The sequence below is a fragment of the Tamlana sedimenti genome (assembly GCF_038148895.1).
In the GTDB taxonomy this organism is placed as follows: domain Bacteria; phylum Bacteroidota; class Bacteroidia; order Flavobacteriales; family Flavobacteriaceae; genus Tamlana.
On the sequence record NZ_JBBVGQ010000002.1, the window covers coordinates 230,687 to 346,029 of the forward strand.

82 protein-coding genes and 2 tRNA genes (2 of these 84 running past the window's edge) are annotated in these 115,343 nt (G+C 37.1%); 59 read left to right on the top strand and 25 right to left on the bottom strand.

Annotated features, from left to right (window positions below; translation table 11 throughout):
* The 3 genes in view from WJN01_RS07075 to WJN01_RS07085 are tightly spaced (at most 58 nt apart) and all read left to right on the top strand, a layout consistent with a single transcriptional unit that may run on beyond the window.
* Positions 1-689 carry the 3' portion of an O-antigen ligase family protein gene (locus tag WJN01_RS07075; protein WP_445196452.1) on the top strand. It extends 604 nt beyond the left edge of the window, so 689 of the gene's 1,293 nt are visible here — the last part of the coding sequence; the start codon falls outside the window, past its left edge; its stop codon occupies positions 687-689.
* Between the two features lie 6 nt (positions 690-695).
* Positions 696-1,709: a glycosyltransferase family 4 protein gene (locus WJN01_RS07080; RefSeq protein WP_445196453.1), complete on the top strand. Its 1,014-nt coding sequence runs from the start codon at positions 696-698 to the stop codon at positions 1,707-1,709.
* A gap of 58 nt (positions 1,710-1,767) precedes the next feature.
* Positions 1,768-3,159, top strand: a complete 1,392-nt coding sequence (locus WJN01_RS07085) for a sugar transferase (protein ID WP_445196454.1) — start codon at positions 1,768-1,770, stop codon at positions 3,157-3,159.
* A gap of 13 nt (positions 3,160-3,172) precedes the next feature.
* Here WJN01_RS07085 and WJN01_RS07090 read toward each other — a convergent pair whose 3' ends face one another.
* The gene (locus WJN01_RS07090; RefSeq protein ID WP_445196455.1) at positions 3,173-4,351 is read right to left on the bottom strand and encodes a lipoprotein N-acyltransferase Lnb domain-containing protein; all 1,179 of its coding nucleotides are present in this window, start codon (positions 4,349-4,351) and stop codon (positions 3,173-3,175) included.
* Positions 4,348-5,418 (bottom strand): putative type IX sorting system protein PorV2, encoded by a 1,071-nt coding sequence (locus WJN01_RS07095; protein ID WP_445196456.1) that lies wholly within the window; start codon positions 5,416-5,418, stop codon positions 4,348-4,350. The genes WJN01_RS07090 and WJN01_RS07095 overlap by 4 nt, the downstream gene beginning before the upstream one ends.
* Before the next feature lie 123 nt (positions 5,419-5,541).
* On the opposite strand from WJN01_RS07095, the gene WJN01_RS07100 reads away from it, so the two are divergent.
* The 3 genes from WJN01_RS07100 to WJN01_RS07110 are packed head-to-tail and all read left to right on the top strand — an operon-like array spanning position 5,542 to position 8,796.
* A complete protein-coding gene (locus tag WJN01_RS07100) occupies positions 5,542-6,309 on the top strand; it encodes a CDP-alcohol phosphatidyltransferase family protein (RefSeq protein ID WP_445196457.1) in 768 nt (255 codons plus the stop codon).
* Entirely contained in the window at positions 6,309-7,187 is an 879-nt protein-coding gene (locus WJN01_RS07105) for a DUF808 domain-containing protein (protein ID WP_445196458.1), read from the top strand. The genes WJN01_RS07100 and WJN01_RS07105 overlap by 1 nt, the downstream gene beginning before the upstream one ends.
* Positions 7,188-7,200: 13 nt before the next feature.
* Positions 7,201-8,796 (top strand): PQQ-dependent sugar dehydrogenase, encoded by a 1,596-nt coding sequence (locus WJN01_RS07110; RefSeq protein ID WP_445196459.1) that lies wholly within the window; start codon positions 7,201-7,203, stop codon positions 8,794-8,796.
* Between the two features lie 20 nt (positions 8,797-8,816).
* Here WJN01_RS07110 and WJN01_RS07115 read toward each other — a convergent pair whose 3' ends face one another.
* Genes WJN01_RS07115 through WJN01_RS07135 form a run of 5 tightly spaced genes read right to left on the bottom strand, consistent with a single transcriptional unit; the run spans position 8,817 to position 12,175 of the window.
* Positions 8,817-9,260 (bottom strand): hypothetical protein, encoded by a 444-nt coding sequence (locus tag WJN01_RS07115; protein ID WP_445196460.1) that lies wholly within the window; start codon positions 9,258-9,260, stop codon positions 8,817-8,819.
* 21 nt (positions 9,261-9,281) lie between these two features.
* Positions 9,282-10,022: an LPS export ABC transporter ATP-binding protein gene (gene lptB, locus WJN01_RS07120; protein WP_445196461.1), complete on the bottom strand. Its 741-nt coding sequence runs from the start codon at positions 10,020-10,022 to the stop codon at positions 9,282-9,284.
* Between the two features lie 23 nt (positions 10,023-10,045).
* Positions 10,046-10,393, bottom strand: a complete 348-nt coding sequence (locus tag WJN01_RS07125) for a carboxymuconolactone decarboxylase family protein (RefSeq protein WP_445196462.1) — start codon at positions 10,391-10,393, stop codon at positions 10,046-10,048.
* Positions 10,386-11,210, bottom strand: coding sequence for a twin-arginine translocase subunit TatC (tatC, locus tag WJN01_RS07130; protein ID WP_445196463.1), 825 nt, complete (start codon positions 11,208-11,210; stop codon positions 10,386-10,388). Before tatC ends, WJN01_RS07125 begins: the two co-directional genes overlap by 8 nt.
* Positions 11,210-12,175, bottom strand: coding sequence for a KpsF/GutQ family sugar-phosphate isomerase (locus tag WJN01_RS07135; protein ID WP_445196464.1), 966 nt, complete (start codon positions 12,173-12,175; stop codon positions 11,210-11,212). The genes tatC and WJN01_RS07135 overlap by 1 nt, the downstream gene beginning before the upstream one ends.
* Before the next feature lie 191 nt (positions 12,176-12,366).
* Between WJN01_RS07135 and WJN01_RS07140 the strand changes: the two genes are divergently transcribed.
* Complete coding sequence (locus tag WJN01_RS07140) at positions 12,367-14,571, top strand: RecQ family ATP-dependent DNA helicase (protein WP_445196465.1); 2,205 nt, start codon at positions 12,367-12,369, stop codon at positions 14,569-14,571.
* 80 nt (positions 14,572-14,651) lie between these two features.
* Entirely contained in the window at positions 14,652-15,584 is a 933-nt protein-coding gene (locus WJN01_RS07145; RefSeq protein ID WP_445196466.1) for a peptidylprolyl isomerase, read from the top strand.
* 46 nt (positions 15,585-15,630) lie between these two features.
* Here WJN01_RS07145 and WJN01_RS07150 read toward each other — a convergent pair whose 3' ends face one another.
* Together WJN01_RS07150 and WJN01_RS07155 are read right to left on the bottom strand one after the other, a co-directional pair.
* A complete protein-coding gene (locus WJN01_RS07150; RefSeq protein WP_445196467.1) occupies positions 15,631-16,380 on the bottom strand; it encodes a C40 family peptidase in 750 nt (249 codons plus the stop codon).
* 9 nt (positions 16,381-16,389) lie between these two features.
* A complete protein-coding gene (locus tag WJN01_RS07155) occupies positions 16,390-17,568 on the bottom strand; it encodes an acetyl-CoA C-acyltransferase (RefSeq protein WP_445196468.1) in 1,179 nt (392 codons plus the stop codon).
* 118 nt (positions 17,569-17,686) lie between these two features.
* Here WJN01_RS07155 and WJN01_RS07160 point away from each other — a divergent pair, with 118 nt between their 5' ends.
* The 3 genes from WJN01_RS07160 to WJN01_RS07170 all read left to right on the top strand — a co-directional run bounded on the left by WJN01_RS07160 (position 17,687) and on the right by WJN01_RS07170 (position 20,008).
* Positions 17,687-19,735 (top strand): HD family phosphohydrolase, encoded by a 2,049-nt coding sequence (locus WJN01_RS07160; RefSeq protein ID WP_445196469.1) that lies wholly within the window; start codon positions 17,687-17,689, stop codon positions 19,733-19,735.
* Between the two features lie 93 nt (positions 19,736-19,828).
* Positions 19,829-19,912 (top strand) — tRNA-Ser (locus WJN01_RS07165).
* Between the two features lie 21 nt (positions 19,913-19,933).
* Positions 19,934-20,008 (top strand) — tRNA-Pro (locus WJN01_RS07170).
* 67 nt (positions 20,009-20,075) lie between these two features.
* Here WJN01_RS07170 and WJN01_RS07175 read toward each other — a convergent pair.
* From WJN01_RS07175 to WJN01_RS07235, 13 genes are all read right to left on the bottom strand, one after another.
* A complete protein-coding gene (locus WJN01_RS07175; protein ID WP_445196470.1) occupies positions 20,076-20,534 on the bottom strand; it encodes a pyridoxamine 5'-phosphate oxidase family protein in 459 nt (152 codons plus the stop codon).
* 129 nt (positions 20,535-20,663) lie between these two features.
* Positions 20,664-21,254: a CDP-alcohol phosphatidyltransferase family protein gene (locus WJN01_RS07180; RefSeq protein WP_445196471.1), complete on the bottom strand. Its 591-nt coding sequence runs from the start codon at positions 21,252-21,254 to the stop codon at positions 20,664-20,666.
* 50 nt (positions 21,255-21,304) lie between these two features.
* Entirely contained in the window at positions 21,305-22,204 is a 900-nt protein-coding gene (locus WJN01_RS07185) for a hypothetical protein (protein WP_445196472.1), read from the bottom strand.
* Positions 22,205-22,268: 64 nt separating this feature from the next.
* Positions 22,269-22,925, bottom strand: coding sequence for a DUF6799 domain-containing protein (locus WJN01_RS07190; protein ID WP_445196473.1), 657 nt, complete (start codon positions 22,923-22,925; stop codon positions 22,269-22,271).
* Positions 22,926-23,036: 111 nt separating this feature from the next.
* Positions 23,037-23,939, bottom strand: a complete 903-nt coding sequence (locus WJN01_RS07195) for a mechanosensitive ion channel family protein (protein WP_445196474.1) — start codon at positions 23,937-23,939, stop codon at positions 23,037-23,039.
* Positions 23,940-23,948: 9 nt separating this feature from the next.
* Positions 23,949-24,245, bottom strand: a complete 297-nt coding sequence (locus tag WJN01_RS07200; RefSeq protein ID WP_445196475.1) for a chaperone modulator CbpM — start codon at positions 24,243-24,245, stop codon at positions 23,949-23,951.
* Positions 24,245-25,135 carry a DnaJ C-terminal domain-containing protein gene (locus tag WJN01_RS07205; RefSeq protein WP_445196476.1) on the bottom strand — a complete coding sequence of 297 codons (891 nt, stop codon included), beginning with the start codon at positions 25,133-25,135 and terminating at the stop codon, positions 24,245-24,247. Before WJN01_RS07205 ends, WJN01_RS07200 begins: the two co-directional genes overlap by 1 nt.
* A 70-nt stretch (positions 25,136-25,205) precedes the next feature.
* Positions 25,206-25,880 carry an ABC transporter ATP-binding protein gene (locus WJN01_RS07210; RefSeq protein WP_445196477.1) on the bottom strand — a complete coding sequence of 225 codons (675 nt, stop codon included), beginning with the start codon at positions 25,878-25,880 and terminating at the stop codon, positions 25,206-25,208.
* A gap of 1 nt (position 25,881) precedes the next feature.
* Complete coding sequence (locus WJN01_RS07215; protein WP_445196478.1) at positions 25,882-27,144, bottom strand: ABC transporter permease; 1,263 nt, start codon at positions 27,142-27,144, stop codon at positions 25,882-25,884.
* Positions 27,141-28,223, bottom strand: coding sequence for an efflux RND transporter periplasmic adaptor subunit (locus WJN01_RS07220; RefSeq protein WP_445196479.1), 1,083 nt, complete (start codon positions 28,221-28,223; stop codon positions 27,141-27,143). The genes WJN01_RS07215 and WJN01_RS07220 overlap by 4 nt, the downstream gene beginning before the upstream one ends.
* Positions 28,224-28,263: 40 nt before the next feature.
* Positions 28,264-28,962, bottom strand: a complete 699-nt coding sequence (gene deoD / locus WJN01_RS07225) for a purine-nucleoside phosphorylase (protein ID WP_445196480.1) — start codon at positions 28,960-28,962, stop codon at positions 28,264-28,266.
* Complete coding sequence (gene trxA, locus WJN01_RS07230) at positions 28,962-29,258, bottom strand: thioredoxin (RefSeq protein WP_370479428.1); 297 nt, start codon at positions 29,256-29,258, stop codon at positions 28,962-28,964. The genes deoD and trxA overlap by 1 nt, the downstream gene beginning before the upstream one ends.
* Before the next feature lie 5 nt (positions 29,259-29,263).
* Positions 29,264-29,665 (bottom strand): hypothetical protein, encoded by a 402-nt coding sequence (locus WJN01_RS07235; protein WP_445196481.1) that lies wholly within the window; start codon positions 29,663-29,665, stop codon positions 29,264-29,266.
* Between the two features lie 128 nt (positions 29,666-29,793).
* Here WJN01_RS07235 and WJN01_RS07240 point away from each other — a divergent pair, with 128 nt between their 5' ends.
* The 13 genes from WJN01_RS07240 (at position 29,794) to WJN01_RS07300 (ending at position 41,723) form a co-directional block, all read left to right on the top strand.
* On the top strand, positions 29,794-31,680 hold the full coding sequence (locus WJN01_RS07240; RefSeq protein ID WP_445196482.1) for a sensor histidine kinase: 1,887 nt from the start codon (positions 29,794-29,796) through the stop codon (positions 31,678-31,680).
* A gap of 18 nt (positions 31,681-31,698) precedes the next feature.
* A complete protein-coding gene (locus tag WJN01_RS07245) occupies positions 31,699-32,754 on the top strand; it encodes a response regulator (RefSeq protein ID WP_445196483.1) in 1,056 nt (351 codons plus the stop codon).
* Between the two features lie 97 nt (positions 32,755-32,851).
* Entirely contained in the window at positions 32,852-33,700 is an 849-nt protein-coding gene (locus WJN01_RS07250; RefSeq protein ID WP_445196484.1) for a universal stress protein, read from the top strand.
* A gap of 5 nt (positions 33,701-33,705) precedes the next feature.
* A complete protein-coding gene (locus tag WJN01_RS07255; RefSeq protein WP_445196485.1) occupies positions 33,706-34,092 on the top strand; it encodes a hypothetical protein in 387 nt (128 codons plus the stop codon).
* A 73-nt stretch (positions 34,093-34,165) separates the two neighbouring features.
* Positions 34,166-35,014, top strand: coding sequence for a universal stress protein (locus tag WJN01_RS07260; RefSeq protein ID WP_445196486.1), 849 nt, complete (start codon positions 34,166-34,168; stop codon positions 35,012-35,014).
* 19 nt (positions 35,015-35,033) lie between these two features.
* Positions 35,034-35,876: a universal stress protein gene (locus WJN01_RS07265; RefSeq protein WP_445196487.1), complete on the top strand. Its 843-nt coding sequence runs from the start codon at positions 35,034-35,036 to the stop codon at positions 35,874-35,876.
* A gap of 13 nt (positions 35,877-35,889) precedes the next feature.
* Positions 35,890-36,720: a universal stress protein gene (locus tag WJN01_RS07270; protein WP_445196488.1), complete on the top strand. Its 831-nt coding sequence runs from the start codon at positions 35,890-35,892 to the stop codon at positions 36,718-36,720.
* Between the two features lie 74 nt (positions 36,721-36,794).
* A complete protein-coding gene (locus tag WJN01_RS07275) occupies positions 36,795-37,649 on the top strand; it encodes a universal stress protein (RefSeq protein ID WP_445196489.1) in 855 nt (284 codons plus the stop codon).
* A 33-nt stretch (positions 37,650-37,682) separates the two neighbouring features.
* Positions 37,683-38,525, top strand: coding sequence for an ATP cone domain-containing protein (locus tag WJN01_RS07280; RefSeq protein ID WP_445196490.1), 843 nt, complete (start codon positions 37,683-37,685; stop codon positions 38,523-38,525).
* Positions 38,526-38,530: 5 nt separating this feature from the next.
* On the top strand, positions 38,531-39,904 hold the full coding sequence (locus WJN01_RS07285) for an MBL fold metallo-hydrolase RNA specificity domain-containing protein (protein WP_445196491.1): 1,374 nt from the start codon (positions 38,531-38,533) through the stop codon (positions 39,902-39,904).
* 114 nt (positions 39,905-40,018) lie between these two features.
* Positions 40,019-40,525, top strand: a complete 507-nt coding sequence (locus WJN01_RS07290; RefSeq protein ID WP_445196492.1) for an Hsp20/alpha crystallin family protein — start codon at positions 40,019-40,021, stop codon at positions 40,523-40,525.
* Positions 40,526-40,597: 72 nt separating this feature from the next.
* Positions 40,598-41,041 (top strand): hypothetical protein, encoded by a 444-nt coding sequence (locus tag WJN01_RS07295; protein WP_445196493.1) that lies wholly within the window; start codon positions 40,598-40,600, stop codon positions 41,039-41,041.
* A 13-nt stretch (positions 41,042-41,054) separates the two neighbouring features.
* A complete protein-coding gene (locus tag WJN01_RS07300; protein WP_445196494.1) occupies positions 41,055-41,723 on the top strand; it encodes a hypothetical protein in 669 nt (222 codons plus the stop codon).
* A gap of 73 nt (positions 41,724-41,796) precedes the next feature.
* On the opposite strand, the gene WJN01_RS07305 is transcribed toward WJN01_RS07300, so the two are convergent.
* On the bottom strand, positions 41,797-42,687 hold the full coding sequence (locus tag WJN01_RS07305) for a helix-turn-helix domain-containing protein (RefSeq protein WP_445196495.1): 891 nt from the start codon (positions 42,685-42,687) through the stop codon (positions 41,797-41,799).
* Positions 42,688-42,944: 257 nt separating this feature from the next.
* Between WJN01_RS07305 and WJN01_RS07310 the strand changes: the two genes are divergently transcribed.
* The 17 genes from WJN01_RS07310 to WJN01_RS07390 all read left to right on the top strand — a co-directional run bounded on the left by WJN01_RS07310 (position 42,945) and on the right by WJN01_RS07390 (position 77,155).
* On the top strand, positions 42,945-44,024 hold the full coding sequence (locus WJN01_RS07310) for a Gfo/Idh/MocA family protein (protein ID WP_445196496.1): 1,080 nt from the start codon (positions 42,945-42,947) through the stop codon (positions 44,022-44,024).
* Between the two features lie 159 nt (positions 44,025-44,183).
* The gene (locus WJN01_RS07315; protein ID WP_445196497.1) at positions 44,184-46,676 is read left to right on the top strand and encodes an L-rhamnose mutarotase; all 2,493 of its coding nucleotides are present in this window, start codon (positions 44,184-44,186) and stop codon (positions 46,674-46,676) included.
* Positions 46,677-48,944 carry a glycoside hydrolase family 31 protein gene (locus tag WJN01_RS07320; protein WP_445196498.1) on the top strand — a complete coding sequence of 756 codons (2,268 nt, stop codon included), beginning with the start codon at positions 46,677-46,679 and terminating at the stop codon, positions 48,942-48,944.
* Positions 48,945-48,974: 30 nt separating this feature from the next.
* Positions 48,975-49,724: a phytanoyl-CoA dioxygenase family protein gene (locus tag WJN01_RS07325; RefSeq protein WP_445196499.1), complete on the top strand. Its 750-nt coding sequence runs from the start codon at positions 48,975-48,977 to the stop codon at positions 49,722-49,724.
* 119 nt (positions 49,725-49,843) lie between these two features.
* The gene (locus tag WJN01_RS07330) at positions 49,844-51,436 is read left to right on the top strand and encodes a sodium:solute symporter (protein WP_445196500.1); all 1,593 of its coding nucleotides are present in this window, start codon (positions 49,844-49,846) and stop codon (positions 51,434-51,436) included.
* Positions 51,437-51,453: 17 nt separating this feature from the next.
* Positions 51,454-52,323, top strand: a complete 870-nt coding sequence (locus WJN01_RS07335) for an IolE/MocC family protein (protein WP_445196501.1) — start codon at positions 51,454-51,456, stop codon at positions 52,321-52,323.
* A 101-nt stretch (positions 52,324-52,424) separates the two neighbouring features.
* Entirely contained in the window at positions 52,425-53,792 is a 1,368-nt protein-coding gene (locus WJN01_RS07340; protein WP_445196502.1) for an MFS transporter, read from the top strand.
* A 33-nt stretch (positions 53,793-53,825) separates the two neighbouring features.
* Entirely contained in the window at positions 53,826-55,955 is a 2,130-nt protein-coding gene (locus WJN01_RS07345) for an alpha-L-rhamnosidase-related protein (RefSeq protein ID WP_445196503.1), read from the top strand.
* A gap of 338 nt (positions 55,956-56,293) precedes the next feature.
* Entirely contained in the window at positions 56,294-59,152 is a 2,859-nt protein-coding gene (locus tag WJN01_RS07350; protein ID WP_445196504.1) for a glycoside hydrolase family 2 TIM barrel-domain containing protein, read from the top strand.
* A gap of 153 nt (positions 59,153-59,305) precedes the next feature.
* Positions 59,306-60,448 carry a glycoside hydrolase family protein gene (locus WJN01_RS07355; protein WP_445196505.1) on the top strand — a complete coding sequence of 381 codons (1,143 nt, stop codon included), beginning with the start codon at positions 59,306-59,308 and terminating at the stop codon, positions 60,446-60,448.
* Complete coding sequence (locus tag WJN01_RS07360) at positions 60,435-63,719, top strand: glycoside hydrolase family 2 TIM barrel-domain containing protein (protein ID WP_445196506.1); 3,285 nt, start codon at positions 60,435-60,437, stop codon at positions 63,717-63,719. The genes WJN01_RS07355 and WJN01_RS07360 overlap by 14 nt, the downstream gene beginning before the upstream one ends.
* Positions 63,720-63,796: 77 nt before the next feature.
* The gene (locus tag WJN01_RS07365; protein WP_445196507.1) at positions 63,797-67,105 is read left to right on the top strand and encodes a glycosyl hydrolase; all 3,309 of its coding nucleotides are present in this window, start codon (positions 63,797-63,799) and stop codon (positions 67,103-67,105) included.
* On the top strand, positions 67,095-68,531 hold the full coding sequence (locus WJN01_RS07370) for a sialate O-acetylesterase (protein ID WP_445196508.1): 1,437 nt from the start codon (positions 67,095-67,097) through the stop codon (positions 68,529-68,531). The genes WJN01_RS07365 and WJN01_RS07370 overlap by 11 nt, the downstream gene beginning before the upstream one ends.
* Positions 68,532-68,538: 7 nt before the next feature.
* Positions 68,539-70,860 (top strand): DUF5703 domain-containing protein, encoded by a 2,322-nt coding sequence (locus WJN01_RS07375; RefSeq protein WP_445196509.1) that lies wholly within the window; start codon positions 68,539-68,541, stop codon positions 70,858-70,860.
* Positions 70,861-73,335 (top strand): pectate lyase family protein, encoded by a 2,475-nt coding sequence (locus tag WJN01_RS07380; RefSeq protein ID WP_445196510.1) that lies wholly within the window; start codon positions 70,861-70,863, stop codon positions 73,333-73,335.
* Between the two features lie 5 nt (positions 73,336-73,340).
* Positions 73,341-75,356, top strand: coding sequence for an aceric acid hydrolase (locus WJN01_RS07385; protein ID WP_445196511.1), 2,016 nt, complete (start codon positions 73,341-73,343; stop codon positions 75,354-75,356).
* A gap of 17 nt (positions 75,357-75,373) precedes the next feature.
* On the top strand, positions 75,374-77,155 hold the full coding sequence (locus WJN01_RS07390; protein ID WP_445196512.1) for an L-fucose isomerase: 1,782 nt from the start codon (positions 75,374-75,376) through the stop codon (positions 77,153-77,155).
* 98 nt (positions 77,156-77,253) lie between these two features.
* On the opposite strand, the gene WJN01_RS07395 is transcribed toward WJN01_RS07390, so the two are convergent.
* Positions 77,254-78,738, bottom strand: coding sequence for a sodium:solute symporter family protein (locus WJN01_RS07395; RefSeq protein WP_445196513.1), 1,485 nt, complete (start codon positions 78,736-78,738; stop codon positions 77,254-77,256).
* 73 nt (positions 78,739-78,811) lie between these two features.
* Positions 78,812-79,723, bottom strand: coding sequence for a dihydrodipicolinate synthase family protein (locus tag WJN01_RS07400; RefSeq protein WP_445196514.1), 912 nt, complete (start codon positions 79,721-79,723; stop codon positions 78,812-78,814).
* A 288-nt stretch (positions 79,724-80,011) separates the two neighbouring features.
* Here WJN01_RS07400 and WJN01_RS07405 point away from each other — a divergent pair, with 288 nt between their 5' ends.
* The 18 genes from WJN01_RS07405 to WJN01_RS07490 form a co-directional block, all read left to right on the top strand.
* Positions 80,012-83,314 (top strand): SusC/RagA family TonB-linked outer membrane protein, encoded by a 3,303-nt coding sequence (locus tag WJN01_RS07405; RefSeq protein ID WP_445196515.1) that lies wholly within the window; start codon positions 80,012-80,014, stop codon positions 83,312-83,314.
* 18 nt (positions 83,315-83,332) lie between these two features.
* Positions 83,333-85,309, top strand: coding sequence for a RagB/SusD family nutrient uptake outer membrane protein (locus WJN01_RS07410; RefSeq protein ID WP_445196516.1), 1,977 nt, complete (start codon positions 83,333-83,335; stop codon positions 85,307-85,309).
* A gap of 168 nt (positions 85,310-85,477) precedes the next feature.
* Positions 85,478-87,184, top strand: coding sequence for a pectate lyase family protein (locus tag WJN01_RS07415; RefSeq protein WP_445196517.1), 1,707 nt, complete (start codon positions 85,478-85,480; stop codon positions 87,182-87,184).
* A 37-nt stretch (positions 87,185-87,221) separates the two neighbouring features.
* On the top strand, positions 87,222-87,893 hold the full coding sequence (locus tag WJN01_RS07420; RefSeq protein ID WP_445196518.1) for a DUF3826 domain-containing protein: 672 nt from the start codon (positions 87,222-87,224) through the stop codon (positions 87,891-87,893).
* A 49-nt stretch (positions 87,894-87,942) separates the two neighbouring features.
* A complete protein-coding gene (locus WJN01_RS07425) occupies positions 87,943-89,649 on the top strand; it encodes a pectate lyase family protein (protein ID WP_445196519.1) in 1,707 nt (568 codons plus the stop codon).
* Between the two features lie 19 nt (positions 89,650-89,668).
* Complete coding sequence (locus WJN01_RS07430) at positions 89,669-92,812, top strand: DUF6298 domain-containing protein (protein ID WP_445196520.1); 3,144 nt, start codon at positions 89,669-89,671, stop codon at positions 92,810-92,812.
* Positions 92,813-92,814: 2 nt separating this feature from the next.
* Complete coding sequence (locus WJN01_RS07435) at positions 92,815-94,230, top strand: glycoside hydrolase family 140 protein (protein ID WP_445196521.1); 1,416 nt, start codon at positions 92,815-92,817, stop codon at positions 94,228-94,230.
* Positions 94,230-95,819, top strand: a complete 1,590-nt coding sequence (locus WJN01_RS07440) for a glycoside hydrolase family 28 protein (protein ID WP_445196522.1) — start codon at positions 94,230-94,232, stop codon at positions 95,817-95,819. The genes WJN01_RS07435 and WJN01_RS07440 overlap by 1 nt, the downstream gene beginning before the upstream one ends.
* Positions 95,820-95,833: 14 nt before the next feature.
* Positions 95,834-96,760: a glycoside hydrolase family 43 protein gene (locus tag WJN01_RS07445; RefSeq protein ID WP_445196523.1), complete on the top strand. Its 927-nt coding sequence runs from the start codon at positions 95,834-95,836 to the stop codon at positions 96,758-96,760.
* 12 nt (positions 96,761-96,772) lie between these two features.
* Positions 96,773-98,623: an exo-alpha-sialidase gene (locus WJN01_RS07450; RefSeq protein WP_445196524.1), complete on the top strand. Its 1,851-nt coding sequence runs from the start codon at positions 96,773-96,775 to the stop codon at positions 98,621-98,623.
* Between the two features lies 1 nt (position 98,624).
* Positions 98,625-101,411 carry a glycoside hydrolase family 78 protein gene (locus WJN01_RS07455; protein ID WP_445196525.1) on the top strand — a complete coding sequence of 929 codons (2,787 nt, stop codon included), beginning with the start codon at positions 98,625-98,627 and terminating at the stop codon, positions 101,409-101,411.
* A gap of 13 nt (positions 101,412-101,424) precedes the next feature.
* On the top strand, positions 101,425-102,852 hold the full coding sequence (locus WJN01_RS07460; RefSeq protein ID WP_445196526.1) for an acetylxylan esterase: 1,428 nt from the start codon (positions 101,425-101,427) through the stop codon (positions 102,850-102,852).
* On the top strand, positions 102,836-105,307 hold the full coding sequence (locus WJN01_RS07465) for a glycoside hydrolase family 95 protein (RefSeq protein WP_445196527.1): 2,472 nt from the start codon (positions 102,836-102,838) through the stop codon (positions 105,305-105,307). The genes WJN01_RS07460 and WJN01_RS07465 overlap by 17 nt, the downstream gene beginning before the upstream one ends.
* A 17-nt stretch (positions 105,308-105,324) precedes the next feature.
* Positions 105,325-106,884 (top strand): MGH1-like glycoside hydrolase domain-containing protein, encoded by a 1,560-nt coding sequence (locus WJN01_RS07470; RefSeq protein WP_445196528.1) that lies wholly within the window; start codon positions 105,325-105,327, stop codon positions 106,882-106,884.
* Positions 106,885-106,894: 10 nt separating this feature from the next.
* Positions 106,895-109,642 carry a glycoside hydrolase family 78 protein gene (locus tag WJN01_RS07475; RefSeq protein ID WP_445196529.1) on the top strand — a complete coding sequence of 916 codons (2,748 nt, stop codon included), beginning with the start codon at positions 106,895-106,897 and terminating at the stop codon, positions 109,640-109,642.
* 22 nt (positions 109,643-109,664) lie between these two features.
* Complete coding sequence (locus WJN01_RS07480; RefSeq protein ID WP_445196530.1) at positions 109,665-111,605, top strand: exo-alpha-sialidase; 1,941 nt, start codon at positions 109,665-109,667, stop codon at positions 111,603-111,605.
* Complete coding sequence (locus tag WJN01_RS07485) at positions 111,606-114,287, top strand: alpha-d-galacturonidase (RefSeq protein ID WP_445196531.1); 2,682 nt, start codon at positions 111,606-111,608, stop codon at positions 114,285-114,287.
* A 63-nt stretch (positions 114,288-114,350) separates the two neighbouring features.
* Positions 114,351-115,343: the beginning of a malectin domain-containing carbohydrate-binding protein gene (locus WJN01_RS07490; RefSeq protein ID WP_445196532.1), read on the top strand. Its footprint extends 2,532 nt past the window's final position; only the first 993 of its 3,525 coding nucleotides appear in the window; its start codon is at positions 114,351-114,353; the stop codon falls past the right edge of the window.

Consider the following 115,343-nt stretch of genomic DNA (forward strand, 5'->3'; position numbering starts at 1 on the left):
TAAATGGATTAATCCTTGCGGCATTGAGTTTTAGGGGTATTGTTACCTTCAGTAGAGGAGGGATTATTACAGCATTGATTATGATAGCCGTTTTCATCATTTTCTATTTTAGGAAAGTCAACATAAAGGCCAAATTAAGAATCAGTCGAGTAGTTTTTGTTTTTGTTGGGTTGGCATTTTCTGTTTGGGTATTTTCAAAAGTTCAAACAAGTGGTTTAATAGAATACAGATATGCAAACAAAGATGCCTTGGGAAGGGAGAAGGAAGATATCACAACCGGTAGAAGCGATTTAATTTCATTTGAAATTGAAGAGTTTTTAAACAATCCGGTATTAGGCGTTGGTGTTGGAAAGATAAAACAATTAAGGGAGCAGAAAGAGGGTGTATTGGCGGCATCTCATAATGAAATGAGCCGTATTTTATCGGAGCATGGGTTGTTTGGTGTTACAGCCTTTTTAATTTTATTGTTAACACCACTATTTTTTAGGCTCAAGAACAAATCAAATGTATTTTTTTACTCTTGTTATTTTTTCTGGTTTTTAACCATAAACCACTCCGCAATGCGCATAGCAGCGCCTGCTTTTGTTTATGGATTGTGTTTGCTGGATGTTCAATTTAATTCGAAAAAGTTCAGAAAGCCAATGAAAAATGGAATGGAAGCAAAACTACAGAAAACATCTAACGTTTAGAAAAACTTGAAAACCCTTATTTATATAGGAAATAAATCGAATGCGAAAGGGAAATCCAATGTTTCGGCGATTGATACATTATCTCTGTTGCTTGAAAATTCAGGATTTAAAGTCTATTCGGCATCCAGCAAAAAAAATATTCTACTGAGGTTGTTGGATATGCTTTTTACTTGTTTTAAATATAGAAAAAAGGCTAATTTTGTTTTAATTGATACCTACAGCACCCTAAATTTTTATTACGCTTATTTTGTTAGTCAGCTTTCCAGAATTTTGGGGTTGAAATACATTCCAATTCTTCACGGTGGGAACTTGCCGCAAAGATTAAAAACATCACCAAAATTGTCTAAGGCCATTTTTAATAATGCTTTTATTAATGTGGCGCCTTCTATCTATATGATATCCGCATTTAAGGCTTTAGGTTTTATAAACGTTGTTCATATTCCGAATGCCATTGAGATTAAACAGTATCCATTCAAAAGACGAAATTATGATACGATTAAAATGCTTTGGGTACGTTCATTTTCAAAAATATACAACCCGTTTCTGGCCATTCAGGTTTTAAAGACCCTCAAAGAACAAAGCATTGAATCTGAGCTTTGTATGGTTGGGCCAGATAGTGATGGCAGTCTTGAAGAAGCAAAAATGTTTGCTGAAGAGTTGGGTGTTGATGTCCGTTTTACAGGAAAATTATCAAAACAAGATTGGATTTCGCTTTCGGCCAATTACAACGTTTTTATCAATACTAGCAATTTTGATAACATGCCCGTAAGCGTTATTGAAGCTATGGCTTTGGGACTACCAGTGATTTCAACCAATGTTGGGGGTATGCCTTTTTTGATTGAGCATGGTAAACGTGGAATTTTGGTAGAGCCGAATTCTGTTGAGACGTTAGCGCAGGCCGTTCTAAATTTGTTCCATTCAAAACACCAAGCTAATAAAACGGCCATTGAAGCACGCAATTTTGTTGAACATTTTGATTGGGAATTCGTTAAAAAGCAGTGGTTTGAAGTGTTGAAATAATTTTCTTTTCATTAAAATTATAGTTGTTATATTTATGTTCTTCTTTTAGCCCATAAAAATGTCAAAACCCAGTATTCATTTTAATATCTCGGAACGTAAAATTCTGCTGCGTGTTTTTGATATTCTTTCAATATTGGCATTATTATACTTTGTTGGAAACACCTTTGATTTTGACTATTTTACAATAACCAAAGAGAACTGGAGATGGGTATTTGTGCTCATTCTTTATGTGTCCATTTTTGGGACGGTCTTTGAACTTTATGATTTGCAAAAATCCAGTAAAATTGAAAAAATTTCAACAAGTATTGTGTTTACGGTTTCAACAACAGTACTGTTTTACTTTTTAACACCGTTTTTTACACCTGTATTACCTGATAATCGTTTACAAATCTTGTTTTTTTTCTTTTCAATTCTTATTGCTTTGTTTTTGTGGCGTTGGGCTTATATTTCTTTTATTGTTTCGCCACGTTTTTACAAAAAAGTTTTGGTCATAGGTGAAACCTCAAATATAGAAACCATTGTTGATACCTTTAATGCATCAGACCCCAATTATAAGATTGTTGGGTTTGTAAATTGTGAAGTGAGTAAAAATGCAGGCGTAAAGTTCAAAGGAGTACCTGAATACCGTCCAAACGAAATTAGAGAAGTTGTAGAGAGAGAAAATTTATCGGAAATTGTTGTAGCCAGTTATAGCACAGAAAATATAACTTCTGAAATCTATTACACCTTGATAAAGTTGCTGGAGGAGGGCTTTCCAATAAACGAATATACCCAAGTTTATGAAGATTTAACCCAGCGTATCCCCGTTCAGTTTGTGGGCAAGGATTTTTACAGATATTTTCCATTTAGTAGAAATAACCAAAATAAATTTTACCTTTTTTTTCATCGCCTTTTTGATGTTTTAATCTCGGTTGCAGGATTACTAATTGGCATTGCTTTTTTGCCATTAATTGTTTTGGGTAATCTTTTGGGCAACCGTGGCCCCCTTTTTTATTTACAGGATAGAGTTGGTAAGAATGGAAATGTCTTCAAGATTATAAAGTTCCGCACAATGATTAAGAATGCTGAAAAATCAGGTGCCGTTTGGGCAAAAAAAGGCGATACAAGGATAACGCCTTTCGGAAAATTTTTAAGACACTCGAGGTTGGATGAGATTCCTCAGTTCATCAATATTTTAAAAGGTGAAATGAGTTTGATTGGCCCTCGTCCTGAACGTCCATTTTTTGTTAAGGAATTATCACGAATGCTTCCGTTTTATGAAACAAGACACATGGTTAAACCGGGGCTTACAGGTTGGGCGCAAGTAAAAACAAGGTATGGTTCCTCGGTCGATGACAGCTTGCTAAAACTTCAGTATGATCTTTACTACATCAAACACAGAGGTTTTTTCCTTGATATGAACGTGTTGATAAAAACGTTGAGTACGGTAATTTTCTTCCGTGGGCAATAGTTGAACTGGCTATTTATTGGTCAGTAGAATAATGTTTTACTAAAAATAAATATCTTATTCCTAGTGCAATTAATAGTGGAATCAAGCCGATAGCAAATACTTGAACGCCTATAATCCAATGAAGAGTTAGTAGACATAGCAGAATAACCAAAAGCTTGATATACTTTATAAACCATCCGCTAACTTTCTTTTTGAACAATTGACCAATGGCTAAAATGTTAAGTGCAAATGCCCAAAGCAAATTGTAGTTTTGGTGTGTGCCTTTATGGTCTGTTGCAAACCAAAGCAATAGAATAAAGATTCCAATAATACCAGTAAGACTAAAAAGTGTAACGTCCAACCATTTTGACTGGGTAGTATTTTTGTAATCCTTGTAGGTAATATACATAATAAATAGCCCTACTAACCCTAAAATAAATAAAGGGCTGGTAAAAAACGAATTGGTAACAGGAACCTCTCTCTTAGTATAAATAATTTGGCTATTTTTTACCAAAGGTTCTTCACCATTTTTTATGGTGGCATTTTCAAAAAAAGCATAAATGTTTTTAGGTAAAAACATATGGTCTTCAGCAGTTGCTTGCTTATCAATTACTGACCCCAAGGCCACATCAATGCCCAAGCTTCCCCAAGAATTTCTGTTCAGATTTTTTTGAATCATTGTTCTAAAGGTGGCCTCTTTATAATCCTTAGGTAAATTGAATTGAATATTATTGTTTAAAGTAACTCGGGCGACATCTTTAATTTTCGTGGCACAATTGTCAAAAAAGAAATCGTACAAATAAGCTCTGTTTTCAGGTTTATAATTGTTAACCAAGTAATCGTACAACTTTTGCTTTTCAGCTTCCGAAAGATTTAAAGTTTGTTCTTTTATTGAGCGATTATAATACCTGTAAACTTGATAAAATCTATTAAAATCTGCTTTGCTGATTAAATAGTTCAGCTTTCCTTGTGCGAATTTTAGATAAAAATTTGGCGCATCAAAATCGTATTCGCCATAACCATAAGTAACATCAATACCATTTTTTGGGTCTTTAATCCTAAAAGCGTTATGTCCAAAGGCATCGTTAAGCGAGGGGCCTGGGCCAACAGTAAGGACGCTTATTTCAGCATTTTCGGATAACTGAATTTCCTGTGCCTGAGAAATAGATAATAGAAAAAGGGAAATGAAAAATAATAGTATTTTTTGCATCATCTAAAGATACTAAAATCGAGTTTTAAAGAAAACACATTTGAATATAAGGCCACACTTTGGTCACCAATATCAGTAAAGGCATAATCTATTTGAATGCCATTGTATTTAAAACCCAGACCAAAACTGGGCTGAAAACTTAATTGCTCGGAATTATCAAATTGGGTTTCATTTTGAAAATTACCCATCCCCGCACGCAAATAGACCATGTCTATATACCCAAATTCAAAACCTAACGCCGGATTTATACTGGCTACCGAAGTAGAAATTATATCGTTGTTCTCTTCAAAACGAACATTCAAATTCAATGAAGTCAACAAGGTGTAATCGTAATTGAAATCAACCAATTTAGAAATCCCAAGTTGCAATTTTGGGATGGTGATTTCGGTAGTTTCGGGCAATTCTTGGTTTTGACCCTCAACAGCATTCCTAATGGTTTCAAACTCATTCTCATCAATAGCCCAAGCATTAAATGTGGTCGTAATATCTCTGGCCATAACACCAAATTTCCAATTATTGTCGGTTTCAAACTGAAGTCCTAAATCCAGTCCAAATCCCCACGAAGAGGCAAAGTCACCAATAATTCTTCTAATTACTTTTGCATTTACACCGTAGTTAAGGCCTTGAACAGGTAATGACCTGGCGTATGAAAACGTTAAGCCATAATCGGCGGTGGAAAATAAGCTAATCCTATCGTAATTGATATTGCCCAGTTCGTCAATAAGTTGGGTGGTGTTCAAAATATCATCAACAGCAAAACGGATTAATGAAATTCCAACGGCACTTTCATTGTCCAATGGCATAGCAAAAGCGGCATAATCATAATTGGCAATATTGGCAAAATAGCTGGAGTGCATCAAAGCTAATTGGTTATCTTCCAGTTTTAACAATCCTGCAGGATTCCAATATCCGGAATTCACATCGGCCGAATGAGCGGTTACGGCACTGCTCATTCCTAATGCAGCAGCATCTACACCAATATTCATAAACTCGTTAGAATATTTTCTAGTGGTTTGACTGAACAGGGTTACAGATAAGGCACATAACAATGTGGTGATGTAAAGTCTCAATCGCAATTTTTTTACAAATATGCACATAATTTATAAACCTATAAACTTCAAATTGTATCAGATATTGTTTATTGCTTGCTTTAGACGAAAATTGTTTACTATTTTTACAGAAACAATCATCTTATGATAAAACACATACCCAATGCTTTAACGCTTTTAAACTTATTGAGTGGATGTATTGCGGTTGTTTTGGCAGTCAACAACAACTTTGTAGCTGCTGCTCTGTTTGTGTTTGTTGGGATATTTTTCGATTTTTTTGATGGTTTTGCAGCTAGAAAATTAAAAGTTCAAAGTGACTTGGGCTTGCAGCTGGATTCTCTTGCTGATATGGTTACCAGTGGCGTAGTGCCAGGAATTGTTATGTTTAAGCTTTTGGAACTGACTTTAGAAACTCCTATGCTTGTAAACTCGGAAAATGATTGGGGGAGTAGTATGGATTTTAAAGGGAGTACGTATACATACAATATTTTACCTCTTTTAGGTTTGGCAATCACCTTAGCCTCTGCTTACAGACTAGCAAAATTTAATATAGATGAAGACCAACAAACTTATTTTAAAGGCTTGCCGACACCGGCAAATACGCTGCTAATCATATCTTTGCCATTAATTCTGGAATTTCAAAATAACGATACTATGAATTCCATTATTTTAAACAAATGGTTTTTAATTTTATTGACGATTTTGAGCTGTTATTTATTAAATTCAAAAATTAAGTTATTTGCTCTAAAATTCAAGGATTTCAGTTTTAAAAACAATGCTACCCGTTATATTTTTGTCATGCTTTGTTTGGTACTGCTCATTGTTTTAAAGTTTGCTGCCATCCCAATAATCATTTTAGTATATATATCTATGTCGGTTTTTGACAATTTAACTTCAAATAAAACATTTTAATGGCCTCAGGAATTTTTGCTTTATTAGATGATATAGCAGCATTAATGGATGATGTTATAGTAATGACTAAAGTTTCAACAAAAAAAACCGCTGGTATTCTGGGTGATGATTTAGCAGTGAATGCTGAAAAGGCCACTGGTTTTGTATCTTCACGTGAATTGCCCGTGTTGTGGGCTATTACTAAAGGTTCGTTTTTAAACAAACTTATTATTTTGCCTATTGCTTTTTTGCTCAGTTCGTTCTTACCTTGGGCTGTAACTCTAATTTTAATTTTAGGAGGAATTTACTTGGCTTTTGAAGGTGTTGAAAAAATTGTAGAATATTTTGTACCTCACAAACATGACAATGACCATGCTAAAATAAAAAACAAAGAGGCTGGAGAAGTTCTAGATATTGAAAAGGCTAAAATAAAGTCTGCCATTTTTACAGATTTTATATTGTCTATCGAAATAGTGATTATAGCCTTGGGTACCGTTTTAAACAAGCCTATTTCATTTCAGATTTTGGTCGTTTCTATGGTGGCCATTATTGCCACCATTGGGGTTTACGGCATTGTAGCTCTTATTGTTAGAATGGATGATTTAGGTACTGCATTAATAAAAAGGGGAGCAGGTAAAAAGGGCTTTTTTTTTGGTTTAGGAAATCTTTTGATCAGGGCTCTACCGGTTATTATAAAAAGTCTTTCGGTTATTGGTACTATTGCCCTTATTCTGGTTGCAGGAGGGATTTTTTCACATAATATTGAGTATTTCCACCATTTTGTAGAAGATTGGCCGTCCTTCATAAAAGATTTTATTTTAGGGCTGGTGATAGGTTTTGTGGCTTTTTTGATTATCACAGGGTTTAAGAAACTTATTGCAAGAAAAAAGCAAATATAAAACTAAACTTTATATGAAACAATTTACAATTATGCTGAGTCTAATGTGGCTAAATATTATGGTGGCGCAAACACCTGTTACTTCAGGCACAGATTGGACAGTTTCAAACGTAACGGCCAACGGAGCTTTAGCAAAACCGAATACTATGTTATATGGGCCTGATGGAAATTTGTGGATAACAGAACGCGAGGGCAAAAAATTAGTAAGGGTAAATCCAACCACAGGAGCAAAAACAGAGATGTTGAACTTGTCAGGATTGGTTTTGCAAAACGCCAGTCAAAATGGCTTGATGGGAATGGCCATTCATCCTGATTTGTATACCGATATTAACACATCAACTAACAACTACGTTTATTTGCTTTATACCTATGACGCAACGTCAAGTTTGGGGCTTCCCATTGCATTTCGTATCGCTCGATACACTTATAATTCTGCGTCAGGAGCTTTTGACAGTGGTACAGCAACCACAATTATTGAGGGTATTGAAGCGAATAACGACCACACTTCGGGCAAAATAGTTATTGGTCCTGACTTAAAAATTTATTGGACTATTGGTGATTTTGCTGCTAATAGGGGAAGCAAGGCTTGCACCGAGATTAGGGCTCAATATTTACCAACAAGCCCAACCGATTATTCCGATTATAAAGGAAAAATACTTCGGTTGAATTTGGATGGAAGTATCCCTTCAGACAACCCTGAACTCAACGGTGTCATAAGCCACGTGTATGCCTACGGATTTAGAAATGCCCAAGGATTGGTGTTTGGTTCAAACGGAAGATTGTATTCTTCTGAACATGGCGATAAAACGGATGATGAATTAAATATTATTGAATTTGGGAAAAATTATGGATGGCCTTTAATCGCTGGTTATAATGACGATATGGGATATGCATATTGTAATTGGTCAAATTACCCATCAAGTTGTGGGTCTTATAGCAATATTATTGACAATTGCCCAGAGGCTCCAATAGAGGAATCAACATCTGCAGCCAGCATGCCCAATTTTATGCCGCCAATAGGGACTTATAATACAACATTGGCAACAGAACCCACAGCAGGAAGCTCTTCAGGATGGCCAACCGTGGCACCCTCTAGTATAGATATTTATGAGGGCGGTAAGATTCCGGGCTGGGGAACATCCCTTTTAATACCAACACTAAAAACAGGACTGATTATTCGAACAAAACTAAATGCTGATGGTTCTGCCTTGGAAGATGGGACATACGAGGAATTCCATTCTGCTAGTGAGCGTTTTAGAGATGTGGCTATAGACCCCGATGGACTGACCATTTACACAATAACGGACAACGGAGCGGTAATTAAACTTAAGTTTGTTGGAGCGCCTTTAAATACTACAAAATTTGATACAAACGAGTTTTCTATATTACCCAACCCAGCCAACAATGAGATTGCCTTAAGTTTTGGTCCAAATATTAAAACTGTTGGCATTAAAATATTTGATGTTCATGGAAGGTTGGTTAATGAAGTTCAAAACTTGACTAACAATCAAAAAGTAAACACTTCTAAACTATCAAATGGTGTTTATTTTGTTCGACTAAGAAGTAATGATGATATTTTGGTAACGAAGAAGTTGGTTGTGAAGCGGTAGATTAGATGTTTAAAATGAAATTAGCACATGATGTCATTTAAAAATTTGAATATTACTACTAATGCTATTATAGGAACTATAAGAATTGTAAAAGAAAAAAATTGATAGTAAAACTTGTTAGCTAAGTCACCTTTATTTTCAATCCAAATACCGTCAGATAATTCATTACGGTACATTTGAAAAGGCTCTTTTTTAAAAATTAGTTTGAAAAGATTAATAATTCCTTTTGAAAAGATTAAAGTTATAATAGGGACAGAACAAATAAAAACACATTGAAGATCACATAAATAATTCCAACCTATCAATTCCATTAAGATACCAATAATACTTATAGGAATTGCAATTTTTAAATATCTTAAAAAATATTTTTTTTCTTTTAAATCCTCTACGCCAGAAATAATACTAAATGAAAGTAATTGAGTTATAATTAGAATCATGTAAAAGTAAATTTCTGATAAGGGCATAGTCTTTTGTTTTTTTTAAAACTAATCCCGTATCTTCTTCTTACGCAATTCAAAATTCTGTCCTAAATATACTTTACGTACCATCTCATCATTGGCGAGTTCTTCGGGTTCACCCGCTTTAAGTATGCTGCCTTCAAACATCAGGTAAGTTCTATCTGTAATAGCAAGGGTTTCTTGCACGTTATGGTCTGTAATAAGGATGCCAATATTCTTTTTGGTTAGCTGGGCTACAATGCGCTGAATGTCCTCAACAGCAACGGGGTCAACACCCGCAAATGGTTCATCTAAAAGAATGAAATTAGGGTCGGTTGCCAATGCGCGGGCAATTTCAGTTCTACGGCGCTCACCACCAGACAATAAGTCACCACGACTTTTACGAATATGTCCCAAACCAAATTCCTCAATAAGCGATTCCATTTTGTGGTGCTGTTCTTTTTTGCCCAATTTGGTTAGTTGCAGCACGCTTAAAATATTGTCCTCAATGCTAAGTTTCCTAAAAACAGAGGCTTCTTGAGCCAAATAGCCAATACCATTTTGGGCACGTTTATACATCGGGTATTTGGTAATTTCGGTTTTATCTAAATAAATATGGCCGCCATTTGGTTTTATCAGTCCCACAATCATGTAAAAGGACGTTGTTTTTCCCGCACCATTTGGTCCCAAAAGTCCAACAATTTCACCTTGTTCAACTTTTAATGAAACATCTTTTACTACTTTTCGCCCACTGTAGGACTTCATTAAATTTTCGGCTTTTAAAATCATAATAGCAATAACGTGATTTTTGTTTAATTATTGGATTCCAAAGCATCCCAAAATTCGTATGCTCGACGTAAATGGGGGATGACTATGGTACCACCAACTAATGTAGCAATGCTTAATGCTTCAACAACTTCTTCTTTCTTCAATCCTAATTTATGGCTGGTTTCCAAATGGTATTTAACGCAGTCATCGCATCTTAAGACGGCCGAAGCTACCAATCCCAGTAATTCTTTTGTTTTAACATCTAAAGCACCTTCCGCGTAAGCGTTGGTATCTAAATTGAAAATGCGTTTGATGACCTTATTGTTGTCTGCCAAAATTTTATCATTCATTTTAGAACGATAATCGTTGAATTCTTGAACTAGATTAGGCATATTGTTTGGCTTTACGTTTTTGGTTTCTAACTACAATTTTTGAAATATAAATACTTACTTGGTACAGCACTAAGATTGGAATGGCCACAATGACCTGACTGGCAATGTCTGGTGGTGTGATGATGGCCGAAAGAATCAAAACAATAACCAAAGCGTATTTTCTGTACTTCTTTAATATCTCCGGGGTCACCAAACCAATTTTTGTCAGGAAATAAATGATAATGGGTAATTCAAAAATCAAACCTGAAGCCAAAGCTGATGACCTTACCAATGCAATGTATGAACTGATGTCTATTTGGTTATCAACAATTTCCGAAATACTATAATTGGCCAAAAAGTTTAGCGATAATGGGGTGACAATATAATAACCAAACAATACACCAAGGAAGAACAAAAGCGAGGAAATGATGATAAAGCCACGGGAATGTTTCCGTTCGTTTGCATGTAATCCTGGGCTAATGAATTTCCAAAGTTGGTAGATAACATAAGGGAAAGAGATAACGAAGCCACTTAAAATGGCCGTCCAGATATCTGCTGAAAATTGACCGGCCATGGTTCTGTTTTGAATTATCATCGGCATTTTTTCAGCACAAAATGTGGTTTCAACACCTAAAAAATTAGCGGCATTACATAAAAAATGATAGGTTGGAAAACTCATGTCCAACGGAGCAAAAACAATTTTTTCAAAAATAATTCTACTGAAAATAAAAGCCAAGGTGGCAACAATGATTACCGCCAAACAAATTCTGATTAAATGCCACCGTAAATCTTCAAGATGGTCTAAAAAAGACATCTCATTAACATCCTTTTTTGCCATTATATGATTCCTTCTTTTATTAGGTCATGCAAGTGTACAACTCCTGCGTAATTGCCATTTTCTTCAACCAATAATTGCGATATTTCATGGGCTTCCATAACTTCCAGAGCATCAATAGCCATAGCCTTGGCTTCAATACGTTTGGGGTTGGAACTCATAATATCTTTAGCCGTTAAATTAGAAAAATCATCTACTTTGCTCAGCATTCTACGTAAATCACCATCGGTAATAATACCAACAATTTTTTTATTTTCCACAACAGCCGTAACACCCAGCATTTTTTCGGTGATTTCAACAATAACCTCTTTGATGCTTGTATTTAAAGTCACCTTTGGTTTTTGGTTCACCGATGAAAGGTCTTGAACACGTAAATATAATTTTTTGCCCAATGCACCACCGGGGTGGTATTTGGCAAAGTCGTTACTTGAAAACCCTCGGAGTTCCAATAGGCATATAGCCAAAGCGTCACCAATAACAAGTTGTGCCGTAGTACTAGTTGTTGGCGCTAAGTTGTTGGGGCATGCTTCTTTTTCAACAAAAGCGTTCAAGATATAATCGGCATGTTGGCTTAAAAATGAATCCTTGTTTCCTGTAATGGCAATAATTTTATTTTGGGCTCTTTTGATTAATGGAACCACCACCTTGATTTCTGGAGTATTTCCACTTTTGGAAAGGCAAATAACAACATCATCTTTAAGTATTAATCCTAAATCGCCATGAATGGCATCTGCTGCATGCATAAAGACGGCAGGCGTTCCAGTAGAATTAAGCGTGGCGACAATTTTATTGCCAATTATGGCACTTTTGCCTATTCCGGTAATGATAACACGTCCTTTAGAATTATAAATGAGTTCCACAGCCTCTGCGAAATCATCATTTACCAAGTTGGCCAAATTTGAGATGGCATCGCTTTCCAATTTAATTGTTTCTATGGCTGTGTTAAGAATTGAACTTTTGTCTTTCAAATTTTTCAATTTTTGAGTTGATGTTTAAAGAATTTCTTATCTTTAGGAATAATCACAATTGAAAATTGTTGTAATTTGGTTTTTCGTTACAAAACTAACGAAAAAAAATATGAGGGTTCTTCAAAAGTATTGTTAAATTAGTTCGTACAATTTAATACTACTAAAGTTGTTTTTTAAAGTAAATAATTCACATGTCAATAACAAAAACTGACTTGCACGCTGCGCTTAAAAAGTATTTTGGGTTTAGCAAGTTCAAGGGGCTTCAGGAAGATGTTGTAAATAGTCTATTGTCTGGAAATCATACGTTCGCCATTATGCCAACTGGTGGTGGTAAATCTCTTTGCTACCAATTACCTGCATTAATGCAAGAAGGCACCGCCATAGTAGTGTCGCCACTTATAGCTTTAATGAAAAATCAAGTAGACGCCATACGTGGTGTTTCAAAAGAAGATGGAATTGCACATGTACTGAATTCTTCCTTAAATAAAACTGAAGTTAAAAAGGTTAAAGAAGATATTGTTAACGGAATTACCAAATTATTATATGTTGCTCCAGAATCATTGACTAAAGATGAAAACGTTGAGTTTTTGCGCTCGGTGAAAATTTCGTTTATGGCTATTGATGAAGCACACTGCATTAGTGAATGGGGGCACGATTTTAGGCCAGAATACAGAAATTTGCGCCATATTATTGCACGAATAGGAGAAGGAATTCCAATTATCGGATTGACAGCAACGGCAACGCCCAAAGTTCAAGAAGACATCATAAAAAACCTTGGCATCACCAATGCCAAAACATTCAAGGCGTCATTCAATAGGCCAAATCTCTATTATGAAGTTAGGCCAAAAACTAAAAATGTTGATGTTGATATCATTCGTTTCATAAAACAACATGATGGAAAGTCGGGCATTGTTTATTGTTTAAGCCGTAAACGTGTGGAAGAATTGGCACAGGTATTACAGGTAAACGGTATTAAGGCCGTACCTTATCATGCTGGTCTCGATGCCAAGTCACGTAGCAATTACCAAGATCAGTTTTTAATGGAAGATGTTGATGTTGTTGTTGCTACCATTGCCTTTGGAATGGGTATAGATAAACCCGATGTTCGATTTGTAATCCATCATGATATTCCAAAAAGTATAGAAAGTTACTACCAAGAAACGGGTAGGGCAGGTCGTGACGGTGGCGAGGGACATTGTTTGGCATTCTACAATTACAAGGACATTGAGAAATTAGAGAAATTTATGTCCGGTAAACCGGTGGCCGAACAGGAAATAGGCCAGGCATTGCTTCAAGAGGTTGTCGCTTTCGCTGAAACATCTATTTCACGCAGAAAATTTATCCTGCATTATTTCGGTGAAGAGTTTGATAATGAAACTGGTGAAGGCGGTGATATGGATGATAATATTAGGCATCCTAAAAAGAAAATTGAAGCTAAGAATGAAGTAAAATTGCTCTTAGAGGTTATTGATAAAACCAATCAGAAGTACAAGTCTAAGGATCTAGTAAATGTTTTGGTCGGTATTGAAAATGCGCTTATCAATTCACATAAAACAAACGAGCAACCTTATTTTGGTAAAGGAAAAGATAAGGACAAAAAATATTGGATGGCCTTGCTAAGACAAGTTTTGGTTGCTGGTTACCTGAGAAAAGATATAGAAACTTATGGCGTCATAAAATTGGTAGAACAAGGCAGGGATTTTATTAAAAACCCTAATTCTTTCATGATGACAGAAGACCATGTATTTGATGGCGATCAGGAAGACGGTTCAATAGTTACCGCATCAAAAGGAGGTGGTGCTGTTGCAGATGAGGTTTTAATGGGCATGTTGAAAGATTTGAGAAAAAAGAATGCTAAAAAACTTGGTGTACCACCTTTTGTTATTTTTCAAGACCCATCTTTGGAAGATATGGCTTTAAAGTATCCCATAACCATGTCTGAGCTCAGTAATGTTCATGGCGTTGGTGATGGAAAAGCAAAAAAGTATGGTAAAGATTTTATCGCTTTAATAGCAAATTATGTAGAAGAAAACGATATTACCAGACCAGATGATTTAATCGTAAAATCAACTGGAAGTAACTCTTCGAACAAATTGTACATCATTCAAAACGTCGATAGGAAATTGCCGCTTGATGATATTGCTTCTTCCAAAGGGATGACCATGGAGGAGTTCATAAAAGAGATGGAAGCTATTGTTTATTCTGGAACCAAATTGAATATTGATTATTGGATTGATGAGGTTTTGGATGAGGACCAGCAAGAGGAAATCCACGAATATTTTATGGAATCGGAATCGGACGACATTAAAACGGCAATCAATGAGTTTGATGGTGATTATGACGATGAAGAATTACGCCTTTACCGAATAAAATTTATTAGCGAAGTGGCTAATTAAAAATTCTTAAAACTTCTAGCCTCAGGCTTCTGACTTCAAGCTTCATTCCCTATATTTGCACTTTCTTTAAAATTAGAACAATGCAAGACGGATTATACGCAAAATTTAATACAACAAAAGGAGAAATACTTGTTGCTTTAGAATACAAAAAAACACCGGGAACGGTTGGTAATTTTGTGGCTTTGGCGGAAGGAAATCTTGAAAATAGTGCAAAACCTCAAGGTAAACCATATTATGATGGTTTAAAATTCCATAGGGTTATTCCAGATTTTATGATTCAGGGTGGTTGCCCACAAGGTTCTGGTGCAGGCAATCCTGGCTACCAGTTTGATGATGAGTTTCATCCAGATTTAAAGCATGATGGACCAGGTATTTTGTCTATGGCCAACGCTGGTCCTGGAACCAACGGAAGCCAGTTTTTCATTACGCATACGGCAACAGAATGGTTGGATGGAAAGCATACTGTTTTTGGAAAAGTAGAACACGGACAAGAGGTTGTAGATGCCATTGAGCAAGGTGATAAAATAGAAAGTTTAGAGATTTTGCGAGTAGGAGATGAAGCCGAAAGCTTTAATGCTGTAGAAGCATTCAGAACATTTGAAGGTGCTCGTGAAAAAAGAATTGCAGAGGCTAAAAAAGCTGCTGAGGCAGAGTTGGATAAAATTGCTGCCGGTTTTAAAAAAACCGAGAGTGGTTTGCGTTACCAAATTATTCAAGAGGGGATCGGTAAAAAGGCTGAGAAAGGTAAAACGGTTTCTGTTCATTATAAAGGACAATTATCAGACGGTACAGTTTTCGATTCATCGTATAAAAGAAACCAGCCTATTGAGTTTCCAATTGGTGTTGGACAAGTTATTCCAGGTTGGGATGAAGGTATTCAATTATTAAAGGTAGGTGATAAAGCCCGATTGGTTATTCCTGGCCATTTAGGATATGGTAGCCGTGGAGCAGGTGGTGTAATACCCCCAAATGCTACTTTGGTTTTTGATGTAGAGTTAATGAATGTAAAATAGAAACACTCATGATACAATAAAAAAGCCCCTTTAAAAGGCGCTTTTTTTATATCACTTTTTTAATGACCCTTAATTTATGGGTGTGCATTCTTCTATCTGCATTATAAATACCCGAATGGTCTAATCTGTCAATCCGTACTTTTCCATGGGCATGAATGATGTAGTTATCTTCCATGATGATGCCAACATGGGTAATGACACCTTCATTGTTGTCAAAAAAAGCTAAATCGCCAGGCTCACTTTCCTCTATAAAACTCAAGGCTTCACCCTGTGTAGCTTGCTGTGAGGCGTCACGCAGTAATTTATAGCCATTTAGTTTGTAAACCATTTGTGTAAATCCAGAGCAATCAATACCAAAAGGTGTTTTGCCTCCCCACAAATAAGGAGTGTTTAAATACAAAAATGCAGTTTGCAAAATATTTGATTTTGGATTTTTATGCTCTATAAAGTTGCCATCATAATGATGGTTTAAAAGCGAAAGTCCATTCAGCGTAGCGCCCATGGAAATTGGAAAAAGCTGCTTTTGGTCGTCTTCAATAAATTCAACTAAATCTGTAGAAAGTTTTGGTGATTCACTTCTCAAAGATTTATATTCCTCTTCATTAATCTCAATATATTGTTTGTTGTCTACCCAGCCTTCGTACTTATCAAAAGAAAGTCTTATTCTGCTCCAATTTTTGCGTTGCTCCAAGATTTTAAAAAATTCACCATAAAGTATCTGCGAAACAAGTTCGCTGGTGTCTGCTGGTTCATTTCTAAGGGGAACAATGCTTAAATTACAAATTCCGTATTGCATTAAATACCTTTAGTTGCGTTCTATAATAATTGCCGATGCACCACCGCCACCATTGCATATGGCTGCTGCACCAATTTTTGCATTGTTCTGTTCCAAAACGTTTAAAAGTGTGATTATAATTCTAACACCGGAACAACCTAGTGGGTGCCCTAATGAAACAGCACCACCATTTACATTTACGTTAGAGTCGTTAAGCCCGAGGATTTTCATATTAGCCAATCCAACAACAGAAAACGCTTCGTTAAACTCAAAAAAATCAACATCTTTTAAATCAATACCTGCTTTATTTAATGCTTTCGGTAAAGCTTTTGCGGGAGCCGTGGTAAACCATTCCGGTTCTTGGGCAGCATCTGCATAGCTTTTTATCGTTGCCAAAGGTTTTAGCCCCAATTCCTGAGCTTTTTCTTTACTCATTAAAACCATGGCGCCAGCACCATCGTTAATGGTAGAGGCATTGGCCGCTGTTACCGTGCCTTCTTTTGAAAATGCAGGGCGCAATTGCGGAATTTTATCCATGCGCACATTTTTGTATTCCTCATCTTCAACTACAAATATGGGTTCGCCTCTTCTTTGGGGAACTTCAACAGGAACAACTTCATTATTGAATTTTCCAGCTTTCCAAGCAGCGGCAGAACGTTCATACGACTGAATGGCAAAGGCATCTTGGTCTTCTCTTGTGAATTTATATTCAATAGCGCAAGCATCGGCGCAAACGCCCATAGCATTTTGGTCGTAAGCATCTACCAAGCCGTCTTTTTGCATACCGTCAACTAAAGTAGTCGGTCCAAATTTTGTGCCTGTACGTGCATGTAAATAGTGCGGAATTAAACTCATATTTTCCATGCCGCCTGCAACCACAATATGGGCATCACCCAAAGCAATAGCTTGGGCTGCTTGCATAACTGCTTTCATCCCAGAGGCACAAACTTTATTTACTGTAGTGCACGGCACCGTATTGGGAATGCCTGCATAAATGGCAGCTTGCCTTGCGGGTGCTTGGCCAGTACCGGCTTGCACCACATTTCCCATTAAAACTTCTTCAACTAAATTTGGGTCTAAATTTATCTTATCTAATGCGCCTTTTATGGCTATGGCACCTAATTTTGGAGCTTCTATTGTAGATAGTGCACCCAAAAAACTACCAATTGGTGTTCTTACTGCAGAAACAATAACTACTTCGTTATTCATTAGTTTAAAATATTTACTTTAGTAATTGCGAAAATAATGATTTTTTGATAGAAACCTGAAGGATTCATTCATTATAAAAAATGAGAAACCCCTAATATTTATTACATTTGATTTTTAAATGAAAGACTTCATAAACAAGCTATATAGAAACCATTCCCTGATTTACAAAGGACTGTTGTTTATATGCACCACAGTTTTAATTGTGTATTTATTTCCTAAAAGCGGAAAGTTTAAATATAGCTTTGAAAAAGGTAAACCTTGGCAATCTGAAAGTTTACAAGCACCTTTTGATTTTGCAATTAAAAAGACTGATGCTGAAATAGCTTCAGAAAAGAAAGAACTTACCGATAATGCTGTTTTATACTTTGATTTAGATAACACCATTGAAAACAAGGTAAGAAGCAATTTTGAAGCTCAATTTCAAGCTGTTTTTTCCGATACATTGTCCAGAAGCCTGACCCAAAAATTAAAGCAAACGGGAGAAACAATCATTTCGCAGCTTTACGAGTTTGGAATTTTAGCTGAAACCCATGATTTTCCTGATGATAAAAGAATTGCCATTCTCGATGGCCGTGAAGAAATTAATGATGGTTTTTTTTCAAGTTTGGTCCAACAGGATGCGGTTTCAAATGTGATTGATAAAGTTTTGGTTAAGGATAAGCTGTCTGGTTATAAAACAGCATATGTTGCCTTGTTTTTTGATTTAATAGAACCCAACCTGACTTACAACAAGGAAGTTACAGATAATGTTCTTCAAGATGAGTTAAGTAAAATTTCGTATACCAAGGGAAGCGTTGCCAAGGAAACTCTGATTGTTTCAAAAGGAGAGGTTGTTGAAGGTGGTAAATATCAAATTTTAAAGTCGCTACAATCTGAATATGAGTCGCAAGTCTGGAGCAAATCCAACTACAATTGGATACTGTTTGCTTATACCTTGCTCGTGGCATTGGCACTGCTCATGTTATTGTTGTTTTTAAGAAAATACAGGGTAAATGTTTTTGAAGACAATACCAAGGTAACTTTTATTTTCTTCAATATTGCACTTTTAATTTTTATTACCACTTTAGTGGTAAACTACGATTCTAAGTACATTTACATTGTACCCATCTGCATTTTACCTTTGGTTTTTAAGGCTTTTTTTGATGCCCGATTGGGATTATTTGCCCATGTTTTAACGGTATTGCTTTTGGGCTTTATTGTGCCCAACAGCTATGAGTATGTGTTTCTTCAAATTATTGCGGGAATCGTGACTATTTTAACGGTATCAGAACTTTATAAACGTGCCAATTTGTTCATTTCGGTGGGGCAAATTACACTCATTTACATCATTGCGTATTTTGCGTTTTTTGTCATTCATGAGGGTAGTGTTGAAACACTAAAATGGGAAACCTTTATATGGTTTATACTTTGTGGACTTGCAACTTTGTTTGTTCAGCCGTTAATTTACGCTTACGAAAAACTCTTTGGTCTGGTTTCGGATGTATCACTTTTGGAACTGTCGGATACCAATACAAAATTGTTGAAAGAACTTTCAAATTTGGCACCCGGTACATTTCACCATTCTTTAAATGTGGCAAATTTGGCTGAAGCTTCGGCAAATGAAATTGGGGCAAACGCCATGTTGGTCAGGGTTGGGGCATTGTATCATGATATTGGTAAAATGAAAAACCCAACGTATTTTACAGAAAACCAATCAACTGGAATTAATCCGCACGATGAACTTTCTGCTAAAGAAAGTGCCCGAATAATTATAGACCACGTATTAAACGGAATTGAAATTGCCAGAAAAAATAATTTACCAGATCGTGTTATTGATTTCATCAGGACGCACCACGGCACGAGTTTGGTTTATTATTTTTATATGAAGGAGAAAAAGGATTATGATGAGGCAAACAGACAGGATTTTAGCTATCCTGGTCCAAAACCATTTAGCAAGGAAACCGCCATTTTAATGATGTGTGATAGTATTGAGGCTGCTTCTAAAAGTTTAAAGGAACCTAACTCAACCAAGATAGAAGCTTTTGTTGAAAACATTATAAATAAGCAAATTGAGGAAGGACAGTTTTTAAATGCTAATATTACATTCAAGGAAATCCAGTCGATAAAAAAAGTGTTAAAACACAAGCTGGCAAACATTTATCATTTAAGGATAGAATACCCCGAATAAAATTTTTAAAAAAGTAAAAAAATAGTTGTGTGCTTATCTAGTATGAACTACATTTGCAACCGCAATTTTATTGCTATAGTTCATTATATAATAGGAGAGGTGCCGGAGTGGTAACGGAGCAGATTGCTAATCTGTCAGCGCGTAAGTGCTGCCTGGGTTCGAGTCCCAGTCTCTCCGCAATTTTTGCAATAGCCATATCGGGGTGTAGCGTAGCCCGGTTATCGCGCCTGCTTTGGGAGCAGGAGGTCGCAGGTTCGAATCCTGCCACCCCGACAAATAAAAAGATAAAAAAACACCGTTGAATTTATTTAACGGTGTTTTTGTTTTTATAATGTTTCTCCTAAGAATATCTTCTGGTTTTCCCCGTTATTTCCTCAATATTTATGCGGTAAACTATGGGCGGGGCTTCGGGGTGTGTTTTGTCAGAAAATTGTGGGATGAATTGATATTCTTTGTGTTCTTTTTTCGCAATGATTTCTTTTACACCATTTGTGAATTTATGTAGTTGGAATTTTGCGTCAGGTCCTTCCAACTCTTCATAAGTACCTTGTACTAAAACAGTGCTCCAATTGTCAATAGATTCAATATCCTCTACTTCAAGGGCCACAGCATTATTTTCCTTGAGTGCAGTTGTTTTATGGCCTTCACCTGTATATCCAATAAGTGATTTGTTTTTGCTATTGAAATAATAGGTGATTGGAACCACAAAAGGGGAGTTTTTGTAAACGTAAGCCAAGTGGCCAATATAATTATCGGCCAATATTTTTAAACACGCTTCTTTGTTTATTTTGGTAATCATGATTTTTAGGTTATATGGTTTTAAAAAGAGTGTTCTTGATTTTAGTTTACTTCAACAGTTTGATTCTTGCAGAGTAAATTTATTATAACCTGAGATTTTATTATATGATATTAATCAGTCAAAGAGTTTTTATCGCCTTTTTTTTAAACGTCGTTTATCTCTTAAGGCCCAATAAATACCTTTTACATCAGAAGCCCAATTGTCATACATAAAAATAAGACTGATTTCTTCTATGGTCTCTAAAATGCCAATGCCAATCATAATATAAAACAAGATGTATTCTGGGTTGAAAAATAGTGACCATAAAATGAATAGGCTCTGCAACACGGCCGAAAGTTTCGCCAAATAGGTATGAAATGCTGTTGCTTTGCCGTATTTAAAATAGGCGATTAGCATTTGAACAATGTAAGGGACAAATGCAATAATGATCAGAGTTAGATTTGCTTTAATAAAATCGGTTTCAAAGTAAAATAAACCCAATAAGCCAACAATTAAGGTAATTTGGTCGCCAAAGGAATCGAGTTGCGAACCTCTAGGGCTGGTTATTTTTAACTTTCTGGCTAAATAGCCATCCACGGCGTCAGTTAAATAGCTAATCAATAAAAACCAAGAAAATGCCAAACGTAAATCCAACCAGAGTAAAACCAGCAATACGGGCGAAGCAGCTATACGATAAAATGAAAACCAATCGGCAATATTAAAGTTTTTAAAGGTTAACATGGTTTACATGTTTTTTAGGTTTCCCTGTTGTGTTAGTATACCAAAAATAATTAGAAACTATAACTTATGCCAATCAAAAAATAGAAAGTATTTTCTAAATCTTCACTATAAACATCCGTTTCAGTGGTTAAAGTCGCTGGTGTTTTTGGTATTACAAAAAAGGGGTATAGTCCAAAGGCGAAAGGTTTGTTTACATACCAAATGGGCAAACTAAACTCTATGACCATTAAACCAAATTTTTCACTTTCATTTAAAACGACTGAGGTGGTTGTGGTTTGGGTGCTTCCGCCATTTCCTTGCCCTAAGCCTTGTGCTTGTCCGCCACTGCCAAACCGTTTGTTTACATAATACTCTTCATAGAAATTTTGAGAGCCAAAATGAATGCCCAATGTCGGGGAAATTTGAAATTTTTTACTTTTCGTGATAAAATCATGGCTTATTTCAGAAGATATGAATAAGTCGGAACTGCTATCCTTGTTGAAAAAAACAGTTGCATTTGTGCCTAAGTTTAAAAAATTAAAATCATAACTTAAATTTGCTGTAAGGTCTACTTCAGCTTGTGAGATCACATTATAGCTATCTTCATTAAAAAAGTACTTTGTGGCATTTAGGTCTGCTTCAAATTTTTCAATAGTGAAATTATATCCTAGTGTAACTAAAAGTAAATCAATTCTACTGTCCTCTTTTTTTGTAAGATAAGAAAATGAACCTGTGGTGTAAAATCCACTTTTATGATAATAGCTAATAGAAGGATATAAATACGGAGCACTTATGGAGTCTTTTCTTCCTAAAAAAACGGCATCGCTTATGTAACCCAAACTCAATGAAAAATATGATGAATCCGTTTGCTTTTTTTGAATTTCATCATTTGCGTTTTCCTGACCTGTAAATGTATTACTGATCATGGCCATTGCTAAAAAAACAATGAAATAAAGCTTTGACAATTTCATGGTGATTGTTTTAAAAATTTAAAAAAGGGATTCTATTTTTAAATAAAACCCCTTTTTTTATAGATTATACGGCACCTTTTTTCTGGGTTTGCTTTTTAATTATTGACTTTTTTTGAATCTTGTTTTTCATCATAGGTTTGTTAATGGTCATTTTTCTATGTTGTAGGGTATTTTTAAACATTTCCCCATTCATGTTTAAGCATTCGCCATCTTTTAAGCGCATTTGTACACGGTCTTTGGTTTGGTAGCTTCCGTCTGGGTTTACAACGGTTCCGTTGTTAAGTTTAACTTGCTCACGAATTTGATTTTGAAACTGATTTTTAATTTGATAGGCTTCACCATCAATTACCATAACTTGAAATCTATTTTGATTTCTTTGTTGAATTTGGGCTTCTGCCAAACCATTATTTTCTTGTTGGATTTTGTAGCGATATTGGTATTCATTTCTATAAAGAATACCATCATTATCTAAACATTCTCCATCCCTTAAATGTAATCTTGCTTGATCTTTGGTTTGGTAGGTACCATCAGGATAAACTACTGTGCCATCATTTAATGCAATCTTGTCTTTGAGTTTAATTTGATCGCGGTCTCTAATTTGCAATACATCTCCATTAACCAACATAATTCTATCTTGGTCTCTGTCCTGCAATCTGTCTTGAGCGTTTAATGTTGTAGAACCAAAAGCTACAAATGCTGCTAATAAAATTATTTTTTTCATCGTATTAGGTATTAAATATTAATAGACTAAAAATAATTTTATAGATACCTTCCTACAATGATATTGGTCAATTAAAACGTTGTTTATATGTAACCCATGTTACGTTTTAAATCAAGAATTATCAATATTAATTTTTGATTCTGGCATTTTAATAATCTCTAAAGTTGTTGATGCAAGTATCACTTTACCATTTGTTTTTTTTATTTCTTGGTTGATTTTCTCATGTAAGGTATGCTTCGTAAATCGTCTTTTTTTATAGTCAACAATATATCTTAAGTTAAATTGAATCCAATTATCCGTTAGTGAAATGGCCAAAGTAGGGTCTAGAATGGCATCTTCAATATAGTATTTGTTCACCACGGCTTTCCATTGGGTTTTTGAATTGGCGGTAAATTGAGAGAGGATTTCCTTTGCTGTTTCAATGATAATGGATTTTGCCAATTCTATGTCCGAACCATACCGAATGGGAAGATTAAATTCGTCCCATATAAACGGAAAATCCTGGGAGTAGTTATAAATAGGCCCTTTAAACACAAAGGCATTGCTTAGTTTTACAATACGACCGCTGTAATTATCACTGCTCACCCATTGCCCAATTTCCATCATGGTGGTGTAAATACTGTCTACGTCAATAACATCGCCTTTAATGCCATTAATTTCAATTCTGTCGCCTGGCTTATAAACCTTTACTATGAAAATGTAAAGCGACCCCGCTATGCTTAAAATAAGTTCTTGAAGTGTAAAAGCAATGCCTGCACTAAAAAGGCCGATTGCGAGCGTAAAATCTTTAATATTACCTGTGAAATAGGAGAAAGATAGAAGGATTAAAATGACATAACCAAAAATTTCAATCCCTTTTTGGGATTTGTAGCGAACAGATGCATCTGATACTTGTTTTCTTAAAAACCTTCTAAAAAGTTGAATTATGGCAAGAACAAAAGTAGCTAGCAGTATAAATTTGAAGATACTGTATAGGTTAGGGTTTTCAGCAATCCATTGGTTTAGGCGTTCCATTTTAGTTGTTTAAGAATCTTCGTATAGCCGCAACCTGTTATTCAAGGTCCTAATTTCTTGTTTTAAGTTTTCAACTTGTTCCAACAAGTTATATATAGCATCGATTCCTTCCATATTAATTTCAAGGTCATAATGCAATCGAGCCATTTTTTCAACCTCTTTTAACTGGGTTCTATGGATAAAAAAATCATCTTTTTCAATAGTCAGTTCTATGAGTTGAAATTCCTCAAGCGTATTGATAAACGAAGAAGGAATTTTATAATGCTTGCAAATTAATTTTACCGGTATTAAATCTCTATTTTCCATTATCTACGCTGTGTTTGTAATTGTTTTATTAAATCTTTCTCCGTATTGGAGAGATTGGTTGGGATTTTTAGTTGGTAGGTTATAAACAAATCGCCAAACTGCCCTTCTTTTTTGTAAACAGGAAATCCTTTTCCTTTTAGCTTGACTGTTGCGCCATTTTGTGTTTCTGGTTTTATGTTTAGTTTTACCTGCCCATCAAATGTGTCTACTGTAAGTTCGCCACCCAACATGGCTTTATAGATGTCTAAATCAACTGTAGTATAAAGGTCGGCTTTATCTCTTTTGAATTTGGAGTGGTTTACTATAGAGAATTGTATATATAAATCGCCATTTGGGCCACCATTTATGCCTTTTCCGCCATGCCCTTTAATTTTAATGATTTGCCCGTTTTCAACTCCGGCTGGAATGGTAATTCTTATGTTCTTGTTGTTAACGGTTAGCGTGCGCTTGTGCGTGGTGAAAACATCTTTTAAATCCAGTTGTAACTCGGCATTAAAATCCTGCCCCCTAAATTTTACCTGTCTACCACTAGCGCCTGCCGATGCACCGCCAAACATGTTTTCAAAAAAATCTGAAAAATCTTCAGCCGAATAGCCACCAGAACTTCCCTGATAGCTTCTTTGGTGTTGCGATTGCTGCTGTTTTGCTTTTTCGTACTCTTCAGCATGTTTCCAATGTTCCCCATACTGATCGTATTTTTTTCGATTTTCTGGGTCGCTTAAAACTTCGTTTGCTTCGTTGATTTCCTTAAATTTTTTTTCGGCAACACTGTCATTCGGATTTAAGTCTGGGTGGTACTTTCGGGCCAGTTTTCTGTAAGCCTTTTTTATATCACTCTCTGAGGCGTTTTTTGGAACGCCTAATATTTTGTAATAATCTATAAAAGCCATTTTGCGTTAATTTTAGCAGAAAGTTACTATCCTTTTAAGATAAAAAAAATGACATAAATCATTAGCGCCGCTAAACCAATATTTTGCCATCTTCCATTTCAATAATACGGTCGGTTTTTTTGGCAAAATCTTCGTCATGGGTAACAATTAAAAGTGATAGGCCTTGCTCATCACATAACCGTTTAAATATGTTAAAAACGTTTTTGGAGTTTGAACTGTCCAAATTGCCTGTGGGCTCGTCACCCATAATAATGGAAGGATTATTGATTAATGCACGAGCAATGGCAATGCGTTGCTTTTCGCCACCAGAAACCCTTGAAGCACGTTTTTTTGCCAAATGCTCAATGTTCAGCATCTTTAGTTTCTCATAGGCATCATGTTCAATTTCTTGAGCTGATTTTTCAGCAAGTTTTTTAGCTGGGAGCATAACGTTTTCCAAAACCGAAAAATCGGCCAACAAATAATGAAACTGAAAAACAAAGCCAATATGTTTATTCCTAATGTATGAAAGGTGGTCTTTGTCTTGACCGGAAATGAGTTTATTGTTCAAAAAGAGTTCCCCTTCATAATCGGTGTCCATAGTTGAAAGAATGTACAAGAGCGTGGACTTTCCGCAGCCAGATTTCCCCATGATTGAGGCAAATTCACCTTTTTTTACTTGAAAATTGATGTCTTTCAAAACATGGAACAACACCGGTTTTTTGAAGTATTTGTTGATATGTTTGGCTTCTAGAACAGTGCTCATTTTATTGGCCTCTAATGATTTTTACTGGGTCTATTTTTTTTGCTTTTTTCGACGGAAGGTAACCAGCCAAAAAAGTTGAAATCATGGCAAACGAAAAGCCTATTAAAAAAAACATCGGATTTATATTTACAGGAAAGGTTTCTACCGTTGGAAGTGCTTCAGTTTTAAACGGAATGGTATCAATTAGACGTGCCAATCCGTAACCAATAATTAGACCTAAAACACCGCCTACAAGACCAATAATCATGGCCTGACTCATAAAAATATGCTGTACATCTTTTCCTGAGAATCCCGTTGCTTTTAGAATGGCAATGTCATTCATCTTTTCATAAATAAGCATGTTTAAAATATTATAAATACCAAACCCGGCGACAATAAGTAATGTAATGGAAACAGCATAGGTAATGAGGTTTCTAATGGACGTACCTGTTTCAAATTGTGCATTTGCGGTTTTTATGTCAATAGCGGTTAAACCAAATTGTTGTTCAATTTTTTTTGATAGGGGAACGGCCTGTTCAATATCATATAATTTAACGTTAATGTCTGTGATGTAATTATTTGCTTTTCCTAAAATGCGTTGCACCGTTTTTATGTTTGTAAAACTTTGGATTGCATCTAAATCTGCAATACCACTTTGATAAAGACCGACTATTCTTAAAGGAAAAATACCACCATTTATGGGGCTTACTTGTACGCGGTCGCCAACTTTTAACGACATTTTTTTTGCAATGCCTATACCTAATAAAATACCATTTTCTGAGGTTTGTAAAGCGTCGGCAGAGCCCTCAACAATATAGTCACCCATATTGAACAATCTGGCCTCATCAATGGGGTTGATACCCGTTAAGTTTCCACCTAATTCAATAGAGCCAGCAATGTAAAAAATTTGTGTTTTTACTTGTGGGAGGGCACCACGAACTTCTGGTTTATCTTCTAAATACTTAATGATGGGCAAAGCATTATGGATTTTTTTCTGTGTTAATTTGGGTTTGACGGAATGCACCACATTAAAACTTTCTTTAACGCTGTTGTATAATGAAATAGGTTGATTTTTAGAAGGCTCTATTTCATTGTAAACATGAATATGGGGCGTTTGGTTGAGTATTAAATTATCGAGCATGGCGTTGAGGCCGGTCATGAAACAAACCAAAGTAATGTAAGCCCCAATGCCAAAAGTCACACCCAAGGCAGCAGTGGACGTTTGCTTAATTTTTGTTAGCAAATGCGTTTTGGCTATGCTCAATATGACTTTCCAATTGGTCATTCTGTGGGTTTGTAAATGGGCGTGTCTTTTGTTATTCCAGATAAAATTTCAACATATTCCATGTTTTGTAATCCCTTGGTAACGTTAATTATTCCGTCGTCGGTTTTTACTTTATTATCATCAATTAAATAGGTTTTTGGGATGGTCAATACATTGGTTTTTTCAGCAATAATGATGTTGGCTTCACCTGAAAGTCCGGGATATAAAATGTCGGGCGGATTTTCAAAAACGGCTTCGACTTTAAAGGTTTGGTTGCGTTCGTCTTTTTTTGGATAAATTTTGGAAACTTTTCCGGTAAAAACTTTTCCATCGTAGGCATCCAAATGAATAATAATCTTTTGACCATTCGAAATGCGGACAATATCAACTTCATCAACCAGCATTTCAACTACAAAGTTATTCGCACTGCCAACGGAGGCCAACGGTTCCATAGTGGTCACAATTTCCCCAGGCTCCTTATACAGGGCGTAAACCTTGCCGTTTATCTGACTTTTAACTGTAAAATCCGTTGTAGTTATTAACGCTGTTTCATAGTTGTTTTGTGCCTGTTTAACCGCCGTTTCCAATTCATGTTTTGTGCGGTTGTATTTACTTTGAAGAAGACTGAGGTTGTTTGAGGACAATTGATAGTTAAGTTTTTTTGTGTCGAACTCAATTTTAGATCCTATGTTTTGGCCCCAAAGATTCTTTTGTCTGAAGTAGTTTGTAGAGTCGTTGGTATATTTGAGTTTTGCTGCAATAATTTCGTCTTCAATACTGCTTAAAATAGCCGAACTGCCCGTGTAATTTTCTTTTGCCAATTGTAACGTGAGTTTGGCATTTTGGGCGTTAAGCTTGGGTGTATTGTTGATGATTTGAATTAAAGGGTCATCCTTTTTTACCACGTCTCCTTCTTCAACCAAATTATCGTCTAAAATTCCAGCAACAATGGCATATACTTGATAGAGGCTATCTGGCTGAATGGTTACCGACGAATATACCGATTCTGTTAAATGTCGTTCTTCTGGAGTGATTTTATCTTGACTTTTTGAGCAGGAAGCTAGGATTAAGAGCAGTATTGTGAATTGAAATAATTTCATGATTCAAAATTTGTTATGAAGTTAGGGCTGTTTTTGCAACTTAAAAAGTATTAAGCGCAATTTCTATCATGGTATTAAAGGAACTTTCCCGTTCTTCTGCGGTAATGGCTTTTTTGGTTACCAACGAATCGGATACCGTTAAAATAGATAGGGCTTTGACGTTAAATTTAGCGGCAATGGTGTACAGTCCAGCCGTTTCCATTTCAACGCTTAGTACACCAAATTCAGCCCATTTTTTATAAGCATTAACATCATCTTCATAAAATTCGTCGGCGGTCAGAACATTGCCAGCTTTAATGGGAATGTTGTTGTTTTTTGCATACAGCGCAGCATTCATAAACAATTCAAAATCTGCGGTTGGCGAATAATCGGCGTTAATAAACCTGGAATTATTGATGCCAGAAGTTGATGATGCCGCCATGGCAATAACGATATCCCTTAGCTTTATATGCTTTTGATAAGAACCCGTGGAGCCAACACGAATAAGGTTTTTAACACCGTAGTCATTTATGAGTTCATGGCAGTAAATTAAAGCCGAGGGCACTCCCATTCCGGTGCCCTGTACCGAAACCTTTTTGCCATGATAATAACCCGTAAAGCCCAACATACCACGCACATCGTTGTAGCAAAAGTGGTCGTCCAAAAAAGTTTCTGCAATCCATTTGGCCCTCATGGGGTCACCTGGCAATAAAACGGACTCTGCAATGTCTCCTTTTTTGGCTTCAATATGTATACTCATTAGCTAGATTTTATAATATTTACGATGTCATTTTTTTGAAGTACGCCAGATTGTCTCCAAACCTGTTTTCCGTTCTTGAAGAGTAGCATGGTTGGCACACCTCTTACTTGATATTTGGAAGCTAAAGTTTGGTTTTTGTCCACATCAATTTTTATGATTTTTATGGCATCGCCTAGTTCTTGTTTCACATCTTTTAATATTGGAGCAAGCATTTTGCATGGACCACACCAATCGGCATAAAAATCAATCAATACAGCTTCATTGGCGTTTACAATGGTACTAAAGTTTGTTTTCATTTCTTCTATTTTTTTAGCTCTAAATCTAGTTTGGCCAGTATAATCAATTCCGATTTATTTAAACTGGAAAAGGCATTAGCCATGGCACTAGCGGTTTTTAGAATGAGATTTTTGATGTCGTTGGTAAACAATGATTTGTGCTCTTTTTTATAGGCAACAAAATCAGAAAAACACCTTTCTGGGCTAAGTTTTTTGCTGTTGGCTTCATCAAAAATAAGTTCTATTTGGTTTACTAAATTTTCTATTGAACCATGAGCTTCACCCACCGCCAACCAATGCTCGTGCACAAACTTTTTCAGTTCGCTTATCTCTGTTTTGTTCACCATGTTATCCGCAGCGGCAATGGCATAAAAAAGCTTTCCAAGATTTTGATAAAAATGCTTTGGAAGATTGTTTATAGGTTTCATTTTGTACAAAATTCATCTATAAAATTACATAATTTTTGCCTTTTGGTACATGACATAAATCAGTCAATTCCATAGATATAATGATTACTTTTCGCTTCAATTATTATGCTTTGCAAATTGGGGTGGTTATGTTTAAGCAAGACCAGGAGATATTCAATATTCTTTTAAAGACCGTATCTGAGGCTGTTATTATTGTGGATAGCCATCAAAAGATTATGGAGGTGAATGCTGCGGTTGAAACTATTTTTGGTTATGCCAAAGATGAAATTATACATAAGCACATTAATTTATTAATACCCTCAAATTACCATAAAGCCCATGCTTCTTATTTTGAAAAGTTCATTCAAAGGGGAAAACGTAGGAAAATGGGCGGGGCAACCGATATTTTTGCCTTAAAGAAAGACGGCACAATTTTTAATGTAGAGATTGAGTTAAATCCATTTTCGGTTTACGACAAAACCTATGTAATGGCCTTAATCAAGGATATTTCTGAAAAGAAGGAAATTGAAAAAAACTTGATGTTGCGTACACAAGCTTTACAATCTGCCAATAACGGTATAATTATTACTGACGCATTAAGGCCAGACAACCCAATAATCTATTTTAATTCTGCCTTCCAAAACCTTACAGGGTATTCCGAAGCAGAAATACTTAATAATAATTGTAGGTTTTTGCAAGGAAACGACAGAGACCAACCTCCGTTAAAATATTTACGGGAAGCTATAAAAAATGGCAAAAGCTGCCAAGCCACCTTGAGAAACTACAAGAAAGATGGAACCATGTTTTGGAATGATGTGTATATTTTTCCAATAACAAATTCTAGAGGTACAGTTACCCATTTTATTGGTATTCAAAATGATGTGACGCTCAAGAAGAAGATGGAGGAGGAGCGCCATCATTTGGCATCAATTTTTGATGAATCGTTAAATGAAATCTATGTTTTTGATGCAGAAACCTTAAAGTTCATCAATATAAACTACGGCGCCCAAAAAAATATAGGTTACAGCCTTGAGGAACTGAAAGACATGACGCCTTTGGATATTAATGTAAATGGCGGTGAGGCAGAATTCAAAAAGACCATAAATCTTTTGTTGCAAAAAAAGGTAGAGAAACTGGAATTTGAAGGACTTCACCAACGCAAAGATGGTTCGCAATATCCCGTTGAGGTTCATTTGCAACTTTCAAACTTAAACGAAAAACGTGTTTTTATAGCCATTATTTTGGATATAACTGAACGAAAAAACTATACCACAAAACTTGAAAATACAGTAGCCGAAAGAACGCAACAGCTTAAAAAAGCACTGAGTAAGGAAAAGGAACTTAATGAACTTAAAACAAAGTTTTTGTCTTTGGTATCGCATGAATTTAAAACCCCTTTGAGCGGTATTTTAACATCCAGTCAACTGTTGGGTAAGTACACGTTGAGTGAACAGCAACAAAACCGCGACAAGCATATTAGAACAATAACGGATAAGGTACATTACTTGAACAATATACTTAATGACTTTCTATCCATTGAGAAGTTGGAAACAGGAAAGGTGAATTACAGGTTTAACAATTTTAAATTGAGCAAAGTGGTAAACGAGGTGGTTTACAATTCCAATATGCTTTTAAAGGAAGGGCAACAGATTAATTACCCTGAAAATATTGATGATTTATCACTTTGCCAAGATGAGAAGATCATTCAATTGATTTTTTCAAATTTATTGCATAACGCCATCAAATATTCGCCTGAAGGGTCGGTAATTGATTTACAAATAAAACAAGATAAAAAAATTACAACGCTAAAGGTCAAGGACAATGGTTTTGGTATTCCGGAGAAAGACCAGAAAAGTATTTTCGAACGGTATTTTAGGGCCGAAAACGTTATGAATACCCAAGGTACAGGAATAGGTCTAAACATTGCAAAAAGCCATTTAGAAAACTTGGGCGGAACAATTTCCTTTAAAAGTAAAGAAAATAAAGGCAGCACATTTACGATTAAATTTCCAAATGTAGCCAAAGAACAAAGCTGACAAACTAAATATGAACCGATGAAAACAGTTCTACTCATAGAAGATGATACCGTGCTAAGGGAAAACACTGCAGAGCTTTTGGAGCTATCTAAATACAAGGTTATTTCGGCTTCAAATGGCAGGGTTGGGGTGAATATGGCCAAAAAGCACCTACCCGATATTATTGTGTGTGATATTATGATGCCAGAACTGGATGGCTATGGCGTACTTGATATACTTTCCAAAAACCAGAATACCAAATTTATACCCTTTATCTTTTTGTCTGCCAAAACAGAACATGAGGATGTTAGAAAAGGCATGAATATGGGCGCGGACGATTATTTAACCAAACCGTTTTCAGAAGACGAACTGATTACGGCCATTGAAAGTCGTTTGGCCAAAGTTTCCATTTTACAGGAATTGAAAAAAAGTCAGAAGCAACAAGCAATTCAACCTAATGAAAGTGAGCTGAAATCACTCAACGATTTAAAGAATTTTTTTGATGACTATGGCCATGAGTTCTCATTTAATGCCCAGGATATTGTTTATCGGGAGGGCGACCATTCAAATTATATTTACCTAATAGCCAAAGGTGCCGTTAAGTGCTACCAGATTAACGAACTAGGTAAAGAACTCGCTACGGCCTTATACAAAGAAGATGATTTATTCGGGTATAACTCCTTTACCCAAAATATACCTCATAAAGAAACTGCTACGGCAATCGAGGATACAAAATTGGTTGGCATCTCAATCATAGAATTTAAGGAAGTACTCAATCAAAACCATGAGGTGGCCATTGCCTTGCTTGAACTTTTGGCCGATAATTTATCTGAAGTTAAGGACGAACTCGTTCAAATGGCATACAGCTCGGTAAACAAAAAAACGGCGGCCACCATTTTAAAGTTTGCTGAAAAAATCAATAGAAAGCCAAACGACCCCATAAAAATATCCCGTAATGATTTGGCAAGTGTTGCCGGTATAGCACCAGAAACTTTAATAAGAACATTGGCCATTTTTAAAAAAGAAGGCATTATAAAAGCCGATGGACGAAACATAAAAGTCATTGATATTGAACGGCTAAAAATTGTGAATTAACGAGATTCAATTTTTATTAAATTTCAAAAATGACCAATATCATTTCATTAAAACCATGCACTGCATAAATTAGTAAAAGATAAAAAAATGCAGTTTGATGAAAAATATATTATTGCCCACCGATTTTTCAGAAAATTCATGGAATGCCATAAAATACGCCATAAATTTTTTTGACACCTTAGCATGTAACTTTTTCTTGTTGCATGTTAATAGGCCCAGTACTATTGTTTTGGATGATTCACCCTATTTAACGACACAACATGTTGTAGAAACCATTTATGCTTTGCCGGCCAAGCAAGAACTGCGTGAGATTTTAAAGCGTATTTCAAAGCAATTTCCTGAAAATAAAAACCACAGGTTCTATACCATAACCGATGACGATTTCTTTATTGATTCCATAAGAAAACAAGTTGAGGAAAAACAAATAGACTTGATTGTTATGGGCACAAAAGGCGCTTCGGGATTAAGAAAAATAATAGTTGGTAGTAATGCTGGCGATATCATTACTAAAGTAAAATGCACCACTTTGGCCATACCAGAACGTGCTGAATTTACCAAACCGCAAGAGATAGCATTTCCCACCGATTTTTCATTAACCTACAACATCCAAATTTTAGAGCCTTTATCCGAAATTTTGGAAAAATGGAAAGCGGCATTAAGAATTCTTCATATTTCCAAAAAGAAAACAGATTTAAACAACGACCAGAAAAACACCAAGGATTTACTTGAAGACTACTTTAGTCCGTTCGACCATAGTTTTCACTATTTAACCAATAAAAACTTTGAAGACGCCATTCAATGTTTTATTGAAAGCAGGAATATTAATATGATTTGTATGGTAGCCAAAAACCTAAACTATTTTCAGCACATTTTGTTCCATTCCAAAGTTGAAGAAATAAGTTATCATACAGAGATACCTTTTTTAGTCTTACATGAAAAAAATTAACTGTTATGGAAAGTTCTATTTTTTTAGCAAAATTTTGGGGTTGGTACCTGATTATTTTCTTTTTGATTTTAAGTCTAAATCCTAAACGCATCAAGCAAATATTTAATGATTTAAATGATGAAAAGTTTCTCATCATAACCGCATTTGTGGCCATAATAGTTGGCATGGTGAATATATTGTTCCATAATGTTTGGGAATTAAGTTGGAAGATTATAATTACCCTAATTGGGTGGACTTCATTGTTCATTGGCCTATTGTTGTTCATATTCCCAAAGCGTACCATTGCTGGATTACAACTTATTAATATAAAACTGGTACAGGTTATTTATATGCTGTTATTTTTTACTGGTCTTTTTTTGTTGAATGCTGCTTACGGCATTGTACCGCAATAGGGTTAGTGGACTGACAAATATCATTGTCCAAAAGCTAGTAAGGTCTTAACTTTAAAGATAATGTCTTGAGAAGATGAGGAAAATATTGATACCCACCGATTTTTCAGTTAATGCAATGAATGCCATTAATTACGCTGTGAGTTTATTTAAATATGACGTCAGCGAATTTTTCATCATGCATGCATACCAAGATATGGCCTATGCTTATGAAACATCATCCTCAAATAAAACCGTGCAAAATGTTGCAGAGGTCGCAAAAAAAGCGGCCAAAAAAAAACTTGAAAATACCCTAGAAAAAATCCAAACCATTTCACCAAATCCGAGGCATACGTACAACATGATTTTGGCAAACAATACCCTTTTGGATGAAGCCCATAAAATTGTCGAAAAAGAGAATATTGATATCATTGTTATGGGTACAAAGGGTGAAACCAATAACAAGAAACTAACCTTTGGCAGCCATACGTTGCAGGTTTTAAAATATGTAGATTGCCCAGTACTAGCAGTTCCGGAAAATTACAGATATACACAGCCAAAGAAAATACTTTTTCCAACGGATTATATGATTCCGTATAAACGAAGGGAACTAAAACTGGTTTGCGAAATGCTTTCTTCTTTTAGGTCTAAAATAGATGTTTTGTATTTGTCCAAAACACAAACACTATCAAAAAGACAAGAAGACAACCAAAACTTTTTAAAAGAAGAGCTTTGTAAAAATAAGCTAAATTTTAACGTAGAGAACAGCCATGACATTGTTGGTTCTATATACAGATATGTAAAGGAGAATAAGATTGATATGTTGGTAATGGTCAATTCAAAACATACATTTTCAGATAATATTTTGTTCCAATCAACTATAGACGAACTGGGTTTACATCTAGACATTCCGTTTTTAGCATTGCAAAACATTGAACGTAACTAAAATATTAAACATAAAAGCCATGAAAAAGATTTTGCTTCCCACAGATTTTTCAAATAATTCATGGAATGCCATAGAATATGCGCTGAAACTTTTTAAGGATGAAGTGTGCACATTTTATCTGTTGCACACCTATACTCCCGCGGTATACCATGTAGAGTATGTTTTGATTAATCCTTCCCAATTTGGATTGGGTGATTCAATACGGGAAGAGGTAATCAGCCATTTAAAGGATGTTGAAAAGAAAATAAAAAAGAAGTTTAAGAACCCTAACCATAAATTTGAGCGAATAGCTGCATTCAATACCCTTATTCTGGAAATTCAAAGCTTTGTTGAAGAAAATGAAATAGATTATATCGTTATGGGTACCAAAGGAGCTTCTGGATTGCAGGAGGTCCTATTCGGCTCCAATACGGTGCATGTTTTCAAAAATGTAAAATGCCCTGTTTTGGCCATTCCAGATGGTTTTGATTTTGAAATTCCGAGAGAAGTCTTGTTTCCAACAGACTATGAAATGCAGTACCAAGAGGATGATGTTAAGCCGTTAATTGATATAGTTTCGCTTTATAACACGCGCGTTAATATCATGAATGTTTCATATGGTTACGAGTTGTCTGAAGCCCAAGAATCCAATAAAGCGTTACTTGAAAAATATTTTGGAGAAATCGCCCACTTGTTTCACAGTATCAGCAATCAAGATGTGCCAGAGGCCATTAATAATTTTCAGTTGAGAGCGAAAATAAATTTGTTGGTCATGATAAACAATAAGCACTCGTTTTTTGAGAATTTATTTTTCAAATCGAAAATAAACCACATCGGATTCCATTTAAATGTTCCGTTTTTGGTTATTCCAGCTAGAACATAAAAAAACAAAGGTCATGTTACGTAAAATTTTATTGCCCACTGATTTTTCAGATAATGCTTGGAATGCAACAGTTTATGCATTAAAGCTTCTAAAGGATGAGTTTTGTACCTTCTATTTTTTAAACTCGGTATCTATTGATGTACCCATGTTTTCCAACCTTTCAAGCAAACTAATCGATAATATGAAAAGCGATGCAATGAAAGAGTTATTGGAGTTAAAAAGTCTAGCTGAAACATCTGACGCCAATGCCAATCATAACTTTCAAATAATTTTGAGTACCGAAGTTTTAAAGGATGCCATAAAAAAAGCCATTAAAGAATGGGATATCGATTTGGTTATTATGGGCACAAAAGGGGCAACAGGAGCAAAAGAATTTTTCTTTGGCAGCAATACGGTAAGCATCACTAAAGGCTTGAAAGATTGCCCTATTTTGATTGTTCCTGAAGAATACGACTTTACTGAGCCACATCAAATTGCCTTTCCAACAGATTATAATCGATTCTACAATGATAGTGAGTTAGAACCTTTAAAAGAATTTGTGGATTTGAACAATTCTAAAATCAGGATTGTGCACATTAATGAAAAGAAAGAATTGAATGATGTTCAGAATTATAATTTGATGATGCTCCAAAGCCATTTGAACCACTGCGAATACAGCCTCCATTGGATGCCCAAATACGCCAAAAAGGCAGTTGAAATCAATGATTTTATTGAGGAGTTAAACATCGATTTATTGGCCATGATAAACTACAAACACAGTTTCATAGAAAACATACTTAACGAGCCCGTAATCAAAAAAATAGGGTTTCATCCCACAGTACCGTTTTTGGTGATTCCCGAATAAAGGCTCACTGATAAATATCATAGGTTTTGGCAATTGGTTGGTATAAATTTAAGTACTGACTAAATAGCAATATCATGAGACGTAAAATACTTTTGCCAACCGATTTTTCTAAAAATGCATGGCAGGCCATTACTTACGCCATAGAGCTATACAAAAAAGAACAGTGCGATTTTTACATTCTAAATGTGTTTTCCGCATCAGGTGATATCATTGGTGGTTTAATCAATATGGAACCAGGGGGTGCACTTTATGAAACGACTAAATTGGAATCGGAAAATAATTTGGCAAAAATTCTGGACATGTTGGCTTTTAGAGACCATGGCAACACAAAACATCATTTTGAAACAATTTCGGTTTATAACCATGTTGTTGAAGCTATTAAGAATGTTGTGGAGGGAAAGGATATAGAAATCATCATTATGGGTACTAAGGGAAAAACCTCGGCGCGAAACGGAATGTTTGGCGGTGTAGCCATTAATGTTATGGAAAAAGTAAGAAACTGCCCTGTTATAGTGGTGCCGGAACTGGCGAAACACAACATACCAAAAGAAATTGTTTTTCCAACCAGTTACAAAACCCATTTAAAAAGAAAGGAACTTCAATATTTAATCGATTTAACCAAGAACTGTAGCGCAGCAATAAGAGTTTTGCATGTTTTGGAAGAAGCTGCTTTAAGTGAAGAACAATTGAGTAACAAAAAGCTTTTGGCCGAATATTTCAATGGCATTCCACATACGTTTCATTTCCTTAAACATATAGACGTACCTTCTGCTATAAATTGTTTCGTTCAAAGTAGGGAAAGTGATATGGTTGCTTTTATCAACAAAAAGCACATGTTTTTTGGCAGCATCCTATCACACCCTTTGGTCAAGGAAATCGGCAATGATTCTACTGTTCCTATAATGGTCATGCACGATTTACGGAATTAATGTTTTCGTTTTTTGGGTTAAAATAGACAACGTATGAAAAACAATGTTGTAGATATTATTAAATCCTCTGGTGAGAAAACAAAATTTTCTATGGAAAAACTTAGGTCTTCACTTAAGCGTGTTGGAGCAGACCAGAAGACCATCAACCAAATAATTGATAAAGTTAGGGATGAATTATATCAAGGCATTTCAACAAAAGAAATCTACAATAGGGCATACGCCTTATTAAAGAGGAAAAAAAGCTATTTAGCCTCAAAATATAAGTTAAAAAAAGCCATTTATGAATTGGGGCCAACGGGATTTCCTTTTGAGCGTTTTGTAAGTGCCATTCTTAGTTATTCAGGCTATAAAACCGAAGTCGGTAAGATTTTACAAGGCCAATGTGTAACCCATGAGGTTGATGTATTGGCACATAAGAATGGGGAAACATCCGTAATAGAATGTAAATTTCACAGTGAAGAAGGGCTAAATTGCAATGTGAAGATTCCATTGTATATCTACTCACGCTACAATGATATCAAGGCTTTTTGGAATGGTGATTTAAAGAACGAATCTAAACTTACAAAAGGGTGGGTGGTAACCAATACAAGGTTTACGGAAGATGCCATCAAATATGGCAGTTGCGTTAATTTGTATTTACTGAGTTGGGATTACCCCAAAAATGATGGTTTAAAAGACCGTATTGACCGTTTGGGATTATATCCCATTACGGTTTCAACCTTATTAACAAACAGGGAAAAGCAGTTTTTGTTGAGTAGGGATGTGGTTTTGTGCCGTCAATTAATTGGGGATGCTTTTTATCTCGATCATTTGGGGGTTTCGGACACTAGAAAAGAAAAAATTCTAAGTGAAATAAGTATGTTATGTAATAGCTAAAAGCCATGGACAATTTTTGCAGAATAAATTTCTTGGGTGCGGCCGGTGTTGTAACGGGTTCAAAATTTCTTATTGAAACTTCGGAAAAGAATATCTTGATTGATTGCGGTATGTTTCAAGGGTTAAAGGAATTAAGGGAACTTAATTGGGATGATTTGCCCGTTGATGTTGAAGCGATTGATGTTGTATCGCTTACTCATGGGCATCTTGATCATGTGGGTTATTTACCTCGTTTAATGAAACAGGGTTTTAAAGGAAAAATTTTAGGTACGGCACCCACATTGGCCATTGCAGAAATAATTTTAATGGACAGCGCCAAAATACAGGAGGAAGAAGCCAAAAAAGCTAATCAAGAAAAATATACCAAACATCATCCTGCTTTGCCGTTTTATACTGAGTTTGAAGCCGAAAAAACCATTGGTTTATTTCAGGTTGAAATGCCAGATAAATGGATAAGGTTATCCGAAAATATATCATGTAGGTTTCAATATAACGGACACATTATTGGTGCAACTTTTATAGAATTGGATATTAACGGAAAACGATTTGTTTTTTCTGGAGATGTTGGTCGCCGCAACGATTATTTACTGGATGATCCCAAAAAACCGGAATGGGCGGATTTTTTGTTTGTGGAAAGCACTTATGGAAACAAGCTACACCCCGAAGAGGATGTAGATGCCATTTTAACCGAACTCATTAATGAAACCATCCATAAAAAAGGGAATTTAATAATTCCAAGCTTTGCGGTAGAGCGCTTACAAACACTCATGTATTTACTTTGGGAACTTTATAAAAAAAACAAAATCCCTAATATTCCCATTTTTATAGATAGCCCAATGGGTAATAATGTTTTGGATGTTTTTAAGCGGTTCCCCAAATGGCACAAACTTTCCATGGCAGACTATAACGCCATGTGCCATCACGTTAACATTGTTCAATCATATAGGGAAACCTGGGAAACCATTGATGATAAACGTGCTAAAATCATCATAGCAGGAAGTGGCATGGTAACCGGAGGGCGCGTGCTGACTTATTTACAACAACTTATAGACGAACCTACAACAACAGTTTTGCTGGTTGGCTATCAGGCAGAAGGCACTCGAGGACGACAATTACAAGACGGTGCCCATGAAATACGTTTCTTCGGAAAATACTATCCCGTTAAGGCAACAATTAAAAGTATTGAAAGCCTATCGGCACATGCAGACCAAAATGATTTGTTGGATTGGATGAGCAACATCAAAAACATACCAGAAACTGTTTTCTTGGTTCATGGAGAACCAAATGCTCTGGATGCTTTTCGTGTAAAAATAAAGGATACCTATAACTGGACGGTCAAGATACCCAAACTTACGGATGTTGAAAAAGTGTTAATATAACCTTCAAACGCAATCAATCTGACTGATATATATCATTGCATAAAGCTATTTCTGTGAATATATTAGGGTTGGAAATTAAGTTTAACCCAAATATAAAATATTATGACAACATTAATGAAAAAAAGAAAACGTAATAGGTTATCACCTTTTGAAAACCAATTACCAACCCCATGGAACACCAATATTTTAAGACCTTGGGGAAGCTCGCTATTTAACAATAGATTAAATAATTTAATGGGATTTGATGACATTTTTAATGGTGATTTCTTGGAAGAAGATAGTTTGATGCCAGCTATGAATGTTAAAGAACATGAAAAAGATTTTGAAATTGAATTTGCAGCACCAAGTTTCAATAAAACAGACTTTGAAGTTTTTATTGAAGATGATGTTCTTCACGTTCGTGGAGAGAAGGAAAAAGAAGAAAAGGAAAAAGAAGAAGGATACTCCCGTAGAGAGTTTAGTTATAGATCCTTTGAAAAATCCATTGTTCTTCCAACTTCTGTAGATTTAAATCAAGATGTAAAAGCCGTTTATAAAAATGGTGTTCTTAAAATCAAACTTTTGAAAGAAGAGAAACCTGTTGAAAAAGAAATTCCTAAAAAAGTTATTGAAGTTGAATAGCAATTTGCGGAAGCAGAAAGCAATGAAACGAGTTGCTTTCTGCTTTTTTTTCAAACTAAAAAATGGAAGAAGATGAAAACGAAAGAAATAAAATTAAAATATCAGCCTTGGTTAAGCGCAGATATCATGCACGAAGATTCACTTAAATGGCTGTCTGAACTCAATTTCATAAAAGATGAGCAATTGTTTTTTGACGATTTGGTAAAATCATATACACTTCAGCTTATTGATTCCAAACACTTTGCCGAAAGCAAAAAAATAGTTTCCCGTTTAAGCAGTTCGCAAAAGGCAACAAATGCTTTGCTTGAGGTAGTTAAAAAGCATGAAAAAGGACTTAAAATAATGGTTGATGGTATTGATCAACTAAATGAAGAGGATGGTTATAAAAATGAACATGTTGAGCTTATAACTCGGGTAACCAAGTTTTTGGAAAACTACAGAACGTTTAAAACACAACTGTTTGTACTTATAAAAAACATTATAAAAGAAGGAAAACAAAAACGCCTGCTTCAGTAAAACTATTTTAAAAATGAACTGTTTTAAAATATTGATTATTGCCTTATTAGTGTTTAGTTGTTCTACAACCGAACTGGTTGATAACTGGAAAAACCCAGATATAGACTCCTACAGCCCTAATAAGGTTTTACTGGTTGGAATGACTTCTAACTTTAAAGCAAGGCAGCAATTTGAGGACCAGTTGCAAATGGAATATGCAGCTAGAGGAATAGAATCTGTAACGAGTTTAGAGCTTTTTGAACCTTCTTTTACCTCAAATAGCAGGACGGAGGAAGAGCTCAAGGCATTGGAAAGCCAACTTTTAAATGATGGGTTTGATACTGTTTTGTTTACAAAAGTAATTGGTACCGAAGATAAAATAGACTACAAAACCAATTATGATGGTTACGATAAAACCTATAGAAGGTTTAAAGAAGACTATTTAAAATACCAAGACGCCTATTATAATCCAGATTATTACAACGAATATGTCGTCTACCATGCCGAAACCTCAATGTATTGCATTTGCCCAGAAAAAGAAAGGGAACTCATTTGGAAAGGCTACATTGATATTATGGATCCTCAATCAATGGACGAAACCATAAATGATTACGTGCGCCTTGTTATTGTGGTTTTAGAAGAACAAAAACTCTTAAGCCCAAAAATATTGGAAGACCAAAACCAAATTGAAGCAATCAATTAAAATGGGATAAAATGTAGTTTTCTTATTCAACTATCGTCTCTTCGATAATATCTTCTGTATTAAACAATTGAATCTATTTCTTATGGTTTTTGTACTTCCCGGGGCTTACACCAATACGTTGCGAAAAGGTTGAGGTAAAATGCTGTAACGAAGAAAATCCGCAGGCATAGGCAATATCAGACATGTTGGTTTCGTCTTTCATAATCATATCAATAGCCTTTTCTATTTTTAGGTTAATGATAAAGCTGTTTGGCGGATAGCCCGTTAAGTTTTTCACTTCATAAGTGAATTTTGTTTTGCCCATACCAAATCTGTAAGCCAGATCATCAATAATCCATTTTTTGTTTAAATCTTCTAAAACGAGTTGGGTTAAATTATCAATAAAATTGGTCTCCTCGTGAATTTTTTGTTTTCTGAACGATAGGTTTCTATGCAGCTCAATAAAAAAGTTCTCTATGATGTTGCCCACCATAATTTCAAAACCTTCATCTTGATTTATTAGTTCCTTTTCAAGTTCAACAAAATACTTTTTGAAAATTTTGGCCTTTTCTATAACCAAGTTATTGTCATCAGCAATCATAAGACCTAAACTTTCTTGAAATTTTTGGTCTAGTTTTGTCCAAGGGCCTAAACTTAATGGGGTTTTCTTTCCATAATTTTTGGGTTTAATAACCATCCAATTAATTTGACCAATATCCATTTTCCCGGTTGGGCTACCGTTTAATTGCCAGGGCGCGGTAATACATAAATTATCGGGAAGTAATTCAACTTCTTTATCGTCTACAACCCATTTATATTTGCCACTATTTACAAAATGGATTTCAATACCATCATTCAAATGTGGGCGCATAGTTTCATCAAGCCTAACTTTAGAGAATTTCATGCTGCCAAATTGAACGATAAAAGGTAGGTTTTTTAAAGGACCTGGGTCATCTTTGTGCCACCATATATTGAGATTGCTCATAAAAGTCTTTGTTTTTGGGGATTTGTAAAAAAAATTTGATGTTCTATATCAAATGAACAATCAAAGTTTCCTCAGCCAAGTTTTATGCGATATTAAATAAAAATTGCCAATGGAACACAGGAGAATTTTTATAAAATTGACCATCGCTTAAAAGTAACACAATTTTACTATAAAAAAGTTAATTTTATATTCAAATTAACAACTATTCCGTTTGGACTAATTGTTTTAGTTTCCAAACTATAAATTGAATATAGACCATGTTAAACATAGCTATTCTGGGTCTTGGTGAAGGTCGCAGCACAATGTCTGCTGCTTTGCAAAGCAAAAAAATTAAATTGGTTAAAGTTTGCGATGTTAATGAAGAACTTTGTAAAACACGTGCAAAGGAATTTGATTTTAACAACTACACAACAAATTATCAAGATTTATTGGATGATAAATCCATTGACATCATAGCCATTTATACACCAGACCATTTACATGCCGAGCACGTTAAACAAGCTTTATTGCATGATAAACATGTAGTATGCACCAAACCGTTTATTGATGATTTAACCAAAGCCAGTGAGTTGTTGGAAATAAGTCATGCAACAGGAAAAAAGGTTTTTATTGGGCAAAGTTCCAGGTTTTCAGAACCGATGAAAAAACAAAAAAAGGAATTTGATAAGGGAATTATTGGTGATTTAATTACGGTAGAGGCACATTACCATGCAGATAATCGCTGGTTTTTAAAAAAAGAATGGTCCTTGTTAAAATCATTTAAATGGTTGTATGGGGGGCTAAGCCATCCGGTAGATTTTGTGAGATGGTATTTACCAAATATTGATGAGGTTATGGGTTATGGAATGATTAGTGCCAATGGAGAGCAGGCAGGTTTGAAAAATGAAGACACGATGCACTTTATTTTTAAGGCTAAGGATGGCCGCATAGCAAGGGTTAGTGGCGTTTATTCCTCACCAACACAACCCACAAAAAGGGATAGTACATTGAGCTGCATTTTGAGGGGAACTTTAGGTGCAAGCCAAGCCGATTATCATGAATTACGATACTCTGTCACAACAAATGAAGGTGAGGAGCGCATAGTGTATTGGGGTGACGAAAAACTCAAATATTATTACCGTTTTGAGGGGCAAACGCACCATGCCGGTGAATATCAAAATTATTTGGAATATTTTGCCGATAGCATTGAGCAAGGTTTTACGGCTTATCCAAACATGGAAGAAGGCATTGGAACGGTGGCCTTGTTGCAAGCCATGGATAGAAGTTTAGAAACAGGACTTCCCGTTAAAATTGCTGATGTAAAACAGGAATTTGGTCTAGAACTTCAAGCTTTATAAAATTGACCAAAGTTTAAAAATAGCATAGAATTATTGTTAAATTGCTAATATTAGCTAAAATTTTTGATACATCACCAGTTATTGGCCTGCCGCGCTATTGTTGGGTTTCAATCTTTTAAAATGCGTCAGGCCAAAGGTTTAATGAGATTAATTGTATAAATGTTTAAGGTTTTAAAGGTTTACTTTTTTATATTTTTTCTGGGTTTTGTTTTTTCATGTAATGCTACTGAAATTTGGGTAAGCAATACAGGAAAAGATACCAATTTGGGTACAAAGGAAAGCCCGCTTGCAACGTTAAATATGGCGTTACGTAAGGCCAGAAATATGCGCAGGTTGGGAGACCGTTCTATTAAAGATGGTATTCGTATTATTTTAATGGATGGTACTTATCTTTTGAATGAACCCATTTTTATAAGACCTGAAGATTCAGGGACTGCAGAAAGCCCCACAATTATAGAGGCCGAAACAAATGCCCATCCCGTTTTAAGTGGTGGAGTTTCAATAGCAAATTGGAAAAAAGCTGAAGCAATAAACGGGTTAAAGTCTGGATTGGTTTGTGTGGCTAATGCACCAAAAAAAGCAGGAAATATTTTAGATTTTAGGCAATTATGGGTAAACAGTGAAAAAGCTACTCGGGCCAAAAGTACGTCGGGTTCTAAAATGGAGAGAGTATTGTCGTGGAATAGGGAAGAGGAAACCTGTTGGATACCCTTTAAAGATAAATCTGTAAGCTTTGAGCCAGGCATGGAAATGTTTATTCAGCAATGGTGGGCAATAGCCAATTTACGGATAAAAAATATGGAGATTAAAGGTGATAGTGCTAAGCTTTATTTTGAACAGCCCGAAAGCCGTATTCAAAGTGAACATCCATGGCCAGCCCCTTGGATTTCTGATAAAACAGGAAACTCAGCTTTCTTTTTAAACAATGCTTTATGTCTATTGGACGAACCCGGTGAATGGTATTTAGATAAAGCAAATTCAAAAATATACTACTACCCAAGGAAAGGTGAAGATATGTCTTCAGCTAAGGTTGTTGCTCCTGTTTTAGAAAATTTGGTTGAAATAAATGGAACCGTAGATAATCCTGTTCAATATGTTTATTTTAAGGGTGTTTCGTTTCAGCACAGCAATTGGCTTCGTCCTTCAAAACAAGGCCATGTTCCTATTCAGGCAGGGATGTACCTGTTGGACGCCTATAAATTAAAAGAACCCGGTACACCAGATAAAGCAGGATTGGAAAATCAGGCTTGGATTGGCAGACCACGTGCGGCTGTAGAGGTTAATTTTTCCAACAACATTCATTTTCAAGAATGCACATTTGAACATTTATCATCAACAGGTTTGGATTTGAATAAGGGCACCAATAATAATTTGGTTCAGGGCAATTTATTTAAAGATATTGGTGGAAGCGCCATCAATGTTGGCGTTTTTTCCGAAGAGGCCTTTGAAACCCATTTGCCCTATAACCCAAAAGACGAACGTGAAGTCTGTTCAAACGAAACTATAGCTGACAATTTAATCACCGATGTCACTAATGAAGATTGGGGCTGTGTGGGCATTAGCGCGGGCTTTGTTAAAGATATCACTATTGCCCATAACACCATATCGGATGTTTCATACACTGGAATAGGTTTAGGTTGGGGTTGGACAAAAACAATAAATGCCATGAAGGGCAATCAGGTAGTTGCTAACAAAATTACACATTACGGCAAACATTTATATGATACAGCGGGTATTTACACCCTTTCTGCACAGCCCGAAAGCGTCATTAAAGAAAATGTTATTGATAGCATTTATTTCAATCCTTATGCGCACGACCCATATCATTGGTTTTATTTGTATACAGATGAAGGCTCGGCGTATTTTACTGTAAAGGATAATTGGGTGCCTTCTGAAAAGTTCCTTCAAAACGCCAATGGCCCAGACAATGTTTGGGCGAACAATAATGCTTTTGTAAGTGAACAGATTAAGCAAAACGCTGGGATTAGGAGTCCCTATAAATACTTACTGAAAGAAAAGGAAATAGATAAAAATTGGCCTTTACAGGAAGTACCTCATTTTGCAGCGGTTGAGTTGGTTGGCGATGGTTTCGATAATGCCAAAATCAAGGAGATTTCAAAAGTAAATGGGGTTATTGATGCACAATTATATCAATGGGAGAATCACATGGTCCTTTATGCCAAAATGAACCATGTTGAACATTTAAAGAATGAATTGAGCTTAGAATACCCGAATGCCAAAATCAAAACCTACAATGCGCCTGTTTATAATTTCAACAAATTTGAGCATTGTAAGGATTCTGATTTAGCTAGTGAATGGGAGCATATTCTACTAACAGCCAATTTGGTTGAAAATAAAAAGTTACAAGAAGAATACTTGCAATACCATAAAACACAATTTGAAGCATGGCCAGAGGTAGCTGAGGGGTTCTGTAATGCAGATTTTCAGCAATTGCAGGTTTTTAAAAATGGGCGGCAACTCATTTTGGCAATCAGCATTCCTAAAGGAGCCAGCTTAGACGAACTAAATCCAAAAACCACAGAGGACAATCCACGTGTTAACGATTGGAATGCCTTAATGAAAAAATACCAAACAGGAATAGAAGGTACAAAACCCAATGAAACTTGGGTGTTTTTAGAGAAACTAAACTAAATGAAACAGACTAACCATCAGTTTTTTGACTTTCTGGATTTTAATACCGACCTAACCAAAGAAGAAGGTGTTTCAAAATTATGGAAAGCGTGCAAACCCATTGATATTGTTCAATATCAGTTGGGAGTTATGCTCACCGTGCCTTTCCAATGCCAAATATTATCCAACGACATTGCTCCAGATTTTGATGTTCCAAAAAAAGACTACAATCTGTATTTACGTGCTTACGGTGATAAAATTTTAAGGGTTAGTATAGGTTTTGAAAAGGAGGTTGTCTTAGAATCACCTATGCTTCAAATGGCAGAAGATATTCAGGAAGTTAAATTGAATATCCAAAAGTCCAAAAACCAATGGATTGTTAAAGATAACAATGGCATAACCCGGGCTGTATTTGATTTGTCACATCCAGAGATTGACCATTGGAGTGATTTATTGCCAGCACCAGAAGAAACTATGCAAGCTACCTTTTACCCTGATGGTAAAAAAGCTGTTAAAGTTAGTGCGTATGATCAATTTTTCCCCGGTAGAATGGATGCTATGTGTTTGTCGTTTATTGAAAAGCATGATACACCAAGTAAAGCCACAATGTCATTCCACGCAAAACCAGATGAAAAATTTGTCGGAACGGGCGAGCGTTTTTCTAAAATGGATTTATCAGGTAATACATTTCAACTTAAAAATCAAGATGGCCAAGGCGTAAATAATAAACGTACCTATAAAAATATTCCCTTTTACCTTTCTAGTGAAATGTATGGTTTGTTTTTGCACACATCAACTTACTGCAAATTCTCGATGGCCGATTTTTCCACCAGATCCGTACAATTATTGGTTGAAGAGCCTGTAATGGATGTTTTTCTGATTGGTGAGGAAACTCCGGAAAAAATTATTCATCAGTACAAGAAAATAACAGGTTTTCCCACTTTGCCACCGCTTTGGAGTTATGGAATTTGGATGAGCAGAATGACCTATTTTTCCGAGGAAGAGGTGAATACAATTTGCGGAAGACTAAGAAGAGAAGACTTTCCATGCGATGTGATCCATCTAGATACCGGCTGGTTTAAGACAGATTGGCTTTGCGAATGGAAATTCAATGCAGAACGGTTTCCTGATCCCAAACGGTTTGTTTCAAATTTAAAACAAAATGGCTATCGGGTAAGTTTATGGCAAATGCCCTATATATCGGAAGATGCCGAACAGTATGAAGAAGCCATGGCTAACAATTACATTGGAAAATTAAATGCCGAAGTGATGAAAGGCGGATCTAATTTTAGCAATTTAGATTATGCAGGTAGTATTGATTTTACCTATCCAAAAGCGGTAGAATGGTATAAAAACCTTTTGCGTGAACTCTTAGAAATGGGCGTGACTTGTATTAAAACCGATTTTGGTGAAGAAATTCATTTGGATGCCAATTATCATAACATGACATCAGAAAGCCTTAATAATTTGTATGCTTTGCTGTATCAAAAGGCCGCATTCGAAGTAACAAAGGAAGTTACCGGTGATGGCATTATTTGGGCCCGGGCAGGATGGAGTGGTTGCCAACGTTACCCAATACACTGGGGTGGTGATGCCGCAGCCTCTTGGGATGGTATGGCAGGTTCTTTAAAGGGCGGACTGCACTTAGGACTTTCTGGTTTTGGTTTCTGGAGCCATGATGTGCCTGGTTTTCACGGCGTTCCTAACTTTATGAATTCTGTAATTCCCGACGATTTGTACGTGCGCTGGACGCAATTTGGTGTGTTTACTTCTCATATTCGCTACCACGGTACCTCAAAAAGAGAGCCTTATTATTATCCGAAAATTGCGGATGTAATTAGAAAATGGTGGAAGCTGCGTTATGCATTATTGCCATACATATTGCAAGAAAGTGAAAAGGCAACAACTTCTGGTTTTCCGGTGATTCGTGCATTGTTGATGCATTACCCAAAAGACAAAATGGTTTGGCATATTGACGACCAATATTGTTTTGGCGACGACTTTTTGGTTGCACCAATGATGAATTCCGAAAACAAAAGGGATGTGTATTTGCCCGATGGAAATTGGATTAATTTTTTCACAGGCGAAGAGGTTGCTAGTGATGGTTGGATTAAAGATTTTGAAGTGGATTTAATGGACATGCCAGTTTGGGTAAAAAAAGGAGCTGTAATTCCAATATATCCTGAAGCTGTGAATTGCACAGATGATATGGATTTGAGTAAAACCACAACCATTAAAATTGATAAATACTTTAAAGGAATTTGGAAACATCTAAATTTCATAAAATAAGAACTATAAAAACAACTAAAAAATAAGACAATGAGTGCAGTAATAACCAATGAGCAATTAAAACAGTTTAAAGAAGACGGTTTTTGCATTGTGAAAAACGTAATTCCGCAGGAACTAATAGAGCGTTTACGCGATGAATGCCAAAGATTCATTAAAGAAAAAGATGATGAAATGGACCGAAAAGGTGTTGAGGTTGATGAAATAAACCATAAGGGCAAGCGCTATTTCATTGCCCTCCGCTATAAAGATAGTGAGACCATGCAAGACCTCATTTTCGGTAAAGAAATGGAAGAAATTACCCGAAAGGTATTAGGGGAAGAGGTGTACCTGTTTCTAGAGCAATTCGTGGTAAAAGCTGCTGACAAGGGTATGACTTTTTCATGGCATCAAGATTCTGGGTATTTGGATTTTGACCACACACCGTATTTATCCGTTTGGTGCCCGTTGGATGACGTTACCGAAGAAAATGGTACGGTATATTTGTTGCCATACAAGGAAGCCGGTACAGAAAAGCGAATTGACCATATTCTTCAAGAAGGAACAAATGATAAAATCGGCTATTTTGGTGACAACCCTGGTGTTCCAGCGATTTTAAAAGCTGGTGATGTAGCTTTATTTTCAAGCACCTGTTTTCACAGAAGCGGCTCAAACACAACAAATAAATCGAGGCGAGTACTTTTAATTCAGTATTCAGCAGAGCCTATTTTAAAGAGCAATAATGAGCCTTTATATTGGGCAGAACCATTTATTGCAAAAGGTGAAAAAATAAGTGCATATTAAGATAATCAGTTAGAATTGCTCAGGGAGATGTTGAATTAGCAAACAATACTCTGGGCAATTGTGTTTTTTTAATCAGAATACATCAATTAGCCACCAACCATTAATCAACAACTAAAAAAATGAATATATACGACCAATTGGACTTTCTTGATTTTGCTGTAGTAGGCCTTTATCTCGTGGTTTTGGTAGGTTTAGGAGCTTGGTTTAGTTTGAGGAATAAACGTGGTGATGATGAAAATTACTTCTTGGCAGGTAATTCTTTGAGTTGGAAAAGTATTGGTTTCAATATGTGGGGAACAAATGTAGGGCCTTCCATGTTAATTGCCAACGCAAGTATTGGATACACCACAGGCATTGTTGCAGGAAACTTTTCTTGGTATGCATTCATTTTCATTTTTCTATTGGCTGTAGTTTTTGCTCCTCGATATTTAGGGGCAAGAGTACAGACCTTACCAGAGTTTATGGGTAAGCGTTTTGGGAATTCAACGCAAAATATTTTGGCTTGGTACACTATTGTAACTATACTATTAAGCTGGTTGTCGTTAACCCTATTTGCTGGAGGTATCTTGATACAGCAAATCCTCAATTTGCCCATGTGGCTTTCAGTAATTGTATTGTTGCTTATTGCCGCATTTTTTACCCTGGCCGGGGGATTAAAAACCATAGTGTACACAAACGTTATACAAATGGTTTTGCTTATTGTGGTTTCGGTAATTCTCATGTGGGTAGGTCTAGATCGTGTGGGTGGCTTTGGCCAATTGGTAAGTGATACGCCATCAAATTACTGGAATTTATTCTTGCCTTCAGATGATGCCAATTACCCATGGATAGCGATACTTTTGGGTTACCCAATTATGGGAGTTTGGTTTTGGTGTACCGATCAATCTATGGTGCAATCAGTCTTAGGTGCAAAAAATGTAAAAGAAGGACAATTGGGAGCCAACTTCACCGCTTGGTTAAAAATAATCGATGTGCCGTTGTTCATTTTGCCTGGCATTATGTGCTTTGTATTATTTCCGGCTTTAGAAAATCCAGATGCCGCTTACATGACCATGGTTACCGAGTTATTTCCAACTGGTATGAAAGGCTTGGTTATGGCAGTTTTAATTGCCGCTTTGGTAAGTACTATCGATTCTTCATTAAACGCATTGAGCACGGTTTTTACTATGGATGTGTATGTTAAAAAGTTTCAGCCCAAGGCAAGCCAGAAGAAAATAGTTAAAGTAGGTCATATTGTTACCGTGGCGGGAGCCATCATATCCATTTTCATCACATTGGCCATTGATAGTATAAAAGGATTAAATCTTTTTGATGTTTTCCAATCTGTTTTAGGCTTTATAGCGCCACCAATGTCAGTCGTGTTTTTGTTTGGTGTACTTTGGAAAAAAACAACGGCAAGGGCAGCCAATAGCATTTTGGTTTTTGGAACTTTATTCAGTTTGACTGTGGGGATTTTATACTTATGGGTATTTCCTAACGACCCAGAAAGTGCCGTTAAAATTTGGCCACACTTTTTACTGTTGTCTTTTTTCATTTTTGTGATTTTGGCTTTGGCTATTGTTGTGATTTCCCTATTGGACAAAAGAAGTGCGCCGTTTAAAAGCACTTTGGATTTTAGCGGATTAACAAAGGTTGCCCCGAAGGTAAAACTGTTGTGGGCAGTGTTGTTTGCTATCATGATATGTCTATATATTTATTTTAACGGAAATTAATTGAAAATAAATTGAACATGATAAAAAATACCAACGACGGAACCAATAATCCACCCACATTACGAGTAGATATAAACTATGGAACTCTTGATGATTTACCATCATTTTCAACTGGTCCAAAAGGAAGTGATCACGAAAAACACGTGGCTATTTCAAAGGCTGGTTTTGGCGGCATCCAAGATGGCAACCCAGAGTTGTGTAAAGAGTTTGGTTTACAATTAACAGCACATGCTAGAATAAATAAGGTTGGCGATTTAGATGAGTTAATGCCAGTATGGAAAAACGGAAATTACAATTGTGCCAGTATCCATTTGGGTTGGGGTATGGAGAGCGATGAAGAAATGGACAACTTGGTAAGCTATGTGATAAAAAGATCTGAAAAATTTGATTTCCCTATTTATATCGAAACGCATCGAGCTACCGTCACACAAGATTTATGGAGAACCGTAGAATTGACAAAGCGCTTTCCGGAAATCCGTTTTAATGGCGATTTCTCACATTGGTACACTGGGCAGGAAATGGTGTACGGTGGGATAGAAAATAAATGGAAATTTATCCAACCGGTGTTCGATAGGGTACGTTTTATGCACGGTAGAATAGGCAATCCGGGCTCCATTCAAGTGGATGTAAAAGACAAAAACGCAAGTTATGTTCAGGATTTTAAAGAAATGTGGAAGCGTTCGTTTTTAGGTTTTTTAAAATCGGCAAAACCTGGTGATTATATCTGTTTTACGATAGAATTGCTTAAAGCCGAAATATTTTATGAAAGAACGATTTTAGATAAAAACGGTAAAGAACAAGAAGAAGGCGACCGCTGGCAACAGGCTTTGTTGTATAAAGAAATTATTCAAGAGTGTTGGGAAGCGGCTCAAAAAGAACTAAATTAATAACTTCAAACCAGGCGTCATAAAATTTAAAACAGCTGTAAAAGGCACTTACAATCTTAAATTGGAAGGTGATAAGAACACACTAAACATTAAATAAGAAAATGGAACATAAAAAAGGAAGTTTAAAAAGCACAATCACTGTATCGCTTACTAATTATCTCGATGCTGGAGCAATTGTAGCAGGAGCTAGTGGTTTGACGCTGTGGCAAAATTACCTCGGCCTTACAGAGGGGCATCTTGGTTGGCTTAATGCTATTAGTGCCAACGCTTTTGGAGCAGCTATTGGCGCAATTATAGGCGGTTTTCTTGCCGATAAATATGGTAGAAAAAAGATTTACACCTACAATATGTTGGTGTATATGTTGGGGGTTGCCATTATCATGTTCACGATAAATTTTCCGATGTTGCTAGCAGGGTTTTTAATTACAGGCATATCGGTTGGGATAGGTGTTCCTGCGTCATGGACATATATTTCCGAAAATTCCGAGGTTAAGAATCGCGGTCGCAACATGGGTATTTCGCAGTTTGCCTGGGGCGTGGGACCAACGATAATTTTGATTTTAGGTATGTTGCTAGCCCCGGGTAAAGGTGATGCTTCGGCCGGTGTTTTGTTTGAATATGTGAAAGATGTCGCAGCAATGTTCATAGGTAGCGATGCAAGTATTGAAGCTGTTAATGTTTTCAGTAGTCGTCTTATTTTTGGTTCTTTATTTATTGTGGCGTTTATAGCATGGAACCTTCAGCGAAAGCTAGATGAATCAAAAGATTGGCTAGAAGCCAAGCAGAAGCAAAGTCTGGAAAAAAAGCCAAGTGTTTTCTCATCATTCGGAACACTTTTTACCAACAAAGTAAATATTCGTACCATTCTTTTTCTCGCGGGAATTTACGTTACCTGGAACATGGTGGCTTCAGTAATGGGCTTTTTTCAACAGCATATTTATGAAACGGCTGGCGGACTTTCAAACGAACAGGCCAATATGGTTTCTGCCATACAGTGGCTTGTTATTATTGGGGTAACTTATTTCGGTTTTGCCATGACAGTTGATAAGGTTAATCAGCGTTGGCTCTATTTTGTCGGGACGTTAATAGGTATATTGGCGTGGTGTATTTTAATTTTTGTTGGGATAAAAAACCATGTGGCTTTATGGACGTTTACCATTCTTTGGGGTATTCACGCAGGATTAAGCGTACAGGCGTTTTATGCACTTTGGGCTTCCGAACTCTTTCCAGCCAAATACCGTGCAGCGGCCCAAGGTGTTATGTTCTTTGTAGTTAGGGCTATAGCAGCGATATGGGGGTTTGGATTTGTTTTCATTTATGGAGAACACGGAGAAGGGTTCCACACTGCTGCTAATGTTATGATAGGCTTACTCATTGTCGCTTTAATAATAGGAACGATTTGGACTCCAAAAACACAGGGAAAAACATTAGAGCAAATTACAGAAGAAAGATATGGAGACGATATTTAAAAAAGTATTGGTAATATCTTAAAAAGGAAACAAATGGATAAATCTTTTTCACCGAATGCTTCTTCCGCTTCAACATGGGTTTGGTATCCAGGTGATTACGAAATATGGTTGAGTAACAAAATGCAAGTAAGGCGAACCGAACGTGAAGCTATTTTTCCTCCGCTTTGGCGCTATTACAGCCCTTATCCGTTGGTAACCTTTCAAACTGAAGTGGATATTCCTGAGGAAGATGACGTAAAAATTTATTCAGAAGGGGCATTTCAATTACTTGTGGATGATGTTCAAATCTATGGTCAACCCAAATCCATTACAATTCCTACAGGAAAGCATAAAATATCTTTAAAAGTATATAATCAAGAAGTATTGCCAGCCATTTTTATTGATGGACAATATGTGAAATCAAATGAAACTTGGCAAGTAACTAATGAAGATAAACTTTGGATTGATGAAACGGGCAAAGCTCAACAATCTGGAACACCATGGGTGCCTGTAGGCTATTGGAATTTCGATTCGCCAGAAAATAAGCCTTCGGAATTTAGGCTCGCAACCGAACCTTGGGATGCGAAAAAAACAGAAAAAGTGGTTTCCGGTGAGTTATTTGATTTTGGTAAAGAAACCTTTGGTTGTATTAAAATCGATGGTTTAAAAGGGATAGGGAAGCTAGCTTTGTATTATGGTGAATCTCGAGAAGAGGCTTTGGATACTGAAAAATGTGAAACATTGGATTGTTTATCATTTGATGGAAATCAATCCGAGACCTTTACACTTGAAGGTTCAAAAGCCTTTCGATATGTTCAAGTGCAAAAAGATGATTCTGTTCAGTACGACTCTATCTCAATGCTTTACGAATATCTTCCATTAGAATATAGAGGAAGCTTTGAGTGTTCAGACGAATTATTGAACAACATTTGGGATGTTTCGGCATACACAATGCACCTCACAACCCGCGAATTTTTTATCGATGGCATTAAACGCGACCGCTGGATTTGGTCAGGAGATGCCTACCAAAGTTATTTAATGAACTATTATTTGTTCTTCGATTCACCATCTGTAGAACGTACAATTGTGGCACTTCGTGGCAAGGAACCCGTTACAGCGCACATAAACACCATTATGGATTATTCGCTATATTGGTTTGTGGGCATTTACGATTACTATTTGTACACCGGAGATACCAAGTTTATAAAGACCTTCTATTCGCGGATGAAATCGCTCATGGAGTATTGCTTGGGTAGAAGAAACCAAAAGGGATTTTTAGAACCTTTGGAGGGAGATTGGGTATTTATAGATTGGGCTGATGGTTTACCAAAAACAGGTGAAGTAAGTTTTGAGCAAATGCTATTATTACGAAGCTTGGAAGCCATGACTGTTAGTGCGGAAATTGCAGGAGAGGACGAAGACCAAAACAAATACCGAAAATTAGCAAATGATTTAAAGTTGAAATTATTCGATGTGTTTTGGGACGATGAGGAAAATGTAATGAAACACCATCGTATCGATGGCCAAATACAGGATATGGTTACCCGTTATGCCAATATGTTTGGGATCTTTTTCAATTATTTTACTGAAGAACAAAAGCAAAGTGTAAAGGAAAAGGTTCTGTTGAATGATAATATTCTTCAAATCAGGACGCCATATATGCGCTTTTACGAGCTGGAAGCCCTGTGTGCAATGGGTGAACAGGAATTTGTTTTGGATGAAATCCGAGACTATTGGGGAGGTATGATGGATTTGGGAGCAACTTCGTTTTGGGAAAAATACAATCCGAATCAAAGTGGTACAGAACATCTTGCCATGTATGGCAGGCCTTACGGAAAAAGCCTCTGTCATGCTTGGGGGGCAAGTCCCATTTATCTGTTTGGCAGGTATTATTTGGGTGTAGAACCCACGACTCCAGGCTATTCGGAATATACGATTAAACCCAATTTGGGCGGTTTAAAATGGATGGAAGGTAAAGTGCCGACACCAAAAGGTTCCGTAAATTTGTATTGCAGCACACAAGAAATAAAGATAAGCGCTTCAGAAGGCAAAGGCACTTTAATTATTAAAAGTAAAACCAAACCTTCAACAAACTTTGGAAATATAGAAAGTTTAGGGAACGATAAATATCAATTAGATGTTAAATCTAATACGTCTTATACAATTAAATATAACGCACTATAAATTTTTAATGACAAAAGATTCTAAAGTAAAATACCCAATAATTAGAATATTAAACATTCTATTTTTATTTGTTTTTTTATTTCTAACTAATCTTAAAGGGGCAGAACATATTGGTTTGTATCTTTTTTATACCATTTATTTATGGATGTTTATTGTTTTAAGCGTTTTAGAAATTAGATTTTTTGTTTTGAATAAAGGAATATTTAAGAATAATAGCTTATCTATAAATGGATGGTTTTTTATGATTTTTGTTTGTTCTTTTACTTTGATTGTTTGGAATATGATTGCTTTACACAGCTCTAATTGAGATTAATAACAAGTTTTTAAAAATGAAAAAAATGAACAAGTTTATCAATAAACTCTCTTATTTTTTAGCCGTTGTAGGTTTTTCAGCAATGGCGCAAAACACCGAAATTCAATATTTATCGGGAACCGGATATCAAGACACCAAAGAATGGGAATTTAAAGTATCCGACGGCCGAAAAAGTGGCGAGTGGAGTACCATTAACGTACCTTCGGTTTGGGAACAGGAAGGTTTCGGGAAATATCAGTACGGTATCCGTTTTTACGGAAAGCCGTTTCCAGATGGGATTGCCGATGAAGTTGGCGAGTACAAATACAAATTTACTGTACCAAAAGAGTGGGAAAACAAGCGTATTAAAATTGTGTTTGATGGCTCGATGACCGATACCAAGGTTCGAATCAACGGGCGCTCTACAAGCGACGACGAACATCAAGGGGCGTTTTATAGGTTTAAATACGAAATCACTGATTTGCTGAAATTCGGAAAAGAAAATGTACTGGATGTTACCGTCAGCAAAGAATCGAAAAACGCAAGTGTTAACTTAGCCGAACGTCGTGCTGATTACTGGAATTTTGGGGGTATATTCCGTCCGGTGTTTTTAGAAGCACTTCCGCCAACACATATAAATTATGCTGCTTTAAGGGCGGAAGCCGATGGTTTGTTTGAGGCTAATATTTTCGTTGGAAATGCAGTTAAAGATATGTCAGTTGAAATAAATATTTTTGATGAAAAAGGGAAGAAAATTGGTAATACTCTTAAAGCTGAAGGTGTTGTTGGCTCAGATAAAATTCATGTGTCAGGACAATTTGGTAATGTAAAACAATGGACTGCCGAAACCCCAAACCTTTACAAGGCTGATATTAAATTATTAAAGGCTGGTGAATTGGTGCATCAAATTTCCGAAACTATTGGTTTTAGAACCATTGAAATAAGAGAAGGTGATGGTATCTACGTAAACGGCCAACGAGTTTTAATGAAAGGGGTAAACCGCCATAGTTTCTGGCCAGAATCGGGCAGAACTTTAAACACCGAATTGAATTATGCTGATGTTCGTTTGATTAAAGAAATGAACATGAATGCGGTGCGCCTATCGCATTACCCACCAGACCCAGATTTTCTTAAAGCTTGTGATGAGCTTGGACTATATGTAATGGACGAATTAGGCGGATGGCACGGCCATTACGATGATGCTGTTGGAAAAAAATTGGTAAAAGAAATGGTTACGCGCGATTTAAATCACCCAAGCATCATTTTTTGGTCCAACGGAAATGAAGGTGGCTGGAACACCAATTTAGATAACCAATTCGATATTTGGGATTTACAAAAACGTCCTGTTTTGCATCCGCAGCAAGAACATAACGGTGTTGAAACCATGCATTACCGCTCGTATGGTGAGACGTTGGAATATTTTAGAGATGATAATATTTTTATGCCTACTGAATATCTGCATGGATTATATGATGGTGGCCATGGAGCAGGATTTGATGATTACTGGGAAATCATGCGCAAGCATCCTCGTGGTGGAGGAGGCTACCTTTGGGTTTTTGCTGATGAAGGTATTGTCCGAACTGACCAAGATGGACGTATCGACAACCAAGGCAACTATGGTGCCGACGGTATAGTTGGTCCACATCACGAAAAGGAAGGCAGTTTCTTTACGGTAAAAGAGGTGTGGTCGCCGGTGATGATTATGAACAATCCAAAATTACCAACAGATTTTGATGGAACATTTAACATTGAAAACCGTTACGATTTTACCAATACCAGCACTTGTACATTCGAGTGGGAGTTGGTAAACTTTGCTTCATCATTAAAAAACGGAAAGGAAATCCGCAAAAGCTTCGAAAAAGGAACTGTAAAAGCACCAAACATTGAACCCCACGGTGACGGTGAGTTGAAATTGGATTTACCGAATAGTTGGCAAAGTGCGGATGTGCTGTATGTAAAAATCACGGATAAAAACGGACATGAATTATGGACATGGGATTTTACTTGGGATAAAAAAGTAGGTTTAAAATTAACTTCTGGAAAAGTAAAACTGGATGAAACTGATGAATCCTATACCGTTTCAGCTGGAAAAACTCAAGTAAAGATTGATAAGGCGTCTGGTAAATTAGTTGAGGTTCAGCAAAATGGAAGCACGATTAGTTTTGCCAATGGGCCAAAAATAATCATGGCGCGTCGTGGAGATAGAACCTTGGATGGTACTGTAAATCCAGATTTCTTAAAAGGAGAAGACCGAATTTACAAGGAATTTGATTGTTGGGATGACGAGGTGAATTGTTCTGAAAAATTGTTGAATATTTCAGCCAAAGAAGAAAAAGGAAAAGTGGTTGTAGAAGCCAATTACCACGGAGTTCTTCAAAAGGTAATTTGGACCATTGATGGAGAAGGATTAATCCAGTTGGATTACGAATACGAATATAACGGCGTAGTAGATTTGGCGGGTATGTATTTCGATTATCCCGAAGACAAAATGACATCTAAAAAATGGTTGGGTGATGGGCCGTATCGTGTTTGGCAGAATCGTTTAAAAGGAACCACTTTAGATATTTGGGAGAATAATTACAATGACCCGATTCCGGGCGAATCGTTCGAATATCCTGAATTTAAAGGCTATTTCAATAACTGGCAATGGGCAGAATTTACTACAGAAGAAGGTAAAATTTATATTGAAAATAAAGGAACAGATACGTATTTGGGTGTTTATTCTCCGAGAGATGGTCGTGATGCATTGTTGTATACAATCCCAAATACAGGAATTGCTGTTTTGGATGTAATTCCGCCAGCCAGAAATAAAGTTAATGCTACTGATTTATGTGGACCTTCATCACAACCAAAATGGTTAAATGGATTGCAAAAACGTACGGTGTATTTAAAATTTGATAAATAAACACGTCATTACGAGGAGCGCGAAGTATGAGCGACAAAGTAATCTCATAAATAAATGTATGATTGTTTCACTTCTTTCGCAATGACAAAAACAATTATCTGTTTCGGTGTCACACTGAGCGCAGTCGAAGTGTTTTTAAAAATATAGGGTAAAATGAAATCAAAAAATATATTTCAAATAGTTGCAGTAATCGGCTTTTTAGCTTCAATGGTAGCTTGCGTTTCGAAACCAGAAAAACCAATAAAACGCGAAATCACTGATGCTGTAATGCAAGAGATTCATAACGAAATTAAAACGCCCTACAAATACGGATTGGTGATGGTACCAACAGATAACTCCTATAAAATGGATTGTCCGAGTATCTTTAGAAAGGATGATAAATGGTACATGACCTATTTAATTTTTGAAGGTCGCGGTTACGAAACATGGTTAGCAGAAAGTGATGATTTATTGAATTGGAACCACTTAGGAAAAGTGATGTCCTTTTCAAAAGACACGACGGAATGGGACGTAAACCAAAAAGCTGGATATATCGCTCTACAAGACCCGACTTGGGGTGGTTCATATGCATGGGAACCATATAACAACAAATATTGGATGAGCTATTTTGGAGGAAATACCACAGGCTATGAAGCAGGTATTTTATCCATGGGAATGGCTTATACAGATGAATTGCCAACCTATCCACATGAATTTAAACGATTAGATAAGCCTGTGTTATCACCTCACGATTCCACGGTAAAATGGTGGGACAATAGTACCATGTACAAAAGTTCGGTTATTCGCGATTTTGATAAAGAAACCGGGCATGAATTCATTATGTATTACAATGCTCGTGGCGATAGTATCAATCCTGCCAAAGGGGCTGAACGTATTGCTATGGCGGTTTCCAATGACATGAAACATTGGGAACGTTTTGGCGATAAACCGTTAATCAATCATCATCGAGGAATTTCGGGAGATGCCTACATTCAACGAATTAACGATACTTGGGTAATGTTCTATTTCGGTGCATTTTGGACGGGTTGGGACCAAGGTGCCTTTAACCGTTTTGCGGTTTCTAACGATTTGACGCATTGGAAAGACTGGGAAGGCGACAATTTAATTGAATCATCAGAACCATATGATGACATGTTTGCGCACAAATCTTTTGTTATAAAACATAACGGAATCGTTTACCATTATTATTGCGCCGTAAACAAAGCGGGGCAACGCGGTATTGCCCTGGCAACGTCAAAAGATATAGGAAAAAGCGATTTACACTTTGTAGCCCCACCAAAAGATGAAGAAAAATAAACTCATATTATTCTTGGCATTAGGATTGTCGTGTTTGCTGCATGCACAAACGGTTACAGGCGAACCTGCCGGAATTCCAGAAACACCAAAGAAGTACCATTTTGCACCATGGGAAGACCCCTTGGTTACGAGTATCAATAGGCAACCAGCAAGAGCAACGGCATACTCCTATAAAACTGTTGGAGATGCTTTGGAAGGCAACCGTGAGAAGAGTCGGTTTTTGTCTTTAAATGGCGAATGGGACTTCAAATATTCGGTAAACCTTGATACAGCACCTAAAGATTTTTATAAAAAGGAAGTTGAAAATTGGGATAAAATTGAAGTGCCTTCCAATTGGGAATTAAAAGGCTATGATATTCCTATCTATAAAAGTGCCGTGTATCCATTCCGACCAATAAACCCGCCATTTGTTCCAAAGGATACGAATGGTATTGGTTCTTATCAAACAAAATTCAAAGTACCAAGTGAGTGGCAAAAGAACATGGTCGTAACGCTTCATTTTGGTGCAGTGAGTTCGGCATTTCAAGTATGGTTGAATGGTGAATTTTTGGGCTATGCTGAAGATAGTTGTTTGCCATCGGAATTTAATGTTTCACCCTATTTAAAGGAAGGTGAAAACGTTTTATCTGTGCAAGTAATGCGCTACAGCGATGGTGCTTATTTGGAAGACCAAGACCATTGGCGCATGAGTGGCATTCAGCGTGAAGTGTTCATCATGGCAGAGCCGAAGTTGCACATCCAGGATTTCTTTTATCAAACCAAATTGGATAAAAATTATGAAGATGCCATTTTTCAACTTCGACCAAAACTGGAAAACCTAACGGGCGATACCATTAGAAATGCTGCTTTTGAGTTTCAACTATACAACGACAAAAATGAACCTCTTTTTGAAAAACCAATCGATACTCTGGCAAAAGCGATTGTAAATGAAAGTTATCCTAGATTGGATAATGTGCGTTTTGGATTTTTTGAAAAGAAGATTGAAAATCCAAAAAAATGGAGTTCTGAAGAACCGAATCTATACACATTGGTGATGACCTTGAAGGATGAAAACGGAAACATTTCCGAAGTTAAATCCTGTAAAGTAGGCTTCCGTTCAATTGAATTCTCTAAAGAAAATGGTAAACTACTTATCAATGGGAAAGAAACTTATGTTTATGGTGTAAACCGTCACGACCATCATTCTGTCCGCGGAAAAGCTTTAACGCGTCAAGATATTGAGGACGATGTAAAAACCATCAAGAGATTCAATTTTAATACCATTCGAACCAGTCATTATCCTAACGACCCCTATTTTTATGAGTTATGCGATACATATGGAATTATGGTGATGGATGAAGCTAACTTGGAAACGCATGGTTTGGGTGGAAAATTAAGTAACGATGCACAATGGACACCTGCTTATGTGGAGCGTATGAGCCGTATGGTAGAGCGCGACAAAAATCACCCGAGTATTATTTTTTGGAGTTTAGGTAATGAAGCGGGTAAAGGGCCAAATCATACAGCTATGGCAGCTTGGACACATGATTTTGATATCACAAGACCAATTCATTATGAACCAGCACAAGGAAATCCACGTTTAAAGGGTTATATTGATGAACGCGACCCAAGATACCCTTCAACGGGCGACCATGCTCATCGTTTTGAAAATCCACAAGATGAACCTTATGTGGACATCGTGAGCCGTTTTTATCCAGGTGTTTTTACGCCTAAATTTTTGGTGGACAAAAATGCAGATATACGCCCTATTTTGTTTGTAGAGTATTCACATTCTATGGGGAATTCTACTGGAAATTTAAAAGAACTTTGGGACGAATTTAGGTCATTACCACGAATCATTGGTGGGTGCATTTGGGATTTTAAAGACCAAGGTTTATTGAAAGTTGATGAAAAATCAGGAAAAGAATTTTATGCCTATGGCGGCGATTTTGGTGAAAAATTGCACGATGGTAATTTCTGCATCAATGGTGTTGTTGCCTCAGATGGGAGACCAAAAGCTGCCATGTACGAAAACAAATGGGTGTATCAACCTGTGACTTCAAGTTTAAATGTTTATGAACTGACCATGAAAAATCGTCAGAGCACAAAGTCCTTAAAAGATTATATTCCAGTACTTCAAATTTTGGAAAATGGTTCTGTCATAAAAGAAGAAATATTGAGTCCGTTTGATTTGGAAGCTGGAAAAATGACCGTTTTAAATGTAAAACGATACCTTCCTAAGTTAAAGGCGAATACTGAGTATTTCCTTAATATAAGTTTCAGACTTTCAAAAGATGAATTGTGGGCAAAAAAAGGATTTGAGGTTGCTATGGACCAGTTTTCACTGAAACCAAAAGAAAAGATTAATTATTCTTCAAAAGCATCCAAAGATTTATCAATTTCTGAAACAGACAAACATTATGAAGTCAACGGAACAGATTTCAACATCAAAATAGATAAAGAAAATGGAGCTTTAAGTTCATATGTGTTTGAAGGCGAGGAACAAGTATTTGCACCGTTATTGCCAAACTTTTTTCGGCCTTTAACTGATAACGATGCTAAGGGTTGGAAGCCCCACAAAGTGTTAAAGCAGTGGTACGTTAATGAACCGAGTTTAACTTCGGTAAAAACAGAAGAATCTGGAGATGATATGATTATTGTTTCAAAGTACGAAATGATGAAAGATAGAGCCCATGTAAAAATAACCTATAACATTAAACCCGATGGCATCATAAAAGTCGATTATGAGTTAAAAGTTTCAACCGATTTACCAAACATTCCTAAAGTGGGGATGCAAATGGGAATTAAGGATGATTTTAGACAAATTTCATGGTATGGTAAAGGCGAAAAGGAAAATTATGTCGATAGAAGTTTTGGTTTCCCGATAGGGCGTTACAGTTTGCCTTTGCAAGATTTTATGGAGCCTTATGTTCGTCCTCAAGAAAATGGCAACAGAATCGAAGTAAGGTGGTTGGCCAGCACTACAGAGAATAAAAATGAAGGCCTTTTAGTGGTGGGTAATCAACCGTTGAGTATGAGCGTTTGGCCGTATACTGAAGACAATATCAACGAAGCCAAACATACTTACGATTTAAAAGAATCGGGATATTTAACCTTAAATATCGATTTGATTCAAATGGGAATTGGTGGTAACGATAGTTGGTCGCCAGTTGGAGCACCGATGGAAAAGTATCAGATTCCTTCCAAGGATTATGAATATAGTTTTTACCTCGTGCCATTCAAATTGAACAAAAATGGTTTAAACAAAACACTCAATAAATTTCAATATTAATGCGGGTTAAAGCGCTACATATCGCTCTTTTTTTGCTTGTTTTTGAAGTATCTTGCAAGAAAGTACAAAAAAATGATATGGCTTATTTTGAGCCAACTGAGGATAGCGCCAAACCTTGGGTATATTGGTATTGGTTAAAAAGTGCCTATTCAAAAGAAGGAATTACGGCTGATTTGGAGGCTATGAGACAGGCAGGAATTCAAGGGGCCTATTTAATGACCATAAAAGGACCAGGTGATGAGCCCTTGATAAATCCTCCCATAGTTCAATTGAGTAAAGAATTTTGGGAATTGGTGCATTGGGCATTAACTGAAGCTGATAGATTGGGGCTAAAGATAGCGTTTCATCCAGCTGATGGTTTCGCGGTGGCAGGTGGCCCATGGATAACTCCACAACTGTCCATGCAAAAAGTGGTCTGGGCAGATACGATTGTGAATCATTCTGAGTTAAAAAACCTAGAGTTGCCAATTCCAATTCATTACGAAGACTATTATAAAGACATTGCAACCTTCGCTATTCCTGTTAAAGAACCTTTTAAAACCTCTATAGAACTTCAGCCAAAAGTAACGACATCCGATGGTGAATATGCCAATTTTTTAACGGATAATTCAAAAGTGGAAACTCAGTTAAGAATGTCTGAACCGGGCTATATTCAATATGAATTCAAAAACCCTTTTCATTGTAAATCCATTCAAATTGAAACTAAGGGGAATAATTATCAAGCACATCGTTTGCTTGTTGAAGTTAGTGATGATGGTGTTAACTTTAAAAGTCTTGGAAGATTGGAAACACCGCGTTCGGGTTGGCAAGACACTGATGCTTTTTACACGCATAGTTTGTCGGCAACTGCCAAATATTTCCGATTTGTTTACAATCCGGAGGGTTCCGAACCTGGTGCCGAAGATATTGATATGGCAAAGTGGAATTCACCTTTTAAAGTCACCAAAATCATTCTTTCTGAAGAACCTAAAATTGATAACTATCAAGGAAAGTCTGGTGCTGTTTGGCGTATCAGTTCTCGAAACAATAAGAACCAGATTCCAAATTCAGACTGCGTTAATATGGAACAAATAGTGAATATTTCACAATTTGTAGATACCAAGGGCAATCTAAATTGGGAAGCGCCCCAAGGCAATTGGCGTATCATTCGTTTTGGACATACATCAACTGGGCATGAAAATGCCACTGCTGGAGGCGGACGAGGTTTAGAAGTAGATAAATTCAATAAAGATGCTATTCGTTTTCAGTTAAACCATTGGTATGGGGAAATGCGTCGTGTTGCAGGCGAAGAATTGGCGGAGAAAGTAGTTGAGATTCTTCATATGGATAGTTGGGAATGTGGCAGCCAAAATTGGTCGCCCCTGTTTAGAGAGGAATTCAAAAACCGTCGGGGTTACGACATTGTGCCCTACTTGCCTCTTATGGCGGGAATTCCATTGGATAACATTGAAAAATCTGAGGTGATTCTATATGATGTTAGAAAAACCATATCCGAATTAGTTGCCGATAATTTTTTCGGAACATTGAAAGAGGAAGCAATAAAAACAGGTGTGAAGTTCAGTACCGAAAATGTTGCACCAACAATGACTAGTGATGGTTTGCTGCATTTTAAATATGTAGATTATCCGAGCGGTGAATTTTGGTTTAGAAGCCCAACGCACGACAAGCCAAACGATATGTTAGATGCCATTAATGGCGGCCATATTTACGGTCGAGATATTATTCAAGCTGAGGCTTTTACCCAACTTAGAATGGATTGGGACGAGCACCCCGGAATTTTAAAAACTATGGCCGATAGAAATTATGCTTTGGGCATAAATCGATTTTTTTACCATGTATTTGTGCACAATCCTTGGTTGGATAGAAAACCAGGTATGACTTTAGACCCGATTGGCACCTTTTTTCAGCGTAATCAAACGTGGTGGGAACCGGGAAGTGCCTTTTTCGAGTATTGCAAAAATGTACAATTTCAATTGCAAAAAGGAAAACCGGTTATAGATTTTGCGGTGTTTACAGGTGAAGACATTCCCTCGCGCTCTGTTTTGCCAGATAGATTAGTGTCCTTTATACCAAATGTTTTTGGAGGGGCTCGTGTGGCTTCAGAAAAAATACGTTTGGAAAATATAGGTCAACCCATAGCAAGAATGCCCAAAGAGGTAAAATATTCTAAAAACAGTACCGATTTATCCCATTGGGTAAATGCGTTAAATGGCTATAAATATGATTCTTTTAACAGTGATGTATTGCTGAATGCCGAAGTAAAAAACGGTAATGTCGTTTTCAAAAATGCATTAGAATATAAATTTTTGGTTTTTCCAGATCATCGAAAAATGATGCCTACCAACATGATGTCTTTGGCTGTAGCAAATAAAATCTTGCAGTTAGTAAAAGATGGAGCCACCATTCTAGTTGGTGAAAAGCCTAAAGCTATTACAGGATTTAAAACAGATAAACAAGAATGGCAATTGGTTGTTGACGAACTTTGGTCGGGCAATGGAGAAAAACTATGGCCATTAGGAAAAGGAAAAGTGATTCAACTTCCTTATTTAGGAAATGATTTTTCAGAATTGGGTGTTGAACCAAATGTTTTGGTAAATAAAAAGGATGCTGGTACTTTGGCATGGACAGAGCGCCAAATGGAGGAAGAGTCCATCTATTTTTTGTCAAATCAAAAAGAGGAAACGCAAATGTTAGATGTTTCGTTTAGAGTGATTGGGAAAGTACCAGAATTATATCATCCTATTTCAAATGAAACCAAAGTTTTGGAAAATTGGAAAGTTGAAAACGGCCGAACCATCATTCCGTTACAATTTCAGCCTAATGAAGCCTATTTCATCATTTTTAAGGAAGGTTCAAATAAAAAGGTTTCACTGGGAAAACCGAATTGGTCAAGTTTTGAAACATTAGAAACTTTAAATGAAAATTGGATGCTTCAGTTTGATAACCATTTCAACGGGCCTTTAAAACCAATCGAAATTAATGAGCTATTCGATTGGGGTACATCAACAAACGATAGTATTAAATACTATTCAGGAACAGCAACTTATTCCAAAGCCTTCAATTGGGATAGTCATTCAAAAGATGATTTGTGGTTGCAATTTGAAGACATCAATAACATTGCTGAAGTAACATTAAACGGAACGTCTTGTGGAATCATTTGGACGTATCCGTATCTAACAAACATTTCTGAAGCCATAAAAAAAGGTGAAAACAACCTGGTTGTAAAAGTGACAAATACGTGGGCCAACCGATTGATTGGCGATGAAAAACTACCAAAAGACAAGCGTTTAACATGGACAACGGCTCCTTATAGATTGGATGATACTATGATGGTAAAGTCCGGATTATTGGGTGCTGTACAAATAATAAAAGAAAATGAAAAATAGATTAGTAACTACCTTAATATGTTTTTTCTGTATTTTAAGCATATATGCAGAAATAAAACTTCCCGCATTATTTACAGATAATATGCTGCTTCAGCAGAACATGGAAGCACCTATTTGGGGTTGGGGAACAAAAAATGAAATGCTTCAAATTACCACATCATGGAATTCCAAATCTTATGAGGTAAAGGTTGATAAAAATGGAACATGGCATACAAAAATTAGTACGCCAAAAGCTGGTGGAACCTATAAAATAATTATAAAACAGGGTTCAGAAACCAAAACAATCAATAATGTTTTAATAGGTGAAGTTTGGCTATGTTCTGGACAATCTAACATGGAAATGCCATTAAAAGGTTTTCCTGGGCAACCTGTAAATGGAGGTAATGAAGCCATTGTTGATTCAAGAAACAACAATATTCGATTTATAAGTGTGCCGCGTTCTACCGTTTTAGAACCTAATGATGATTTTGAAGGCCATTGGCAGATTGCTTCGCCACAAACCACGGGCAATTTTAGTGCTACGGCTTGGTATTTTGGGTCGCTGCTTCAAAAGGTTTTGAATGTTCCTGTTGGCTTGATAGAAGTATCTTATGGTGGATCGAATGTTGAAGCTTGGATGAACGCAGAAATGCTTAAAGATTTTGAAAGTATTATTATCCGTAAAAAGAAAGAAGACTTTGTTGAAGCGCCAAACCGTGAGGCAACTACCTTATTCAATGGAATGCTTTCTCCAGCGATTGGTTATGGCATTAAAGGTGCCATTTGGTATCAGGGTGAATCTAATCGAGACAGGCCATTTCAGTATAGAGAGTTGTTCAAAAAAATGGTGGGTAGTTGGAGAACGCTTTGGAATCAAGGTGAATTTCCGTTTTATTTTGTTCAAATAGCCCCTTTTGACTATTCGCGCTACCATGTGAAGGATTGGAAAGAAAAATATAATTCAGCCTATTTACGGGAATCCCAATTAATGGCTTCCAAAGAAATTTCCAATTCTGGAATGGCAGTAATTATGGATGTTGGTGAAAAAGATAACATCCATCCAGCCAACAAACAAGCAGGCGGACAGCGATTGGCTTATTTAGCTTTGGCAAAAACCTATGGGATTGAAGGTTTTGAATATGAAAGTCCAGAATTTAATGCCATGGAAATTAAAGGAAGCACGGTAATTGTATCGTTTAACAATGTTCCAAATGGCATTACTTCATACAATAAAGAAGTAAAAGGTTTTGAAATTGCAGGTGAAAATAAAGTGTTTTATCCAGCAACTACGGTTCTGAGAAACAAATCGGTTATGCTTTCATCACCCAGAGTGGAAAAGCCTGTAGCTGTAAGATATTTGTTTAAAGACTTTACAAAAGCTGAAATTTTTAGTGTTGGTGGCTTGCCCATGTCTTCTTTTAGAACCGATAATTGGTACGAAGACTAAATTTATTATGAAGCATAGATTTGGTTATATTCTTATAATTTTAACGCTTTCTGTAAAGGCGCAAATACCTGTGCTTGAAAATTACAACCAAATTTGGACAACACAAAGCACAAATGCCTCAGAATCCATGCCCTTGGGTGGCGGAGACATAGGCATGAATGTTTGGGTTGAAAAAGGCGCTTTGTATTTCTATTTTTCGCGAAGTGGAACTTTTGATGAGCATAATACTTTATTAAAATTGGGTCGAATAAAAATTGAACTTTTTCCCAATCCGTTTAAAGATAATGAAGGTTTCCATCAAGAATTGGTGCTAAAAGATGGTTACGTCAAAGTGGCCCAAAATAGAACAGAGGTTAAACTATGGGTTGATGTTTTTTATCCAGTAATTCATGTAGATATAAAGAATGATTCACCAATTACAATAAAAGCATCCTACGAAAGTTGGCGATATAAAAACAGAGCGGTTTTGGGTAGGGCTAACAATGCCAATTCTTACAAATGGGCGCCACAAGGTGAAATCATTACCTATCAAGATTCCATCGATTTTGAAAATAATGGCGTTAAATTTTATCACAGAAATAGGGAGCAAACTGTTTTTGATGTTGCCGTTAAACAGCAACAAATGGAGTCAGTTAAAGACGAGATGATGAATCCTTTAAAACACCTAACTTTTGGTGGTTTTATGATTGGTGATAACCTGAAATCTGCTGGAACTTACCAAGGGGTTTATCAGGATACAGATTTTAGAGGGTACAGTTTAGAAAGCGTTAAACCTTCAAAAAAACATAAGCTGAAAGTTCACCTTTATACCAATCAATCAGATGATTTTAATGATTGGAAGGATGGCTTAAATCAAAGTCTATCTGCTTATAAATCCCAAGAAAAAAAGGTCGAAAAAAGCACAATAACTTGGTGGAACGACTTTTGGAAAAGAAGTTTTATTTATTCAAAATCACAAAACGATTCGGTATACCAAATGGGGCAAAATTACCAGTTGTTTCGGTATATTTTAGGCTGTAATGCCTATGGCGAATACCCCACAAAATTCAATGGTGGATTGTTTACTGTTGACCCCGTTTACACCAAAGAAGACCATCCATTTACGCCCGATTTTAGGAACTGGGGCGGTGGTACCATGACGCAGCAAAACCAACGTTTGGTATATTTTCCCATGCTAAAAAGTGGCGATTTTGATATGATGCCATCACAATTGGATTATTATTTAACACTTCAAAAAAATGCAGAATTGAGAAGCAAGGTTTATTGGGGCCATGAAGGTTCTGCATTTACGGAGCAACTTGAGAATTTTGGTTTGCCAAACCCTGCGGAATATGAATGGAAACGTCCCGAAGATTACGACCCAGGTATGCAATATAACGCTTGGTTGGAATATCAATGGGACACTGTTTTTGAGTTCTGTAAAATGATGCTTGAATTGAAGAAATATGCCAATGTAGACGTTAAAAAATACAATGAGTTCATTTTAAGTTGTCTTCGTTTTTTTGATGAACATTACCAATATTTAGCGCAAAAGAGAGGTAGAAAAATGTTAGATGCCAATGGTCATTTAATTCTATATCCTGGTTCGGCTGTTGAAACCTATAAAATGGCATACAACGCCAATAGTACGATTTCAGCACTAAAAGTGATTTCGGAAAAATTGTTGAAGGTGTCTTCAGAAGATTTGTTAGAAGATGATGTTGCTTATTTAAAGGAATTTCAAAAACGCATTCCGCCTTTAAATTTCAGGGAAATAGAACATCAAAAGGTGTTGTCCCCCGCAAAATCATGGGAGCGTATCAACAATACTGAGGCAGCTCAACTGTATCCAGTATTTCCATGGGAAATTTATGGATTGGGTAAACCCAATTTGGAAGTGGCTCAAAATACCTATTTTTTGGATGAAGATTTACTCAAATTTAGAAGTCACGTTGGTTGGAAACAGGACAATATTATGGCCGCCCGATTAGGGTTAACAGAAGAGGCTTCAAAGTACACGTTGCTAAAAATGGCAAATTCGGGCCGACGTTTTCCCGCCTTTTGGGGACCTGGTTTCGATTGGGTTCCAGACCACAATTGGGGAGGCTCCGGCATGATTGGTATGCAAGAAATGTTGCTACAGGAAGCTAATGGAAAAATACTTTTGTTTCCAGCATGGCCAAAAAACTGGAATGTTCATTTTAAACTGCATGCTACCCAAAACACAACTGTTGAAGCAAGACTAGAGAACGGGCGTGTTTCCATTTTAAGTGTTGTACCCGAAGAGCGGGAAAAAGACATCATAAATTTGTTGGAATTCAGTAAAAAAGAAAAAGTAAAATTGAAGTAAATGAAAATGATAAAATCTTTTTTAATATACATATTAATTGGGGTTATTGCCATATCCAATGTGCAATGCCAAGAAAATAAGGCCGAAAAACAAACGATAAAAGTGGATTTTGATTTTTCAGGAAGACGTTTATCCGAAGTTCATGACCCGTTATATCAATCTTGGGTAATCAATGAGGGAATTAAAGCTGAAAAGTCTTTTGGTGGTGTTTCGGTTAAACTCAACGGAACATTAAATTCTAAATGGTTTAAGGTAGGCATGAGCGCACCGCATTACGGTCAATTAATCAGTGATGGGCTAGTGGTAACTGATAGTTTGGAATTCAAAATAAGCGGATTAAAACCCGGTATACATACACTATTGACCTTTCACAATACTTTTGATAAAATTGAAGGATATGATTTTCCAGATTATAAAATCTACGTTAATGGGGAACTTTTAAAAACAGTTCATCCTAGTAATAGAGTATTTTCTAAAGCTAAAGCCGCTACAGCTTATCTAAAATTTGATGTTAAGGCGAACAAAGATGTGGTTATTCAGTTTAAAATGGATTTAGGAAAAGAGCAATGGCATAATACGTTTTTCTACAAGCAATTAGTCATCAACGGATTTGAAATTGATACACCAGACATCAAAAAGCAAGCCAATACGCCGTATCCAGAAAATGCCGATGAACATGTTGTTGTTAAAGGACCACTGACATTAAAATGGGATGCCCCGGAAGGAACAGAAACAAATCATCTGTATTTTGGTGAAGATAAGCAAGCGGTTAAAAAAGCTGATAAAAATTCTATTCAGTACAAAGGAAAATTGACTCAAAAATCATTTGAGGTGAACGACCTGTATAGCATGACCACCTATTATTGGCGTGTGGATGCGGAGGATGCAGAAGGTGAAATAACCGAGGGCAATGTATGGTCATTTAAACCTTCCCAGTTGGCTTTTCCTGGAGCTGAAGGTTATGGCCGATTTGCCATTGGAGGCCGTGGTGGAAAGGTGGTTGAAGTTATCAATTTGAATGACGATGGACCAGGAAGCTTGCGCGATGCCGTTACTCAAGACATAGGTCCAAGAACTGTAGTATTTAATGTTTCAGGAAATATTGAATTAAAATCTCGATTGGTCATCAGCCAACCATATATTACAGTGGCGGGACAGACTGCGCCAGGCGATGGCATCACAATTACCAGAGCCCCAGTAGGTTTGACTGGAGACGATGGTGTTGTTCGGTTTCTGAAGGTTAGAATTGGCTCAGGAACAACATTTGACGGCATGGGGCTAACGGGTGCTAACCACAGTATTATAGACCATTGCTCCATTAGTTGGACGATTGACGAGTCGTTCAGCTCGCGTGGAGCGCATAATATAACCTTACAGCGCACATTGATTTCCGAAGCACTAAATGTTGCAGGTCATGACAAATACGAAGGAGGAAAAATGCATGGATATGCCGCAACCATTGGGGGTGATATTGGGAGTTTTCATCATAATTTATTGGCACATAACTATGGGCGTAACTGGAGCATGGGAGGCGGTTTGAATGGTGATGGTTATTATTCTGGACGATTGGATATAAGAAATAACGTGGTTTATAACTGGGGACATCGAACTACCGATGGAGGTGCCCACGAAGTGAATTTTGTTAATAACTATTATAAACCAGGTGCGTCAACCGATATTTTCGTAGCACTGACCGCTGACCACGAAGGAGTGGGTAAAGGAAGCCAACGTTACTTTTTTGAAGGCAATGTGATGCCTGGTTATTTTGATGTCGAAACCCAAGAAAGAGGTAGACGTTCAAAGATAAAAAACAATGAAATAGTTGATTACGAAACTTTTGTTGAAAATCCATTTTTTGAATCGTTTGTTGAAATGCAATCGGCTGTTGGCGCTTATAAAAATGTGTTGTCTGATGTTGGTGCGAACCAACCCAAATTAGACGAACACGATAAACGGATTATTGACGAAACACTAAAAGGAACCTGGTCTAAAAAGGGAAGCAAAAGTGGTTTGCCAGGTATGGTTGATACGGAATTGGACGCTGGGGGCTTTCCTATATATCCAAGTGAAACAAGACCAGATGATTGGGATACCGACCGTGATGGCTTGCCCAATTGGTGGGAAGAAATACACGGTACCAATATTAATTCTCCAAAAGGTGATTTTTTAGATTCAAACAAAGACGATGATAAAGATGGGTTCACCCAACTGGAAGATTACCTAAATTGGATGGCTCAACCACATTACTTTATGTCTTCCGATGAAACTTTAAATTTTGATATTTCACAATATTTCAAAGGTTATGAAAATAAACCTATATATAGTTTTTCGGAAGTAAATAATGGAGAGGTAAAAATAAATGAGGGTAATTTCGAATTTCAACCATCCAAAAAGGGTTTGGCTTCGTTCAATATTAATGTTAAAGACGCCGAAGGTGATAGTATGATGCGATTGATTAATGTATTAGTAAATTAAAACAGATGAAAAGAAAGATTTTAATAACAGCAATTGTAATATTCAATGCCATTTCGTTTGCACAAAATAAAGGGTTAACTGCGAATTTAGAGAGTCCGCATGCCAAACTAAAAAGTTTGGATTTGCAAGATGTTATTTGGACAGGTGGTTTTTGGAAAGAGCAATTTGATGTTGAATCCCAAAATACTTTACCGTATATGTGGGAACTTTATCATAACGATAGCGTGAGTCACGCCTATGCCAATTTTAAGATAGCCGCAGGTTTGGAAAAGGGCAAACACGCAGGTCCTTCGTTTCATGATGGTGATTTTTACAAAATTATGGAAGGTATGGCATCAACCTATGCCGTTACAAAAGATTCCGAATTGGATAAACAAATGGACGAAGCCATTGACATGTTCGCGAAAGTACAGCGAGCAGATGGCTATATAAATACACCTGTTTTAATTGAAGAACGTTGGGGGACGTTGGGCCCAGACGAACTCAAAAAACAATTAGGTTTCGAAAAATATAATATGGGGCATTTAATGACGTCGGCCTGTGTTCATTATCGTGCTACCGGAAAAATCAATTTTCTGGAAGTGGCCAAAGGTGTTGCTGAATTTTTGTATGATTTTTATAAAAAGGCATCACCAGAACTGGCTAGAAATGCTATTTGTCCGTCTCATTATATGGGCATTGTTGAAATGTACCGCACTATAAATGACCCGCGTTATTTGGAACTCGCCAATAACTTAATTGATATTAGGGGAACCACTAATGATGGTACCGACGACAATCAAGACAGAATTCCATTTAGGAAACAAACTACAGCCATGGGGCATGCCGTAAGGGCCAATTATTTATATGCAGGTGTTGCCGATTTGTATGCTGAAACCGGTGAAGAAAAACTCATGGAAAATCTAGAGTCCATTTGGGAAGATGTTGTTTACCGTAAAATGTACATAACTGGCGGTTGCGGTGCTTTGTATGATGGTGTTTCTCCTGATGGAACGGTTTACGACCCGTCTTATGTTCAAAAAATACATCAAGCCTATGGGCGTCCATATCAATTGCCAAACGCAACTGCCCATACAGAAACTTGTGCCAATATTGGTAATGTGCTTTGGAACTGGCGCATGTTGCAGCTTACAGGAGATGCTAAATATACCGATGTCATGGAATTAGCTTTCTATAATAGTGTTCTGTCCGGAGTGAGTTTGCAAGGCACTGAGTTTTGCTACAACAATCCTTTAAATGTTTCGGACGATTTACCCTTCAAACAACGTTGGGGGCATGAGCGTGAAGGATATATTGCCTGGTCCAATTGCTGTGCGCCTAATGTGACTAGAACGTTGGCTCAGGTAAACAATTATGCTTACAATATTTCGGAAGAAGGGTTGTATGTTAATCTATATGGAAGTAATCATTTGAAAACTGAAACTTCAAAAGGCGAAAACATTGAAATGGAACAACAAACCAATTATCCATGGGATGGGAAAATTCAGTTAAAAATTATGAAAGCACCAAAAAAGGAATTTTCAATATTTCTAAGGATTCCAGGGTGGAGTGAAGGTTCAGAAATTAAGATAAATGGCAATTCTTCCAACGAAAGCATAATTTCTGGAAGCTATTCAAAATTAAAAAGAAAATGGAAAAAAGGGGATGTTATTGAATTGAACATCCCAATGCCCGTGCAATTAATGCAGGCCAATCCTTTGGTTGAAGAAACCAAAAATCAAGTGGCCGTAAAACGTGGGCCTATTGTATATTGTTTAGAAACTGTCGACGTTCCTGTAAAAGTTAGCATCAATAATATTTCATTGGATGTGAATTCTGAATTATCTCCTAAAAAATTCGACCTCAATGGTAGAGAAGTTATGGGTATAAATGCAAAGGCATTTGTTGAGGAAACCAATTGGGAGAAAGCATTATACAAACCGATAAGCAAAATCAAAGAACAAATAGACATTCAATTGGTGCCTTATTATACATGGGGAAATAGAGGCAATGGCGAAATGACCGTTTGGATGCCTTACTAAACTATAAAATTAAAACTATGAAGTTTAAAACTTTAATTGGGGAATTGCCCAAAATTGGAATTCGTCCCGTAATTGATGGTCGTTTGGATGGCGTACGTGAGTCACTTGAAGATACAACTATGAATATGGCTAAAAACGCTGCCAAATTTTTATCTGAAAATTTAAGACATGCCGATGGGGGCCTCGTGGAATGCGTCATTTCTGATACTTGCATAGGCGGTGTGGCGGAAGCCGCGGCTTCCGCTGATAAATTTGCCAGAGAAGGTGTTGGTGTGAGTTTAACGGTAACACCTTGTTGGTGCTATGGTAGTGAAACTATCGATATGAATCCGCTAATTCCTAAAGCCATTTGGGGTTTTAATGGTACTGAGCGCCCCGGAGCTGTTTATTTAGCCGCTGCTTTGGCGGGGCATAACCAAAAAGGGCTTCCGGCCTTTGGTATTTACGGTCGTGATGTCCAGGATATTGGGGATACCAATATTCCAGAAGATGTACAAGAGAAATTATTGTCGTTCGCAAAAGCGGGATTAGCGGTAGCCACCATGAAAGGTAAATCGTATTTGTCAATGGGTTCTGTTTCTATGGGCATTGCGGGTTCTATAATCGATGCTGGTTTCTTTGAAAGTTATTTGGGCATGCGTTGTGAGAACATCGACATGTCTGAATTCATCAGAAGAATAGAACAGGAAATTTACGATAAAGAAGAATACGAGAAGGCATTAGCTTGGGCAAAAGCAAATTGTAAAGAAGGCAAAAATTACAATCCACCAGAAAAAGTAAAATCTAGGAAAGTACTTGACGCTGATTGGGAATTTGTGGTTAAAATGGCACTTATTGGTCGCGATTTAATGATTGGAAACCCCAAGTTAAAGGAACTAGGTTATGCTGAGGAAGCCTTGGGAAGAAATGCCATTTCTGGAGGTTTCCAAGGACAGCGGCAATGGACAGACCATTTCCCGAATGGCGATTTCATGGAAGCTATTCTCACCTCTTCCTTTGATTGGAATGGCATCCGACAGCCTTTTATGTTTGCTACCGAAAATGATAGTTTAAATGGTATTTCCATGCTATTTGGTCATTTGCTGACTGGGGCAGCACAAATATTTAGCGATGTACGCACCTATTGGAGTCCAGAGTCGGTAAAACGTGTGACTGGGCATACACTGACAGGGGATGCATCTAACGGGTTTATACATTTAATAAATTCAGGAGCATCAGCCTTAGATGGCACTGGTGAACAGACCATTAACGGAAAACCAGCCATGAAGCCTTGGTGGGACATTACCGAAAATGAAGTAGAAAAATGCCTTGAAAACACCACTTGGGGTCCTGGTATGTTAGAGTATTTTAGGGGTGGGGGCTATTCATCCACCTTTAAAACCAAAGGTGGTATGCCTGTAACCATGTGCCGCATCAATATTGTAAAAGGTATTGGCCCCGTTCTGCAAATTGCCGAAGGGAAGACCATAGACCTACCGGAAGATGTTCACAATACATTAAACGAGCGTACAAACCCCACATGGCCAACCACTTGGTTTGTGCCAAATTTAACAGGCAGCGGGCCGTTTAAGGATGTGTACAGTGTTATGGCCAATTGGGGTGCCAACCACGGGGCGTTTACCTATGGACACATAGGTGCCGATTTAATCACGTTAGCCTCTATGTTACGCATTCCCGTAAATATGCACAATGTTCCTGAGGATAAAATTTTCCGTCCGAGTGCCTGGGCGTCGTTTGGCATGAATAAAGAATCTTCCGATTATCGAGCATGCGCCACCTATAAAGCACTTTATAGGTAAATATATTCTGAATGGTATCCTGCTAACAGGCAAGGTCAAGCTTTAATCCTCAACACAAGAAAAGAGGTTTCAATTTTAATTGAGGCCTCTTTTTTATTTTATAAAAGAACAATGTTATCTTTAGGTTTTATCAAAGAAGCTGCTAAAAAACCAACCAAGAAAATAGCAATGGTACCAAATACAATGGTTAAATAGGTATGGAACGATGCACCAATACTGTCTGGACCAAAAATCCGTTCAGAAACCGTTAACCATACAATGACCAAAATACCGGCAAACATCCCTATTATGGCACCGGTTGCATTTTTTGCATTGGTGAAAATTCCCAAAAGGAACAAACCGAGCATCCCACCACTAAAAATAGACGATAATTTCCACCAAGCATCCAATGCGCTTTTTACGTTAATCATTGCTATGGCTATGCCGATGCCGATAATGCTAATTATTATTGATGAAATATAAAGTACTTGCATGCGCTTTTTCTCAGAAGCATTTTGCCTGAAATATTTGTTGTAATAATCAGTTAAAAATACGGTTGCAGAACTGTTAAAGCTGGTGGAAATGGTACTCATGCCTGCTGCAAAAATCGAAGCAATCAGCAATCCTGTTATGCCAGCGGGGATTGCATTTACAATAAAATATGGAAAAACTCGGTCGGCTTTACTTATATCTTGCAAAGCTTCAGGAAGTACTTCAGCAGAATTGTAATACGCAAAAAGCGATGTGCCAATAAAAAGAAATAAGGCAGAAATAGGCAAATAAATCAGCCCACCTACTAAAGCAGAACGTTGTGCTTCCTTATCTGATTTTAATACCATATAGCGCTGGACATAATTTTGGTCGATACCAAAGTTTTGAAGATTGATAAAAACGCCATAAATCAAAACAACCCAAAAAGTTGGCTCAGATAAATTAAAATCAAAACTTCCAAGACTAAATTTGTTATGCTCAGCAGCAATATTAAATATTTGCAACGGACCTTCGGGCATACTAAAAAACATAAAGGCAATGCAAACCAATGCCCCAACAATTAAAATAATACCCTGTATGGCATCTGTCCAGAGCACGGCGCTAATACCACCAAGCATGGAATAGGCGGCTACTATTAAACCAGTAAAAACAATAATGGTGGTAATATCCCACCCCGTTATGGCATTTAGTGTAAGTGCAAGCAAATACAATATAGTGCCAATGCGCATAAGTTGCGTTAACAAATAGCACACCGAAACATAAATACGTGCCCACGGACCAAAGCGCTGTTCCATAAACGTATACGCTGACGGACTATTGATTTTTCTATACAATGGCACAAAGTATTTTACTGCAATTAATGTGGCAATAGGTAGCGATAAGCTAAAAACCAAGGCATTCCAGTTACTTTGATAGGCATTACCGGGAAGTGCCAAATAGCTAATACTGCTCACAAAAGTGGCAAAAATAGACATGGTAACCACCCAACTAGGTATATCGTTGTTTCCTAGAGTATAAGAAGAAGATGTTTTGTTTTTTTTAAAGAAAGAACCGCCAAATAAAGCAATACCCGCTATGTAAACAAAAAATACAATGATGTCGAGTGTGTTCATTAGTAAATGTCGTTTAGTAAGTAGGTAAGTTTTGCTGGTTTTGGAACGAAAGCAGCATATAGTTCAATTTCAACTAAAGCACCTTTTCTATTTTAGCTTTAATGTTTTGAATATTTAGCTTTACAGCATTCATTTCTTTCTCATCAAATTTTTGAAACGGCGGTGCAATATAATCATCGATAATACCTAAGGCAGACAATCCAGCTTTCATCCCTTTTAAATAGCTAGAGCCAAAAGAACCTAAATTGTAAATTTTAGTTGATATTTCCATTACCAAATCTTGTAGTGAATTTATGCGGTCAAAATCCCGAGATTTCGCGGCTTTGTACAACTCAACATAAAGTTTAGGAAACATATTGGCCCCTCCGTTAACACCGCCATGTCCGCCCATTAAAACCGTTTGGGCGGTTACTTCTTCTGGACCAACCAAAAGGGTAAAATTCTTATCCTTTAATAAATGACATAGTTTTTCAAAATAAACAATATTTGCAGAGCTATCTTTTAATCCTACAATATTAGGATGTTCAGATAGCTTTAAAGCCGTATCTATTTCAATGTTTATTTTGGTATGGGAAGGCATGTTGTAGAGGAAAAGTGGCAAAGGTAGTTGGTCTGCCAAATTCCAGTAATATTTATAAAGTTCAATTTGCCCTAATCCATAATAAAAAGGAGGTGCCGCTACAACAGCGGCTGCCCCAGCTTTTTTAGCAATCGAAGCTAAATTCAGACTTTCTTCAATAGAGGTGTCTGATATGCCAACAAACAAAGGTATTCTACCATTTACTGCATTACAGCTTTCTGTAATAAGCTGTTGCCTAGTTTTGTAACTCAAGTTGGTTGCTTCACCGGTTGTGCCAAGAATAAAAAGTCCGTGTACACCACCAGCAATAATGTGGTTAATTAAGTTATCAACTCCTTTTAAATCCAATGAAAGATTATCAGCCAATAGTGGGGTTACCATTGGAGGAATAATTCCGTTTACCATACACTTATAAATTAGTTATGAATTTAGACATAGGCTTAAGCTATAAAACATTAAAACTACCATTTCAATCTTAAACCAAAACTTGGCAATTTGTTCTAAACAATGGTTTATAAAATCATCCTATTGTCAAAGTTCAATAAATAAACAAAAAAGTGTTTACAAAATTGGTCGCCGTCCAAAAATTACATGGAATAATTGCTAATTTCATGATATTAGCCTAATATTACGTATCGTTTAAAAACGTTAACTAATTCTTTTAACTAAATTAATTAAACTAAATAAAAAAGTATGAAAAAAGCAATTTCAAATGCTTTCATTTTGCTGCTTTTCTCTTTAATGAGTTTCTCCGGTTTTTCTCAGGCCGCAAGTGGTAAAAAAGTTGTTACAGGTACGGTTGTTGATAATGCACAAATACCACTTCCGGGAGTTACCGTTCTGGAAAAAGGAACGAATAATGGTGTCGTTACTGACTTTGATGGTGCCTATAGCATTAGCGTAACTTCCAAAAGCACTATTGTATTTTCTTATGTGGGCATGAAGACACAGGAAAAAGTTGTTGGAGAACTGACAACTATTAACGTGACCTTTCAGGATGACACACAATCTTTGGATGAAGTAGTTGTAGTGGGTTATGGTTCGCAAAAAAGAGAAGCGATTACTGGTGCGGTAGAGTCAATTAAAGGGGAAGAGATAGAAGACCTCCCTGTTGGTAATTTGGCAGCGGCTCTTGTAGGCCGTGTTTTGGGTGTTGGTGTTTCCGGTGGGGAATCAAGACCAGGAGTTCCAGCTCAAATCACCATACGTAACCCAGTCACCGGTACAAACATTAGAGCAAAAGATAGAACATCTGGGGAGCCACTATTCGTTATTGATGGTGTGGTACAAATAGATCCCAATACTGGTTTGAGTGACTCAACAAATTTTAATAATCTGGATGCATCAGAAGTTGAAAGTATTTCGTTTTTAAAGGATGCTTCTGCAGCTATTTACGGATCTAGGGCAGCCCAAGGGGTGGTTTTAGTGACTACGAAAAAAGGAAAAAAGGGGCCAGCTAGGTTTTCTTATTCTGGTAATTTTTCGGTTGCCGATGAAACATTTCGTCATAAAATGCTAAATGCATATGATTTCGCAAGAGTTTTTAATATTATGAACGGCCCCAATGGAACGGGGGGGGAGTATGACCTAACAAGAGATGACTTTAGCGAGTATTTCTTCTCTCCAACAGAATTGGAGTTTTTTAAATCAAATACCCATGATGCTTTGGATGATTATTGGACTTCGGCCAGCACTCAAAGGCATAACCTTAATGTCTCTGGCGGGTCTGATGATGCCACTTATTTTGGAGGAATTTCATATTACACCCAAGATGGTAACTTAGGAACCTTAAATTATGACCGCTGGTCTTTTAGGGCAGGTTCAAGCATTAATTTGGCCAAAGGGTTTAAAGCAGATTTTCAGGTGTCCGGATATTTTACAGATGAAAGCAAGACCACCAGTAAAATAGGTAGTGAAAATGTTGAAAATGATTTTAGGCAATTACAAAACAGAGCACCATTTTTGCCTATGTATATTGATGGCTTGCCAACATTGCAAATTGGTGCGAGTGCCAATGATGCTTTGGCAGGGTATCATTATGGTGAGATTCAAAGGTTGCAGAATTTGGCCGAATCAATAGATAACAATGTTACCGTAAACTTAAATGTTGAGTACGAGGTGCCTTTTATTAAAGGACTAAAACTTAAAGCCAATTATGCACGTCAAGAAGGAGGAAGTAGGGGAAGTCAAAAAGGAAGCAAATTTAATTTATATGAATTTTATGGTGCTGATCAATTTACTGCTTCAGATATCCAAACCTATGTCTTATACGAAAATGGTTCAGGACCATTAGGAACTAATGATATCAGGTTGATTACCGAAATAGTTAATGGAGACAGATTGCTTATAGATAATGGAAGAAGTGGAAGTGAACAGATGCGTTTTCAAACCTCTTTTGAGCGGGATTTTGGAAAGCACAGCATTTCTGCCTTATTCGCTATGGAAAGATCTGAAAGATTTGAACATCATGAACGTATCATTAGATATGGTGTGCCAGAATATTCAGATGGCATGCTTTGGCAAAATACTGGTAATTATGATTCCGATAACACATTTAATTGGCGGTACGAATCAGGCGATTTAGGGGCTATTGGACGATTAAATTATGATTACGATAGTAAATATTACGCGGAATTTCTTTTTAGAAGTGATGTCTCGGCAAAATTTGCACCCAAAAACTATTGGGGCAATTTTTATTCCGTTTCTGGAGGTTGGATTGTATCAAAAGAATCGTTTTTTAAATCCAATACCATAGATTTTTTAAAGTTAAGAGCCTCAGTAGGTTTAACTGGTAAAGACGATACCAGGGCTTGGGAATGGCGTCAAAACTTCGATATAGTAACTGATGGTGGTAGTGTTTTTGGAGGAAATTCTTCTGTTTCTTCTGGGCTATCGCCTGACAGGGTAGGAAATCCGGACGTTCGTTGGAGTAGTGAACTTAAAACCAATTTTGGTGTTGAGGCAAGATTTTTAGATAACAGACTTTCATTAACTCTTGAGTCTTATTACAATATTGGAAAGGAATTGCTGATCAATTTAACCGAAGGAGTACCTTTTACGGTTGGTGGGGCCGCAGGATCGTCCAACACCGGTAGGGCCGATACTTGGGGAAAAGAAATTTCAGTTGGCTGGAGTGATACCGTGGGTGACGATTTTGATTATGCGGCGACTATCAACTTCGGTTGGAGAGATAACAACTTAATCGAAGGTAATTTCACCAATGAAAATAATTGGTACCCTTGGCAAACAAACAAACCCGGAAGTACCGACATAGGTGTTTGGGGCTATGATTATATGGGCATGTTTAGAACCCAGGACGACATAGATAACTATATTGCCGAGACTGGGGTAACATCAGTTTTTGGCGTACCTTCAAGTGATTTAAGGCCAGGGATGCTTTATTACAGGGATATAAGAGGCGTATGGGATCCAGAAACAAGAACTTTTGGAGAACCCGATGGAAGAATAACCGTAGACGATCAAATTCAATTAAGTAAACCGGCAAAGGGGCCGCGAGGTTTTAATACAGCAATAAAGTTAGGTTATAAAGGTTTGAGTTTAAATACTGTTTTAAGCGTTGGCTGGGGAGGATTCAGGGACATTGGTCGTGCTAAGTCTGTTTTCGAAGGAGAAAAAATAACGGAAAATTATCAAAACAGGCCTGCGTTTTGGGCTAACATGTACGACCCAGTTCTAAATCCGTCGGGTAATATTCCCAATCTTGCAGCAAAATATGAAGAAATAAATACCCTTACCTCCAGATTTTGGGAAGTAAGTAATTTTAGTATGGTTATGAGAAATATTAACCTAAGTTATACGGTGCCAAAGGAGTTTACTGAAAAGATTGGAGTTAGAAACTTTAGATTAAACTTGGTGGCCATGAACCCATTCATTCTGTTTAACCCTTATAAGGATTACGGTTTGTCTCCTTACAATTCTTACGATACTTATCCTGTGCTTAAAACTTATTCTTTAGGTGTAAATGTTGGGTTTTAAATTAAAAAAATATAGAGCATGAAAAATATAAAACTAAATAAGCTAATTATACTATTAACTATTGTTTTTTTAAGTGGTTGTAGTACAGATTTTATTGAAGAAAAGAAAAATTATCAAAAAGTTGATGTTGAAATTTATCAATATGAATCTTTGGCAACAAGATATGTAGACTATATATATAACCAAATGTTGCCTTCTGGTACCGTTACTATGGCTGCTTGGTCTAAGGCAGCAGCAGATAATTCGGATGTTCCCGGACGTGGTAATCCAACTATTTTTGCTAAAGCTACTGATGAAGTAATAGGCGAAGTGGATATTAATAAGGAGTGGGCGGAAATATCACCTTTAAATAATCACTGCCTAAAATCTCTAGGAGTTCCATTAAGAAATCCTTCAAATAATGCATATACAAGAATAAGATATTGTAACTTATATATTAATAATGTTGCTATATATTCCAAACTAGATAAAGATTTTGAAAATCAGGTACTAGGTCAATTATATTTTTGGCGGGCATGGCAATATTTTGATTTGGTAAGGCTTTATGGTGGCATTCCGATTGTTCTGGAAGAACAACCCTTAACAGCAAATGACCCTATAAACCAAACGCCAAGAAGCTCAGCGGAAGAGGTAATAAATCAAATTGTTTCAGATTTGGAAATGTCCCAATCCTTATTGGAAAATGCAAGGCCGTATACGGCAGAAGAGGCTGGTAGAATTACGGCCGCTGCCGCTGCCGCTTTAAAAGGTCGTGTACTGTTAACTTGGGCAAGTCCATTGTTTAATAGAAATGATGATCAAACCAGATGGCAAAGAGCTTATGATGCAAATTTAGAGGCCTACAACGTTTGTTTGACAGCAGGGAAAGGGCTTGATCCAGACTGGAAAAACATGTGGTTTGCCGACAATGGTATGGAGTCTATTTTCGCTTTTGGGTTTAATAATTATGCGGCTAATTCTGGGGAAATCCAGAAAAACAATTATACTGAATATCAAACCCGCTCTGTTCCTCAAGGGGGAAATGCAGGTTTGGTTCCAACCAAAAATGTAATGGATGCTTTTCCTATGGCAGACGGAACGCCATATAACCCGAATGGTAATTTGAATCATTTTTATAGAAATAGAGATCCACGTTTTTATTACACTTTTGCCTACAATGGAAGTATTTGGCCTTATAAAGAAAGCTCCAATTATAAAAACTGGACCTACTATTGGTTTCCATTAGCACCAAATCCGCAAGGGCCTAAAATTGCTACAAATACCCCCTTTCATATTACGGGTATTTACTTAAGAAAATTTACTAACGATGCTTCTTCCCAAACTAATTCATATAGAAATAATGGTGACGATTATATGGAAATCCGTTTTGCCGAAGTGGTATTGAATTTGGCTGAATCTGCTGTAGGCATTAATAATTTAGCTGATGCAAAAGGCTATATTGGGGAAGTTCGAGAAAGAGCCGGTATACAAAATTTGGATGGTCAGTATGGTTTATCTAGCTTAAGCACAAGAGATCAGCTTTTTGCTGCAGTCATTAATGAAAGAAAAGTAGAGTTTGCATATGAAAATAAACGGTTCTTCGATTTAAGACGATGGATGCTCTACAATGATGATTTTGGTACATGTACCCAATTAAACCAAACACCTATTGAAGGATCTAGAAGGCAAGGGTATTATACTTTTGCAAAATCTGATGCATCTAACTACTATGTGGGTATCCCAGATCCGTTTAAAGGTGCGAATGCTCCAGTTATAAATAGAGATGCAACATCTTATCCTAATGGCATAACAAGCTACTCGGAATATGTTGATTACCTTTATGATAATCACTTTGAAGTAGTGGTCAGGGATGAAGGAATTGAGGTGCCAACAGACTTTACTTTCAAGTGGTACAATGAATATTATTTCTTTGGAATCTATCAAAATTTACTGGATACGGCACCATATTTGCAACAAACACAGGGTTGGGGCGGTTCGTTCGTACCTTATAATTAATAACAAAAATCCATATAAATTACCTGTGTTTGTTATGGATACAGGTAATTTTTTTTGAAAAAAAATAACATCAATCAATGAAACATCCATCACTAAAAAGTATGGCAGAAAGTCAGAAAGCTAGTTTGGATGTTACATGTGACAATTAAAATGAAATAAAAAGAGCACATGAAAATTTTAAAAGCAATAACATTTATCTATTTTGCAACTTTAACGTTTACAGAAGTTTACGCTCAGTATCCATCGTTAACAGCCGAAGACAAAGTAAGAGAGATGCGCATTAAAAATGACGCATATGAGCATTCTGATAAAGTTTGGGAAAAGGCCGTACTTGTTGTTGAGAAAGAAGCCAGAGAGGGTAAGCCTTATATACCCTGGGCTTCAAGACCAACCGATCTGCCTCAGGCTGAAATCCCTGCTTTTCCAGGAGCAGAAGGTGGTGGCATGTACACTTTTGGTGGTCGAGGAGGTAAAGTTTACACGGTAACAAACCTTAGGGACAATGGACCGGGAAGTTTCCGTGAAGCTTGTGAAAAAGGAGGAGCTAGAATCATCGTGTTTAATGTAGCAGGAATAATTAAGCTCAATAGGCCATTAATAATTCGTGCTCCATATATCACTATTGCAGGACAGACTGCACCTGGAGACGGTATCTGCATAGCAGGCGAATCGGTTTGGATTGATACTCATGACGTCATCATTCGTCATATGCGTTTCCGTAGAGGTGAAACATTTGTTGGCAGAAGGGATGATGCCATTGGCGGAAATCCAGTTGGGAACATCATGCTCGACCATGTTTCTGCAACTTGGGGGCTTGATGAGAACATGTCTATTTACAGGCACATGTACAGCCCAGGTGAGGGGTATCAAGAAAAAAAGCTTGCAACAGTAAACGTTACCATTCAAAACAGTTTGTTTGGTGAGGCATTAGATACCTATAACCATGCGTTCGGGAGTACTTTGGGCGGAGAAAATTGTTCTTTCTTGAGAAATATGTGGGCCAACAATGCAGGAAGAAACCCTTCAATTGGTTGGAATGGTATATTCAATTTTGTGAACAATGTGGTTTTCAATTGGGTGCATCGTTCATTGGACGGAGGAGATTACACAGCCACTTTCAATATAATAAATAACTACTTTAAACCAGGGCCATTAACACCTTTAGACGAACCCATCAGTTACCGAATACTCAAACCTGAAGCAGGTAGAAGTAAGTTGGATACCTTAGTTTTTGGAAGGACATATGTTAAAGGAAATATAGTTGAAAATAACCCTAAAATAACGGAAAACAATTGGGCCGGGGGCGTTCAAATTGAAGGTAAGGATGGCGAATTAATGAATCATGAAGAAGCCGATGCTTATTTCCCATACATGAGAATGGAAGAACCTATTAAGCCGATGCCATGGTTAAATATTATGACCGCTGATGATGCCTATGATTTTGTATTGAAAAATGTTGGCGCTACGCTTCCAATTCGTGATAAAGTTGATGCCCGAATCGTTAGAACGGTTAAAACGGGTACTCCTGAATACGTTAAAGGGTTGGATGAAGACTTGTTTTATCAGTTTAAACATAGACGTTTGCCTAAAGATTCATATAAGCAAGGTATAATAACTGATATTGAGCAAGTTGGAGGTTATCCTGAATACAAAGGCACTCCATACATTGATACCGATAATGATGGCATGCCCGATAATTATGAAGAAAAATTCGGGTTTAATCCACAAGATGCTAGTGACGCCAATGGCGATATAAATAATGATGGATATACCAACATTGAAGGCTATATAAATGGTATAGACCCAACTGTAACTGTAGATTGGAAAGACCTAAGTAATAACAAAGAAACCCTTTTAGAGCCATTGTTAAAATAATTTTCAAAGGCTAGAAGGTTAAATAAAAAAATAAGAGATGTTTTTAAAAAAAATAGGTTTAAGCATATTTTTTGTTGCTTCAATTTTCACTCAAGTTGATGCCCAACAATATTTAGATCCTGAATACATAAAAGTTACCCAAGAACGAGGAGCCAAAATAGTATCAGAACTAAATTTAGATAATAAGGAAAAGGAAGAAGCTGTTACTAATATAATTGCAGAGCAATATCAAAACTTGAGTAAGGTTCAAGATGAAAGAGATGCTAAAATTGAGGCATTAAAGAAAAGCAAACTTTCAGAAGAAGCGCAGAAGAAGAAAATTGATAAGGTAAATGCAAAGGCTGGAAAATTACTTGATAAATTACATAAATCTTATATCAATCAATTATCGATTCATTTAAACGAAGAAAAAATTGACGGCGTAAAAGATGGAATGACCTATGGTGTTTTGCCCAAAACCTACGCTGCTTTCCTTGAAATGATACCCAGTTTAACCAATGAGGAAAAGGAGTATATTTTCAATAATCTCAAGGAAGCTAGAGAGCATTCCATGGATGGTGGATCTTCTAAAGAAAAGCATGCATGGTTTGGTAAATATAAAGGAAGGATTAATAATTATTTATCGGCTCGAGGTTACGATTTGGAAAAGGAAAGAGACGAATGGTACAAGCGCATTGAAGAAAAAAAGAATAACAATCCTGAAAAATAGCCGTACTTTTATAAGTAAAGATTAGCGTTAAATCTTAAAATCCCTCAACATGAAAAATTCTCTTTTTCGAACATTTAGAATAGTAATGCTTTTGGGCTTTTTTTGCTCAATCTTTCAAAATTCATATGGGCAATATCCTGAAATTCCAAATGAACTTCAAGCGAAAACCGATGCAGCTTTAGCAAAAGAAGAAGTGCGACTGAATAAAATTTGGGATGATAATTACCACATCATTCAAGAAGAAGCCAAACAAGGAAGGCCTTATGTTCCTTGGGCATCTTACCCGGCCGATTTAATTAAGGCAGAAATTCCTGCATTCCCGGGAGCCGAAGGTGGTGGAGCATTCACCCCAGGAGGAAGAGGTGGAAAAATCTTCGTGGTTACCAGTTTAGCCGATTCTGGAGAGGGTACTTTAAGGCAAGCATTGGAAGCTGTTGGAGCAAGGACCATTGTTTTTAATGTTTCTGGAATTATTAAACTGGAAAAACCAATCAATATACGAGCTCCTTATGTTACGATTGCAGGTCAAACGGCTCCCGGTGATGGCATATGTGTGGCTGGAGAATCCATTTTAATTGATACCCATGATATTATTATCCGGCATATGCGCTTCCGACGTGGGGCGACCGATGTTACCAGAAGAGATGATGCCTTGGGGGGAAATGCCGTGGGCAATATTATTATAGACCATTGCTCGGTAAGTTGGGGTTTGGATGAAAATATATCATTATACCGTCATAAATTTAGGGTACACAAAGATGCTCAATTTGAAAAATTACCGACGGTTAATGTTACGATTCAAAACACCATTTCTTCCGAGGGGTTAGATACCTATAACCATGCCTTTGGTAGCACTATTGGTGGGTTGAACAGTACATTCGCTCGAAATTTATGGGCAAACAATATTTCTAGAAATCCTTCAATTGGGATGTACGGCAGCTTTAATTTTGTAAACAATGTTTTATTTAATTGGTGGAACCGCTCGTTGGATGGAGGCGATTTCCGTTCCATGTTCAACATCATTAATAACTACTTTAAACCAGGTCCGATTACACCGACAGATCAACCCATTAGGTATAGAATTCTTAAGCCAGAATCGGGCTACTTAAAACCTAAAGCATTCGGTCGTGCCTATATTGAAGGCAATATTACCGAAGGGTCTCCAAAAGTAACCTCAAACAATTGGAATGGTGGGGTACAGCTTGAAGACCTTTCTCTTAACGAATCTCAAGACTTTTTAAACGCGATCAAGCAGACTAAACCATTCCCGATGGCGCCAGTAACCATTATGGATACAGAAAAGGCTTATAATTATGTATTAAACAATGTTGGGGCCACATTACCAAAAAGAGATGTGGTTGACCAACGGGTAATCCATCAAGTAAGAACAGGAAAAATAAACTATCCTGACGGATTGGATAATACCATAGGAAAAGAGTTTGTAAAAAGACGTCTTCCCGACGACTCCTATAAAAAAGGCATTTTAACCCACCCTAGTCAAGCTGGTGGTTATCCAGAATACAAAGGAAAACCTTATAAGGATTCTGATGGTGATGGCATTCCAAACAAATGGGAAAAGAAATACGGTTTAAACCCAGATGATGCTTTAGATGCTAATCAAGATTTAAATGGTGATGGCTACACAAATCTTGAAAAATACTTCAATGGAATTGACCCAAATCAAAAAGTAGATTGGACAAACCTTGAAAATAATACCGATACATTGGCTAAACTAGAAAATGGACTTTTACAATAGCGAAGTTCAATGAATAATAATGACGAATTATATTTACATAAAAAAAATAGGGTTATTATTTATCACGTTGATTTTTGCCATAAATCAAGTAAATACTCAAAACGTCTTTCCAGATATCGTTAAAAACAAAAACGGAAAAATTACCCATATAGCTGATAGTTTGGGTAATGTTGTTCCCGATTTTTCTTATGCCGGATATATGGCTTCGGAAATGGCTATTCCAAATGTTGAGGCCAAGATTTTCGTGCCTTATCAAAATGAAGATGCCACAGCAATTATTCAATCTGCCATCGATTATGTTAGCAATTTGAAACCAAATACAAATGGTTTTAGGGGCGCCGTACTTTTAGATAAGGGCAAATTTAAAATCAACGGCACACTTTACATCAAAAATTCAGGTGTGGTATTGAGAGGCAGCGGCAACCTTGACAATGAAACCATTCTCCTAGGAACAGGAATCAGTCGTGAAGCTATAGTTCATATTTTGGGTGTTGATAACAGAACTTACAACGATACGTTGCAATTAGATGAGGTTTACGCACCAATTGGCACAAAAACACTTCACCTAAAAAGCGAATCTAAGCTTAAGGTTGGAGATGAAATTATTATTAAAAAACAATTGACAGAAAAATGGATTAAGGAACTTCAAATGGATTATTTTGGAGGTGAAAGTGGTTGGATTGGTTGGAAGACTAGAGATTGGGATATTACTTCTAATAGAGTGATTGATGGTGTTGAAGAAAACAACATAATCTTAAATGCCCCTCTAACGTTTAATGCCAATGATGAATATAGTCAAGCTGAAATTATAAAATACAATTGGCCAGGTAGAATTGAACATATTGGCATTGAAAATTTAAGTATCCACTCTGTTTTTGACGAAACTAACTCGGAAGACGAGGAACACCGATGGTTTGGCATTACTATGGAAAATGTGAAAAATGCTTGGGTGCGCCAAATCAATTTTAAGCATTTAACGGGTGGAGCGGTGAATCTTTTAAAATCTGCACAACAGATAACGGTTGAAGATTGTTTATCAACAGAACCAATTTCAGAAATTGCTGCATTTAGAAGGCAAACATTTTATACCGAAGGTGAACAAACCTTGTTTCAGCGTTGTTATTCCGAATATGGCTATAATGATTTTGTGGTTGGTGGTTACGGCACATCGGGACCAAATGCCTTTGTGCAATGCGAATCACATTTGCCTTTTAGCAACAGTGGCGCTATTGGAAGTTGGGCAACAGGTGTGTTGTTTGACGTCGTTTATATTGATGGAGATGCATTGAATTACAACAATAGAGAACAAGCAGGACGAGGAGCCGGATGGACAGCCGCCAACAGCGTGATTTGGGAATCTTCGGCTTCAAAAATAGCATGTTATAGTCCGCCAACATCTCAGAATTGGGCATTTGGTATTTGGGGCGGTATTATGACGGGTAATGGTCATTGGAAAGATGTAAACAATCATATTACACCAAGGAGTTTGTTTTATGCTCAGTTGGATAACAGATTGGATAAACTTCCTTTGAACCCTTTTGTTTATGATATGGGTTCGGAGCCAACATCAAGTCCTACCGTTGAACAAGCTGAAGAACTCACCAAAGAGGCTTCAAAACCTAAAATGACATTGAAATCTTGGATTCAAAAAGTTTCGAAAGAAAATAAAATTCCTGTTGATTCAAGAAAATTAAAATCTGTTCACGATTTAAAAAATAAATCGATTTCTAAAACAGATAGTCATTCAAAAGTCGAATTAAAAAACGGCTGGTTAACTTTCAACGGAAAGGTCATTACCGGAAAAACAGCACCAGTGATGTGGTGGCGCGGTAGTTTGCGCGATTACGATGTTAGTAAGGCATCAGCTCATGTTACGCGATTTGTACCCGGAAAAATAGGTAAAGGTTTTACGGATAAATTAACTGAAGTTGTGGAGGAATTCAAAGCCAACAATGTTGCTGCTTTAGACCATAATTATGGACTGTGGTACGAACGTAGAATGGACGACCATGAGCGTGTTAGAAGAATTGATGCGGATGTTTGGCCTCCTTTTTATGAACAACCTTTTGCCCGTTCGGGAAAGGATTTGGCCTGGGACCATTTAAGTAAATATGATTTAACCAAACCCAACACATGGTATTGGAGCCGTCTAAAGGAATTTGCTGATTTAGGGGAAAAAGAAGGCCAATTGCTCATTCAACAGCAATATTTTCAGCATAATATTATCGAGGCTGGAGCACATTGGTCGAGTTCGCCATGGCGTTCCGCAAACAATATTAATGAAACAGGGTTTCCAGAACCAGTGCCATATGCGGGCGACAAGCGTATTTTTATGGCGGAACAGTTTTACGATGTTACTAATGAAAACAGGAAGAAACTGCATCAACAATTCATTAGGCAATCACTTGCGAATTTTAAAGACAACAGTAATGTTATCCATTTCACTAGTGCCGAATATACTGGGCCACTTCATTTTATGGAGTTTTGGTTGGACGAAGTCAAAAAATATAAAGATGAAACTTCCGGAAGGGGCATTATTGGTTTAAGTGCTACCAAGGATGTGCAGGACGCTATTTTAGATGATTCAAAACGACAAAGCAGTGTTGATTTAATAGATATCCGTTATTGGCATTACCGTGAAGATGGTACTGTATATGCTCCTGAAGGCGGAAAAAACTTGGCGCCAAGACAACATGCACGAAAAATGGATACTGGAAAAGAAACCGAAGAACAGGTTTACCGTGCCGTTAGAGAATATCGCCAAAAATATCCAGAAAAGTCTGTACTATATTCAACCAATGCTGCCCCTAGATTTGGTTGGGCCGTTTTAATGGCAGGAGGTTCATTGGCCAATATTCCAAAAATTGGTGTCTCTGATTTTTATGAAGCCTTACCGTTAATGAAAATGACAGAAAACAGTAATCACCATAGTGAGTATTGGGCATTAGAAAGTAAAGGGAATGCTTATTTGTACTATCTAAAAAGCACAACTTCTGTTGAGGTGGACTTGTCGAACTTCAAAGGAAATTATGAATCCTATTGGATTAACCCCAGCGATGGTTCAGTTTTGGAAACACAAGTTTTAAAACGTAATTCAAAACAAAAACTTTTAAGCCCAAAAGGAAAAAACGTGGTGCTTTTTATAAATAAAAAAACAAACTAATCATGATAAAAACAAAACAACTTCTTTTCAGCTTCATAGTTCTGGGCTTTTTGGTGTCTTGCAAGGAAACAAAAAAAGAGCAAGTACAACATGAACCTGAAATGGGAGGAATACCAAAACTTGAAGTTTCTGAAAATGGACATTATTTTCAAACCAAAGAAGGAAATCCATTTTTTTGGTTGGGCGATACAGGTTGGTTAACCTTCAATAAATTGGACAGAGATGAAATAAAAAAATATTTTGCCGATAGAAAGGATAAAGGGTTTAATATCATTCAGATTATGACCCTTCATTCTTTGCCCGTTGCCAATGTATATGGTGATTCGGCCTTGGTTGCTCAGGATTTATCCAAACCTTTGGTTACAGAAGGCAATAGTTTTGAAAACGCCAATGAATATGATTATTGGGACCACGTTGATTACGCATTGGATGTGGCCAAAGAAGAAGGTTTGTTTTTGGGTATGGTGCCCGTTTGGGGTTCTCCTGTAAGCGATGGAAAAGTAAATTTAGAGCAAGCAAAAGCTTACGCTAATTTTTTGTCTGAACGTTTTAAAGATAGGGATAATATTATTTGGCTTGTTGGTGGTGATACTTATGGAAATGAAAATACCGAAATATGGAACGCCATTGGAAGCATTTTAAAAGCGAAAAACCCAGAGCGATTGGTGACTTTTCACCCAAGAGGAAGAACGGATTCTTCCGATAATTTCCATAACGAAAATTGGCTGGATTTCAATATGTTTCAATCAGGTCATCGTCGCTACGATCAAGATGATACCGAACGCAATTACGGCGAGGATAATTACAAATTTGTTCAAGTAGATTTCAATTTAAAACCTACCAAACCAACTTTGGACGGAGAACCATCTTATGAAGGTATTCCACAAGGGCTTCACGATACGTTGCAACCTCTTTGGAACGATAACGATGTGCGTCGTTATGCGTATTGGTCGGTTTTTGCAGGTGCAGCCGGTTTCACCTATGGCAACAACCACATCATGCAAATGCACGAAAATCACAGTAAACCTGAAGCCTATGGAAGCAAAACCTATTGGGTTAAAGCTTTGGATGCCCCAGGAGCTACGCAGATGCAATATATGAAAAAACTGATGCTTAAATACCCGTATTTTGAGCGTATTCCGGATGAAAGTTTGGTTGCCAATCAAGGTGAAAAGTACGATTACAAATCCGCCACTCGTGGTGATGGTTACGCTATGATTTATGTGTATAATGGTAAAACCATTTCGGTAAACATGGAAAAAATTAAAGGAGAAAACGTTAATGCTTCGTGGTACAATCCAAGAGATGGAAAAACCACAGATATTGGCGTTTTTAAAAATGAAGGTGTACAAGATTTTAAACCTTTAAGTGAAGAAGTTGACGGTAACGATTGGGTATTAATTTTAACCTCTAAATAATGACAACATTTATAAAAAAGATAGTTCTTGTTTTGTTTGTTGTGTTCATTTCCTCGTGTGCGTCAGTAAGTTCTGCTACAAATGGTTGGTTCAATATTCTGGAACATGGGGGAAACAAAAAGGGAGAATTATGTACTGAGGCCATTCAAGGTGCTATTGATAAAGCTTCAAAACAAGGAGGTGGTACCGTTTATTTTCCTGCTGGGGAATATTTAACAGGAGCACTAACGCTAAAAAACAACATTGTTTTACACATTGAGGCAGGAGCTGTTTTGAAGTTTTCAACCAATTTTGACCATTATTTACCATTTACCGAAGTCCGTTGGGAAGGCACAGTGATTCAAACGTTTAAACCGTTGTTACATGCGCGTGATGCTGAAAATATTACCATTACAGGGCGAGGAACTATTGATGGACAAGGTGAAGCATGGTGGAAAGAAATTTGGCGTATTGAATCAGCTAAAGAAGAATTAGAGTTGACCAAGTATCAAAAAATGACTGAAGAGGCCAACAAAGATGTTAAAACCGCAGATTACTACAAACGTACCAGAAGTTATTTGTTTCATAGGCCACCGCTTTTTCAAGCCTTTCAGTGTAAAAACATCACAATTGAAGGTGTTACCATTCAAAACTCACCATTTTGGACTGTCAATCCCGCATTTTGTGATAACATCACGATTGATAATGTTACTATTTTCAATCCGTATTCACCTAACACCGATGGCATCAATCCTACTTCATGCAAAAACGTTCATATTTCAAACTGTCATATTAGTGTAGGCGACGATTGTATTACCATAAAATCTGGTCGTGATGCCGATGGTAGAAAATGGGCAACCCCAACGGAGAACGTTACCATTACCAATTGCACCATGCTCAACGGTCATGGTGGTGTGGTTATTGGTAGCGAAATGTCAGGAGGTATTAAGAAAATAACGATTTCAAATTGCATTTTTGACGGTACAGATAGAGGCATTCGTTTAAAAGCTGCTCGTGGTCGTGGTGGCGTGGTTGAAGATATTAGAGTTTCAAATATCGTGATGAACAATATCAAAAATGAGGCATTTATGCTCAATTTGTTTTATGATAAAAACACCGTTGAAGGCCCAGTAACAGAGGAAACACCTATATTCAGAAACATCCATATCAGTAATGTTGCGGCCACAAACGTGAATACTGCGGGACGTATTTTGGGAATTCCTGAAATGCCTATTCACAATGTCACGTTTTCAGATGTTGATATTGATGCCAATGAGGGTTTTTCAATTCATACAGGAAAGAATATTGAATTTCACGATGTAAAAATCAATACTAAATTAGGTTCGGCTTTTAAGGTTGAAGACACCGAACAAATCATTTTAGATAATATAGGAACATCAAAACCGATAGAGAATAAAGCTGTTGTTAGTTTTAAAAATGTGAAAACAGCTTTGATAAGCAATTGTTTCCCAATGGTGCAAACTAATACATTTTTGCTTGTTGAAGGTGATGAAACGGAAGATATCCATTTAAAGAATAACATATTGAAGCATGTGGTGTTTCACACCAAAACAACAAGTTCAATAGATGGCAAAGTATTTAAAGACTAATAAAATCTATGTTCATGAGCGTTAAAAAAATATTGTCTATTGTTTTTTTGTTGAGTATGTTCAATTGTGCTTCAAAAAAGGAGGCCTATTTGTTTACATCTTTTAGGGAACCCGCCACTGAAGGATTGTATTTGACTTACAGTGAAGATGGCTACAATTGGAAGGATTTAAAAGGTCCGTATTTAGAGCCAGAAGCTGGTGATAGTAAAATCATGCGCGACCCGTCTATTGTTCGCGGAAAGGATGGAATGTATCACATGGTTTGGACTACCGATTGGAAAGGTGGGGATGGTTTTGGCTATGCAAGTTCTAAGGATTTAATCCATTGGGGCAACCAAGAATATATCCATGTGATGAAAAATGAACCAACGGTTGTGAACGTTTGGGCACCCGAAATTTTTTATGATGAAGGTGAAGACCGATACATCATCATTTGGGCGTCAACCATTCCGTTTCGTTATGAAAAAGGTGAGGAAGAGGAAAAAAACAATCATCGCATGTACTATGTCACAACTAAAGATTTTAAAACATTTTCAGAAACCAAATTGTTTTTGGAACCCGGTTTTAGTGTGATTGATTGCGTAATCGTTAAACGAGGAAAAGAAGATTATGCCTTAATTATAAAAGATAACACCAGACCGAACAGAAATTTAAAAGTGGCTTTTGGTAAATCGCCTTTAGGACCATTTGAGAATATTTCAGAGCCATATACTGGTTTTCTTTCGGAAGGGCCAACCGTGTTAAAACAGGATGGAAAATACATAATTTATTACGATAATTACGGTGAGAAGAATTATAAGGCGGTGAGTACTTCAGATTTTAAAACATTTGAAGATATCTCAAATAAAATTTCCTTGCCCGAAGGGCATAAGCATGGAACAATTACGACGGTTTCAAGAAGGGTTTTAAATGGCTTGATTGAAAAAAGTAAAGAAAAATAAAAGACAAGAAAGATGAAGTTAGGTTTTAAATTAATCATCGCAACACTGTGTATATGTGTGGTTTCTGTGGTACATGCGCAACAAGATACGGTTAAGTATGTTGGTGAGACCTTATCAAATATAGATTACCACCATGGCATGTTATCTCCTGCTGTTGGCGTGCATGCTATCCAAATAATGAGGGCTAGTCGAGAGCATCCCGAAAAATCGGATGGTTTTGGTTGGACCTACAACCATGCACCAAATATAGCATATTGGAACAACACATTTTTTGTTCAGTATTTAAGCGATCCTGTTGGCGAGCACATTCCACCTAGCCAAACGTTTATGTTGCGGTCAAAAGATGGTGAAAACTGGAGTTTTCCAGAAGTAAGTTTTCCAATTTATAGTATCCCGGATGGTTATCAAAAGGAAGGTGTTGAAGGTGTTGCTAAAAATTTAAAAGCCACCATGCACCAGCGAATGGGCTTTTTTACTTCATCGGACAACCGTTTTTTTACTTTGGCGTTTTATGGTATTTCAATGAACCCTAAGGATAGCCCAAATGACGGAAATGGCATCGGCCGAGTTATTCGTGAAATTTATAAAGATGGCAGTTTAGGACCTATTTATTTCATTCGATACAATCATGGTTGGAATGAGTCCAACACCAACTATCCGTTTTACAAAAGCAATAGGGACAAAGGTTTTAAAAAGGCTTGTGAAGAATTATTGTCTCAGTCTTTGCAAATGCAGCAATGGGTGGAAGAGGCCGATAGGGACGACCCGTTAATTCCGTTGAAAGAACAATATAAAGCATTTAGTTACTACCATATTCCTGACGGTAGAGTGGTTGGCCTGTGGAAACATGCTTTAACTTCAATTAGTACGGATGGTGGTAAATCTTGGCAGTATGATCCGCTTAGGGCACCTGGTTTTGTGAATAGTAATGCTAAAATTTGGGGACAAAAAACTTCTGATGGACGTTATGCCACTGTTTACAATCCTTCCGAATTTCGTTGGCCATTGGCTGTTTCAACCAGCGATGATGGTTTAAATTATACCGATTTGTTGTTGGTTCATGGTGAATTGTCACGAATTCGATATGGAGGGGCCTACAAATCACATGGTCCTCAATATGTACGAGGAATCACAGAAGGGAATGGTACACCGCCGGATGGAAATATGTGGTTGACCTATAGTGTAAACAAAGAAGATATTTGGGTGGCTTCGGTTCCAGTTCCTGTCAAAAGTTCTGTGGATGAAGACGTAAACGATATATTCAATAATATACCAGATGGAGAAGAGCTAAAACTATGGAACACTTACGATTTAAAGTGGGCCACAGCAAATATAGAAAAGAAAGACGGTGTTAAATGGTTAACGCTTCGCGACCAAGACCCTTTTGATTACCCAAGAGTGGAGCGCGTTACCCCATTTGCGGAAAAAATGGAAGTGACGTTTACCGTGAAACCAGAACAAAGTGACCATGGTATGCTTCAAGTGGAACTGCAAAATAAACAAGGTCTGCCTTCTGTGAGGTTGATATTTGATTCCGATGCGAATCTAAAACAAAAAATGGGATATAGATTGCGAAACATCATGACCTATGAGGCGGGCAAGGAATACACCATTAAGCTTACTATTGATGCAACTTCACGATTGTATACTATTAACGTGAACGGAGAGAAGGATGTGAAAGGCATATTTTTCATGCCAACAGATGGTATTTCGCGAGTCATGTTCCGAACTGGCGAGCAACGGCATTATCCAACAGTAGACACGCCGGTAGATACGCCAAATTACGACGATGTACCTTTTACGGGTGCTGCGATTCCAGAGGCAGTATTTAACATAAAATCATTGACCACTAAAAAGCTATAAATTGAACATCCTGAGAAGCATATTTGTTTTGGTTTTGTTGTTTTCATCTTGTAAATCAGCTGAAAATACAAAGGATATTAGCGTTTCAAAAGTGACTTGCGAGATGGCTGAAAATCCTTTGGCAGTAACTAACACACAACCACGTTTAAGCTGGAAACTAAAATCGGATGGTATTAATGTTTCGCAATCGGCATATCAAATTTTGTTATCGTCTTCAGCAGAAAAACTAAATACCAATGAAGCCGATATTTGGGATAGCGGAAAGGTGAGTTCTTCCCAAAGTCAGTTGGTAAACTATGCTGGCGGTAAACTTCAAAATGGAAAAAAATATTTCTGGAAAGTAAAAGTTTGGGTTGGAAATGAAACAGAATCTTCATGGAGTGAGCTTGCTTCTTTCAGAATGGCGCCAGTTTCAGAAAGTTTAAACCCAACTTGGATTGGTGCCATTACCAAAGCCGAAAGCAACTTGCCAAAGGGAAGAAATTACCACACGGCCTCTTTTAAAAAATCGAGGCGACAGGAAATTATTGATGCTTCAAATCCGTTGGCGCGACAAAGCATCATGCTTCGCAAACCGTTTTTACTTTCAAAAAAAATAAAAGATGCGGTGGTTTACATTTCAGGTTTGGGACATTACGAGTTGACCATTAACGGTGAAAAAATCGGAAACAGCGAGTTTGCTCCCTTGTGGACGGACTACGATAAATCCGTAAATTTTAATACCTACGAAATCTCCGTAGACCTTTTGAACCAAGGTGAAAACGCTATTGGTGTAATGTTGGGGAATGGCATGTACAATACGGTACAGGAACGTTATACCAAGTTTTTTGTAAGTTTTGGTCCGCCAACTTTATTTTTTAAAATGAAGTTGACTTTTGACGATGGCTCGGAAGACCTTATTCAATCTGACGAAAGTTGGACATACAGTGACAGCCCAATTACTTACAACGGTATGTTTGGAGGTGAAGATTACGATGCCAATTTGGAACAAATAGGATGGAATAAACCGAATTTTAGCAATTCTAACTGGCAACCCGTTGTGGTTCAAGAAGCCCCAAAAGGGGAGTTGAAAGCGCAATCGGCTCCACCCGTTACCATCCAAAAGCAATATGAAGTTCAGGAACTCACCCAACCAACAGAAAATACGTTTGTGTACAACATGGGGCAAAACTTATCCGGTTTTCCAACAATAAAAGTAAAAGGTAAAAAAGGACAAAAAATCAGATTTTGGACAGCCGAACGATTAAAGGATGATGGCACCATTTCTCAAGGTGGTTCTGGAAAGCCCTATTATTTTGAATACACTTTAAAAGGCGACGGTGTTGAAGAATGGCATCCAAAATTCAGTTATTACGGTTACCAATATATTCAGGTAGATAGCATCAATTATAAAGAGGAAAAGAACAGTGAATTTCCAACGTTGTTGGATTTAAAGTCCAATTTTATTTATAACAATTCGGGTGAAGCGGGAACTTTTGAGTGTTCCAATGCAATTTTCAATAAAGCGCACGAGCTCATCAATAATGCCATAAAAAGTAATTTTCAAGCGGTATTGACCGATTGTCCTCACCGTGAAAAATTGGGTTGGTTGGAAGAAGCACACCTTAATGGGCCAGGGTTGATTTACAATTACAACTTGGAGACTTTCATTCCTAGCATCATGGAAAATATTAAAGATGCCCAACGTGAAGATGGTATGATTCCAACCATAGCACCAGAATATGTGGTTTTTGGTGGTGATTTTACTGATTCACCGGAGTGGGGTGTAACAGGTATTATTTTACCGTGGATGTATTATGAGTACTATGGCGATGATACTTTAATGGAGGAATATTATCCGGTAATGAAAGGCTACATTGATTATTTAACATCCAAGTCCAACAATTATATTGTATCTTATGGTTTGGGTGATTGGTACGATTATGGCGAACATGCCGCTGGATATTCAAAAAATAGCCCTATAGCATTATCGGCTACAAGCCATTATTTCTTTGCTGCAAAACTTTTTGCTCAAGCAGCAAAACACTTAAATAAAGCTGAAGACATTGCCAAATACAATACTTTGGTTTCAAACATAAAAGCAGCCTTTAATAAGGAGTTTTTCAACAAAGAAACCAAACAGTATGGTACCAATAGTCAATTTAGTAATGCCGTTCCCATTTTTATGGATATTGTTGAACCTGAATATAAAGAGGTCGTGATGCAAAACTTGTTGACCGATATTAAAAATAGGGGATACCGATTAACAACTGGCGATGTAGGTAATCGTTATTTATTCCAAACTTTGGCCAGAAATGGAGAAAACGAAGTGATGTACAAAATGAACAATCACTATGACACGCCTGGTTACGGATTTCAAATTAAATTTGGGTTAACTACCTTAACTGAGCAGTGGGATCCAAGAAAAGGAAACTCATGGAACCACTTTATGATGGGACAAATTGAAGAATGGTTTTACCGAAGTTTGGCGGGCATAGTTCCAGATGAAGAACATCCGGGTTTTAAGCATTTCTTCATCCAGCCAGAGGTTGTGGGCGATTTAACTTTTGTAAAGGCAAGCTACGAATCTGTTTACGGAAAAATAGTTTCTGACTGGGAGCGGAAAGGGGATAATCTCATTTTAAATATTGAAATTCCAGTAAACACAACATGTACGGTTATGCTTCCAACTTCAGAAGAAGAAAGTGTTACGGTCAATGGCGCATCTTTTGATGATGTAGACCAAGATGCTGGGAAAACATCATTAAACCTTGGCTCGGGAAGTTATGCCATTCAATGTTCAATTTAAAAACACAAAAGCGATGCAAATAAGAAACTTACATACAAGATTGGTTTTAATGCTTCTGTTGTTCTCATTTGCAAGGGTTGTAGCGCAAACTTCGGACACTAATTTTGAAGTTCCCGTTAAGGAAACCATCAAAAAAATTGAAACTATTTTCAATGTTGAAATAAAGGATAATGACCATTTGCTGAATGACAAAGTTTTGGAATATGCCAATTGGCGTATCCAACAGGGCAATTTGGAGGTATCGTTGGCCAATGTTCTGGCGCCTTTCAATTTGGTGGCCTTTAAGAGCGGTGATGGTACTTATGAAATTAAAAAATTTCAATACCATAGGGTTTCTGAAGCAGTGGCCGAACAACGTTTGTCTTATTTATCGCATTTATATCACAATAAAGAAGAATGGGAAACCCGAAAGTCTGAACTAAAGGCTTGCATGACCTCTGCTTTTGGTTTGGATAAAGCTCCCGAAATGCCAAAATCAGAACCCCTTTTAACCAAACAAAGAATTTATGATGGCTATAGTGTAGAAAATATTGGTTTGGAAATTCTCCCAGGTGTCTACACCACAGGTTCCATTTACAAGCCCTATCCGTTAATAGAAAATGCCGCAATTGTTATAACACCAAACGGTCATTTTGGTAATGGCCGCTATCGCGAAAGCGAACAAATTAGATGTGCCATGTTGGCCAAAATGGGAGCTGTTGTAATAAATTATGATTTATTTGCTTGGGGCGAATCCAGATTGCAATTTCCGTCATCAACCCATCGAAACAGTATCGCTTCTACCATTCAGGTATTGAGTGGTAAACGTTTGCTTGATTATGCTTTAACGCTAAATTATGTAGATAGTGCTCGTGTTGGTGTAACAGGTGGTTCTGGTGGTGGTTCACAAACCATGTTTTTATCGGCGTTGGATGATAGAATTACCGTTTCTGTTCCTGTGGTTATGGTTTCTGCCAATCATTCCGGTGGTTGTCCATGTGAAAGCGGACGAGGTATTCACCTGTGTGGCAACGGCACCAACAATGTGGAAGTTGCTGCCATGGCGGCTCCAAAGCCCCAACTTATTATTTCCGACGGAAAAGATTGGACGCAAAATGTGCCTGAAACCGAGTTTCCTTTTATTGAAAGAATCTACGGGTTTTACGGTAAAAAGGATGCTATAAAAAATGCCCATTTTAAAAATGAAGGACACGATTATGGCTTTTCAAAACGCATGGCCATGTATCCATTTATGGCGAAATATCTGGATTTGGACTTGAGCAAAGTAAAAAACAAACAAGGAAAAATTGATGAGTCCACTTGCGTTGTAGAACCCTATGAGGCTTTATATGTGTTTGATGATAAAGAGGAAAATTTACCCAAGAACGCCATAAAGGATATAAATAAACTTTACGAGTTGTTTGGAGAGAAAAATTTAAGAATGCATGACGAAAAAAAATAACCTGTTCTTTTGCCTGTTGGTTTTAATTTTTGGGATTCAGTCCATTCAAGCGCAATCCAATCAAGAATTAAAACTTTGGTATGATGAACCCGCAGAAATCTGGAACGAAGCCTTGCCTTTGGGCAATGGTAGGCTAGGTGCCATGGTTTTTGGCGACCCTAGTGTGGAGCGTTTACAGCTTAACGAAGAAACCATTTGGGCAGGCTCACCAAACAGCAATGCTCACGATAAAGCCTTAAAAGCCCTACCAAAAGTGAGACAACTTATTTTTGATGGAAGATATAAGGAAGCACAGGATTTGGCAACTTCAGATATTCGCTCGCAAACCAATAACGGCATGCCATATCAAACTTTCGGAAGTCTTTATTTGTCGTTTCCTGGGCATCAAGATTATTCCAATTATTATCGTGATTTAGACATTGAAAACGCCACAGCCAAAGTGCAATACACGGTTGATGGTGTGGAATACACCCGTGAAATCCTTTCGGCGTTTAAAGACGATGTCATTGTGGTTACATTGTCCGCCAGTCAACCCGCAAGTATTACGTTTAATGGGTTCATGGTGAGTCCGTTTGATAAAACAAAAACCATTACCGAAGATAATCAAGTGGCACTTTCAGGAGTGACGAGTACTGTTGAAGGTCAAAAAGGGCGTGTAAAATTTCAGGGGCGTTTAACAGCCAAAAATAAAGGAGGAAAGCTTTCCATTCAAAATGGTATTGTAAGTGTTGAAGAGGCCGATGAAGTCACTTTGTATATTTCAATTGCAACCAATTTCAAAAACTACAAAGACATTTCTGAAGATGAGATTGCTAAAAGCAAAGCGTTTTTAGATAAAGCCATTCAAAAGGATTTTGAAACCATCAAAAAAACACACGTTGCCTATTATCAAAGCTTTTTCAATCGTGTGACTTTAGATTTGGGAACTACTGATGCGGCCGAAGAAACTACTGATGAACGCATTCGTAAATATGCACAACAATTCGACCCGCAATTGGCCGCCTTATATTTCCAGTTTGGGCGTTACTTATTAATTTCCTGCTCACAACCCGAAGGGCAGCCTGCCAATCTTCAGGGTATTTGGAACGATATGTTATTTCCACCTTGGGAAAGCAAATACACCATGAACATTAATGCTGAAATGAACTATTGGCCTGCCGAATTGACTAATCTTTCGGAAATGCACGAGCCTTTTATACAATTGGCGAAAGAAGTGGCAGAAACAGGAAAGGAAACAGCCAAAATCATGTATGATGCCAATGGATGGGTTTTGCACCACAATACCGACATTTGGCGCATAACGGGCCCAATTGATATGGCAGCATCGGGTATGTGGCCAACAGGAGGCGCTTGGGTATGTCAAGATTTATGGGAACGTTATTTGTATAAGGGCGACAAAGGGTTTTTAAAAGAAATCTTCCCCATCATGAAAGGCGCCGCAACCTTCTTTTTGGATTTTATGGTGAAAGACCCCAATTCGGGGTATCTGGTAGTTGTACCTTCAAATTCACCTGAAAACACCCATGGAGGTGAAGATGGTAAATCAACTATCGCTGCAGGAACAACCATGGACAACCAATTAGTGTTCGATTTGTTTACTAATGTAATGAAAGCCACTGATATTCTTGGTGAAGATAAAAATTTTACAAAAAAATTAGAGGATGCATTATCAAAAATGGCACCCATGCATATTGGGCAATACGGACAATTACAAGAATGGTTGATGGATTGGGATGACCCCGAAGACAACCATCGCCATGTGTCTCATTTATACGGACTGTTTCCAAGTAATCAAATCTCACCATATAAAACCCCCAAATTATTTCAGGCGGCTAAAAAATCATTGTTGTTTCGTGGTGATGAATCTACGGGATGGTCCATGGGTTGGAAATTAAATTTATGGGCACGATTGTTGGATGGCGACCACGCCTACAAACTGCTGCAAGACCAATTACATTTGGTAACTGCCGATCAACGAAAAGGGGGCGGAACCTACCCGAATATGCTTGATGCCCATCAACCATTTCAAATTGATGGTAATTTTGGCTGCACTGCAGGTATAGCCGAAATGTTGATGCAAAGTCACGAAGGGGCAATTCATCTTCTTCCTGCGTTACCTTCAAAATGGAAAAATGGAGAAATAACGGGATTGAAATCAAGAGGGGGCTATGAAATTGATTTAGCATGGAAAAACAACCAAGTTTCCGTTGTAAAAATTACATCAAAATTTGATGGCAATTGCCGTTTGCGTTCTCAAACACCCTTAAGAGATTTCAAAGGAAAAGTATTAAAAAGTGCCAAAGGAAATAACCCAAATCGGTTGTTTATTGATGTGAAGGTAAAACAGCCTATCATTTCAGAAAAAGCAGAAATAGAGCCTTTAAAACTTTTAAAATATTTCGAATACGACGTACCCATGAAAGCAGGAGAGACCTATGCGTTTTACAGAAAATAACATTTGAAAAATTAGAAATGACCTTGAAAACAATACATATAAAGCTTTTAGTGATCACTTTTCCAATAGTTCTTGTAGGTTGTAATCCTCAAGAGAATAAGGAAAGCTCCGGCTATGTTTTAAACGTTGAAGACTATAAGCCTTATGTAGATTATTTCAATAGAATGGAAGACGAAAACATTGCCAAAGCCATTCCCAATGATAGTGCTTGGGCTTGGATGGTAAACAATATTCCATTATTTGATTGTCCTCAGGATAATTTTGAAGAAATGTACTATTTCCGTTGGTGGAGCTTGCGCAAACACATCACTAACACGCCACAAGGTTATGCCATTACTGAGTTTTTGGTGGAGCGCTCTTATGCCGATAAATATAATTTAATAGCCTGCGCGCTTGGGCATCATATTTATGAATTCCGTTGGGCACACAACCCCGAATACATCAACCAGAATGTACATTTATGGTATCGGGGAAATGATGGTAAACCAATGCAAAAACTGCACAAATTTAGTAGTTGGACACCCGATGCGCTTTACAATATGTATTTGGTCAATATAGATGAAGATTTTCTCTTGGATATGTACCCTGATTTTATTGATGATTATATCAAATGGGAAGAAGAACGACAACGGCCAGATGGTTTGTTTTGGCAACATGATGTTAAGGACGGCATGGAAGAATCATTGAGTGGAGGGCGACGTGTGCAAAATGCCCGCCCCACAATAAACAGTTACATGTACGCCAATGCCAAAGCTTTGGCTACTATGGCAGAAATCAAAGGTGATGAAGAAAAGGTTTCTTTTTTTAAAGCGAAAGCCAATACGCTGAAAAGCTTGGTGGAAACCAAATTATGGAATACTGATGATACTTTTTTTGAAACGTTGACAGAGAAAGACACATCGGCAAATGTACGCGAAGCCATTGGGTTTATTCCTTGGTATTTTAACCTGCCTTCAAAAGATAAAGGATTCGAACAAGCTTGGGAGCAATTGAAGGACAATGACGGTTTTGCAGCTCCATTTGGGTTGACTACTGCCGAACGCCGTAGTCAACGTTTTAGAAGTCATGGTACAGGAACTTGTGAATGGGATGGTGCCATTTGGCCATTTGCCACTTCGCAAACACTAACAGCTTTGGCTAATTTGTTGAACAATTACGACCAAAAAGTGGTTGATAAAACCGACTATTTCAATCAAATGAATTTGTATGTAGAGTCACAATACTACCGTGGTAGACCATACATTGGCGAGTATTTAGATGAAACCACGGGCTATTGGCTAATGGGCGATAGAGAACGCAGTCGTTATTACAACCATTCAACGTTTAATGATTTAATTATAACAGGTTTGGTGGGTTTACGCCCTAGAGCAGATGAAAAAATTGAAGTCAACCCACTAATTCCAGAAGATAAATGGGATTGGTTTTGTTTGGATAATGTGCTTTATCATGGAGATATTATAACCATTCTGTGGGATAAAACAGGAAAAAAATACAATAAAGGAAAAGGGTTAAGAGTCTTTAGAAATGGGGGAGAAGTAGCTTCATCCCAAAACTTAGTAAGACTTATTTCTGAGTAAAATAAAAGCGATGAAAAAAGCAATTTTATTAATAGTATTCGTTTTTCAATCATTTTTAGTGATTGCTCAAAATGGTTTGGAGTTACGCCATTTGCAATGCGAAATGCTTACAAATCCATTGGGTATTGATGTGCTGCAACCACGGTTGAGTTGGCAAATTATTACCGATAAGGCTGAAGTAGAGCAAATTGCTTATCACGTTTTGGTGGCTTCTTCCAAAGAAAAATTAGAGAATAATGAAGCCGATTTATGGGATTCGGGCAAAGTAGAAAGCGATGCTTCCATTAATGTGCTATACAAAGGAAAAAAGCTCAATAGTAGAGATGATGCCTTTTGGAAAGTAAAAGTTTGGACCAATAAAGGGGAAACCCAATGGAGCCAAACTGCACTTTGGAGCATGGGGATTTTAAGTTATGCTGAATGGAAATCAACGAGATGGATTGGTTATAATCAACTGTTTGAAGGAGATACCATTGGTCAGTTTTCAAAACTATCGGCACGTTATGTTCGAAAACCCATCAAGTTGGAAAAAGATGTGAAAGAAGCTAAAGTTTATATAATGGGCATGGGTTTGTATGAGCTTTACATCAACGGTGAAAAAATTGGCAATCAAGTTTTGGCACCCGTTCCAACAGATTATACCAAAAACGTAAAATACAATGTTTTTGATTTAACCAATAAAATAGAAAAGGGTGAAAATGTTATCGGTGCTATTTTAGGAAATGGTCGGTTTTTTGCGATGCGTCAAGAATACAAACCTTATAAAATAAAGAGCTTCGGTTTCCCAAAAATGGCGATGCAATTGGTGGTCACTTTTGAAGATGGGTCCAAAGAAACAATAAAAACGGATGAAAGTTGGAAGTTTACACCATATGGCCCCATTCGTGAAAACAATGAATACGATGGCGAAGTTTACGATGCCCGAATGGAATTGCCCAACTGGAACAAAACAGGTTTTGATGATAGCAAATGGATGAATATGATGTGGGTGCAAGAGCCAGGTGGTTTCCCTGAAGGACAAATGACGCCCAACATGAAGGTGATGGATGTCATTAAGCCAAAGTCTATAACCGAAACCAAAAAAGGCACTTATATTTTGGATATGGGGCAGAATATGGCCGGTTGGCTTCAAATAAAAGTAAAGGGCAATAGTGGTAATATTATTAAGATGAAATTTGCGGAATCCCTAAAAGATGATGGTTCACTGTATATTGCCAATCTTCGGGATGCCCAAGTAACCGATACGTATATTTTAAAAGGCGAGGGTGAAGAAATTTGGGAACCCACTTTTGTGTATCATGGTTTCCGTTTTGTCGAAATTTCGGGATATGCTTATAAACCTAAATTGGAAGATTTTGTTGGAAAGGTAGTTTATGACGATTTAAAAACAGTCGGAACGTTTGAGTGTTCAAACCCAACTATGAACCAAATTTTTAAAAATGCTTATTGGGGCATTCGCAGCAACTATAAAGGTATGCCCATCGATTGTCCACAACGCAACGAGCGTCAACCTTGGTTGGGCGATAGAACCACAGGGGCATATGGCGAAAGTTTCATTTTTGATAATCAAACACTATACGCCAAATGGTTGGACGATATTAAATTTTCCCAAACTTTAGATGGTGGAATCCCTGATGTGGCTCCTGCATTTTGGCGTTATTATGGTGATGGTGTAACATGGCAAGGGGCATATATTAAGGTGGCCGATATGTTGTATCAGCAATTTGGTGATAAAAAAGCTATTGAAAACCATTATCTGTTCATGAAAAAGTGGATGGGATATATGGAAAGCCAATATCTGAAGAATGATTTAATGACCCAAGATAAATACGGCGATTGGTGTGTCCCGCCAGAGTCTTTGGAGATTATCCGCTCTAAAGATCCGATGCGATTGACTGATGGTGAAGTTTTATCGAGCTCTTTTTATTACCATTTGCTCCAACTAATGAAAAAGTTTGCAAAAATTATTGATGCCGATGCTTCTGATGTTGCAGATTACGATGAATTGTCTGAACGCATAAAAACAGCATTCAACGCCAAATATTTAAACGCCAAAACGTTTAGCTATGCCAATAATACGGTAACGGCCAATGTGCTGCCTTTGGCCTTTGGCATGGTGCCTAAGGAATTGGAAGAGAAAGTATTTCAAAATATGGTGCATGAAATTGAAGTGGTTAAACAAGGTCATATTAGTACTGGTGTTGTTGGCACACAGTTTTTAATGCGGACGTTAACCAATTTTGGGCGAGGTGATTTAGCCTATAAATTGGCATCAAACACCACTTATCCGAGCTGGGGATATATGGTTGAAAATGGAGCCACAACCATTTGGGAATTATGGAATGGCAATACCGCAGACCCAGAAATGAACTCACAAAACCATGTGATGCTCTTAGGAGATTTAATGATTTGGTATTACGAAAATATGGCGGGAATAAAGAGCAGTGAAGCGCATCCTGGGTTTAAGCAAATCATCATGAAACCTGATTTTAATGCCGGTCTGTCGTTCGTGGATGCAACCTATGAGTCCAGTTATGGCAGCATCAAAAGTCATTGGACCAAAAAGAAAAATAAGTTGGATTGGGGGGTTACCATTCCGCCAAATACCAGTGCTTTGGTTTATGTACCAACAGCAGATGTTTCAAAAGTTAAAATCAACAAGCAGAATTTAGAAGGTGTTTCAAAACACATAAAGACTGAAGGCAATCATTTGGTTTTTGAATTGAAATCGGGAACTTATAACATAGCCGTAAAATAATCGAGCAAAAAGACTAATCATAATGAAAATAAGAGGAATTCAAACCACATTACTATTATTTAGCCTCCTGCTTTTAGGAAGTTGCAAGAAACAACCCAAGGAAGCTGAACAAACAATAGCTTTAGTTGATAAAACTTGGCGGGAAGGAATAGTTGTAGATGAATTTATTTATAACAAAGCGCCATATCCATCATGTCATGCGGCAACTATTGTAGAAACTACAAATGGCGAATTAGTTGCATCATGGTTTGGTGGCACGCACGAGCGCCACCCTGATGTGGGCATATGGTTAAGCAAGCGCAAAAATGGGACATGGACAGAGCCAGTCGAGGTTGCCAACGGTGTTCAAAATGACACGCTGCGTTACCCAACATGGAATCCAGTATTGTACCAAATTCCTAATGGTGATTTAATGCTCTTTTATAAAGTTGGCCCACATCCATCAACATGGTGGGGTATGCTGATGCGTTCTTCTGATGGTGGAGAATCATGGTCAGAACCAGAAAAATTGCCTGATGGCTTTTTAGGCCCAATAAAAAACAAACCTGAATTATTGGATGATGGTACGCTTTTATTGCCGTCAAGTATTGAAGGCAATGGTTGGAATTTGCGTATGGAATCTACTCCAGATTTTGGTAAAACTTGGCATATGGGTGATACTTTGCCTAAAGGGTTAAATGATATTAACGCCATTCAACCCAGTATTTTATTCCATGCAAACGGAAAATTACAACAAATTGGCCGAACCCGAAACAGACACTTATTCTCAACTTGGTCTGAAGATAACGGAAAAACTTGGTCACCTTTGGAGTTATTGAACATGCCCAATAACAATTCAGGTACAGATGCGGTTACAATGAAAAACGGTGAGCATGCCTTAATTTACAACCATGTTTGGCCAAATGAAGATATGCAGAAAAGCTATCGAAGTCCCTTAAATTTAGCCATTTCAAAAGATGGCATCAACTGGAACGCTGCTTTAGTTTTAGAAGATTCTAAAATAAGTCAATATTCGTACCCATCCATCATTCAAGGTTCTGATGGTATGTTGCATTGCGTGTATACATGGCGTCGACAAAAAATTAAATACGTAAAAATAGACCCTTCAAAACTGGTGACTTTCCCAATAAAAGATGGTATTTGGCCTGGACCAACAAAAGAGCGTTACCAAGTTGCCGTTTGTGATTGGATGATTTTAAAACGTCAGAAGTTAGGTTCGTTTGAGCGTGCCAGAGAAATAGGAGCTGACGGTATCGAAATGGATATGGGTGGTTTAGGTGACCGAGAAACGTTTGACAGTAAATTTGTTAATGGTGATACCGCAAGTATAAGGGTTTTTAAAGATAAATCTGTAGAAACAGGAGTTGGCATCAGTTCTATTGCCATGTCTGGGTTCTATGCGCAATCCTTTGCCGAACGCCCTACTGTAAAGCGAATGGTAGAAGATTGTATTGAGGTCATGAAAACCTTTAATGTTGAAGCAGCTTATTTGCCACTAGGGACAAAAGGTGACTTGGTTAAAAACCCAGAGCTTAGGCCAGCGATTGTGGAGCGTTTACGCTGGGCGGGTGAGCAGGTCGATAAAATTAACGGTATTATAGCCGTTGAAACCTCGCTTTCAGCTTCCGATGAGAAAGAACTTCTTGAAGAAATTGGAAACAAAAACATCAAAATAGCCTTCAATTTTGCCAATGCCATTAAAAACGGTCGCGATATTTCAAAAGAGTTAAAAACACTTGGTCGCGATAATATTGGGGAAATCCATGCCTCAAATACTGACGGACATTGGATTGAAAATGACCCAGCTATCGATTTGCCAAAAATCAAGGAAACACTTGATAACATGCATTGGAAAGGTTGGTTGATTGTAGAACGTTCGCGCGATACCGCCGATGTGCATAATGTGGTTAAAAATTACGGAGCCAATGTAGCATACCTAAAAAAGATTTTTAAAGGCGAATAAATGATACGGTATTGGGTTTTCATTTTAGTGACAGCAATCATGCTTTCTTGTTCAACAGAGAAGAGGGTATGTATTGTTGGCGATGAAAATATGCCAAGGATAGCTTTTGGAATGGAAAAGCTTTCCAAAACCTTGACCGATTTAGGATTTCAAGTTATTAAGGCTTCAAACAAACCAGAAAATTTCAATGAAAGCCTGATTGTTATTTCCGAAAAGAAAGATGATAATAACAAAGAAGCTTTTAAAATAAGTTCATCAAAAAATAACATTTTAATCGAAGGCACTGATGCCTCTGGAGCCTTGTATGGTGCTTTGGAACTTTCCGATAGGATAAAAAAAAACGGCATATTCCCTTCAAACTTAAACATTCAAGATAAACCAGAAATGGTTTTAAGGGGTACCTGTATCGGACTTCAAAAAACCGAATATTTACCAGGTCGTGCGGTTTACGAATACCCATACACTCGTGAGAATTTTCCATGGCTTTATAACAAAGAACTTTGGATTGAATATTTGGATATGATGGTTGAAAATCGATTCAACTCTTTGTATCTCTGGAATGGTCATCCTTTTGCATCGCTTGTGAAGTTAGATGATTACCCATACGCCGTTGAGGTTGATGAGGAAACGTTTAAAAAGAATGAAGAAATTTTTAAATTCTTAACAAATGAGGCCGATAAACGCGGTATTTGGATTATTCAAATGTTCTACAACATTATTGTTTCCAAACCTTTTGCAGAAAAACATGGCATAAAAACGCAAGAACGAAGTCGTCCGATAACACCTTTAATTGCAGATTACACACAAAAATCCATTACAGAATTTATTAAGAAATACCCAAATGTTGGTTTTTTGGTCACTTTGGGAGAGGCCATGCATACCATTGATGATGATGTAAAATGGTTTACAGAAACTATTATTCCCGGTGTGAAAAACGGGTTAAAAGAATTAGGTATAACTAGCGAACCACCTATTGTTTTGCGCGGTCACGATACCGATGCAAAACGCGTTATGGAAGCAGCATTGCCAATTTACAAGAATTTATATACCACGTTTAAATACAACGGTGAATCGTTAACAACCTACGAGCCGCGGGATGCTTGGGAAGATATCCCAAAAGCTTTAAGTAAGTTGGGTTCTGTACATATCTCCAACGTGCATGTTTTGGCAAATTTGGAACCTTTTCGTTACAGCTCGCCAGATTTTATTCAGAAAAGTGTAAAAGCAATGCACAACATTCAAGGTGCTAATGGTTTGCATTTGTATCCGCAAGCATCCTATTGGGATTGGCCCTATACCGCCGATAAAACAGATGAGCGCTTAAAGCAAATAAACCGCGATTGGATGTGGTATCAAGCCTGGGCTAGATACGCCTGGAACTCCAAACGCGATAGAAATGAAGAAATCACTTATTGGTCTAATGTTCTTGGTGATTATTACGCTTGTGGCGATAGAGGAAAAGATATTTTAGAAGCCTATGAAGAAACTGGTGAAATCGCTCCAAAACTTCTCCGAACCTTTGGTATTTCTGATGGAAACCGACAAACCTTATTGCTCGGCATGTTTATGGGGCAGTTGGTCAATCCATTTAAATATCATGTTTATAAAGACTTTTTGTCATCAAACGGGCCAGTAGGCGAAATTCTTATAGATTATGCCAGAAAGGAATGGAAGGGAGAACCACATGTGGGTGAAACCCCGCCTCAAATTATTGAAGAGGTAATTAACCACGGGAAGCTTGCCGTAAAAGCAATAGAACATGCTTCAACTTCAATTAGTGCAAACAAAGATGAGTTTCAGCGTTTAAGAAATGACGTGTATTGTTACGATGCTTTTGCAAACTACTTTGCAGAAAAGGTAAGAGCTGCAATGCTAGTTCTAAATTATAAATATTCCAATGATATCAACGACCTTGAAAAAGCCATACCACATCTTGAAAAGAGTGTTGCGTATTTTACCGAGTTAACCAAGCTTACAAAAGACGCCTATTTGTATGCCAATAGCATGCAAACAGCACAACGTCGCATACCGATAACTGGGCGCGACGGAACCAATAAAACATGGGAGGAACTTTTGCCACATTATCAAAATGAACTTGATGTTTTTAAACGTAATGTTGATATGCTAAAGTCAACAGGGAATGATGTTAAAGATATGAAAGAATTCAAGGTTTTCGAGCCAGTTGAAGTTACCATTCTTAATCAAAACATCAAGCGTTTCCAGTTAAAAAAAGGACAGAGTGTTTATAATGATAGCGATGCTAAAATTGAACAGATTGCAGAAGAATTAAAACGTTTATCAGGGGTGCAATTTTCAGATAAAAAACAACAAGAAAATGGTACGGTTCTGCATTTTAAAATTGGTAAGTCTGTAAAAATATTGGTAGGGTATTTTAATACCAACAGTTACACGGTTTTAGAGCCGCCAACTTTAGAGACCAATGCTCAAGCCAATGATAGGGGGCAGGCTGATATAAAGATTGCCAATGCTATGTTAATTCCTGGGTTATATCCAGTAAATGTCTACAGCTACCTTTACGAACCCGGTGAGCATAAATTAGTATTGGGCAAAGGTCGGGTATTGATTTTAGGATTTATTGATGGCGATGAAAATATTGCAATCCATGACGCTGGTCTAAACAATTTAGAAGATGGTATGGCCGTAGATTGGTTATTTTATTGACAAGACAATGGTCGTGTCATGCTGAACTTGTTTCAGCATCTCTCAAAAAGTAGAATTAATTAAATGAAACAAAGTTTTAAATACATATTTATAATTACCGTTTTTGCTCTTCTTTCATGCGAAACTAAAGAGGATGTTTCAAATGTTCGAAAGGAAATTTCCCTTAATGAAAACTGGGAAACTATTCATCTTGATAGTTTAAACCAACCTGAATCGGACTTTGTGAAAAGCCCAACAGCAGAAATAGTTTGGAAAAAGGTCTCCGTGCCACACAATTGGGACCAATATTATGGTTATCGTAGAGCAAAACATGGCAACTTGCACGGTACAGCTTGGTACAAAAAAACCTTGACTTTTGATAAACAAAATCAAGGTAAACAACACTTTTTATTTTTTGAAGGGGTAGGGTCTTATGCCACGGTTTGGGTTAATAGGAAACCCATTGGCGAGCATAAAGGCGGACGAACAACGTTCACTTTAAACATCACCGACGCCATCAATTTTGATACTGAAAACACTATTATTGTAAAAGCCGAACATCCTACATTTATAGCCGATTTACCATGGGTTTGTGGTGGTTGCTCTGGTGAATGGGGTTTTTCAGAAGGGTCGCAACCGATGGGAATTTTTAGGCCTGTATCTTTGATAATTACTAATGATGTTAGAATCGAGCCTTTTGGCGTTCATATTTGGAATGACGATCAAACAAACAAAGAAAAGGCTACTCTTCATATTGCCACAGAATTGAAAAACTACAGTGGTTCTGAAAAAAAGATTAAAGTTGAAAATATTCTTTTAAACCATGCAGGGGATGAAGTGTCATCAGTGGAAACCGTGATTGAAAACCTTTCGGATTCAAAAGAAATAAAACAAAGTTTACCCGAAATTTATAACCCACAGTTGTGGTCACCCGAACATCCATATCTCTATCAACTTGCAACAAAAATTTACGAAAATGATGAGTTGGTGGATGCGTTAACTACACCCTACGGCATCCGTTGGATAAGTTGGCCCATAAATCGTGAGGATGATGACAATCGTTTTTTTATTAATGGC

Excerpts from the sequence above, each read along its gene's own strand:
- WJN01_RS07365 (WP_445196507.1), top strand. The coding sequence starts at position 63,797 with ATGGCTTATTTTGAGCCAACTGAGGATAGCGCCAAACCTTGGGTATAT.
- WJN01_RS07465 (WP_445196527.1), top strand. The coding sequence starts at position 102,836 with ATGACGAAAAAAAATAACCTGTTCTTTTGCCTGTTGGTTTTAATTTTT.
- WJN01_RS07220 (WP_445196479.1), bottom strand. The coding sequence starts at position 28,223 with ATGAAATTATTTCAATTCACAATACTGCTCTTAATCCTAGCTTCCTGC.
- WJN01_RS07085 (WP_445196454.1), top strand. The coding sequence starts at position 1,768 with ATGTCAAAACCCAGTATTCATTTTAATATCTCGGAACGTAAAATTCTG.
- WJN01_RS07260 (WP_445196486.1), top strand. The coding sequence starts at position 34,166 with ATGAGGAAAATATTGATACCCACCGATTTTTCAGTTAATGCAATGAAT.
- WJN01_RS07275 (WP_445196489.1), top strand. The coding sequence starts at position 36,795 with ATGAGACGTAAAATACTTTTGCCAACCGATTTTTCTAAAAATGCATGG.
- trxA (WP_370479428.1), bottom strand. The coding sequence starts at position 29,258 with ATGAAAACAAACTTTAGTACCATTGTAAACGCCAATGAAGCTGTATTG.
- WJN01_RS07475 (WP_445196529.1), top strand. The coding sequence starts at position 106,895 with ATGAAAAAAGCAATTTTATTAATAGTATTCGTTTTTCAATCATTTTTA.
- WJN01_RS07160 (WP_445196469.1), top strand. The coding sequence starts at position 17,687 with ATGAAAGACTTCATAAACAAGCTATATAGAAACCATTCCCTGATTTAC.
- WJN01_RS07250 (WP_445196484.1), top strand. The coding sequence starts at position 32,852 with ATGAAAAATATATTATTGCCCACCGATTTTTCAGAAAATTCATGGAAT.
- WJN01_RS07370 (WP_445196508.1), top strand. The coding sequence starts at position 67,095 with ATGAAAAATAGATTAGTAACTACCTTAATATGTTTTTTCTGTATTTTA.
- WJN01_RS07405 (WP_445196515.1), top strand. The coding sequence starts at position 80,012 with ATGAAAAAAGCAATTTCAAATGCTTTCATTTTGCTGCTTTTCTCTTTA.
- WJN01_RS07445 (WP_445196523.1), top strand. The coding sequence starts at position 95,834 with ATGAGCGTTAAAAAAATATTGTCTATTGTTTTTTTGTTGAGTATGTTC.
- WJN01_RS07295 (WP_445196493.1), top strand. The coding sequence starts at position 40,598 with ATGAAAACGAAAGAAATAAAATTAAAATATCAGCCTTGGTTAAGCGCA.
- WJN01_RS07215 (WP_445196478.1), bottom strand. The coding sequence starts at position 27,144 with ATGACCAATTGGAAAGTCATATTGAGCATAGCCAAAACGCATTTGCTA.
- WJN01_RS07380 (WP_445196510.1), top strand. The coding sequence starts at position 70,861 with ATGAAAATGATAAAATCTTTTTTAATATACATATTAATTGGGGTTATT.
- WJN01_RS07300 (WP_445196494.1), top strand. The coding sequence starts at position 41,055 with ATGAACTGTTTTAAAATATTGATTATTGCCTTATTAGTGTTTAGTTGT.
- WJN01_RS07385 (WP_445196511.1), top strand. The coding sequence starts at position 73,341 with ATGAAAAGAAAGATTTTAATAACAGCAATTGTAATATTCAATGCCATT.
- WJN01_RS07325 (WP_445196499.1), top strand. The coding sequence starts at position 48,975 with ATGAGTGCAGTAATAACCAATGAGCAATTAAAACAGTTTAAAGAAGAC.
- WJN01_RS07355 (WP_445196505.1), top strand. The coding sequence starts at position 59,306 with ATGAAATCAAAAAATATATTTCAAATAGTTGCAGTAATCGGCTTTTTA.
- WJN01_RS07285 (WP_445196491.1), top strand. The coding sequence starts at position 38,531 with ATGGACAATTTTTGCAGAATAAATTTCTTGGGTGCGGCCGGTGTTGTA.
- WJN01_RS07375 (WP_445196509.1), top strand. The coding sequence starts at position 68,539 with ATGAAGCATAGATTTGGTTATATTCTTATAATTTTAACGCTTTCTGTA.
- WJN01_RS07190 (WP_445196473.1), bottom strand. The coding sequence starts at position 22,925 with ATGAAAAAAATAATTTTATTAGCAGCATTTGTAGCTTTTGGTTCTACA.
- WJN01_RS07205 (WP_445196476.1), bottom strand. The coding sequence starts at position 25,135 with ATGGCTTTTATAGATTATTACAAAATATTAGGCGTTCCAAAAAACGCC.
- WJN01_RS07090 (WP_445196455.1), bottom strand. The coding sequence starts at position 4,351 with ATGATGCAAAAAATACTATTATTTTTCATTTCCCTTTTTCTATTATCT.
- WJN01_RS07150 (WP_445196467.1), bottom strand. The coding sequence starts at position 16,380 with ATGCAATACGGAATTTGTAATTTAAGCATTGTTCCCCTTAGAAATGAA.
- WJN01_RS07100 (WP_445196457.1), top strand. The coding sequence starts at position 5,542 with ATGATAAAACACATACCCAATGCTTTAACGCTTTTAAACTTATTGAGT.
- WJN01_RS07310 (WP_445196496.1), top strand. The coding sequence starts at position 42,945 with ATGTTAAACATAGCTATTCTGGGTCTTGGTGAAGGTCGCAGCACAATG.
- WJN01_RS07315 (WP_445196497.1), top strand. The coding sequence starts at position 44,184 with ATGTTTAAGGTTTTAAAGGTTTACTTTTTTATATTTTTTCTGGGTTTT.
- WJN01_RS07180 (WP_445196471.1), bottom strand. The coding sequence starts at position 21,254 with ATGTTAACCTTTAAAAACTTTAATATTGCCGATTGGTTTTCATTTTAT.
- WJN01_RS07425 (WP_445196519.1), top strand. The coding sequence starts at position 87,943 with ATGAAAAATTCTCTTTTTCGAACATTTAGAATAGTAATGCTTTTGGGC.
- WJN01_RS07320 (WP_445196498.1), top strand. The coding sequence starts at position 46,677 with ATGAAACAGACTAACCATCAGTTTTTTGACTTTCTGGATTTTAATACC.
- WJN01_RS07340 (WP_445196502.1), top strand. The coding sequence starts at position 52,425 with ATGGAACATAAAAAAGGAAGTTTAAAAAGCACAATCACTGTATCGCTT.
- WJN01_RS07245 (WP_445196483.1), top strand. The coding sequence starts at position 31,699 with ATGAAAACAGTTCTACTCATAGAAGATGATACCGTGCTAAGGGAAAAC.
- WJN01_RS07270 (WP_445196488.1), top strand. The coding sequence starts at position 35,890 with ATGTTACGTAAAATTTTATTGCCCACTGATTTTTCAGATAATGCTTGG.
- tatC (WP_445196463.1), bottom strand. The coding sequence starts at position 11,210 with ATGGCAAAAAAGGATGTTAATGAGATGTCTTTTTTAGACCATCTTGAA.
- WJN01_RS07235 (WP_445196481.1), bottom strand. The coding sequence starts at position 29,665 with ATGAAACCTATAAACAATCTTCCAAAGCATTTTTATCAAAATCTTGGA.
- WJN01_RS07290 (WP_445196492.1), top strand. The coding sequence starts at position 40,019 with ATGAAAAAAAGAAAACGTAATAGGTTATCACCTTTTGAAAACCAATTA.
- WJN01_RS07265 (WP_445196487.1), top strand. The coding sequence starts at position 35,034 with ATGAAAAAGATTTTGCTTCCCACAGATTTTTCAAATAATTCATGGAAT.
- WJN01_RS07145 (WP_445196466.1), top strand. The coding sequence starts at position 14,652 with ATGCAAGACGGATTATACGCAAAATTTAATACAACAAAAGGAGAAATA.
- WJN01_RS07470 (WP_445196528.1), top strand. The coding sequence starts at position 105,325 with ATGACCTTGAAAACAATACATATAAAGCTTTTAGTGATCACTTTTCCA.
- WJN01_RS07460 (WP_445196526.1), top strand. The coding sequence starts at position 101,425 with ATGCAAATAAGAAACTTACATACAAGATTGGTTTTAATGCTTCTGTTG.
- WJN01_RS07350 (WP_445196504.1), top strand. The coding sequence starts at position 56,294 with ATGAACAAGTTTATCAATAAACTCTCTTATTTTTTAGCCGTTGTAGGT.
- deoD (WP_445196480.1), bottom strand. The coding sequence starts at position 28,962 with ATGAGTATACATATTGAAGCCAAAAAAGGAGACATTGCAGAGTCCGTT.
- WJN01_RS07440 (WP_445196522.1), top strand. The coding sequence starts at position 94,230 with ATGACAACATTTATAAAAAAGATAGTTCTTGTTTTGTTTGTTGTGTTC.
- WJN01_RS07335 (WP_445196501.1), top strand. The coding sequence starts at position 51,454 with ATGATAAAAAATACCAACGACGGAACCAATAATCCACCCACATTACGA.
- WJN01_RS07110 (WP_445196459.1), top strand. The coding sequence starts at position 7,201 with ATGAAACAATTTACAATTATGCTGAGTCTAATGTGGCTAAATATTATG.
- WJN01_RS07360 (WP_445196506.1), top strand. The coding sequence starts at position 60,435 with ATGAAGAAAAATAAACTCATATTATTCTTGGCATTAGGATTGTCGTGT.
- WJN01_RS07280 (WP_445196490.1), top strand. The coding sequence starts at position 37,683 with ATGAAAAACAATGTTGTAGATATTATTAAATCCTCTGGTGAGAAAACA.
- WJN01_RS07480 (WP_445196530.1), top strand. The coding sequence starts at position 109,665 with ATGAAAATAAGAGGAATTCAAACCACATTACTATTATTTAGCCTCCTG.
- WJN01_RS07210 (WP_445196477.1), bottom strand. The coding sequence starts at position 25,880 with ATGAGCACTGTTCTAGAAGCCAAACATATCAACAAATACTTCAAAAAA.
- WJN01_RS07195 (WP_445196474.1), bottom strand. The coding sequence starts at position 23,939 with ATGGAACGCCTAAACCAATGGATTGCTGAAAACCCTAACCTATACAGT.
- WJN01_RS07330 (WP_445196500.1), top strand. The coding sequence starts at position 49,844 with ATGAATATATACGACCAATTGGACTTTCTTGATTTTGCTGTAGTAGGC.
- WJN01_RS07430 (WP_445196520.1), top strand. The coding sequence starts at position 89,669 with ATGACGAATTATATTTACATAAAAAAAATAGGGTTATTATTTATCACG.
- WJN01_RS07115 (WP_445196460.1), bottom strand. The coding sequence starts at position 9,260 with ATGCCCTTATCAGAAATTTACTTTTACATGATTCTAATTATAACTCAA.
- WJN01_RS07185 (WP_445196472.1), bottom strand. The coding sequence starts at position 22,204 with ATGAAATTGTCAAAGCTTTATTTCATTGTTTTTTTAGCAATGGCCATG.
- WJN01_RS07395 (WP_445196513.1), bottom strand. The coding sequence starts at position 78,738 with ATGAACACACTCGACATCATTGTATTTTTTGTTTACATAGCGGGTATT.
- WJN01_RS07410 (WP_445196516.1), top strand. The coding sequence starts at position 83,333 with ATGAAAAATATAAAACTAAATAAGCTAATTATACTATTAACTATTGTT.
- WJN01_RS07435 (WP_445196521.1), top strand. The coding sequence starts at position 92,815 with ATGATAAAAACAAAACAACTTCTTTTCAGCTTCATAGTTCTGGGCTTT.
- WJN01_RS07450 (WP_445196524.1), top strand. The coding sequence starts at position 96,773 with ATGAAGTTAGGTTTTAAATTAATCATCGCAACACTGTGTATATGTGTG.
- WJN01_RS07125 (WP_445196462.1), bottom strand. The coding sequence starts at position 10,393 with ATGCCTAATCTAGTTCAAGAATTCAACGATTATCGTTCTAAAATGAAT.
- WJN01_RS07390 (WP_445196512.1), top strand. The coding sequence starts at position 75,374 with ATGAAGTTTAAAACTTTAATTGGGGAATTGCCCAAAATTGGAATTCGT.
- WJN01_RS07400 (WP_445196514.1), bottom strand. The coding sequence starts at position 79,723 with ATGGTAAACGGAATTATTCCTCCAATGGTAACCCCACTATTGGCTGAT.
- WJN01_RS07485 (WP_445196531.1), top strand. The coding sequence starts at position 111,606 with ATGATACGGTATTGGGTTTTCATTTTAGTGACAGCAATCATGCTTTCT.
- WJN01_RS07200 (WP_445196475.1), bottom strand. The coding sequence starts at position 24,245 with ATGGAAAATAGAGATTTAATACCGGTAAAATTAATTTGCAAGCATTAT.
- WJN01_RS07305 (WP_445196495.1), bottom strand. The coding sequence starts at position 42,687 with ATGAGCAATCTCAATATATGGTGGCACAAAGATGACCCAGGTCCTTTA.
- lptB (WP_445196461.1), bottom strand. The coding sequence starts at position 10,022 with ATGATTTTAAAAGCCGAAAATTTAATGAAGTCCTACAGTGGGCGAAAA.
- WJN01_RS07255 (WP_445196485.1), top strand. The coding sequence starts at position 33,706 with ATGGAAAGTTCTATTTTTTTAGCAAAATTTTGGGGTTGGTACCTGATT.
- WJN01_RS07140 (WP_445196465.1), top strand. The coding sequence starts at position 12,367 with ATGTCAATAACAAAAACTGACTTGCACGCTGCGCTTAAAAAGTATTTT.
- WJN01_RS07105 (WP_445196458.1), top strand. The coding sequence starts at position 6,309 with ATGGCCTCAGGAATTTTTGCTTTATTAGATGATATAGCAGCATTAATG.
- WJN01_RS07240 (WP_445196482.1), top strand. The coding sequence starts at position 29,794 with ATGTTTAAGCAAGACCAGGAGATATTCAATATTCTTTTAAAGACCGTA.
- WJN01_RS07420 (WP_445196518.1), top strand. The coding sequence starts at position 87,222 with ATGTTTTTAAAAAAAATAGGTTTAAGCATATTTTTTGTTGCTTCAATT.
- WJN01_RS07175 (WP_445196470.1), bottom strand. The coding sequence starts at position 20,534 with ATGATTACCAAAATAAACAAAGAAGCGTGTTTAAAAATATTGGCCGAT.
- WJN01_RS07345 (WP_445196503.1), top strand. The coding sequence starts at position 53,826 with ATGGATAAATCTTTTTCACCGAATGCTTCTTCCGCTTCAACATGGGTT.
- WJN01_RS07155 (WP_445196468.1), bottom strand. The coding sequence starts at position 17,568 with ATGAATAACGAAGTAGTTATTGTTTCTGCAGTAAGAACACCAATTGGT.
- WJN01_RS07415 (WP_445196517.1), top strand. The coding sequence starts at position 85,478 with ATGAAAATTTTAAAAGCAATAACATTTATCTATTTTGCAACTTTAACG.